100 protein-coding genes, 1 rRNA gene and 1 riboswitch are annotated in these 113198 nt (G+C 72.6%); of the genes, 52 read left to right on the top strand and 49 right to left on the bottom strand.

All coding sequences use genetic code 11. From position 1 onward, the window contains the following. The first annotated feature begins 2 nt into the window (after positions 1–2). The 4 genes from ACIRFL_RS24650 (at position 3) to ACIRFL_RS24635 (ending at position 16120) form a co-directional block, all read left to right on the top strand. Entirely contained in the window at positions 3–7748 is a 7746-nt protein-coding gene (locus ACIRFL_RS24650) for an amino acid adenylation domain-containing protein (protein ID WP_404032144.1), read from the top strand. Beyond that, entirely contained in the window at positions 7748–14920 is a 7173-nt protein-coding gene (locus tag ACIRFL_RS24645) for an amino acid adenylation domain-containing protein (protein WP_404032141.1), read from the top strand. The genes ACIRFL_RS24650 and ACIRFL_RS24645 overlap by 1 nt, the downstream gene beginning before the upstream one ends. A 64-nt stretch (positions 14921–14984) precedes the next feature. Then, entirely contained in the window at positions 14985–15203 is a 219-nt protein-coding gene (locus tag ACIRFL_RS24640) for an MbtH family protein (protein ID WP_404032138.1), read from the top strand. A gap of 113 nt (positions 15204–15316) precedes the next feature. After that, entirely contained in the window at positions 15317–16120 is an 804-nt protein-coding gene (locus tag ACIRFL_RS24635) for an alpha/beta fold hydrolase (RefSeq protein WP_404032135.1), read from the top strand. Positions 16121–16278: 158 nt separating this feature from the next. On the opposite strand, the gene ACIRFL_RS24630 is transcribed toward ACIRFL_RS24635, so the two are convergent. Both ACIRFL_RS24630 and ACIRFL_RS24625 read right to left on the bottom strand, forming a co-directional pair. Beyond that, positions 16279–17430 carry a hypothetical protein gene (locus ACIRFL_RS24630; protein WP_404032132.1) on the bottom strand — a complete coding sequence of 384 codons (1152 nt, stop codon included), beginning with the start codon at positions 17428–17430 and terminating at the stop codon, positions 16279–16281. Positions 17431–17613: 183 nt separating this feature from the next. Continuing rightward, positions 17614–19875 (bottom strand): MMPL family transporter, encoded by a 2262-nt coding sequence (locus tag ACIRFL_RS24625; protein ID WP_404032129.1) that lies wholly within the window; start codon positions 19873–19875, stop codon positions 17614–17616. A gap of 393 nt (positions 19876–20268) precedes the next feature. Here ACIRFL_RS24625 and ACIRFL_RS24620 point away from each other — a divergent pair, with 393 nt between their 5' ends. Then, complete coding sequence (locus ACIRFL_RS24620) at positions 20269–21294, top strand: ornithine cyclodeaminase family protein (protein ID WP_404032126.1); 1026 nt, start codon at positions 20269–20271, stop codon at positions 21292–21294. Between the two features lie 86 nt (positions 21295–21380). On the opposite strand, the gene ACIRFL_RS24615 is transcribed toward ACIRFL_RS24620, so the two are convergent. The 3 genes from ACIRFL_RS24615 to ACIRFL_RS24605 all read right to left on the bottom strand — a co-directional run bounded on the left by ACIRFL_RS24615 (position 21381) and on the right by ACIRFL_RS24605 (position 23967). Then, positions 21381–22016, bottom strand: a complete 636-nt coding sequence (locus tag ACIRFL_RS24615; RefSeq protein ID WP_404032152.1) for a response regulator — start codon at positions 22014–22016, stop codon at positions 21381–21383. Next, entirely contained in the window at positions 22016–23236 is a 1221-nt protein-coding gene (locus ACIRFL_RS24610) for a sensor histidine kinase (protein WP_404032123.1), read from the bottom strand. The genes ACIRFL_RS24615 and ACIRFL_RS24610 overlap by 1 nt, the downstream gene beginning before the upstream one ends. Positions 23237–23304: 68 nt before the next feature. After that, positions 23305–23967: a DedA family protein gene (locus tag ACIRFL_RS24605; protein ID WP_404032120.1), complete on the bottom strand. Its 663-nt coding sequence runs from the start codon at positions 23965–23967 to the stop codon at positions 23305–23307. 308 nt (positions 23968–24275) lie between these two features. Between ACIRFL_RS24605 and ACIRFL_RS24600 the strand changes: the two genes are divergently transcribed. From ACIRFL_RS24600 to ACIRFL_RS24575, 6 genes are read left to right on the top strand one after another with little or no spacing between them, the layout of a single operon-like run. Beyond that, entirely contained in the window at positions 24276–25409 is a 1134-nt protein-coding gene (locus ACIRFL_RS24600; RefSeq protein ID WP_404032118.1) for a hypothetical protein, read from the top strand. Beyond that, entirely contained in the window at positions 25406–26137 is a 732-nt protein-coding gene (locus ACIRFL_RS24595; RefSeq protein WP_404032116.1) for a DUF6182 family protein, read from the top strand. The genes ACIRFL_RS24600 and ACIRFL_RS24595 overlap by 4 nt, the downstream gene beginning before the upstream one ends. Beyond that, the gene (locus ACIRFL_RS24590) at positions 26138–27772 is read left to right on the top strand and encodes a GH3 auxin-responsive promoter family protein (RefSeq protein WP_404032113.1); all 1635 of its coding nucleotides are present in this window, start codon (positions 26138–26140) and stop codon (positions 27770–27772) included. A 31-nt stretch (positions 27773–27803) separates the two neighbouring features. Next, entirely contained in the window at positions 27804–30143 is a 2340-nt protein-coding gene (locus ACIRFL_RS24585; RefSeq protein ID WP_404032110.1) for a hypothetical protein, read from the top strand. After that, positions 30136–30942, top strand: a complete 807-nt coding sequence (locus ACIRFL_RS24580; protein ID WP_404032108.1) for a hypothetical protein — start codon at positions 30136–30138, stop codon at positions 30940–30942. The genes ACIRFL_RS24585 and ACIRFL_RS24580 overlap by 8 nt, the downstream gene beginning before the upstream one ends. A 23-nt stretch (positions 30943–30965) precedes the next feature. After that, positions 30966–32183: a 4-hydroxybenzoate 3-monooxygenase gene (locus ACIRFL_RS24575; RefSeq protein WP_404032105.1), complete on the top strand. Its 1218-nt coding sequence runs from the start codon at positions 30966–30968 to the stop codon at positions 32181–32183. Between the two features lie 43 nt (positions 32184–32226). Here ACIRFL_RS24575 and ACIRFL_RS24570 read toward each other — a convergent pair whose 3' ends face one another. Continuing rightward, positions 32227–32580 (bottom strand): ArsR/SmtB family transcription factor, encoded by a 354-nt coding sequence (locus tag ACIRFL_RS24570; RefSeq protein ID WP_404032102.1) that lies wholly within the window; start codon positions 32578–32580, stop codon positions 32227–32229. 73 nt (positions 32581–32653) lie between these two features. On the opposite strand from ACIRFL_RS24570, the gene ACIRFL_RS24565 reads away from it, so the two are divergent. Next, entirely contained in the window at positions 32654–33844 is a 1191-nt protein-coding gene (locus tag ACIRFL_RS24565; protein ID WP_404032099.1) for a cation diffusion facilitator family transporter, read from the top strand. 2 nt (positions 33845–33846) lie between these two features. On the opposite strand, the gene ACIRFL_RS24560 is transcribed toward ACIRFL_RS24565, so the two are convergent. The 3 genes from ACIRFL_RS24560 to ACIRFL_RS24550 all read right to left on the bottom strand — a co-directional run bounded on the left by ACIRFL_RS24560 (position 33847) and on the right by ACIRFL_RS24550 (position 35909). After that, positions 33847–34404 carry a YbaK/EbsC family protein gene (locus ACIRFL_RS24560; RefSeq protein WP_404032096.1) on the bottom strand — a complete coding sequence of 186 codons (558 nt, stop codon included), beginning with the start codon at positions 34402–34404 and terminating at the stop codon, positions 33847–33849. Between the two features lie 30 nt (positions 34405–34434). Further along, entirely contained in the window at positions 34435–35007 is a 573-nt protein-coding gene (locus ACIRFL_RS24555; RefSeq protein WP_404032093.1) for an XRE family transcriptional regulator, read from the bottom strand. 137 nt (positions 35008–35144) lie between these two features. Further along, positions 35145–35909 (bottom strand): acyltransferase, encoded by a 765-nt coding sequence (locus ACIRFL_RS24550; protein ID WP_404032090.1) that lies wholly within the window; start codon positions 35907–35909, stop codon positions 35145–35147. A 139-nt stretch (positions 35910–36048) separates the two neighbouring features. Between ACIRFL_RS24550 and ACIRFL_RS24545 the strand changes: the two genes are divergently transcribed. Next, positions 36049–36576, top strand: a complete 528-nt coding sequence (locus tag ACIRFL_RS24545) for a gamma carbonic anhydrase family protein (RefSeq protein WP_404032087.1) — start codon at positions 36049–36051, stop codon at positions 36574–36576. A 6-nt stretch (positions 36577–36582) separates the two neighbouring features. On the opposite strand, the gene ACIRFL_RS24540 is transcribed toward ACIRFL_RS24545, so the two are convergent. After that, complete coding sequence (locus tag ACIRFL_RS24540) at positions 36583–37227, bottom strand: DedA family protein (RefSeq protein ID WP_404032084.1); 645 nt, start codon at positions 37225–37227, stop codon at positions 36583–36585. A 334-nt stretch (positions 37228–37561) separates the two neighbouring features. On the opposite strand from ACIRFL_RS24540, the gene ACIRFL_RS24535 reads away from it, so the two are divergent. After that, positions 37562–38686 (top strand): YbhN family protein, encoded by a 1125-nt coding sequence (locus ACIRFL_RS24535; RefSeq protein ID WP_404032081.1) that lies wholly within the window; start codon positions 37562–37564, stop codon positions 38684–38686. 102 nt (positions 38687–38788) lie between these two features. Further along, positions 38789–39796, top strand: a complete 1008-nt coding sequence (locus ACIRFL_RS24530) for a hypothetical protein (RefSeq protein WP_404032078.1) — start codon at positions 38789–38791, stop codon at positions 39794–39796. Between the two features lie 87 nt (positions 39797–39883). Here ACIRFL_RS24530 and ACIRFL_RS24525 read toward each other — a convergent pair whose 3' ends face one another. Continuing rightward, the gene (locus ACIRFL_RS24525) at positions 39884–40729 is read right to left on the bottom strand and encodes a spermidine synthase (RefSeq protein WP_404032075.1); all 846 of its coding nucleotides are present in this window, start codon (positions 40727–40729) and stop codon (positions 39884–39886) included. Positions 40730–41414: 685 nt separating this feature from the next. Further along, entirely contained in the window at positions 41415–42593 is a 1179-nt protein-coding gene (gene tuf / locus ACIRFL_RS24520; RefSeq protein WP_404032072.1) for an elongation factor Tu, read from the bottom strand. A gap of 386 nt (positions 42594–42979) precedes the next feature. Between tuf and ACIRFL_RS24515 the strand changes: the two genes are divergently transcribed. After that, a complete protein-coding gene (locus tag ACIRFL_RS24515) occupies positions 42980–43771 on the top strand; it encodes a TVP38/TMEM64 family protein (RefSeq protein ID WP_404032069.1) in 792 nt (263 codons plus the stop codon). 4 nt (positions 43772–43775) lie between these two features. Here ACIRFL_RS24515 and ACIRFL_RS24510 read toward each other — a convergent pair whose 3' ends face one another. Continuing rightward, positions 43776–44945, bottom strand: coding sequence for a thiolase family protein (locus tag ACIRFL_RS24510; RefSeq protein ID WP_404032066.1), 1170 nt, complete (start codon positions 44943–44945; stop codon positions 43776–43778). Between the two features lie 117 nt (positions 44946–45062). Between ACIRFL_RS24510 and ACIRFL_RS24505 the strand changes: the two genes are divergently transcribed. Next, positions 45063–45527, top strand: a complete 465-nt coding sequence (locus tag ACIRFL_RS24505) for a winged helix-turn-helix transcriptional regulator (protein ID WP_404032063.1) — start codon at positions 45063–45065, stop codon at positions 45525–45527. Positions 45528–45823: 296 nt separating this feature from the next. Here ACIRFL_RS24505 and ACIRFL_RS24500 read toward each other — a convergent pair whose 3' ends face one another. Further along, positions 45824–46957 (bottom strand): Gfo/Idh/MocA family protein, encoded by a 1134-nt coding sequence (locus ACIRFL_RS24500; protein ID WP_404032060.1) that lies wholly within the window; start codon positions 46955–46957, stop codon positions 45824–45826. Positions 46958–47234: 277 nt separating this feature from the next. Between ACIRFL_RS24500 and ACIRFL_RS24495 the strand changes: the two genes are divergently transcribed. Continuing rightward, complete coding sequence (locus ACIRFL_RS24495) at positions 47235–48110, top strand: undecaprenyl-diphosphate phosphatase (RefSeq protein ID WP_404032057.1); 876 nt, start codon at positions 47235–47237, stop codon at positions 48108–48110. A gap of 96 nt (positions 48111–48206) precedes the next feature. Next, positions 48207–48386 carry a hypothetical protein gene (locus tag ACIRFL_RS24490; RefSeq protein WP_404032054.1) on the top strand — a complete coding sequence of 60 codons (180 nt, stop codon included), beginning with the start codon at positions 48207–48209 and terminating at the stop codon, positions 48384–48386. Between the two features lie 91 nt (positions 48387–48477). Here the strand turns inward: ACIRFL_RS24490 and ACIRFL_RS24485 are convergent, their stop codons facing one another. Next, positions 48478–49218, bottom strand: coding sequence for an SDR family oxidoreductase (locus tag ACIRFL_RS24485; RefSeq protein WP_404032051.1), 741 nt, complete (start codon positions 49216–49218; stop codon positions 48478–48480). 406 nt (positions 49219–49624) lie between these two features. Between ACIRFL_RS24485 and ACIRFL_RS24480 the strand changes: the two genes are divergently transcribed. Next, on the top strand, positions 49625–50371 hold the full coding sequence (locus tag ACIRFL_RS24480) for a hypothetical protein (protein WP_404032149.1): 747 nt from the start codon (positions 49625–49627) through the stop codon (positions 50369–50371). A 128-nt stretch (positions 50372–50499) separates the two neighbouring features. On the opposite strand, the gene ACIRFL_RS24475 is transcribed toward ACIRFL_RS24480, so the two are convergent. Next, entirely contained in the window at positions 50500–51489 is a 990-nt protein-coding gene (locus ACIRFL_RS24475) for an LLM class flavin-dependent oxidoreductase (RefSeq protein ID WP_404032049.1), read from the bottom strand. Between the two features lie 160 nt (positions 51490–51649). Here ACIRFL_RS24475 and ACIRFL_RS24470 point away from each other — a divergent pair, with 160 nt between their 5' ends. Together ACIRFL_RS24470 and lnt are read left to right on the top strand one after the other, a co-directional pair. After that, on the top strand, positions 51650–52135 hold the full coding sequence (locus ACIRFL_RS24470) for a nuclear transport factor 2 family protein (protein WP_404032046.1): 486 nt from the start codon (positions 51650–51652) through the stop codon (positions 52133–52135). A gap of 76 nt (positions 52136–52211) precedes the next feature. Next, positions 52212–53792, top strand: coding sequence for an apolipoprotein N-acyltransferase (lnt, locus tag ACIRFL_RS24465; RefSeq protein WP_404032044.1), 1581 nt, complete (start codon positions 52212–52214; stop codon positions 53790–53792). On the opposite strand, the gene ACIRFL_RS24460 is transcribed toward lnt, so the two are convergent. Continuing rightward, positions 53710–54621: a Gfo/Idh/MocA family protein gene (locus tag ACIRFL_RS24460; RefSeq protein ID WP_404032042.1), complete on the bottom strand. Its 912-nt coding sequence runs from the start codon at positions 54619–54621 to the stop codon at positions 53710–53712. The genes lnt and ACIRFL_RS24460 overlap by 83 nt on opposite strands. 113 nt (positions 54622–54734) lie before the next feature. After that, positions 54735–55910: an FAD-dependent monooxygenase gene (locus ACIRFL_RS24455; protein WP_404032039.1), complete on the bottom strand. Its 1176-nt coding sequence runs from the start codon at positions 55908–55910 to the stop codon at positions 54735–54737. Positions 55911–56042: 132 nt separating this feature from the next. Between ACIRFL_RS24455 and ACIRFL_RS24450 the strand changes: the two genes are divergently transcribed. The 3 genes from ACIRFL_RS24450 to ACIRFL_RS24440 all read left to right on the top strand — a co-directional run bounded on the left by ACIRFL_RS24450 (position 56043) and on the right by ACIRFL_RS24440 (position 57746). Next, positions 56043–56687 (top strand): TetR/AcrR family transcriptional regulator, encoded by a 645-nt coding sequence (locus ACIRFL_RS24450; protein ID WP_404032036.1) that lies wholly within the window; start codon positions 56043–56045, stop codon positions 56685–56687. Further along, positions 56677–57189: a DinB family protein gene (locus tag ACIRFL_RS24445; RefSeq protein ID WP_404032034.1), complete on the top strand. Its 513-nt coding sequence runs from the start codon at positions 56677–56679 to the stop codon at positions 57187–57189. The genes ACIRFL_RS24450 and ACIRFL_RS24445 overlap by 11 nt, the downstream gene beginning before the upstream one ends. Before the next feature lie 113 nt (positions 57190–57302). Beyond that, on the top strand, positions 57303–57746 hold the full coding sequence (locus ACIRFL_RS24440; RefSeq protein ID WP_404032031.1) for a hypothetical protein: 444 nt from the start codon (positions 57303–57305) through the stop codon (positions 57744–57746). A gap of 317 nt (positions 57747–58063) precedes the next feature. Here ACIRFL_RS24440 and ACIRFL_RS24435 read toward each other — a convergent pair whose 3' ends face one another. The 8 genes from ACIRFL_RS24435 to ACIRFL_RS24400 all read right to left on the bottom strand — a co-directional run bounded on the left by ACIRFL_RS24435 (position 58064) and on the right by ACIRFL_RS24400 (position 64774). After that, positions 58064–58564 (bottom strand): hypothetical protein, encoded by a 501-nt coding sequence (locus ACIRFL_RS24435; RefSeq protein ID WP_404032029.1) that lies wholly within the window; start codon positions 58562–58564, stop codon positions 58064–58066. A gap of 142 nt (positions 58565–58706) precedes the next feature. Continuing rightward, positions 58707–59390: a uracil-DNA glycosylase gene (locus tag ACIRFL_RS24430; protein WP_404032027.1), complete on the bottom strand. Its 684-nt coding sequence runs from the start codon at positions 59388–59390 to the stop codon at positions 58707–58709. Between the two features lie 81 nt (positions 59391–59471). After that, positions 59472–61049, bottom strand: coding sequence for an ABC transporter substrate-binding protein (locus ACIRFL_RS24425; RefSeq protein ID WP_404032025.1), 1578 nt, complete (start codon positions 61047–61049; stop codon positions 59472–59474). A gap of 266 nt (positions 61050–61315) precedes the next feature. Then, a complete protein-coding gene (locus ACIRFL_RS24420; RefSeq protein WP_404032022.1) occupies positions 61316–62077 on the bottom strand; it encodes an SDR family oxidoreductase in 762 nt (253 codons plus the stop codon). Positions 62078–62107: 30 nt separating this feature from the next. Then, a complete protein-coding gene (gene fabG / locus ACIRFL_RS24415; RefSeq protein ID WP_404032020.1) occupies positions 62108–62869 on the bottom strand; it encodes a 3-oxoacyl-ACP reductase FabG in 762 nt (253 codons plus the stop codon). A gap of 173 nt (positions 62870–63042) precedes the next feature. Next, a complete protein-coding gene (locus ACIRFL_RS24410; protein ID WP_404032018.1) occupies positions 63043–63459 on the bottom strand; it encodes a DUF3037 domain-containing protein in 417 nt (138 codons plus the stop codon). Next, positions 63456–64220, bottom strand: coding sequence for a HipA family kinase (locus tag ACIRFL_RS24405; RefSeq protein ID WP_404032015.1), 765 nt, complete (start codon positions 64218–64220; stop codon positions 63456–63458). The genes ACIRFL_RS24410 and ACIRFL_RS24405 overlap by 4 nt, the downstream gene beginning before the upstream one ends. A 137-nt stretch (positions 64221–64357) precedes the next feature. Next, on the bottom strand, positions 64358–64774 hold the full coding sequence (locus ACIRFL_RS24400; RefSeq protein ID WP_404032154.1) for a hypothetical protein: 417 nt from the start codon (positions 64772–64774) through the stop codon (positions 64358–64360). A 455-nt stretch (positions 64775–65229) separates the two neighbouring features. On the opposite strand from ACIRFL_RS24400, the gene ACIRFL_RS24395 reads away from it, so the two are divergent. The 10 genes from ACIRFL_RS24395 (at position 65230) to ACIRFL_RS24350 (ending at position 70408) form a co-directional block, all read left to right on the top strand. Beyond that, positions 65230–65535, top strand: a complete 306-nt coding sequence (locus ACIRFL_RS24395; protein ID WP_404032013.1) for a gas vesicle protein — start codon at positions 65230–65232, stop codon at positions 65533–65535. Positions 65536–65599: 64 nt separating this feature from the next. Next, the gene (locus tag ACIRFL_RS24390; protein ID WP_404032011.1) at positions 65600–66031 is read left to right on the top strand and encodes a gas vesicle structural protein GvpA; all 432 of its coding nucleotides are present in this window, start codon (positions 65600–65602) and stop codon (positions 66029–66031) included. 3 nt (positions 66032–66034) lie between these two features. Next, positions 66035–66748: a GvpL/GvpF family gas vesicle protein gene (locus ACIRFL_RS24385; RefSeq protein WP_404032009.1), complete on the top strand. Its 714-nt coding sequence runs from the start codon at positions 66035–66037 to the stop codon at positions 66746–66748. Then, entirely contained in the window at positions 66748–67005 is a 258-nt protein-coding gene (locus ACIRFL_RS24380; protein WP_404032006.1) for a gas vesicle protein GvpG, read from the top strand. Before ACIRFL_RS24385 ends, ACIRFL_RS24380 begins: the two co-directional genes overlap by 1 nt. Positions 67006–67089: 84 nt before the next feature. After that, positions 67090–67572, top strand: a complete 483-nt coding sequence (locus tag ACIRFL_RS24375; RefSeq protein ID WP_404032004.1) for a gas vesicle protein — start codon at positions 67090–67092, stop codon at positions 67570–67572. Continuing rightward, positions 67569–68414: a GvpL/GvpF family gas vesicle protein gene (locus tag ACIRFL_RS24370; RefSeq protein WP_404032001.1), complete on the top strand. Its 846-nt coding sequence runs from the start codon at positions 67569–67571 to the stop codon at positions 68412–68414. Before ACIRFL_RS24375 ends, ACIRFL_RS24370 begins: the two co-directional genes overlap by 4 nt. Beyond that, a complete protein-coding gene (locus tag ACIRFL_RS24365; RefSeq protein WP_404031999.1) occupies positions 68411–68656 on the top strand; it encodes a gas vesicle protein in 246 nt (81 codons plus the stop codon). The genes ACIRFL_RS24370 and ACIRFL_RS24365 overlap by 4 nt, the downstream gene beginning before the upstream one ends. Continuing rightward, entirely contained in the window at positions 68653–69060 is a 408-nt protein-coding gene (locus ACIRFL_RS24360; RefSeq protein ID WP_404031997.1) for a gas vesicle protein K, read from the top strand. The genes ACIRFL_RS24365 and ACIRFL_RS24360 overlap by 4 nt, the downstream gene beginning before the upstream one ends. A 61-nt stretch (positions 69061–69121) precedes the next feature. Continuing rightward, a complete protein-coding gene (locus tag ACIRFL_RS24355; RefSeq protein ID WP_404031995.1) occupies positions 69122–69583 on the top strand; it encodes a hypothetical protein in 462 nt (153 codons plus the stop codon). A 327-nt stretch (positions 69584–69910) separates the two neighbouring features. Beyond that, on the top strand, positions 69911–70408 hold the full coding sequence (locus ACIRFL_RS24350) for a Rieske (2Fe-2S) protein (protein ID WP_404031993.1): 498 nt from the start codon (positions 69911–69913) through the stop codon (positions 70406–70408). Positions 70409–70411: 3 nt separating this feature from the next. Here the strand turns inward: ACIRFL_RS24350 and ACIRFL_RS24345 are convergent, their stop codons facing one another. Further along, a complete protein-coding gene (locus tag ACIRFL_RS24345; protein ID WP_404031991.1) occupies positions 70412–71056 on the bottom strand; it encodes a cysteine hydrolase in 645 nt (214 codons plus the stop codon). 74 nt (positions 71057–71130) lie between these two features. Between ACIRFL_RS24345 and ACIRFL_RS24340 the strand changes: the two genes are divergently transcribed. Further along, entirely contained in the window at positions 71131–71595 is a 465-nt protein-coding gene (locus ACIRFL_RS24340) for a pyridoxamine 5'-phosphate oxidase family protein (protein ID WP_404031988.1), read from the top strand. Between the two features lie 8 nt (positions 71596–71603). Here the strand turns inward: ACIRFL_RS24340 and ACIRFL_RS24335 are convergent, their stop codons facing one another. Next, a complete protein-coding gene (locus tag ACIRFL_RS24335) occupies positions 71604–72506 on the bottom strand; it encodes a LysR family transcriptional regulator (protein ID WP_404031985.1) in 903 nt (300 codons plus the stop codon). 74 nt (positions 72507–72580) lie between these two features. On the opposite strand from ACIRFL_RS24335, the gene ACIRFL_RS24330 reads away from it, so the two are divergent. Next, positions 72581–73501, top strand: coding sequence for a DMT family transporter (locus ACIRFL_RS24330; protein WP_404031983.1), 921 nt, complete (start codon positions 72581–72583; stop codon positions 73499–73501). 443 nt (positions 73502–73944) lie between these two features. On the opposite strand, the gene ACIRFL_RS24325 is transcribed toward ACIRFL_RS24330, so the two are convergent. Next, on the bottom strand, positions 73945–75276 hold the full coding sequence (locus tag ACIRFL_RS24325) for an aminotransferase class I/II-fold pyridoxal phosphate-dependent enzyme (protein WP_404031980.1): 1332 nt from the start codon (positions 75274–75276) through the stop codon (positions 73945–73947). A gap of 35 nt (positions 75277–75311) precedes the next feature. Between ACIRFL_RS24325 and ACIRFL_RS24320 the strand changes: the two genes are divergently transcribed. Both ACIRFL_RS24320 and ACIRFL_RS24315 read left to right on the top strand, forming a co-directional pair. Then, entirely contained in the window at positions 75312–75995 is a 684-nt protein-coding gene (locus ACIRFL_RS24320; protein ID WP_404031977.1) for a pyridoxamine 5'-phosphate oxidase family protein, read from the top strand. Continuing rightward, the gene (locus tag ACIRFL_RS24315) at positions 75995–76627 is read left to right on the top strand and encodes an FMN-binding negative transcriptional regulator (RefSeq protein WP_404031975.1); all 633 of its coding nucleotides are present in this window, start codon (positions 75995–75997) and stop codon (positions 76625–76627) included. The genes ACIRFL_RS24320 and ACIRFL_RS24315 overlap by 1 nt, the downstream gene beginning before the upstream one ends. 116 nt (positions 76628–76743) lie before the next feature. Here the strand turns inward: ACIRFL_RS24315 and ACIRFL_RS24310 are convergent, their stop codons facing one another. The 3 genes from ACIRFL_RS24310 to ACIRFL_RS24300 form a co-directional block, all read right to left on the bottom strand. Further along, positions 76744–77697 carry a DMT family transporter gene (locus ACIRFL_RS24310; protein WP_404031973.1) on the bottom strand — a complete coding sequence of 318 codons (954 nt, stop codon included), beginning with the start codon at positions 77695–77697 and terminating at the stop codon, positions 76744–76746. A 180-nt stretch (positions 77698–77877) separates the two neighbouring features. Further along, positions 77878–78876 (bottom strand): EamA family transporter, encoded by a 999-nt coding sequence (locus ACIRFL_RS24305; protein WP_404031971.1) that lies wholly within the window; start codon positions 78874–78876, stop codon positions 77878–77880. 99 nt (positions 78877–78975) lie between these two features. Beyond that, positions 78976–79599 (bottom strand): Clp protease N-terminal domain-containing protein, encoded by a 624-nt coding sequence (locus tag ACIRFL_RS24300; protein ID WP_404031969.1) that lies wholly within the window; start codon positions 79597–79599, stop codon positions 78976–78978. A gap of 326 nt (positions 79600–79925) precedes the next feature. On the opposite strand from ACIRFL_RS24300, the gene ACIRFL_RS24295 reads away from it, so the two are divergent. Next, complete coding sequence (locus ACIRFL_RS24295; protein ID WP_404031966.1) at positions 79926–80354, top strand: SRPBCC family protein; 429 nt, start codon at positions 79926–79928, stop codon at positions 80352–80354. Between the two features lie 424 nt (positions 80355–80778). Here the strand turns inward: ACIRFL_RS24295 and ACIRFL_RS24290 are convergent, their stop codons facing one another. Continuing rightward, positions 80779–81414: a PadR family transcriptional regulator gene (locus tag ACIRFL_RS24290; RefSeq protein ID WP_404031963.1), complete on the bottom strand. Its 636-nt coding sequence runs from the start codon at positions 81412–81414 to the stop codon at positions 80779–80781. A gap of 153 nt (positions 81415–81567) precedes the next feature. Here ACIRFL_RS24290 and ACIRFL_RS24285 point away from each other — a divergent pair, with 153 nt between their 5' ends. After that, a complete protein-coding gene (locus tag ACIRFL_RS24285) occupies positions 81568–82377 on the top strand; it encodes a PhzF family phenazine biosynthesis protein (protein WP_404031960.1) in 810 nt (269 codons plus the stop codon). Positions 82378–82428: 51 nt separating this feature from the next. On the opposite strand, the gene ACIRFL_RS24280 is transcribed toward ACIRFL_RS24285, so the two are convergent. After that, positions 82429–83229, bottom strand: coding sequence for a CPBP family intramembrane glutamic endopeptidase (locus ACIRFL_RS24280; RefSeq protein ID WP_404031957.1), 801 nt, complete (start codon positions 83227–83229; stop codon positions 82429–82431). Between the two features lie 187 nt (positions 83230–83416). Between ACIRFL_RS24280 and ACIRFL_RS24275 the strand changes: the two genes are divergently transcribed. After that, a complete protein-coding gene (locus ACIRFL_RS24275; RefSeq protein WP_404031954.1) occupies positions 83417–85207 on the top strand; it encodes a substrate-binding domain-containing protein in 1791 nt (596 codons plus the stop codon). A gap of 48 nt (positions 85208–85255) precedes the next feature. Here the strand turns inward: ACIRFL_RS24275 and ACIRFL_RS24270 are convergent, their stop codons facing one another. Next, on the bottom strand, positions 85256–86773 hold the full coding sequence (locus tag ACIRFL_RS24270) for a glutamate--cysteine ligase (RefSeq protein WP_404031952.1): 1518 nt from the start codon (positions 86771–86773) through the stop codon (positions 85256–85258). 554 nt (positions 86774–87327) lie between these two features. On the opposite strand from ACIRFL_RS24270, the gene ACIRFL_RS24265 reads away from it, so the two are divergent. Then, complete coding sequence (locus ACIRFL_RS24265) at positions 87328–87912, top strand: hypothetical protein (RefSeq protein ID WP_404031949.1); 585 nt, start codon at positions 87328–87330, stop codon at positions 87910–87912. A gap of 306 nt (positions 87913–88218) precedes the next feature. After that, positions 88219–88425 (top strand): DUF5999 family protein, encoded by a 207-nt coding sequence (locus ACIRFL_RS24260; RefSeq protein WP_404032146.1) that lies wholly within the window; start codon positions 88219–88221, stop codon positions 88423–88425. A gap of 102 nt (positions 88426–88527) precedes the next feature. On the opposite strand, the gene ACIRFL_RS24255 is transcribed toward ACIRFL_RS24260, so the two are convergent. Next, complete coding sequence (locus tag ACIRFL_RS24255; protein WP_404031946.1) at positions 88528–90039, bottom strand: glycoside hydrolase family 43 protein; 1512 nt, start codon at positions 90037–90039, stop codon at positions 88528–88530. A 693-nt stretch (positions 90040–90732) separates the two neighbouring features. Here ACIRFL_RS24255 and ACIRFL_RS24250 point away from each other — a divergent pair. The 3 genes from ACIRFL_RS24250 to ACIRFL_RS24240 all read left to right on the top strand — a co-directional run bounded on the left by ACIRFL_RS24250 (position 90733) and on the right by ACIRFL_RS24240 (position 93950). Next, positions 90733–92688, top strand: a complete 1956-nt coding sequence (locus ACIRFL_RS24250) for an amino acid transporter (protein WP_404031944.1) — start codon at positions 90733–90735, stop codon at positions 92686–92688. A gap of 103 nt (positions 92689–92791) precedes the next feature. After that, positions 92792–93310: a hypothetical protein gene (locus ACIRFL_RS24245; RefSeq protein WP_404031941.1), complete on the top strand. Its 519-nt coding sequence runs from the start codon at positions 92792–92794 to the stop codon at positions 93308–93310. Between the two features lie 244 nt (positions 93311–93554). Next, positions 93555–93950 carry a molybdopterin-binding protein gene (locus ACIRFL_RS24240; protein ID WP_404031939.1) on the top strand — a complete coding sequence of 132 codons (396 nt, stop codon included), beginning with the start codon at positions 93555–93557 and terminating at the stop codon, positions 93948–93950. 17 nt (positions 93951–93967) lie between these two features. Here ACIRFL_RS24240 and ACIRFL_RS24235 read toward each other — a convergent pair whose 3' ends face one another. Continuing rightward, a complete protein-coding gene (locus ACIRFL_RS24235) occupies positions 93968–94429 on the bottom strand; it encodes a molybdopterin-dependent oxidoreductase (protein ID WP_404031936.1) in 462 nt (153 codons plus the stop codon). A 209-nt stretch (positions 94430–94638) separates the two neighbouring features. On the opposite strand from ACIRFL_RS24235, the gene modA reads away from it, so the two are divergent. From modA to ACIRFL_RS24215, 4 genes are all read left to right on the top strand, one after another. Further along, entirely contained in the window at positions 94639–95466 is an 828-nt protein-coding gene (gene modA / locus ACIRFL_RS24230) for a molybdate ABC transporter substrate-binding protein (protein ID WP_404031933.1), read from the top strand. Further along, positions 95463–96323 carry a molybdate ABC transporter permease subunit gene (gene modB, locus ACIRFL_RS24225; protein WP_404031931.1) on the top strand — a complete coding sequence of 287 codons (861 nt, stop codon included), beginning with the start codon at positions 95463–95465 and terminating at the stop codon, positions 96321–96323. Before modA ends, modB begins: the two co-directional genes overlap by 4 nt. Positions 96324–96543: 220 nt before the next feature. Further along, a complete protein-coding gene (locus ACIRFL_RS24220) occupies positions 96544–97635 on the top strand; it encodes an ABC transporter ATP-binding protein (RefSeq protein ID WP_404031928.1) in 1092 nt (363 codons plus the stop codon). A 78-nt stretch (positions 97636–97713) separates the two neighbouring features. After that, a complete protein-coding gene (locus ACIRFL_RS24215; RefSeq protein WP_404031925.1) occupies positions 97714–98133 on the top strand; it encodes a molybdopterin-binding protein in 420 nt (139 codons plus the stop codon). Between the two features lie 103 nt (positions 98134–98236). Here ACIRFL_RS24215 and gcvP read toward each other — a convergent pair whose 3' ends face one another. After that, positions 98237–101122: an aminomethyl-transferring glycine dehydrogenase gene (gene gcvP / locus ACIRFL_RS24210; protein WP_404031923.1), complete on the bottom strand. Its 2886-nt coding sequence runs from the start codon at positions 101120–101122 to the stop codon at positions 98237–98239. Positions 101123–101298: 176 nt separating this feature from the next. Further along, positions 101299–101394, bottom strand: a riboswitch (glycine riboswitch). Between the two features lie 114 nt (positions 101395–101508). Here gcvP and ACIRFL_RS24205 point away from each other — a divergent pair. After that, complete coding sequence (locus ACIRFL_RS24205) at positions 101509–101883, top strand: PRC-barrel domain-containing protein (RefSeq protein WP_404031920.1); 375 nt, start codon at positions 101509–101511, stop codon at positions 101881–101883. A gap of 642 nt (positions 101884–102525) precedes the next feature. Here ACIRFL_RS24205 and ACIRFL_RS24200 read toward each other — a convergent pair. The 11 genes from ACIRFL_RS24200 to rrf all read right to left on the bottom strand — a co-directional run. Then, a complete protein-coding gene (locus ACIRFL_RS24200; protein ID WP_404031918.1) occupies positions 102526–103932 on the bottom strand; it encodes a DNA polymerase IV in 1407 nt (468 codons plus the stop codon). Positions 103933–104279: 347 nt separating this feature from the next. Further along, the gene (locus ACIRFL_RS24195; RefSeq protein ID WP_404031915.1) at positions 104280–104966 is read right to left on the bottom strand and encodes a MerR family transcriptional regulator; all 687 of its coding nucleotides are present in this window, start codon (positions 104964–104966) and stop codon (positions 104280–104282) included. Positions 104967–105238: 272 nt separating this feature from the next. Beyond that, the gene (locus tag ACIRFL_RS24190) at positions 105239–105712 is read right to left on the bottom strand and encodes a bifunctional nuclease family protein (protein WP_026253112.1); all 474 of its coding nucleotides are present in this window, start codon (positions 105710–105712) and stop codon (positions 105239–105241) included. An 86-nt stretch (positions 105713–105798) separates the two neighbouring features. Continuing rightward, positions 105799–106536, bottom strand: coding sequence for a MerR family transcriptional regulator (locus ACIRFL_RS24185; protein WP_404031912.1), 738 nt, complete (start codon positions 106534–106536; stop codon positions 105799–105801). 43 nt (positions 106537–106579) lie between these two features. After that, positions 106580–107470: an FHA domain-containing protein gene (locus ACIRFL_RS24180; RefSeq protein ID WP_404031910.1), complete on the bottom strand. Its 891-nt coding sequence runs from the start codon at positions 107468–107470 to the stop codon at positions 106580–106582. A 130-nt stretch (positions 107471–107600) separates the two neighbouring features. Continuing rightward, a complete protein-coding gene (locus ACIRFL_RS24175; RefSeq protein ID WP_404031907.1) occupies positions 107601–108434 on the bottom strand; it encodes a DUF881 domain-containing protein in 834 nt (277 codons plus the stop codon). A gap of 5 nt (positions 108435–108439) precedes the next feature. Beyond that, entirely contained in the window at positions 108440–108772 is a 333-nt protein-coding gene (locus ACIRFL_RS24170) for a small basic family protein (RefSeq protein WP_003988855.1), read from the bottom strand. Further along, positions 108769–109677, bottom strand: coding sequence for a DUF881 domain-containing protein (locus tag ACIRFL_RS24165; RefSeq protein ID WP_404031904.1), 909 nt, complete (start codon positions 109675–109677; stop codon positions 108769–108771). The genes ACIRFL_RS24170 and ACIRFL_RS24165 overlap by 4 nt, the downstream gene beginning before the upstream one ends. A gap of 98 nt (positions 109678–109775) precedes the next feature. Next, a complete protein-coding gene (locus ACIRFL_RS24160; protein WP_404031901.1) occupies positions 109776–112271 on the bottom strand; it encodes a sugar phosphate nucleotidyltransferase in 2496 nt (831 codons plus the stop codon). Positions 112272–112386: 115 nt separating this feature from the next. Next, complete coding sequence (locus ACIRFL_RS24155; protein WP_351742118.1) at positions 112387–112995, bottom strand: CDP-alcohol phosphatidyltransferase family protein; 609 nt, start codon at positions 112993–112995, stop codon at positions 112387–112389. Positions 112996–113104: 109 nt separating this feature from the next. After that, positions 113105–113198: ribosomal RNA gene (rrf, locus tag ACIRFL_RS24150) — 5S ribosomal RNA — on the bottom strand; the annotation flags it as partial.

The following is a 113198-nucleotide window of genomic DNA, read 5'->3' as shown; positions in this document are numbered from 1 at the left end:
TGGTGGCCCGGCACGAGAGCCTGCGCACGGTGTTCGCCGAGGACGCCGAAGGCCCGTACCAGATCGTCCGGGACCCGGCCGACGCCCGGCCGGAGCTGACCGTGATCGAGACCGGCCCGCGGGAAGTGGACGAGCGTCTGCGGGAAGCCGCGCGACGTGGGTTCGACCTCTCCGCGGACTCCGGTGAGCTGCCGTTGCGCGTAACGCTGTTCGAGGTCGGCGACGACGAGCACGTACTGCTGCTGCTCCTGCACCACATCGTGAGTGACGCGTGGTCTCGGGCCCCACTGGCCCGTGACCTCACGGCGGCCTACGCGGCCCGGGTGCAGGGTGCGACAGCCCCCGAGTGGGCGCCGCTGCCGGTCCAGTACGCCGACTACAGCCTCTGGCAGCGCGACGTCCTCGGCACCGAGGACGACCCGGACAGCGAGATCTCCCGCCAACTCGCCTACTGGACCGACACACTGACCGGACTCCCCGACCAACTGGAGCTGCCGTACGACCGCCCGCGCCCCTCGGTCGCCACCTACCGCGGCGACCGCATCCCCTTCGAGATCCCCTCAGCGCTCTACGACCGGGTCGTCGCCCTGGCGAGGGAGACCCAGGCGAGCCCGTTCATGGTGCTTCAGGCGGGGCTCGCCGCGCTGCTCACCCGGCTCGGTGCCGGCCATGACATCCCCATCGGCACCCCGGTCGCGGGCCGCACCGACGGCGCGCTCGATGACCTGATCGGTGTGTTCATCAACACGCTGGTGCTGCGGACGGACATGTCCGGCCGTCCCTCGGCGCACACGCTCATCGAGCGCGTGCGGAAGCAGAACCTGGAGGCGTACGCGCACCAGGACCTGCCGTTCGAGCGGCTGGTGGAGGCCGTCAACCCGGAGCGCTCGCTCGCCCGCCACCCCCTCTTCCAGGTGCTCCTTGCCTTCAACAACACGGACACCGCCGCCGTCGACGACGCGGTCGCGCAGTTGCCGGGGCTGTCGGTCTCGCGTGCGACGGCCGACACCGGAGTGGGCAAGTTCGACCTCTCCCTCGCCTTCGCCGAGCAGGCGACGACGGGCTCGGGACTTCAGGGAGTGCTGGAGTACAGCACCGATGTGTTCGACCGGGAGACCGTCGAGACACTGGGCCGTCGCTACCTGCGCCTGCTCCAGGCCATGGTCGACGCCCCGGGGATGCCCGTCGACGAGGCGGATCTGCTGGACGGGACCGAGTCCCACACTCTCCTCACCGACTGGAACGACACGGCGCGTGAGGTGCCGGGGCGTTCGGTGGTGGAGCTGTTCGAGGAGCGGGTGGCCTCGGACCCGGCCGCGGAGGCCGTGGTCGCGGGCCAGGAGTCACTGTCGTACGGCGAACTGGACGCCCGTGCCGAACGGTTGGCCCGCGTGCTGGTCGAGCGCGGCGCCGGCGCCGAACGGTTCGTGGCCGTGGCCCTACCCAGGTCCGTGGACCTGGTCGTGGCACTGCTCGCGGTCTGGAAGACCGGCGCCGCCTATCTCCCGCTGGACACCGAGTACCCGGCCGAGCGACTGGCGTACATGCTGGACGACGCCGACCCCGTCCTGCTCCTCACCACCAGCGACCTCACCCCCGTACTGCCGGTCGACACACTGGTCCCGCACGTCCTCCTCGACGACCAGGGCCTCCGGGCACAGCTGTCCGCCCCGGCCGGCCCCGAACCGCTGCATGTCACCCACGACCCGCACGACTCTGCCTATGTGATCTACACGTCGGGGTCGACGGGACGCCCGAAGGGCGTGGTCGTGCCGCAGGGCGCACTGGTGAACTTCCTGACCGCCATGCAGCAGAGCTTCGAACTCACCTCCGGGGACCGCCTGCTGGCGGTGACCACCGTCGGATTCGACATCGCCGGACTGGAACTCTTCGTGCCCTTGTTGTCGGGCGCGGCCGTGGTGGTCGCCGAGCGGGAGGTGGTCCGGGACCCGGTTGCCCTGTGCACCCTGATCCGCACCGCGGACGCGACGACCATGCAGGCGACGCCGAGCCTGTGGCGGGCGGTGCTCGCCGAGGACGCGTCCGTACTGGCCGGGCTGCGGGTGCTCGTCGGTGGCGAAGCACTGCCCCCCGACCTCGCCGAAGCACTCACGCAACACGCGACATCCGTGATCAACCTGTACGGCCCGACGGAAACGACGATCTGGTCCACCCAGTGGCCGGTGACAGCCGAGGGCGCACGCCGACCCCGGATCGGCCGCCCGATCGCCAACACCCAGGTCTACGTCCTCGACCACACCCTCCGACCCGTCCCACCCGGCACACCCGGCGAGCTCTACATCGCCGGCACCGGTCTGGCACGCGGCTACCACCACCGCCCAGGACTCACCTCACAACGCTTCGTCGCCAACCCCTACGGCCCCACCGGCACCCGCATGTACCGCACCGGCGACCTCGTCCGCTGGACCCCCGACGGACAACTCGAATACCTCACCCGCATCGACGACCAGATCAAACTCCGCGGCCACCGCATCGAACCCGGCGAGATCGAAACCGCCCTCACCACACACGAACACATCGCACAAGCCGCCGTACTCGTCCGCGAAGACCGCCCCGGAGACCCGCGCCTCGTCGCCTACATCGTCCCCGCAACCCAGCAGCAGCCCATCGAGACGGCAAACCTGCGCAAGCGCCTCGCCTCCCGCCTGCCGGACTACATGATCCCCTCAGCGTTCATCACCCTCGACGCCTTCCCGCTCACCCCCAACGGCAAGCTGGACCGCCGCGCCCTCCCCGCACCCGACCACGAACCACAGACAGGCCACGGCCGCGCACCACGCTCCCCCCGCGAAGACATCCTCCGCACCCTCTTCGCCGAAGTACTCGGCATCGACACCATCACCATCGACGACGACTTCTTCACCCTGGGCGGCCACTCCCTGCTCGCCACCAAACTGGTCAGCCGCATCCGCACCGTCCTGGGCACGGAGCTGGCCATCCGACAGCTCTTCGAAAGCCCCACCGTCGCCGAACTCGCCGCCGCACTGGACACCGCGACCGGCGCACGGAAGCCGCTGCGGGCCACGGCCCCCCGTCCCGCACGCGTTCCGCTCTCGCACGCCCAGCAACGGCTGTGGTTCCTGCAGCACTTGGAGGGGCCGAGCGACGCGTACAACGTGCCGATCTCGCTCACCCTGACGGGACCGCTGGACCAGGAGGCGCTGCGGCAGGCACTGGCGGACGTCGTGGACCGGCACGAGAGCCTGCGCACGGTCGTCGTCGAGGACGGTTCCGGCACCGCCCATCAGGTGGTGCTGAGACCGGAGCAGGCGCGGGTGCCGCTGACCGTGGAGCGTCCGGCCTCGGACGCGGAGGCCGACGCGCGGATGCGGCGGGCCGCGGGGTACGTCTTCGACCTCGCCTCCGAGATCCCCCTCCGTGCCTCCCTGTTCGAGGTCGACGCCACCGACGCCGGCTCCGCCACCGGCCGCAGGGCCCTGCTGCTGCTCACCCACCACATCGCCAGTGACGCCTGGTCGCGGGGCATCCTCATCCGGGACCTGGTGGCGGCGTACGCCGCGCGCACCACGGCCGGACAGGCGCCCGACCGGTCGCCGTTGCCGGTGCAGTACGCCGACTACAGCCTCTGGCAGCGCGACGTCCTCGGCTCCGAGGACGACCCGGACAGCGAGGCCGGCCGCCAACTCGCCTACTGGAAGCGGGCGCTGGCCGGACTGCCCGAGGAGTTGTCGCTGCCGTTCGACCGGCCGAGGCCGGCGGTGGCCTCGTACCGGGGCGACCGGGTCACCTTCGACCTTCCGGACGCCGTGTACGAGCGGCTTGTCCGGGTGGGCCGCGATCAGGGTGCCAGCCTGTTCATGGTGGTTCAGGCGGGGCTGGCGGCGCTGCTGACCCGGCTGGGCGCGGGCACGGACATCCCGCTGGGCACCCCGATCGCGGGCCGCACCGACGACGCGCTGGACGACCTGGTCGGCTTCTTCGTGAACACGCTGGTGCTGCGCACGGACACCTCGGGCGATCCGACGTACGCGGAGCTCATCGACCGGGTCCGGGCCACGTCCCTGGCGGCGTACGCGCACCAGGACCTGCCGTTCGAACGGCTGGTGGAGGCGGTCAACCCGGAGCGCTCGCTCGCCCGGCACCCCCTCTTCCAGACCATGCTCGGTTTCGACAACGCCGGTCGTGCCGATGCCCGCGCCGATCTGACCGGGCTCACGGTCTCCGGGCGGCCCCTCGGGGCTCCCGCCGCGAAGTTCGACCTGTCCTTCGAACTCGCCGAGCGTCCGGCCGGGCCCGGCCGGGCGGCCGGTCTGAGCTGTGCGCTGGACTACAGCACCGATCTGTTCGACCGCGTGACCGCGCAGTCCGTCGCCGACCGCTTCGTCCGCGTCCTGACGGCCCTCGCCGAGGACCCGGGGCGGCGGGTCGGCGAGACGGAGATCCTGGGCCCGGACGAGCGGCGGCGGATGCTCGTCGAGTGGAACGACACGGCGGTCGGCCACGTGGACCGCACGCCGGTCCACGTCCTCTTCGAGGAGCGCGCCGCCGCCGAACCGAAGGCTCTCGCCGTCGTGTCGGGTGAGGAGCGGTTCAGCTACGGCGAGTTGAACGCGCGAGCCAACCGGCTGGCGCACCGGCTGCTGAGCCGGGGCGTCGGCCGGGAGAGCCGGGTCGCGGTCTTCCAGAAGCGCTCCGCCGCACTGGTCGTCTCCACGCTGGCCGTGCTCAAGGCGGGCGGTGTGTATGTGCCGATCGATCCGCAGCAGCCCGCGTCCCGCTCCGAGTTCATCCTGCGGGACACCGGGGCCGTGGCCCTGCTCACCGACCGCGACCCGGGTGAGCTGCCCTTCGCCGTGGACGTGCCGGTCCTCGACGTCGGCCCCGGCGTGGACCTGTCCGGCGAGGCCGACACCGACCCCGGGGTGCCGACGGACGCCGAGCAGCTCGTGTACGTGATGTACACCTCGGGCTCGACCGGCACTCCGAAGGGCGTCGCCAACACCCACCACAACGTGGTGCATCTGGCGGCGGACCGCTACTGGCGCGGCGGGCGTCACGAGCGGGTGCTGATGCACTCGCCGTACGCCTTCGACGCCTCGACGTTCGAGATCTGGACGCCTCTGCTGACGGGTGGCACCGTCGTGGTGGCCCCCGCCGGGCGGCTGGACGCGGCCGACCTCGCCACCGTCATCTCCGGGCACCGGGTCACGGGTCTGTTCGTCAGCGCCGGTCTGTTCCGGGTGCTCGCCGAGGAGCGGCCCGAGTGCTTCCGCGGGGTGCGTGAGATCTGGGCCGGCGGCGACGTGGTCTCCCCCACCGCCGTCCGCCGGGTCCTTCAGGCCTGCCCTGACACGGTCGTCGCCAACGAGTACGGGCCGACGGAGACCACGGTGTTCTCCGCCGTGAACCCGCTGCGCGACCCGGCGGAGGTTCCCGAGGCGGTCGTACCGATCGGCCGGCCCCTGTGGAACACCCGGGTGTACGCCCTCGACGAGCGGCTGCGGCCGGTGCCCGTGGGTGTGCCCGGCGAGCTGTACATCGCGGGCAGCGGTGTGGCCCGCGGCTATCTGGGCCGGGCCGCGCTGACGGCACAGCGCTTCGTGGCCGACCCGTTCGCGGGCGTCGGCGAGCGGATGTACCGCACCGGTGACGTCGTACGGTGGCTGTCCGACGGGCGGCTGGAGTTCCTGGGCCGGGTCGACGACCAGGTCAAGCTGCGGGGCTTCCGTATCGAGCCGGGCGAGGTGGAGGCGGTCCTCGCGGGCCGGCCCGAGGTGAGCCAGGCCGCGGTGGTGCTGCGGGAGGACCGGCCCGGCGACAAGCGGCTCGTGGCGTACGTCGTGGCGGGCGCGGGCGGCCCGGCCGCCCCCGAGGCGCTGCGTGCGCATGTGGCGGGCACGCTGCCCGAGTACATGGTCCCGTCGGCCGTCGTCCTCCTGGACGGGCTGCCGCTCACCCTGAACGGCAAGCTCGACCGGCGGGCCCTGCCCGCGCCCGACTACGGTGCCGACACCGGCCGGCGCGGACCGCGTACGGAACGGGAGAAGGTGCTGTGCGGGCTGTTCGCTGACGTCCTTGGCCTGACCGAGGTCGGCGTCGACGACGGGTTCTTCGACCTGGGCGGCGACAGCATCATGTCGATCCAACTGGTCAGCCGGGCACGACGGGCCGGACTCGCACTGTCCGTGCGCGACATCTTCGAACACCGGACCGTGGCGGCACTCGCCGACGTCGTCACCGAGACCGGCACCACCGTCACGGAGGAACCCGGCGCCGGCATCGGCGACATGCCGCTCACACCGATCATGCGGTGGTTCCTCGAACGCGGCGGCCCGGCCGACCAGTTCAACCAGTCCCGGCTGGTCCAGGTGCCCGCGTCGCTGCGCCACGACGACCTCACGGCCGCGCTGGGGGCCCTGCTGGACCACCACGACGCGCTGCGGGCCCGGCTGACGGCCGGCCCGGAACGGCGGCTGGAGATCCGCGAGAGGGGAGCGGTCGACGCCGACTCCGTCGTCCGCCGGGTGGACGCCTCCGGCCTCGACGAGGACGAGCTGCAGAACCTCGTACGGACCGAGACGGTCGCCGCGCGGGAGCGCCTGGACCTCGGTGCGGGACGGGTCGTCCAGGCGGTCTGGTTCGACCGGGGCGACACCCGGCCCGGTCTGCTGCTGCTGATCATCCACCATCTCGTGGTCGACGGGGTCTCCTGGCGGATACTGGTACCGGACCTCGCCGAGGCGCACCGTGCCGTGGCGGCCGGCCGGCCGGCCGAACTGCAGCCGGTGGGCACCTCGTTGCGCCGCTGGGCGCGGCGCCTCACCGAGGTGGCGGGCGATCCCGCCCGCACGGCCGAGGCCGACTGGTGGCGGTCGGTGCTGCGGCCCGGTGACCCGCTGCTGGGGCGGCGGCCGCTGGATCCGTCCCGTGACACCTACTCCTGCGCCCGTCATCTCACCCTGACCCTGCCCGCTGTGGTGACCGAGCGGCTGCTGACCCGGGTGCCTGCCGCGTTCCGGGCCGAGGTCAACGACGTTCTGCTGGCGGCGTTCGCCCTCGCCTGGGCCCGCCGCGGCGGCGCCCGGGGAGCCGGGGTGCTGCTGGACCTGGAGGGGCACGGGCGTGAGGAGGACCTTGTCGGCGGGGCGGACCTGTCCCGCACGGTCGGCTGGTTCACCAGCCTGCACCCCGTGCGGGTGGACGCCGGCGCGGTCGACCTCACCGACGCGTTCGCGGGCGGACCGGCCGCCGGAGCCGTCGTCAAACGGGTCAAGGAGCAGCTGCGGGAGGTGCCCGACAAGGGCATCGGGTACGGACTCGTCCGCCATCTGAACCCGCACACCGCCGCCAAGTTCGCCGGGCTGCCCACGCCGCAGGTCGCCTTCAACTACCTCGGCCGGTTCACCACCGCCGGAGTCGAGAACGCGGGCAACGCGACGGTTCCCGACTGGACGGTGCTGGCCACCGCTTCCGGTGTCGGCGGCACCGACCCCCGGGTGGCGCTCGCCCACCCGCTGGAACTCAACGCCCGCACCAACGACGGGCCGCGCGGGCCCGAGCTGTCGGCCACCTGGTCCTGGGCCGACGGAGTCCTCGACGAGGACGAGGTGCGGGAGCTGGCCGAGCTGTGGTTCAAGGCGCTGGAGGCGGTCGCCGACCACGCGGAGAACCCCGAGGCCGGCGGGCTGACCGTCTCGGACGTGTCGCTGAGCCTGCTGGACCAGAGCGAGATCGACCTGCTGGAGGACGAGTGGAGGGACCTGTGATGGCGAGGCAGTCCGGACTGCAGGACATCCTGCCCCTGGCGCCGCTGCAGGAGGGCCTGCTCTTCCACAGCGTGTACGACGAGGAGGCCCCCGACGTCTATCTGGTGCAGCAGGCCATCGACCTGGAGGGCGACCTGGACACGGCGGCGCTGGCCGCCGCCTGCCGGACCCTGCTGCGGCGCCACGCCAATCTGCGCGCGGCCTTCCGCTACCAGGGCCTGAAGCGGCCCGTCCAGCTGATCCCGCACCAGGTGGAGCTGCCGTGGGAGGAGACGGATCTGTCCCGCCTGCCCCAGCCGGAGCGGTCCGCGGCCGCGGACCGGCTGCTGGAGGAGGACCGGCTGCGCCGCTTCGACCTGGGCCGGCCGCCCCTGATGCGGTTCACCCTGATGCGTCTCGGGGACCGCCGGTACCGCTTCGTGCTGACCAACCACCACATCCTGCTCGACGGCTGGTCGCGCCCCATGCTCGTGCGGGAGCTCCTGGCGCTGTACCGGACGAAGGGCGACGACAGCGCGCTGCCGCGGGTCCGCCCCTTCCGGGACTACCTCCAGTGGCTCGCCGGACAGGACCGGGACGCGGCGGTCGCCGCCTGGCGTAAGGCGCTCGCCGGACTCGACGGGCCCACCCTCGTCGCCCCGCAGGCCGCCGAGCGGGCACCGGTCGTGCCCGGCCGGCTGGAGACGAAGCTGGACGCCGCCGGCCACGCGGCGCTGACCACGCTGGCCCGGGAACGGTCCCTCACCCTCAACTCCCTGGTGCAGGGCGCCTGGGCGGTGGTCCTGAGCGGCCTCACGGGACGGCAGGACGTGGTGTTCGGTACGACCGTCTCCGGGCGGCCGCCGGAGGTCGCCGGGATCGAGACCATGGTGGGGCTGTTCATCAACACCCTGCCCGTGCGGGTGCGGCTGCGGCCCGACGAGCCGTTCGTGGACGCGGTGCGCCGCACGCAGGACGAGCAGACCCGGCTCCAGACGCACCAGCAGTTGGGGCTCGCCGAGGTGCGGCGGCTGGCGGGCGCGGGTGAACTCTTCGACACCACCATGGTGTTCGAGAACTATCCGGTCGACATCGGTGCCGAGCGGGACGAGCCCGGCGGCTTCGGCGGGGTGACGGTCACCGGCACCCGCAACCGGGACGCCACGCACTACCCGCTGGCGCTGGTGGCCGTCGGCCGCGACGGACTGCGGCTGCGCCTCGACCACCAGCCCGACCTGGTCCCGACGGAGGCGGCCCAGGCCGTCCTCGACCGGCTGGTGCGCGTCCTGCGCGGCGTGGCCGCGCAGCCGCGGCGCACCGTCGGACAGCTCGACCTGCTCTCCGCCGAGGAGCGGAACACCGTCCTGGCCCTCGGCCGCGGCACGGACACCGGCCCCGCCGACGAGACGCTGCCCGCGGCCTTCCGCGCCCAGGCCGCGCGCACCCCGCACGCCCCGGCCGTCCGCTGCGGTACGACCGTGCTGGACTACGCCGGACTCGACGCCCGGTCCGACACGCTGGCGCGCACTCTGGTCGCGCTCGGGGTGGAGGCCGAGACCCCGGTGGGGCTCCTCATGGACCGCTCCGCGCATCTGATCGTCGCCCTGCTGGCCGTGCTCAAGGCGGGTGGCGCCTATGTGCCGCTCCGGCAGGGCGACCCGCTCGACCGGCTGCGTCAGGTCACCGGCCTGGCCGGCGTCTCCCACATCCTCACCGACGCGGAACACGCGCCTCGCGCGGACGAGTTGGGCCTGATCACCGTACGGGCCGACGCCCCGGACACCCCGGACGCCGGCGGTGCGGAGCTGCCCGCCGGCCCCGGGCACGCCGACCGGCTCGCCTACGTGATGCACACCTCCGGTTCGACCGGGACCCCCAAGGGTGTCGCCGTCACCCACCGGGACGTGGTCGAGCTGGCCCGCGACCGGTCCTTCTCCGGCGGCGCCCACGCCCGGGTGCTGGTCCACTCGCCGCACGCCTTCGACGCCTCCACGTACGAGGTGTGGGTGCCGCTGCTGTCCGGCGGCACCGCTGTCGTCGCCCCGCCGGGGGACCTGGACGCGGACACCCTCGGCAAGGTGCTCACCGAGCACGAGGTGACCGGGCTGTGGCTGACCTCCGGGCTCTTCCAGCTCGTCGCGGACGAGGCCCCCCATCATCTGGCGGGGGTGCGGGAGGTGTGGACGGGCGGCGACATCGTCCCCGCCGCCGCCGTCCGCCGGGTCCGGGACGCCTGCCCCGGCACGGCCGTCGTCGACGGGTACGGGCCCACCGAGACGACCACGTTCGCGGTCCGCCACCGCATCCCGGCAAACTCCCCGGTGCCGGCCACCGTGCCCATCGGCACGCCGCTGGACAACACCCGGCTGCTCGTCCTGGACACCGCGCTGCGTCCGGTCGCCCGGGGCCTCGCGGGTGAGCTGTACCTCGCGGGGGCGGGGCTCGCTCGCGGCTACTGGCGGCGGCCGGGTCTGACCGCGGAGCGTTTCGTCGCCGACCCGTACGGCCCGGCGGGCACCCGCATGTACCGCACCGGCGACCTCGTACGGTGGACGGCGCAGGGCACGCTCGACTATCTGGGGCGCGTCGACGAACAGGTCAAGATACGCGGGTTCCGCATCGAACTCGGCGAGATCGAGGCGGTGCTGGGCCGCCACCCCGAGGTCGCCCAGGCCGTCGTCACGCTGCGCGAGCCGCGTCCCGGCGAGAAACGGCTGGTGGCCCACCTCGTCACCGAGGAGGGCGGCAACCCGACGCCGGACGCGCTGCATGCGTATCTCGCCGCCGAACTGCCCGACTACATGGTCCCGTCGGACTTCGTCACCCTGGACGCGCTGCCCCTCACCGGCAACGGCAAGATCGACCGCAGGGCGCTGCCCGCGCCCGACGCCGTCCCCGCCGCCGTCGGGAGCCGGGCACCGCGCACCCCGCGGGAGGACATCCTGTGCGGGCTCTTCGCCGGCCTCCTCGGCGTGCCACGGGTCGGCATCGACGACGACTTCTTCACGCTCGGCGGGCACTCGCTGCTCGCCACCCGGCTGGTGGGCCGGATCCGCTCGGTCCTCGGTGCCGAACTGAGCGTGCGGCAACTGTTCGAGGCGCCGACCGTGGCGGCCCTGGCCCGCGCCCTCGACACGGCGGGCGCGGCCCGTCCGGCCCTGCGGCCCGCCGAGCCGCGCCCGGAGCGGATCCCCGCCTCCCCGGCGCAGCGCAGGCTGTGGTTCCTGCACCGCTTCGAGGGGCCGAGCCCGACGTACAACATCCCGTTCGCGCTGCGGCTGTCGGGCGATCTGGACCGGTCGGCGCTGCGGGCCGCGCTCGCCGACCTGACGGACCGGCACGAGAGCCTGCGGACGGTGTTCGCGGAAGACGCCGAGGGCCCCCGGCAGATCGTGCTGCCCGCCGCCGAGGCCCGGCCCGAACTCACCGTCGTCCCGTCGGTGGCGCCGCACCGCCTGGCGGCGGAGATCACCGGGGCGGCGGCCCACGCCTTCGACCTGGCGGCGGAGATCCCGCTGCGGGCCTGGCTGTTCGAAACGGGCGAGCGGGAACAGGTGCTGCTTCTGCTGGTCCATCACATCGCCGGCGACGGCTGGTCGGTGCCCCTGCTCGCCCGTGACCTCACCACCGCCTACACGGCCCGTCTCGGGCAGCGCGCCCCCGACTGGCGTCCACTGCCCGTCCAGTACCCCGACTTCACCCTGTGGCAGCGCGATGCGCTCGGCTCGGAGGACGACCCCGACAGCCCTGTGGCCCGACAACTCGCTTATTGGACAGAGGCGTTGGCGGGGCTTCCGGAGGAGCTGGCGTTGCCCGCCGACCGGCCGCGTCCGGCCGTTGCCGGGGGCCGGGGAGGCCGGGTGCTGTATGAGGTGCCCGAGGAACTGCACGAGCGGATCGTCTCCGTCGCGCGGTCCTGCCAGGCCAGCCCCTTCATGGTGGTCCAGGCGGCCGTCGCCGCTCTGCTCACCCGGCTCGGCGCGGGCGAGGACATCCCGCTGGGCACCCCCGTCGCCGGACGCACCGACGACGCCCTGGACGGTCTCGTCGGCTTCTTCGTCAACACCCTGGTACTGCGGGCCGACACCTCCGGCAACCCCGCCTTCCGGGAACTGGTGGCCCGGGTCCGCGAGACGGACCTGGCGGCGTACGCGCATCAGGACGTGCCCTTCGAGCGGCTTGTGGAAGTGCTCAACCCGAAGCGCTCACCGGCCCGCCACCCGGTCTTCCAGACCATGCTGACCTTCAACAACACCGACCGGCGGCCGGGCGACGGACTGCGCCTGCCCGGGCTGGACGCCGAGTCCCTGTCCGCCGACACCGGCACCGCCAAGTTCGACCTGCTGTTCTCCTTCGCCGAGCGGTACGACACCGACGGGCGGCCCGCCGGACTCGGCGCGGGCCTGGAGTTCAGCACCGACCTGTTCGACCCGGACACCGCCGAGACGCTGGTCACCCGGCTGCTGCGTCTGCTGGACGCGGTCACCGAGGCACCGGACCGCGCCGTCGGGGACGTGCCCCTGCTGGACGACGAGGAACGCGGCCGTGTCCTTGCCGCCGCCCACGGACCCACGCGCACACCGCCCGGCGGGTCGCTCCCGGAGCGTTTCGCGGCGGCGGTCGCGCGGGCCCCGCACGCCGTGGCCGTCGAGGCTCCCGAAGGTGTGCTGACCTACCGCGAGTTGGACGCCCGGGCCAACCGGCTGGCCCGGCTGCTCATCGACCGGGGGGCGGGGCCGGAGAGCCTGGTCGCGGTGGCCATGCACCGGTCGGCCGAGCTGGTCATCGCGTGCCTGGCGGCCCTCAAGGCCGGCGCCGGATACCTGCCGGTCGACCCCGAGTACCCGGCCGACCGCATCGCGTACATGCTCGACGACGCCCGGCCGGCCTGTGTCCTGACCACCGGGGACCTCGCCGAGGCGCTGCCCTCGGGTCCGGCCGGGCCCCCGCTCGTGGTGGACGACCCGGCCACCGGGGCCCGGCTCGCCTCCCACCCGGCCGACGACCTCACCGACGCCGAGCGGACCGCCCCGCTCGACCCGGCCCATCCCGCGTACGTGATCTACACCTCCGGCTCGACCGGCCGCCCCAAGGGCGTCGTCATGCCGGTGCGCGCCCTGGCCAATCTCCTCGACTGGCACGAGCGGACCCTGCCGGGCGGGACCGGCACCCGGGTGGCGCAGTTCACCGCGGTGAGCTTCGACGTCTCCGTCCAGGAAATCCTCTCCGCGCTGCTGGCCGGCAAGACCCTGGTCGTCTGCCCCGAGGACGTCCGGCGCGACCCGGAGCGGCTGGCCGGCTGGCTGGGCGAGCGGCGGATCCAGGAGCTGTACGCGCCCAACCTGGTCATCGACGCGGTCTGCGAGGCGGCCACCGCCGCCCGCCTCGACCTGCCCGACCTCACCGACCTGGTGCAGGCCGGTGAGGCGCTGACCCCGCACGGGGCCATGCGCGCCTTCTGCGCCGCCCGCCCGGGCCGCCGCCTGCACAACCACTACGGTCCCGCCGAGACCCACGTGGTGACGGCCCACCGGCTCCCGGCGGACCCGGCCGAGTGGGGTCCCTCGGCGCCCCCGATCGGCCGACCCGTCGACAACACCGCCGTCCGGCTCCTCGACCCGTGGCTGAACCCGGTTCCGCCCGGTGTCCCGGGTGAGTTGTACATCGGCGGGGACGGGCTCGGCCGCGGCTACCTGGGCCGGGCCGGCCGCACCGCCGAACGGTTCGTCGCCGACCCCCACGGTCCGGTCGGCGCCCGTATGTACCGCACCGGCGACCTCGCCCGGCTCACCCGCGACGGGCTGCTGGTGTACCTGGGCCGGGCCGACGCGCAGGTCAAGATCCGCGGCTTCCGTATCGAGCCCGGCGAGATCGAGGCCGCCCTCACCGCGCACGCCTCGGTCGCCCAGGCCGCGGTCGTCGTACGGGAGGACCGGCCCGGGGACCGGCGTCTGGTCGGCTATGTCGTGGCCGCCCACCGGGAGGCCCCCGACCCGGCGCGGCTGCGCGAGCAGCTGGCCGGGCGGCTGCCCGCCCACATGGTGCCGGCCGCGCTGGTCACCCTCGACGGGCTGCCGCTGACCCCCAACGGCAAGCTGGACCGCGCCGCGCTGCCCGTGCCCGCGTACGCCGCCGGCCGGGCGTCGAGGCCGCCCCGGACGCCCGCGGAACACACCGTGTGCGCCCTGTTCGCCGAGGTGCTGGGCGTCGAACGGGCGGGCGTGCAGGACGACTTCTTCGAACTGGGCGGTCATTCCTTCCTGGCCGCCCGTCTGGTGGCCCGGATCCGCGAGGGGTTCGGCCAGGAGCTCCCCGTCCGCACGGTCTTCGACTCCCCCACCCCGGAGGGCATCGCCGCCGTACTGACGGGGACGGCCGACGGGGCCGCGGGACGTTCCTCGCAGGGGCTGCTCCCGCTGCGGGCGCGCGGCACGGCCGCCCCCCTGTTCTGTCTGCACCCGGGCGGCGGGTTCAGCTGGTGCTACGCCGGGCTCGTCCGCCATCTCGGCCCGGACGTACCGGTCTACGGCATCCAGGCGCGCGGCCTCGACGGCGGCGGTCCGCTGCCGTCGTCCATGGCGGAGATGACCGAGGACTACCTCGCGCGGATCCGTTCCGTGCAGCCGGCCGGCCCGTACCGGCTGGCGGGCTGGTCGTTCGGCGGACTCGCCGCGCACGCCCTGGCGACCAGGCTGCGCGCCGAGGGCGAGGAGGTCTCCCTGCTCGCCCTGCTGGACGCCTATCCGCCGGGAGAGAACGCGGACACCTCGGAAGTGGTCGAGCACGAGGTGGTCGCGCACAATCTGCACGCCATGGGCTTCGCGTTCGACATGGCCGAGCTCATAGCAGACCAGGAAAGCGTTCTGCGACGTTTCCGGGAGTTCCTGCAGTCCGGGGAGCAGGCGCTGGCACAGCTGGAGGCCCGGGACGTACTCGCACTGAAGGACGTCTATGTGAACAATGTCCGGCTCATGCGGGGGTTCACACCGGAATTCTTCGACGGGGACGTCCTCTTCGTCTCCGCGGAGCAGAAATCGGCGGACGACCGGCAGGGCCGCCTGAATGTCAGCTTGTGGCAACCGTTCACCGGTGGTTCGGTCGAGGTGTGCGCCATAGACTCGACGCACGGAAATCTGATGACGGATGCCCGCCATATGGCCCGGATCGGCCAATTCCTCGCGGACCGTCTGTGACCTTTCACAAGATCCCTGACAGGCCATCCCAGAGAAACAGGAAACGCTGAGAAGGAGCGATGGAATGAGCAGCAATCCCTTCGAGGACCCCGAGGGCACCTACCTGGTCCTGGTCAACGACGAAGGGCAGCACTCGCTGTGGCCGGCGTTCGTCGAGGTACCCGCGGGCTGGCGGACCGTCCTCGGGGAGAGCACCCGGGACGCGGCACTCGACTACGTCAACGCCCACTGGACCGACATGCGTCCCAAGAGCCTCATCGACGCCATGGACGGCACCGCCTGATCCGATCGCTGCACGGCCCGCGCACCCGGGCGCTCCGGGGCGCGGGCCGCGTACGTGCCCGGGGGCGCGCACCGCACGACCACCACGAGAGACCACGAGAGGGGAGAGGCACCATGCCGGTCATTCCCGTGAACGGGATTCGGCTCAGCTACGACGAGGCCGGCACCGGCGACCCGGTGGTGATGATCCAGGGCACCGGCGGCGGCCGTACCGTGTGGCAGCTGCACCAGGTGCCCGCGCTCACCGCGGCCGGTCTGCGCGTGATCACCTTCGACAACCGGGGCATCCCCCCGTCCTCCGAGTGCCCCGAGGGCTTCACCCTCCAGGACATGGTCGGGGACGTGGCCGGGCTCATCGAGCGCCTGGACCTCGGGCCCTGTGCCGTCGTCGGCACGTCCATGGGCGCGTTCGTCGCCCAGGAGCTGGCCCTGGCCCGGCCCGAACTGGTCAGCCGGGCCGTCCTGATGGCGACCCGCGGCCGCACCGACTTCCTGCGGGCCGAGCTCACCCGCACGGAGATCGACCTGTACGACTCGGGTGTACGGCTCCCGGACCGGTACGCGGCCGTCCTGCGGGCTCTGAAGTCGCTGTCGCCGCGGACGCTCGACGACGACACGGCGATGGCCGACTGGCTCGATCTGTTCGAGTTGACGTCCGCGCCGGGGCCGGGGCAGCGGGCGCAGATGGAGGTGAGCCGGCTGGAGAACCGGCTGGCCGCCTACCGGGGCATCCGCGTCCCCTGTCAGGTCATCGCCTTCGCCGACGACCTGGTCACCCCGCCCCGCCTGGGCCGGGAGGTCGCCGATGCCGTGCCGGGCGCCCGCTTCGACCTCGTCGAGGGCTGCGGGCACTACGGCTACCTGGAGGATCCCGCCATGGTGAACAAGCTGCTCGTGCAGTTCCTCACCGGCCCGTGAGGACAGGCACGGCACGACGGGCCCGCTCCGGCGCACGCGGTGGGACCGGTGCGTTCCGGGAGTGCCCCGGCACAGCGGCTGAACGAACCGTCGGATGCGGGCCCGGACGTCCGGTGGTGTGAGAGGAGGGCCGGGCGAGCCCGGCCCTCCTCCTCGACTCAGGCGCCCGGTGCGTGGGACGCCGCGTAGCCCTTCAGGTAACTGTTCGGGTAGTGCAGGCCGTTGGCCCACAGGGTGCCGTCCGCCGTGGGGTACAGGGCCGTCACCTCCGAGCCCGGGGTCGCCCCGGGTGCCGCGGCCGTTTCCCACGTGGAGCCGTTCCAGCCGGCCAGGCCCCGGTCCTTGGTGCGGTGCGCGTACAGGCCGGCCCAGACGGTTCCGTCGTGGACGGCGAGGGCCTGGACGGACATGCGGTCCTCGGTCTCGTCGCCGGTCGGGGCGGGCACCGGCACGTAGGTCGTCTGCCAGGTGGTGCCGTCCCCGCGCAGCACGAACGCCCTGGGCGCGCCGGTGCCCCGGTCGGAGTACAGGTTGCGGTCGGTGCCGCCGATCCACACCTCGCCGTTCCGCACGACCACCGCGTTCGCGGTCGCCGAAAGACCGGACAGCCGCGGCAGCGCCACCTCCTTCCACGACGTGCCGTCGTAGTGCGCCGCGAAGAGGCGGCCGCTGCCCGAGCCGACCACCCAGACGTCGTCGTCGGACACGACGTGCACGGCCTTGAGGTTGGTCCAGGCGTCCTGCGCGCCGAGCTTGGTCAGCGTCCAGGCCGAGCCGTTCCAGTGGGCGACCGCGCCGGGCACGTCGCCGTTGCTCTCGCGGTAGTTGCCGACCGCCCACACGTCGGTGCGGGAGACGGCCCGGGCCGCCAGCACCTCGAAGTTCGGGATGGTCCGGTCCGTCCAGCCGGTGCCGTTCCAGTGGTACTGGCTGAAGTCGCCCCACTCGCCGCGTCCGAGGGCCCACACGTCGTCGCTCGCGGTACCGGTGAGCACGTCGGTGGAGGCGCCGTCGGAGGGCAGCGGCAGGCTGCGCCAGGTGCCGGCCTGCCGGGTCCACAGCGTGTGCTCGTACTCGCAGGGCAGACAGGTGCTGCTGGTCTGCACGGTGCTGCGTGCCACGGCCGACGTCGCGTCGAAGGGCACGTACGCGCTGAGTCCGGCCGGCGCCGGGGGCGGCACGGGCTGCCATCCCGCGGCGGCGTGGGCCCGGTCCGCCGGGGCCAGGCCGGCCAGGACTGCCAGGAGCAGTGCCGCCATCGCGTACAGCGCGGCCCGTAACCGGTGGGTGGGTCTGTGTTCGATCCGCATGCTGACTCCCGTCGAGATCGGTTGCTGCGCCTCCACCGTCGCCGCTGCGCCGGGCCGGGCGGGCCGCGTTGGCAGCTAGTTGCCGGGAGAGAACGGCGCTCCAGGGACGAAAGGAGAGGAGGGAGGGTCGTTTCCGTCCGGGGGTGACGGGCGACCCTCCCTCCTCGGCGGAGGGACCTGGCTCTACGGCTGGTAGTAGTCAGGTCGCGCGGTACCACGGCGGTGCCGGCCGGCGAACCGTGCGTACTGGGGCTGCTCCTCGGGGTGGTGGCGGGTGGACTCGGCCTGGTCCGGGAATCGGGCCGGTCCACCCGGGCCGCCGGAGACCTTGCCGGGCCACCAGTTCCACTTGCCCAGCGCCGTCATCAGCGCCGGCAGCACATAGATCCGGATGATCACGGCGTCCAGCAGGATGGCCGCCGCGAGACCCACGCCCAGCTGCTTGAACTCGACCATGCTCAGCGTGCCGAAGATCGCGAACACCCCGACCATGACGATCGCGGCGCTGGTCACCACGCCCGCCGAGCGGATGATGCCCTCACGGACGGCGTCCTTGGTCGAGGCACCGTGCAGCGCGGCCTCGCGGATCCGGCTGACCACGAAGACGTGGTAGTCCATCGACAGGCCGAACAGCACCACGAACAGGAAGAGCGGCAGCCACGAGACGACCGCGCCCGAACTGTGGAAGTCGAGGATCCCCTCCGCCCAGGTGTTCTGGAAGACGGCGACCAGCACACCGAACGCGGCCGCCGCGGAGAGCAGGTTCAGCAGGATCGCGGAGATCGCGACGGCCAGCGACCGGAAGATCAGGACCATGGTGACGAGGGTCAGCAGCAGGACGAAGCCGACCACCCAGGGCATCCGTTCCTCCAGGTGCCCCGTGAAGTCCACACCCTGGGCCACCTTGCCGCCGACCGCGCTCTCGGCGTCGGGCACGTCGGCCGTGGCCTGCGGCACCCAGTCGCGCAGCAGGTCCAGGGACTCGCGGGCCCCGTCGCTCTTGGGCTGGTACGGCGTGCCCACGTCCACGGTATGGACCCGGTGGTCCGCCGACTCCTTGATCGTCGGTGTGGAGTCGTGTGCGAACAGTTCGTCCTTCGCGGTGCGCTCCAGGACGCCCTTCAGCGCGGACTTCACCTCGTCGGCCCGGTCCGCGGGCGCCCGGACGGCGACCTGGTGCACGGTGCCCTTGCTGGGGAAGGACGCGGTGAGCCGGTCCATCGCCTGCACCACGGGGATGTCCCGGGACAGGTCGTCGGAGCCCGGCTGCTTGAGCTTCATGTCGAGGGCCGGCACGGCCAGCAGCAGCAGCGCGCCCACGGACACCACCAGGGTGATGACCGGCTTCGACAGCGCCGGACGCAGCAGCGCGGGCCACACCCTCGACTCGCCGGAGCGCATGGTGAGCCGCCACAGGAACGGCACCTTGGGCTTGTCGACCCAGCGTCCCAGCTTGGCGAGGAGGGCGGGCAGCACGGTCACCGAGGCCAGTACGGCGACCGCCACGACGATGATCGAGCCGGTGGCCAGGGAGGCGAAGGTCGCCTCGTTGGCCAGGTAGAGGCCGGCCATCGCCACGACGACGGTGGTGCCGGACACCACGACGGTGTGCCCCGAGGTCTCCGCGGCGACCTCGATCGCGTCGACGTGGGACCTCCCCAGGCGGCGCTCCTCGCGCTCCCGCTTGAGGTAGAAGAGCGAGTAGTCCACGCCGACGGCCATGCCCATGAGCAGGATGACGTTGCTGACCGCGCTGGTCTCGGGCAGCACGTGGGAGGCGAGCGTGGACAGCCCGATGGCGGCGCCGACACACGAGAGGGCCAGCACCACGGGCACGCCGGCCGCGATGATCGCGCCGAAGACGACGAGCAGGATCAGCAGGGTCAGCGGCAGGCTGATCAGCTCGGCCTTCTGGAAGTCCTCGCCGAGCGTCTCCGTCAGTCCCTTGGCCGTCGAGCCGGTGCCCACCTCGTCGACCCGCAGGCCCTCGTGGGCGTCCTGGACCGAGGCGCTGACGTCGAGCAGCGGCTGCACCCGTCGGTCGGCGTTCTCCGTGTCGCCCTTCATGGTGACGGGGACCAGCAGCGCCTTGCCGTTGGGTGCGGGTACCGGGTCGCCGACGCTCTCCACCTCGTCGAGCGCCTTCATCCGCCCGACGATGTCCGCCGCCGCCTCCCGGCCGGCCGCCGGGTCCAGCTTCCCGCCGTCCTCGGCGGTGATCAGCACGTTCTCCTCGGCCTTCTCGGGGAAGTCACCCGAGTGCACGATCTTGCCGGCCCGGCCGGACTCGCGGACCCCCGACTCCTCGTCGCTGATCGCGTTCGTACCGGCCGCCCCGCCCAGGAAGAGGCACGCGGCGACGAACACGACCCACAGGCCGATGGCGGACCACGGATGCGTGGCGCTCCATCGCGCAATCCGTACCGTTGCCGGTTTCTTTCGCACCTTGCTTCCTTCCGTTGCTGCAGGTCCGGCCCGGGAAGCCGGTCGGATCTCGACGAGGAGAACGCTAGGTCCGCCGGGAGCGGGGTGGATACGAGGTAAACCGTCGTGGTGACCGCTGCTTTCCGCAGGCTCACCTTACGGAAACCCGCAGGTGCCGCCCTGCGGGAAACCGCAGGCAGAAACCTGCGGGAAACCGCACCGCCCCTGGGAATCCTTGACCATTAAAAGCCGGACCGTTACGTTCGGAGCACGAATTGAGCGACACCCGCAAAAGGCTGTGAAATAGCTTCCTGCTAGAAATGTCGGCGGATCGCGGATCGTAGCTCATTGAATGGCAGACGTACATTCCTTGGCAATTAGTTGCCGAGGTGCGACGACAGTCGAGGGGAGAAAATGGAGACCACGGTCCTCACCCGGCAGCATGTTGCCAAACTCGTCAAGGAGAGCGGCAACGATCGCTTCATGGACCGGATGATCGTCCGACTCCAGGAGGCGTTCACCGCCGTGGACAAAGGCGTGAGCCCCACTCGGGACGGGTTTGTACGCGGCCCGGGGAACACGGCCATCATCGAGTGGATGCCGCACCATGATCCGGGACGTTCCATAACGATCAAGACGGTGGCCTACACGCCGTCGAACCCCAGCACGTTCCAACTGCCCACCATCATCGGATCCCTCACGCGCTACGACGATGTGACGGGCCGTCTGCTGACGGTGTGCGACGGAATCCTGCCCACCGCGATCCGTACCGGAGCCGCCTCGGCGATCGCCAGCCGGCTGCTGGCCCGTCCCGACAGCCGGGTCCTCGGCCTGGTCGGCGCCGGCGCGCAGGCGGTGACCCAGGCGCACGCCCTCAGCCGGGTGTTCCCGCTGGAGCAGATCCTCGTGCACGACATCGAGCCGGCCCACGCGCGTTCCTTCGCGGACCGGGTGGACTTCCTCGGCCTCGACGTCCGGGTCGTGGCGCTCCCCGAGTTGGAGGCGGCGGCGGACATCGTCTGCACCGTCACCTCCGTCGGGGTCGGCGAGGGGCCGGTGCTGAACGGCACGAACCTGCGGCCGCACGTGCACATCAACGCCATCGGGGCCGACCTCATCGGCAAGGTCGAGGTGCCCAAGGCGGTCCTGAAGTCGGCGTTCGTGACCCCGGACCATGTGGCGCAGGCACTGCGGGAGGGAGAATGCCAGCAGTTGGAGGAGGGCGACATCGGGCCCGATCTGATGGCCCTGTGCGCCGACCCGCAGACGGCGGCCCGGCATCGGGACGGGGTGACGGTCTTCGACTCGACGGGCTTCGGGCTGGAGGACCACGTGGCCCTCGACGTGCTGCTCGAACTCGCCGAGGAGGCCGGCATCGGCGACCGGGTCCAGATCGAGCACCTGCCCGACGACGCACTGAACCCGTACTCGTTCCAGTGACGGGGTCGCGGTGACGGGTGGGTCCGGCGGGTGACCACGATGTGCCGGGCGACGGGGGCAGCCCTGCCGCCCGGCACGTTCGTGCGTCAGGACTCCAGATACCGCAGTACGGCCAGGATCCGGCGGTTGTAGCCGGTGGTGTGCGCGAGTTCGAGCTTGTCGAAGATCATGTTGAGGTTCTTCTCCACCGTGCTCATGGAAATGTGCAGCTTCTCCGAGATGGCCGCGTTGGTGTGCCCCTGGGCCAGCGTCTCCAGGACGCTGCGCTCGCGGGGGGTCAGCCGGGTCAGCGGGTCACTGTGCGTCGTACGGATCACCAGTTGCCGTACGACCTCCGGGTCGATGGCGGCGCCGCCCGCGTGGATCCGCTCCAGCGCGTCGAGAAATTCCTCCACCTGGGCGACCCGGTCCTTGAGCAGATAGCCGACCCGCTCCGCGTTCGACGTGAGCAGCTGCGCCGCGTAGTTGCGCTCTATGTGCTGGGACAGCACCAGGACCCCGACCCCGGTCCACCGCTTGCGGATCTCCAGCGCGGCCCTCAGCCCCTCGTCCGTGTGGGTGGGGGGCATCCGGATGTCCACGACGACCAGGTCCGGCGGCTGGGCCTCGACCTCCCGCAGCAGGGCGACGGCATCACCCACCGCGGCAAGGACCTCGTGGCCCTCCTCGATGAGCAGCCGGACCAGCCCCTCTCGCAGCAGGGTCGAGTCCTCGGCCAGCATTATGCGCACGGCAGCTCCGCGGTGATCGTGGTGGGCCCCCCGGAGGGGCTGTGGACGTGGAGTCGGCCGTCCAGGGCACCGACCCGGCTGCGCAGGCCGGTCAGTCCGCTGCCCTCCGGCTTCGCGCCGCCGACACCATTGTCCTCGACGCGGATGACGAGGACGGGCCCGTGCGTGCGGACGCTCACCTGGATCTCCGTGGCGGCCGAGTGCTTGGCGGCGTTGGTCACCGACTCCGACACGACGAAGTACGCGGCGGTCTCGACGGAGGCGGGCAGCGGCTCGGCGAGCGCGAAGTCCGTCCGGATGGGGATGCTGCACCGCTCCGACACCCCGGCCAGCGCCTCCTGGAGCCCCAGGTTGTCCAGCGCCGTCGGGTACACCCGCCAGGCCACTTCCCGCAGTTCCGTCAGGACGTCCTGCGACTCCTTGTGGGCCTGCTCCAGCAGACTGCGCGCCTGCTCGGGCGTGCGGCCGCCGCGACGGGCCCGCCCGAGGAGCATGGCCAGCGCCACCAGACGCTGCTGCACCCCGTCGTGCAGGTCCCGCTCGATGCGCCGGCGCTCGGTGTCGACCGCCTGGAGCACCGCCGCCCGGCTGGTGGCGAGTTCGTCGATGCGCTGCTGCATCAGCTCGCGCTCCGAGGGGCCGAAGCACTCGCGGGCCAGCCGCGCGTCGAGCGCCTGAAGCGAGAACAGGCCCTGCATGTCCAGGAAGAGCAGCACCCCGCCGAGCAGCACCTGGGTGACCAGATTCCCCCAGCCGAGGGTCCCCCGGACCAGGCTCGCGACGAGCAGGCCCGCGAGGACGGCGCCGAAGGCGAGCAGTCCGAGCACGACGCCGGTGATCAATCCGGCGTATGTACGGGCGGCGAGGTAGCGCAGGACGCGCTGGTCGGGCACGGGCCGGGCGGGGAAGACGTCCCCGAAGAAGACCGAGCGGCGCCACCGTTCGAGCGCCGTCAGCCGTCGGCCCCCGGCGATCAGGACGACGAACGCCCGCCGCCGGGTGCGCGGCCACAGCAGCAGCGGACCGAGCGGGGTGCTGACGACGACGAAGTAGAGGAGTCCCAACAGCGCGGTCAGACAGCCGAGGAGGACTCCGGCGGCCCGCAGGGGCAGCGCCGGGGTGGGCGTCGCCGTGGGCTCACCTCCCGGCAGCGCGGTTCCGGGCGCCGTCGGGAAGGGCCGGGTGGTCGTGTCCGCCGAATCCCCCTGCACGCTCGCTGAGCGTAGTCGGGCGGCGCAGCCGGGGCAAGATCGTTCGGCTTGGGTGAGAACGGGACCGGTCACGACGTGCGGCGGTGCTGGGCGGTGCCGCGGGAGCGCAGCCGTACCACGATGTAGCAGGCCAGTGCGGCGACCACCAGGACCAGGACGCCCTTGCTGATCACACCGACGTAGTCACCGACGGTGTCCCACTGGTCGCCCAGCCAGTAACCGGACATGACCAGTACGGCGTTCCACATGAAGCTGCCCACTGCGGTCAGCGCCAGGAAGGTCGGCAGCGGCATGCGCTCAAGGCCGGCCGGCACGGAGATCAGGCTGCGGAAGATCGGCACCATGCGGCCGAGGAAGACGGCCTTGGTGCCGTGCTTGGCGAACCACTCCTCCGTCCGCTCCAGGTCGGAGGTCTTGACCAGCGGCAGCCTGGCCCAGATCGCGTACATCCGCTCACGGCCGAACAGCGCGCCGATCCAGTAGAGGACGGCGGCGCCCACCACGGACCCGAGAGTGGTCCAGAACAGGGCCGCGAAGAGACTGATGACGCCCTGCCCGGCGGCGAAGCCGGTCAACGGCAGGATGATCTCGCTCGGCAGCGGCGGGAAGAGGTTCTCCAGGGCGACGGCGAGGCCGGCGCCGGGCGCGCCCATGGCGTCCACCAGGTCGGCCGCCCATCCCGCGATGCCGCCCGCGGGCTCCTGTGGCAGCGCCAGGGTGATGTGGTCCATTTCGAAGTCTCCAGGTACGAAGCGCACGCCGCGGGCCGGTGCCGCGATCCGGTGACCACGCTAGAAATCCCGGCTCGGCACCGGTATGCGGATAGCCACCGAACCTGTGCGGTTTCCCCGCACCCCGGACCCTGCGGTTTTCCGCAGGGTCCGGGGTGCCCCGGGCGCGGAACTGGCAGCAAGGTGCCAGCGGAACGGCGAGTGTTGGACACCCCGATTCCGGCCTGGTTAGCCTCGCATCCGTTCCGTCAAGTCCCTTGTCAGAGAAAGGACTTGACTCACCAACCATCCGGACGAACGGCGTGCCCATGCAGCTGGAAGGCGCCCCCGTCACCGAACTCGTCGTGGCACCGGTGACGATCACTCCGACGAAGCCGCTCACCCCGACCCATGTCAAGGGCCTGCTGTGGACCGACGTGCTGGTCAAGGCGAGCGCCCGGGCCGGCGGGGTGCGGCTGGTCTGGAACAACCGCATGGCCACCGTGACCACCCAGGCGGCAGCCTTCTGGCACCACCTCGACCTGACCGAGCCGCACACCGACTGGAGCCGCGAGTCGGAGACGGCGATCGGCGAGCGGTACGTCCGCTTCCACGCCGAACGCCGGACGGCCGACCTCCGTGCGGTGGGCGCCCGCCTGGCCCGCGCCGACAAGGACGGCTGGATCCACCCGGCCGGGCGCCGCATGCTGGACGTGTGGCGGGCCCAGCTGGATCTGCTGGGCGTCGGCGAACTCGGTCTCGCAGCCGACCGGCCGCTCGCCACCACGGCCGAGACCCTGCTCGACATCCTCGCCGCGCGGGGCCTGCTGATCGACCATCGCCGCTACGGCGGCCCCGTCCATCTCGACGGCCCCCGTTGGGGCCTGCCGCTGCGGCAGCTCGTCGGCGCCCACGGGCACCCCAACTACCTGCTGCCGATCCTGCGCGAACTGGTCCCGATGATCGGCCCGGGACGACACTTCCTGCTGGTCCACGACGACGGCATCACCGCCGACTACCTGCTCCTCGAGCGTGTCCTGGCCGAGTTCGGCGCCCGCACCGCACGGCTCGCCCTGAGCAGGGTGCCCGTGGGCGGGACGGTCCGCTCCAGCCGGTACGGCGGCTGGCGGGGCGCGACGCTCGGCGACCTGGCGGCCGCCTCGGGCTCGGCGGACCGGGCCGCCTACCGGCTCGGCATGCGGCTGTACTTCGTCGGGACCCTGCACCGGCGCTCCGCCCAGCCGTTCCGGATGCGGCTGCTGCGCCGCTGCGTGGGGCGCGCCGCCCGGCTGCTCGGCCGGGCGGCGGCCGACGGCCGGGAACCGGCCGGGCGGGACATCCGGGACCCGCTGTCCCGGCTCAGGACCCCGCAAGGGTACGTCGACCCCTACCGGCTGACGGTGTCCCTGCTCGGCCGGCCCGTCGGCCCGCCGGCCCCCGAGCTACGGGCGATCTACACATGAGCACCCCCGCGGCCGTACGGCCGTCCGATGCCGAGGCACTGGCCTCGGCGGCCCGGGCGCGGCTGAGCGCGGTCCGCGCGGGGCTCCCGGGCGACGGCCCGGCCCCGCACGGGCTGACCGCCGTCGTCGTCGTGGACGACTTCGACCCGGCGGCGTTCGTCGCGGGCGCGACCGCGTTCGCCCTGGGGCTCCCGGCAGGGCCGCGGGAGGGCTGGTACCGCGCCTTCACTCGCACCGTGTTCCTCGCCGGCCGGCCCGGCAGCGTGGCCGCCCGGCACGCGCACACCTACCTCGCTCCCGGCGGCGGCCTCGCCTGGTACGGGCCGGCCCCGCGCCGCGAACTGTCCGCCCTGTCCCGGCTGTTGCGTGCCTTCCAGGGCCCGGCCCCGGTCGACGCGCCCGCCGGGCCGCTCACCGTGCCCGTCCCGGGGCGGCCCTCCGGACACCGCGTGGACATGACGGTGGCCACCGGCGGGGTCGGCAGCGACGCCTACCTGGTGCATGTGCACCATCTGATCGCCGAGGCGGTGCTGCGCGGCCTGGTCCGGCCCGGCGACACCCTCCGCGTGGAACACCGGCGCGCCCTCGACCCCGCGGACTTCCGTGCCGCCCTCGCCCCAGACCGCGCCGCCACGGTCCAGACCCGGATCGGTCACGGCGGCACCGGCCCCGACCTGCTGCGCCTGTACGGCGTGCTCACATCGAACCGCGACCGAGGAGGCCACTGAATGGAGGCCGCACGCGTACGGGCGGAACACCGCCGGCTCCTGGAGAGCCTGGACCGTCCCGAGGAGACGCAACGCGAACTGCTCACCCGGATCCTGGAGCACAACGCCGGCACCGCGTTCGGCCGCGAGCACGGGCTGGCCGCCGTCCGCACCGTCGACGAGCTGCGCCGGGCGGTGCCGATCCGCACCCACGAGGCGCTGATGCCGTGGATCGAGCGGGCGATGGACGGCGAACCGGGTGTGCTGACCGCAGACGACCCGGTCGTCTACTTCTCCTCCAGCGGCAGCACCGGCCGCGAGAAGCACATCCCGGTGACCCGCACCTACATGCGGGAGACCTTCCTGCCCTTCTACCACGCCGCCTTCGCCTCCCTGCTGGGGACGCTGCCCGAGGTGGCGACCGTGCCGAACGGCGTGCTGAACCTGTGGCAGGACCCGACCGCGCCCACGGCCCGCACCGACAGGGGCCAGCCGCACATCGGCTCCAGCCAGGTCGACTACCGGCGGTTCGGCGAGGACTCGGCCGTCGGACCGGGCAACGACGCCTCCTGGAGCCGTATCCCCGACGAACTCGCCGCCGCCGACCCGTGGGAACGCGCCTACTACAAGCTGCGGCTCGCCGCCGCGCAGGACATCCGGGTCCTCATCGGCATCAATCCCGCGATGGTCGCCGCCCTGCCCTACCAGCTGCGCACATCGTGGCCCCGGCTCGTCGAGGACATCCGGGCCGGCACGCTCGGGGGCCGGCCGCACACCTCACCCGACCCGGAACGTGCCGACGAGATCGCGCGCTACGCCAAGACGTTCGGCACGGTTCTGCCCCAGCATCTGTGGCCGCGGCTGACCGCCGTCCTCGTCTGGAACAGCGCACTCGCCTCCCTCTACCTGCCTCGCGTGCGGGAGACCTACGGTCCCGGCGTCCAGTTGTTCGCCGCGCCCATCGCGTCCTGCGAGGGCCCGGCCGCCGTACCGGTCGACCGGCACCCCAGCGGCGCGCCGCTCTATCTGCCGGGCTGCGTCTACGAGTTCGTCCCGGCCGACGGTCCGCTGTCCGCCGACAGCGAGACGCTGCTGCCCACCGAACTGGAGGAGGGCCGCGACTACCACCTCGTGTTCAGCCACATCGGCGGGCTGTACCGGTGCGCCGTCACGGACGTGGTCCGGGTCGTCGGCCGGATCGGGCGCACTCCGCGCGTCGAGTACGCCGGGCGGGGCATCGTCCGGTCCGCCGCCGGCGAACGGCTCACCGAGGCCATGGCGGTCCGCGCCCTGGGCGCGGCCTGCCACGACACCGGGGCGGAGATCCGCAACGCCACCTTCCGGCTGCCTCCCGGGCGGCCCGGGCATCCGGGCCGGTACCAGGTCGCCGTCGCCTTCGCGGGCCCTCCGGTGCCGGACCTGGCCGACGCCCTCGACGCCCGGCTGGCGCAGCACTGCCCCGGCTACGGGACCGGCCGCCGGTCCGGGCGGATCGCCCCCGTCGAGGTGATCACCGTGCACGAGGACGCTTTCCTGCGGGAGTGGGAGCGCACCGTGCGGGGCGGACAGCGCCCGCCCCGCGTCAAGGACCGGGTCTTCCTGCCCTCCGACGACGCCTGGGAGCGGCTGGTGGCCACCGGGCCGGGGGCCGCCTGATGCCGACGCCGAGCCACGAGACGAGGGACGCATGAACGACGTCATCCCGGGCCGCGGACAGTACTCCGAGGAAGCCCGCAGGCAGCGGCTGCACTGGCTGCGGGAGCGCAGCGGCACCGCGCTCGCCTCGCTGGAGAGCACCGCGCTCCGCGCCGAGAACCTGGTCGGCAACGTGGAGAACTTCGTCGGCTCCGTGGAGGTGCCGGTGGGCCTCGCCGGTCCGCTGCTGTTCGTCGGGGACGCCGCCCGCGACAGCATCGTCGCCCCGCTCGCCACCACCGAGGGCGCGCTGGTGGCCTCCGCGTCCCGGGGCGCCCGGGCGCTGACGGCGTCCGGCGGGGTGACGACGAAGGTGCTGTCGCAGCGGATGACCCGGGCGCCCGTGCTCGAATTCGCCGACCTCGCCGCCGCGCACCGGTTCACGGGCTGGCTGCGAGAGCGGCACGGCCGACTGCAGGAGCAGGTCGGCCGGGTGTCCCGGCACACCCGGCTGATCGATGTCGAGCCGTACCAGATCGGCCGCTATCTGCATCTGCGCTGTGTGTTCGAGACCGCCGACGCCGCCGGGCAGAACATGACGACGGCGGCCACCTGGCAGATCCTGCGCTGGCTGACCGACGCCGTCGCCGGCGAGGACGGCCCGCGCCCGTTGAACACGCTGCTGGAGGGCAACCTCAGCGGCGACAAGAAGACGGCCGTCGGCTCCCTGCTGGCCGGGCGCGGCACCCGGGTGACCGCGGAATGCCGGCTGCGCCGCGACGCGGTGACCGACATCCTGAAGACCACGCCGGAGGCCATGGTCAAGAGCCATGTGGCGACGGTCCTCGGGGCCCAGCAGTCCGGCATGGTCGGCTACGGAGTGAACGCGGCGAACATCGTCGCGGCCCTGTTCCTCGCCACGGGCCAGGACGCGGCCTGTGTCCACGAGTCGGGCGTGTCGATCTTCTCCATGGAGACGGTCGGCGACGACCTCGTCGCCACGCTGCTGCTGCCCAACCTGGTCGTGGGCACCGTCGGCGGCGGCACAGCGCTGCCGCACCAGCGCGATCTGCTCACCCTGCTGGGCTGCGCGGGCGCGGGCGGGGCACGCCGGTTCGCCGAGATCGTCGCCGGGTTCGCCCTCGCCCTCGACGTGTCGACCATGGCGGCCGTGGTCAGCGGCCAGTTCGCGGCGGCGCACCAGCGCCTCGGCCGGGCCCGCCGCGTCGACTGGCTCCAGCCGGGCGACCTGGACGCGGCCCTGCTGCAGCCGCTGCTCGCGCAGGGCACCGGCGACTCCCGACTGCACGTCACCCGGGTGGCCCCGGGGCCCCGGCTGTACGGCGACGGCATCTCCAGCGAGCTGGGCGCGCTGGCCGAGCGGCGCAAGCTGACCGGGCTGTACCCGCTGAGCGTCGGCTGGAGCTCCGCCGACGGGTCCACCGGCGCCGAACTGGTGGCGAAGGTCAAGTCACGCGGGGACGAGATCGTCGGCGGCATCGCGAAGCTGCTGTCGCTCTGCGGGCCGGAACCGGCCGCGGCGTGGCGGCGTTGGGGCGCCGACACCGTGTTCGCCGACGCACACCGCCGCGAACTGGCGGTGTACCGGCGCCCGGAGCCCGCCCTCAGGGAACTGCTGCCACGCTGCTACGGCCTCCTGGAGGACGACGAGCGCGAGGCGTACGTCATCCTCATGGAACGGCTCCGCGACGACGGCGGGCCGTGGCACGCCGGCCGGATCGAGGACGCGCTGCGTGCGGTCGGCGCCGTCCACGGGCACTGGCTCGGCCGTGACCAGGAGATCCTGGCCGAGGGCTGGCTGCACCATGTGCCCGAACCCGCACAGCTGGCGAAGGCGCGGGAGCTGTGGGCGGCGCTGGTGCGCCATGCCGCGGCGGAGCTGCCCGAGCTGCTGGACCCCGGCTGCCGGGACGTTCTGCTCGACGTCGTCGAGAGCGCCGACCACTGGACACAGGAACTGCATGCGGTGCCCCGCACACTGGTCCACAACGACTTCAACCCGCGCAACCTCGCGGTGCGGGACGGACGCGCGGTGGCGTACGACTGGGAGCTGGCCACCGTCGGCCCGCCCCAGCGCGACGCCGTGGAGCTGCTGGCGTTCACCGCCGGCCCGCGGGTCACGGCGGCCGAGGTGGACCGGTTCCTCGACGTGCACGCGCGGGCGGTGGCTTCGGCGTCGCCCCGGGCGGCGCGGCTCGTCGCCGACTGCGACTGGCGGCGCGGACACCGGCTGGCGCTGCGGGAGTTCCTGATGGCCCGTCTGTCGCTGTACGCGGCCGGGCACACCCAGCGCGAGTTCACGTTCCTGCCCGGGGTCGTGGCCACCGCCTTCCGGTTGTGGCACCTCGAAGAGACCCGGGGCGGTGGGTGAGATGCGCGTCGCCCTGGTCGGCATCGACGGGACCGGAAAGACCACGGTGCTGCGCCGGCTCCGCGAACGGGACAGCGTGCGGGTCGTGCACGCCGTACGGGGACACGAGGATCCGGACAGCCCGTACGCCGGGCTGTCCGCGGCGCTCGCCGGTGCCTCGTCCGCGGCGGACGAAGTGGGCCGGGTCCAGCTCAAGGTCTGCGTCCTGTATCTCCAGCTGTGCCTGTTCGGCCCGGCGGAACGGCAGGCGGCGGCCGACGGCCGGACCGTGCTCGCCGACCGGCACCCGCTCGTCGACCCGCTGGTCTACCTGCCGCTGTTCGCCCGCGCCGGGCGGAACACCGTGCCCGGCACCGATGTCGACGCGTGGTGGCGCAGGCAGGATCCGGACGCCGCCCGGGCGGTGCGCGACTGGCTGCGCACCCGCACGGGGGACACGGACCCCTGGGCGACGGGCACGGAGGTGCTGCGCTGGGGCACCCTGCCCCCGCACGACCTGTTCGAGACCCTTGCCCGCCGGTTCGACGTCACCCTCCCGGACGGCGTCCTCCTCCTCGACCTGCCCGTGTCCGAGGCCCTGCGCCGCACCAGGGAACGCGCCCGCGGCGGCGAACTCCACGAGACCGCGGCCTTCCTCTCGGCGACCCGGCAGCGCTACGACGCCGTACTGGACGGGCTCTCCCGAACCCACCCGGACACGGCGATACGACGCCTCCCCTGCACCGGCTGCTCCGTGGACCAGTTGGCCGCTCAGGTGCATGACACCGTCGCGGCCTGGTCCAGGGCATCACCTGCCTGACCGGACACCGTCATAATGGCCCGGTGACGTTCCCTTCCCCCCACTCCGCGTCCGTGCAACGGCGGCCGGTCGTCGTCGTGGGCGCCGGGCCCGCCGGGCTCACCGTCGGCGGCATCCTGCGGGCCGCCGCCGTCGACTGCGTGGTCCTGGAGACCGAGAGCAGGGAGTTCATCGAGACGCGGCCGCGAGCGGGCGTCATCGAGGAGTGGGCGGTGCGCGAACTCGACCGGCGCGGGCTCGCGGCCGGTCTGCCGGGGCGGGCGCAGGCGCACGACACGTGCGAGTTCCGCTTCGGCGGCGAACGCCACCGGCTCCGCTACCACGAGCTGACGGGTCGTCATCATTATGTGTATCCGCAGCCGTTGCTGGTGACGGACCTGGTGCGCGAGTACGCCGACGTCCGCGGCGGCGACATCCGCTTCGGTGTCCGGGAGGTACGCCTGCACGACCTGGAGACGGATCGCCCCTCGGTGTCGTACCTGTGCCCCGAGACGGGTGAACGCCGGGTGATCCGGTGCGACTTCGTCGCCGGGTGCGACGGCGCGCGCGGGGTGTCCCGTCAGGCGGTGCCCGCCTCGCGGGCGGCACTCGCGCGGCACGACCACGGCATCGGCTGGCTGGCGCTGCTGGCCGAGGCGCCGCCGTCCGCCGACTGCGTGGTGTTCGGCGTCCATCCGCGCGGGTTCGCCGGGCACATGGCCCGCGGCCCCGGGGTCACCCGCTACTACCTCCAGTGCCCGCCCGGCGACGACCCGGAGAACTGGCCGCACGAACGGGTCTGGGCCGAGTTGCGGCAGCGGCTCGGTGCGGCGGGGGCGCCCGCGCTCACGGAGGGCCGGCTGATCGAGAAGCGCGTGCTGGACATGCACGACTACGTGGTCTCGTCCATGGAGTTCGGGCGGCTCTTCCTCGCGGGCGACGCGGCCCATCTCACCGCGCCGATCGCGGCGAAGGGCATGAACCTGGCGCTGCACGACGCCTTCCTGCTGGGCGACGCGCTCGTCGCGCGCGTCACCGGGGGCGACGGTGCGGGCCTGGCCGGATATTCGACGGCGTGCCTGCGGCGGGCGTGGGACTACCAGGAATTCTCGCAGTGGCTGTCCGGCGTCTACCACGGTCCGGCGTCGGGTGACCCATACCAGGCGGCCACCAGCCTGGCCCGGCTGCGCCGGCTGTTCACCTCCCCGGCCGCCGCGAGGGCGTTCGCCGAGCAGTACCTGGGCGCGGGCGACGCGTACTGACCGCGTGTGCCGGCCGGTAGCGGCCCGCGGCCGACCGTCCGGCTCAACTCCCTTGTCCGGGGCGGGTTTCGGTGAGCCGGTGGTCCGCCACGTCCAGGGCCTCGGCCACCAGCCGGCGCAGATGGTCGTGGCGCAGCGAGTAGACCACCCGGCGGCCCTCCTTGCGCGTGTTCACCAGGCCGGCGAGCCGCAGCCGGGCCAGGTGCTGGCTCACGGCCGGCCGGGCCGCGCCGCAGGCCTCGGTGAGCGTGCCGACGTCGGCCTCACCGGCCGTGAGGGCGTGCAGCAGGGCGAGGCGGGTGCGGTCGCCGAGCAGGGCGAGCAGATCGGCCGCGACCGCGAACTGCTCCTCGCCGGGGGTGCGCGGGTGCGCATGCTGCGCAGGTGATAGGTGCATGCGTGCGCTCATACGCACATAATGGCGGCGTGGGCGTCGTGCGTCCACTCCCGCGCACCGGAAGGGGATCCACGTGAGCGACCGGCACCGGCACGACCACGGGCACCACGACCACGGGCACGCGGACGGTCACGGGCACGCGCACGGCGGCGAGCGGGGGCGCGGCCACGAGCAGGCGCACCGGTACGGCCCCGCGCCCGACCACGGCCCCGGCCATGAACGCCGGCACGGGCACGAATACGGCCACGACCACGGCCGTGCGCGGTCCCGGCCGGTTTCCGGCCTGCGGCACCGCCTCGGTCATCTCCTCACCCCGCACTCCCACGACAGCGCCGACAAGCTCGACGCGGCCCTGGAGACCTCGGCCCGCGGCATGCGGGCGCTGTGGGTCTCCCTGGCCGTGCTGGGTGCGACCGCGCTCGCGCAGGCCGTGGTGGTGGTCGCGTCCGGATCGGTGGCGCTGCTCGGCGACACCACGCACAACGCGGCGGACGCGCTGACGGCCGTGCCGCTCGGCATCGCGTTCCTGCTCGGCCGCCGCGCGGCGAACCGGCGCTTCACCTACGGCTACGGCCGCGCCGAGGACCTGGCGGGCATCGCCATCGTGCTGACCATCACGGCGTCCGCGGCCTTCGCGGCGTGGACGGCGCTGGACCGGCTCCTCGACCCGCGCCCGGTGCAGCATCTGCCGGCGGTGGCCGTGGCCGCGCTGGTCGGCTGCGCGGGCAACGAGTGGGTGGCCCGCTACCGGATCCGGGTGGGGCGGGCGATCGGCTCCGCCGCGCTCGTCGCCGACGGCCTGCACGCCCGCACCGACGGCTTCACCTCACTGGCCGTGCTGGTGGGCGCCGCCGGGTCCGCGCTGGGCTGGCAACTGGCCGACCCACTGGTGGGGTTGGCGATCACCGCCGCCATCGCGCTGGTCCTGCGGGACGCCGCGCGCGAGGTGTTCCGGCGGGTGCTGGACGCCGTCGACCCGGCGCTGGTGGACCGGGCCGAGCATGCGCTGCGCGCGGTGCCGGGGGTGCACGGAGTGGGTGAGGTGCGGCTGCGCTGGATCGGCCATCGGCTGCGGGCGGAGGTGGCGATCGTGGTGGACGGCGACGCGACGGTACGGCGGGCGCACGCGATCGCGGTCGACGCCGAACACGCCCTGCTGCACGCCGTGCCGCGGCTGACCGCCGCCCTGGTGCACGCCGATCCGGCGTCCGCGCCCGGCGAGGCGGACCCGCACCGGGCGCTGGCGCACCACATGACCGCCTGAGGTCAGGCGACGCCCAGCCCCTCCAGGACCACCGCGCCCGGCAGTTCGGCGAACGCCTTGCCCGGCACCAGCAGTTTGCCGCGCCGGCGTCCGCTGCCGACCAGGACGTAGGGCAGGTCGACGACGGCGGAGTCCACCAGCACCGGCCAGCCGGCGGGCAGTCCGATGGGGGTGATGCCGCCGTACTCCATGCCGGTCTGCCCGGTGGCCGTGTCCATCGAGGCGAACGAGGCCTTGCGCGCGCCCAGTTGGCGGCGGACCACGCCGTTGACGTCGACCCGGGTGGTGGACAGCACGACGCACGCCGCGAGGGTCGTCTCACCGGCCCGCTTGCCCGCGACGACCACGCAGTTCGCGGACCGCTGAAGCAGGTCGCGACCGTAGTGCTCCACGAAGACGGCGGTGTCCGCCCACTCGGGCACGGTGTCGACGTACAGGATCTGGTCGGCGGGTACGCTGCCCGGCCAGTGGCGCACGGCGTCGGCGACCGGGGCGATCAGCTCGTCGAGGCGGTCCGGAGCGGGGGCGGCGGTGTCGAAGTCTCCGATGGGTGCGCGCATGTCCGCACGCTAACAGGCGCCCGCCGGGCCTCAGCGCACGGGCGGTACGGAGACGGTCATCACCATCTCCATCGGGACGTCGCCGGTGTTGCCGTACGTGTGCGCCGTGCCGGCGTCGAAGGACGCGCTCGCGCCGGCCGGGACGCGGTGCTCGACGCCGTCCACGGTGAGCGTCAGTTCGCCCGCCGTGACATGGACGAGTTCCACCGTGCCGGCGGGGTGCGGGTCGGAGGGGCTGCTCTCCCCCGGCATCAGCCGCCAGTCCCACATCTCCAGCGGGCCGGGGGCCTCGGCGCCCGCTAGCAGCCGGTTGTAGCTGCCGGCGTCGGTGTGCCAGAGCCGTACGGCCCGCTCCGCGGGGACGATCCGGACCGTGGGGCCCTGCGCGTAGTCGAGCAGGGTGGTGATGCTGACGCCGAGGGCGTCGCCGATCTTGACGACAGTGCCGAGGCTGGGGTTGGTGCGGGCCTGCTCGATCTGGATGAGCATGCCGCGGCTGACCCCGGCCCGGGCGGCCAGCGCGTCCAGGGTGAAGCCGCGCTCGGTGCGCCAGCGCTTGACGTTGCGCGCGAGGGACTGGGTCAGCAGATCGAGGTCCGACACGATACGTCCACTACTACGGTCCAATATTTCAAATGTCACAGTTTACTTGACTGAACTACGACTGCACTACGGCGCGATGCACCCGGGCGTTCACCGAACTGTACTGCCCGTCCGTCCGCGTGCCCGCCCAGGGCGGGTCAGCCGTCGGCCTCCAGTTCGGCGAGCCGGGTCACGGCCTCCTCGTCGAGGTCGGCCAGCGCGAGCAGTTGCTCCGGTGTCACGCCGTCCGGGATCGGCACCGGGGCGGGTGTGCGCAGCGGGGGCTGCCAGCCGTCGTCGGGTGTCCAGCGCCGCACCACCCGTGCCGGGGCACCGGCCACCACCGCGTGGTCGGGCACCGTGCCGCGGACCACCGCGCCGGCCGCCACGACCACGTTCCGGCCGATCCGCGCGCCCGGCAGGATCACCGCTCCGGCGCCGATCCAGCATCCGGGCCCGATCCGCACCGGCTCCATCCGCGGCCACTGCCGGCCGATGGGCTGGTGCGGGTCGTCGTACGAGTGGTTGGTGGACGTCACGTACACATACGGTCCGAAGTAGCAGTCGCTGCCGATGGTGACCGTCGTGTCGGCGATGACATGGCTGCCGCGGCCGAGGACGACCCCGTCGCCGATGCGCAGGATCGGTTCGGGGCCGAGGTCGAGGTCGGGCATCAGGCCCGCGGTCAGGGTGACCTGCTCGCCGATGATGCAGTGGGCGCCGAGACGGATCCAGGGTTCACCGAAGACCGTGCCGAGCGGGAAGGCGAGCCTGGTACCCGTTCCCATCGCGCCGAAGCGCAGCCGGCCCGGGTGCTCGGCGGTGACGGACCCCGCGCGCTGCGCCCAGGCCCAGCCCGCGTGGACGACTCGCTGGGCGAGGCGGCGCCGCCAGGACGAGAACGTGTTCTTGGGCTTCGGCACCCGCTCACGGTACTCAGCGGGCGCCGCGGCCATGAGACCGCATCGCTGTGATCTTCGCCCCACCGGATGGCGTACGGTGCCGGTGTGATTCCCTCGGCGGGCCGTGTGCTCGCCCCGGCGGACGAAACGGTGGACGCAGATGACGCACAGGGCGCTGATCGTGGGCATCGGCGGCAGGGAGCCCCGGATCGACTCGGGGGCGTTCGTGGCCCCGACCGCCTCGGTGATCGGCGATGTGACGCTGCACGCGGGCGCGAGCGTCTGGTACGGCGCGGTGCTGCGCGGCGACGTCGAGCGGATCACGGTGGGGGCGAGCGCGAACGTCCAGGACAACGTCACGCTGCACGCCGACCCCGGCTTCCCGGTCAGTGTCGGCGAGCGGGTCTCCATCGGCCACAACGCCGTGGTGCACGGGGCGACGGTGCGGGACGACTGCCTGATCGGCATGGGCGCGACCGTGCTGAACGGGGCGGTGATCGGGGCCGGTTCACTGGTCGCGGCGCAGGCACTGGTGCCGCAGGGGATGACGGTCCCGCCGGGTTCGCTGGTCGCCGGTGTGCCCGCCAAGGTGAGGCGGGAACTCACCGACGAGGAGCAGCAGGGCCTGACGCTGAACGGCACCCTGTACGCGGAGCTGGCCAGGACGCACCGCGCGGTGCACGAGTAGCCGGGGTCAGTCGCGGACGGGCACCGGCTCCGACTCGGTCCGGGACTCCTGCGCCTTCTTCGCCTTGCGGCGGAGCACCAGCATCGAGGTCAGGCCGATCAGGACCGCCGCCACCAGGCCCAGCCAGGAGAACCGCTTCAGCCAGTCCTCGGCGACCACGCCGACGTAGTAGATGACCGCGGTGGTGCCGCCCGCCCAGCAGATGCCGCCGAGGACGTTGGCGATCAGGAACTTCCAGTACGGCATGTGCAGGACGCCGGCGAGCGGGCCGGCGAAGATGCGCAGCAGGGCGACGAAGCGGCCGAAGAACACCGCCCACATGCCCCACTTCTCGAAGGACCGCTCCGCGGTGGCGATGTGCCCCTCGCTGAAGTGCTTGGGGAACTTCTTGCCGAGCCAGGCGAGCAGCGGACGCCCGCCCTTGCGGCCGATGGCGTAGCCGATGGAGTCGCCGACGACGGCGCCGAGGGTCGCACAGGCGCCGAGGATCACCGGGTTGATGCCCGAGTGCTGCGAGGAGAGCAGCGCCGCCGACACCAGGACGATCTCGCCCGGCAGCGGGATGCCCAGGCTCTCCAGACCGATGATCAGGGCCACCACGGCGTAGACGGCCACCGCGGGCACGGTGTCGAGCCATTCCTGGACGTGCAACGCCGGTTCCTTCCCTGTCGGGTCCTGCACCACCGGGCGGCTGTGACGGCACGCCCCTGTGCAGGCTACCCGTTCACCGGGGCGCGGGCGCACGGACCGGTCCGCGGCACCGTCCCGCCGACGGCCCTTCGGCTCTCGGACATCCGCGTGTCACACGGAACGGGAAGGCTCCCCGCGGTTTCCCCGCCTCGCACCCTCAGGCCGCCGCCGCGCGGCCCGATGCGGAAGGACGACGTACCCCGTGTCCTCAGTCCCCACGCTCCCGTCCGCAGCCTCCCCACTCCAGCCGGAAGCACCCCCGCGCCCGCCCGACGCGCGCACGCCCGAACGGCCCATGCCGGACGCCCTCACACCCGAACCACCTGCGCCCGCCGCGCCCGGGCCGGCCGCAGCGGCGACCGCCGTGAGCGCGGCGACCGCTGTGGCCGATGCGCCCGCGGTGACCGCCGTGCCCGCCGCCGCGTCCACGCCCCGGCCCGAGCCGCCCGCGTGCATGGCCGACGCGCCCGGGCGCCCGGTGCCGTTCATGGCGGCCCGCCCGATCCGGCTCGTGCTGTGCCTGAGCCCCCTCCTGCTGGCCGGGATCTGGGGGCTGACCAATCGGCCCCTGCTGTACGAGGGTGCCGCCCGGCTGGCCGCGGCCGACCCGGGGTGGCTGCTGGCCGGGCTCGGCTTCACCTGCCTGGGCTGGGTGGCGGCCTCCTGCGTCCGCCAGGGCGCCCTCCCCGACCGGTTGCCGCCCGGACTGCTGCTGGCCTCGCAGTTCGCCGCCGGTGCCGCCAACCACGCGCTGCCCGCGGGCCTCGGCGCGCACGCCGTCACCCTGCGCTTCCTGCGGGGCCGCGGCATACCGCTGGACCGGGCCACGGCCTCGCTCGCCCTGTACTCGCTGGTGAAGCCCGTCGCCAAGACGCTGGTGCTGCTGACGCTGCTGCTGGCCTCGCCCGCCGGACGCAGGCTCGGCGACCTGGTGCCCGACGGACGCACCCTGGTCGCGGTGATCGCCGTCGTGGGCACCTGCGCCGCCGTCGCGGTCCTGCTCGTCACGGTCGTACGTCCGCTGCGCCGCCCGGTGACCGGCCTGCTGCGCACCGCGCTCGCCGACGCGCGGGTGCTGCACACCCGGCCCTGCCGGGTCCTCGCGCTGTGGGGCGGGGCCGCGGCGATGCCGCTGTCGCAGGCGTGCGTGCTCGCGTCGGTGGGGGCCGCGCTCGGGCTGCCGGTGCCATGGACGCACGTGGTCGTGGCGTACCTGGCCGCGGGCACCGCCGTGGGGGCGGTGCCCGCGCCGGGCGGCGTCGCGGTGGACGCCGCGGTGGTCTTCACGCTGGTGGCCTTCGACGCCCCGCTCGCCCTGGCCACGGCGACCGTCATCGGGTTCCGCGTGCTCATGGACTGGCTGCCGCTGCTGCCCGGCGCCCTGGTGCTGTCGGCACTGATCCGCGCCAAGGTGCTGTGAACACGGCCGGGGAACACCCCGCGGCCGGCGTCCCGGTTCGGTACGGCCCTGACGAGGTCCGGTGACCGAATCGTGTCCGGCGCCGCACTAGGGTTACTGCCCATGTGGCCAGGACAGCAGCCGCCAGGGGGCGAGCAGAATCCGCAGGACAACCCGTATCAGCAGCCGGGTTACCAACAACCCAACCCGTACCAGCAACCCGGCTACCAGCAGCCCAACCCGTATGCGCAGCAGTCGCAGTGGGGCACGCCCGCACCCGTCGGAGCGCCCCAGGCGCAGCCGCCGCAGGGTGGGGGCGGCGGGAACCGGACGAAGCTCGTCGCGATCGTGGCGGCGACGGCGGTGGTCGTCGCGGCCGGCGTGACCGGATTCCTGGTGCTGGGCGGCGACAAGGACGACAAGGCGGACGGCGGCGCGGACAAGAGGTCCGGCCAGTCGTCCTCGGCTGACCCGACGGCGAGCGAGTCGTCCGAGGAGCCCAATCCGCGCACCACCGAGACCGAGAAGCCGCTGGTGGCGGGCTGGAAAGTGGTCGTCAACCCCAAGTGGGGCACGGCCTTCGACGTGCCCGCCGACTGGGAGCTCGACTCCCCGGGCACCTCGATCGGCTTCGAGGACCGCAAGTCCCCCGACGCCAAGCCGCTGATCATGATGTCGGCGCCGGCCGAGTACAAGTCGAAGTGGTGCACCTCCGACGACGACATGGACGGCAAGACCGACGACACCCCGCTGGCCGTGGCGGGCACCAAGGGCGAGAGCGGCGCCAAGAGCCCCGGCGACGCGGCGATCCGGGGCGTGCCCTGGTGGGTCTACGGCGGCTATACGCAGCCGGACAAGAAGAGCATCACCTACGACAAGAAGGCCACGGACTACACCACCAAGACGGGCGTCAAGGGCGCCTACGCCTGGGCGCGTTCGACCGGCAACCCCCGTACCGGCAAGTGCGCGAGCGACGGCAAGGCGATCACGTTCGCCTTCCGGAACTCGGCGGACGACATCGTGTCCTTCAACCTCTACGCCGCCAAGGGCGTGGACGGGGAGCTGGACACGGAGACCGTCATGAAGATCCTCAGCACGGTGCGGGTGCACGGCGAGCCGACGGGGTCCTGAACGGGGCGGTCCTTGGCTCGGCGGTCCTGAGCGGGCGGGTCCGTGACCGTCGTGTCCGGCCCGGCCCGGTCCGGTCCGGTCCGCGCCTCAGCCGATGCCGAACGCTCCCTCGGGCGGCTCGGGCGACGGCACGGCCTCCGCGTCCGGGACCGGTCGGGCCGTGCCGATGAACTCCCGTAGCGCGGGGCCGTGTTCGACCCGGGCCGGGAAGACGTCGGAGGCGGTGCGGCGGGCCAGTGCCGCCGTGTCCAGGGGCCGGTGCGCGGCGACGAGCACCGCGTTGCCGAACCGTCGGCCCCGCAGCACCCCCGGCTCGGCGATCAGCACCAGCTCCTCGAACACGGCCGCGAACGTGGCGAGTTGGGAGCGGAGAAAATCGAAGGGCGCGGCGTCGGCGAGATTGGCCAGATAGACGCCGCCCGTCCGCAGCACGCGTTCGGCCTCGTGGGCGTAGCCGAGCGAGGTGAGGTGCGCGGGGACCCGGGAGCCGCCGAAGACGTCGGCGATCAGCACGTCCGCCGTGTCGTCGGCGGCGGATTCCAGCCAGGCTCGGGCGTCGGCGGGGTGCAGGGCGATGCCGGCGCCGTCCGGGACCGGCAGCCGCTCGGTGACCAGGGCCAGCAGCGCCCCATCGGCCTCCACGACATCCTGCCGCGAGCCCGGCCGGGTCGCCGCCACATAGCGGGGCAGGGTGAGGGCGCCCCCGCCGAGATGGAGCACGTCCAGCGGCCGGCCCGGCTCCGCCACGACGTCCAGCACATACCCGAGGCGGCGGGCGTACTCGAACTCCAGGTGCGTCGGCTCGTCCAGGTCGACGTACGACTGCGGCGCCCCGTCGACCGTGAGCAGCCAGGCCCGCGCCCGGTCGACGTCCGGCATCAACTTCGCCGTACCGTGATCGGTGGCACGGACAACGGGTATGGCTTCACTCACTCCCCCATTGTGCCGGTACGCCCTTCCCACGCCCGCCCCAGGCCGACCTCCCGCACGGCCCTGTGGACCCGCGGCCTCCCACACGGACCCCCTGGCCGGCTTCCCGCACGCACATCGGGGCCCGGCATCTCGCACGGATTCGGGGCCCGACCTCCCACACGGCCACGATGGAGCCGACCTCCCACACAGACCTCCGGGTTGTCTTCCCGCGCAGGCATGTGGCCCCGGCCTCCGCACGGACCGCGGGCCCGGCGCCCCGCGCCGAGCCGCCCGCGCGCGAGCCCCGGCCGGCCGCCGCAGCGACGGCACGCTGCCGACCGGGCCGGGGCCCCCTGGCACCGGCGGGCATCGCACCGACCGCCGCGCCCCGCAACCGCGTGACACGCACCCGCACGCCGACGAGGGCCCGCCCGGCACGGAACCACGCCGCCCTCGCCGCAGCCCCGGACGCGTCACCGTGCCCGGAACCGCACCGAGCCGTCAGCCGACCGTCCGACCGCCCCAGCCAGAGCGACGGCGAGGTGCCAATCGGACCGGGACCGCCCGGCACCAACGACATCGCACCGACCGCCGCACCCCGCACGGCACGCCGACGAGGGCCCGCCCGGCACGGAACCACGCCGCCCTCGCCACGGACCGGCCGCGGCCCCGGACGCGCCACCGTGCCCGGGACCGCGGCGGGGCGTCAGGTGACCGATGTCACCGTGCCCGCGCCGATCGTCCGGCCGCCCTCGCGGATGGCGAATCCGAGCCCCGGCTCCAGCGGGACCGCGCGGCCCAGTTCCACCGTCATGGTGACGGTGTCCCCGGGACGCGCGACCGCCGTCGCGCCGAGGTCGACGTCCCCGACCACATCCGCGGTGCGGATGTAGAACTGCGGCCGGTAGCCCGTCGACACCGGCGTCGTCCGCCCGCCCTCACGAGCGGAAAGGACGTACACCCGCGCGGCGAAGCGACGGCTCGGCGCGACGCTGCCGGACGCCGCCACGACGTGCCCGCGCCGCACCGCGTCCCGCGGCACCCCGCGCAGCAGCAGCGCCACGTTGTCCCCGGCCTGCGCCTCCCGCATCGGCTTGCCGAAGGTCTCCAGACCGGTGACCACCGTCTCAAGACCGGCGCCGGGCACCTCGACCCGGTCGCCGACGTGGACGGTGCCGCGCTCCACCGCGCCGGTGACCACGGTGCCCCGGCCGGTGATGGTCAGCACGTTCTCCACGGGCAGCAGGAACGGCGCGTCGAGGTACCGCTCCGGCACCGGCACATAGGTGTCCACCGCGTCCAGCAGCGCCTCGACGGCGGCGGTCCAGCGCGGGTCCCCGTCCAGGGCCTTGAGCCCGGAGACCCGTACGACGGGTACGGAGTCGCCGGGATAGCCCTGCGCGGTGAGCAGTTCGCGGACCTCCAGCTCCACCAGGTCGGTCAGCTCCTCGTCGCCCGCGTCGGCCTTGTTGAGGGCGACGACGATGTGGTCGACGCCCACCTGCCGGGCGAGCAGCACGTGCTCGGCGGTCTGCGGCATGATCCCGTCGACCGCGGAGACGACGAGGATCGCCCCGTCGAGCTGCGCGGCGCCCGTGACCATGTTCTTGATGTAGTCGGCATGGCCCGGCATGTCGACGTGCGCGTAGTGCCGGGCGTCGGTCTCGTACTCGACGTGCGCGATGTTGATGGTGATGCCGCGCGCGGCCTCCTCCGGGGCCCGGTCGATGCGGTCGAACGGCACGTACCGGGTGCCGCCGCCGGTGCCGCGCTCGGCAAGGACCTTGGTGATGGCGGCGGTCAGGGTGGTCTTGCCGTGGTCGACGTGGCCCATCGTGCCGATGTTCAGGTGCGGTTTGGTGCGCACGTATGCCGTCTTGGGCATGGCTGTACCTCGAAGCCTCGTGACTGGTGTGGGGACCCCTGAGAGGCACCGACCCTCCCCCTGCGGGGTCCGCCGGACGATCCGGAGAGGGTCAGCTTCGGGCGCCGTCGACGGCCACGACGATCGGGACGGCAGCCTTCGGGGCATCCGCGACCGCGGATGCTGCGAGGACGAAGGCGAGCCGGTACATGGCGTCGATCATCGCCGACACGGCATGCCGCGTCGAATGGTTTTCCCGCGCCGACGCGCGCGCCCGGAGGTGCCCCGGCGCGGGCCCCGCCGGCGGTTCCACGGAGCGGGCCCGCGGCGGCACGGGGGCCACGAGGTGACCGGCATACGACGGTCCGTACGTCGCTCGGACATCTTCGTCGGTTACTGTCACCGGCATGCCCGATGCCACCAACCGCTCTGGGGGCACCGCCACGGCCTCTCCCCGGGCCGCCGCCACGGAGTTGGCCGTCGCCGCCCCCACGGCGCCGGCCGGTCCGCCGCTCACACGCGCGGGCTTCGCGGCGCGCTGCACGCGCGCGTTGCTGTCGCCCTGGTCGCGGCTGTCGCTGCTCGTGACGCTGCTCGCGGCGGCCGCCGCGGCCGTGCTGCTGTTCGAGCCGCAACGACTGCTCACCCACGGCTGGCCGCCACAGCTCGGCGGATACGCCGCGGCGACCGTGTTCGCCGTCGCGTACGGGCTGTGCACGGTGCCGTTCGTGCCGCGGCCCCTGCTGAACCTGGCGGCCGGCGCCCTGTTCGGCTCCTCACTGGGGCTCGGCACGGCGCTGGCGGGCACGGTGCTGGGTGCCGCCGTCGCGTTCGGGCTCGGCCGGATGCTGGGCCAGGACGCGCTCCGCCCGCTGCTGCGCGGGCGCTGGCTGCGGGCCGCCGACGGCCAGCTCAGCAGGCACGGCTTCCGCTCGATGATGGCGGCGCGGCTGTTCCCCGGCGTGCCGTTCTGGGCGGCGAACTACTGCGCCGCCGTCTCCCGCATGGGCTGGCTGCCGTTCCTGCTCGCGACGGCGCTCGGTTCGATCCCGAACACCGCCGCGTACGTCGTGGCGGGCGCGCGTGCCTCGGCGCCGACGTCACCCGCCTTCCTGATCGCGATGGCCTGCATCGCCGTACCGGCCCTCGCGGGTGCCGTGGTGGCCTGGCGCAAGCGCCACCATCTGCGCCCGCGATGAACCGTCAGACGGCCTGAAGGACCATGGCGTTGGCGAGTCCGCCGGCCTCGCACATGGTCTGCAGTCCGTAGCGGGCGCCGCGGGCGCGCATCGCGTGCACGAGGGTCGTGGTCAGCCGGGTGCCGCTGGCGCCCAGCGGGTGGCCGAGGGCGATCGCGCCACCGTGCACGTTGACCCTGGCGGGGTCGGCGCCGGTCTCCTGCTGCCAGGCCAGGACGACACTCGCGAACGCCTCGTTGACCTCGAACAGGTCGATGTCGCCGAGAGTGAGCCCCGCTCTGCGCAGCACCTTCTCCGTGGCCGGGATGACGCCCGTGAGCATCAGCAGCGGGTCGGAGCCGGTGACGGCGAAGCTGTGCAGCCGGGCGAGCGGGCGCAGGCCGAGCCGGGCGGCGGTGTCGGCGGAGGCGATCAGGACGGCGGAGGCGCCGTCGTTGACGGGGCTGGCGTTGCCCGCGGTGACGTTCCACTCGATCTGCGGGAAGCGCTCGGCGAAGCCGGGGTCGTGGTAGGCGGGCCTGAGTCCGGCAAGGATCTCGGGCGTGCTGTCCGGCCGTACGCACTCGTCGCGGGCGACGCCGTCCAGCGGCGCGACCTCGGCGTCGAACAGCCCGTCCCGCCATGCCGCGGCGGCCCTTCGGTGGGAGGAGACGGCGAACTCGTCCATCCGCGCGCGCGTGAGGGACCACTTGGCGGCGATGAGTTCGGCGCTGATGCCCTGCGGAACAAGTCCCTCCGGGTAGCGTGCGGCGACTCCGGGTCCGAACGGGTCCTTGCCCGCGGGCACGTTCGACCACATCGGCACCCGGCTCATCGACTCGACGCCGCAGGCGACGACGAGGTCGTAGGCGCCGGACAGCACGCCCTGGGCGGCGAAGTGCACGGCCTGCTGGGACGAGCCGCACTGGCGGTCCACCGTGGTCGCCGGGACGGTCTCCGGGAAGCCGGCCGACAGCACGGCGTACCGGGTGGTGTTCATGGCCTGCTCGCCGACCTGGTCGACGGTGCCGCCGATGACGTCGTCGATCAGGGCCGGGTCGACGCCCGAGCGCTCCACCAGGGCGCGCAGGGTGTGGGCGAGGAGTTCCACGGGGTGGACGTGCGCGAGGGAGCCGTTCGGCTTGCCCTTGCCGATCGGGGTGCGTACGGCTTCGACGATGACTGCGTCACGCATGGTGCGGGCCTCCTTGGCCGCCGTTCCGTGAGCTGGGCGGCTACCGGTGGGTAGGAAATCCGAACTCACCATAACCCGGTCGATTGGAAAATCAAACCCTCACCTAGACTGGGGGTCATGGCCGCCACGAAAAACCCGCGCCCCTGCTCCATCGCCGACACGCTCGCGCTCGTCGGCGAGAAGTACTCGCTGCTGGTGCTCCGGGAGGCGTGCCTCGGCAACGGCCGCTTCGACCAGCTGGTCCGCAACATCGGGGCACCACGCGACATCCTCGCCACCCGGCTGCGGCGGCTCGTCGACGCGGGGATCCTGACCAAGCACGCCTACAGCGAGCGCCCGCTGCGCTTCGAGTACCGGCCGACGCGGGCGGGGCTCGAACTGGAGCCGGTGCTGCTGACCCTGATGGCCTGGGGCGACCGCCATCTGCACGAGGACGGCGACCGTCCCATGGTGATCGAGCACGCATGCGGGCACGAACTGGTGCCGGTCGTCACCTGCGGGGTGTGCGGGGACGCGGTGCGACACGAGGGCCTTACGGCGTATCCGCAGATGGGGGGGTGGACTGTGCGGGGGCCTGCGTAGCTTTGCGGTGGGTGGGTTGGGGTCTGTCGTTCGGGTGCGGCTGGGTTGTGGCTGAGCGCGCCGTTCCCCGCGCCCCTTTGGGGCGCCGGTTCGCTGCGGGCCGCTCGGGATTGCCGTGGTGCGACCCTCGTTCGGGTGCGGGAGCGTCGTGGCTGGGCGCGCCGTTCCCCGCGCCCCTTTGGGGCGCTGCGGCACAGCCGGGCCCGCCAGAAACCCCCCGCTCTCGCGACCATCGTTCGGGTGCGGCTGGGTTGTGGCTGAGCGCGCCGTTCCCCGCGCCCCTTTGGGGCGCTGCGTCAGGGGGTGGTCGGGGACCAGCCGGGGGTGTTGCCGTGTAGTGCCGTGTAGAAGGGGTCTCCGGGGGTGATGTCGGCCCGGCGCACGGTCGTGTCCGTGAATGCCGACTTGTACAGGGCGGTGATCAGCTCCAGGCTGGTGCGGCCGTCCGCGCCGCTGCTGCGCGGTCGCCGCCCCGCGCGCATGTCGGCGATCAGTTCCCTGAGCTGTGCCAGGTGTGAGCTGGGCACGTCCGGGCCGAAGTCCCGCCAGGCTGCGGCCTGTTCGGACGGCACGCCGGGGGCCGGGATGATGCGCCAGTCCGCGTTGCCGTGGCCGTACAGGTGGGTCAGCTCGACGGTGGCGCGTTCGCAGTCGATGCGGATGCGACTGACCTCGTCCGGGCTGAGGACGCTGTTCACGATCGTCGCGAGGGCGCCGTTCGCGAAACGGACCAGCGCGGTCGAGACGTCCTCCGTCTCCACGTCGTGGACCAGCCGGCCGGCCATCGCCCGCACGTCGCTCCACGGCCCGAGCAGATCCAGCAGCAGGTCCATCTGGTGGATGCCGTGACCCATGGCGGGGCCGCCGCCCTCGGTGTGCCAGCGGCCCCGCCAGGGCACCGCGTAGTAGGCGGCGTCCCGGAACCAGGTCGTCTGGCAGTGCGCCACCAGCGGCCGGCCGAGCGCCCGCCCGGCGAGCAGCGCGCGGACATGCCGGGCGCCGGAGCCGAACCGGTGCTGGAAGACGATCGCCGCGTACGGACCGCCGTCGGCGCCCTCCTCGGCCTCGATGGCGTCGAAGTCGGCGAGCGCGGGCACCGGCGGCTTCTCGCACCACACCCAGGCCCCGGCGCGCAGCGCGGCCACGGTCTGCGCGCGGTGCAGGGTCGGCGGGGTGCAGATCGTCACCAGGTCGGGCCGCTGCTCGGCGAGCATCCGCTCCAGGTCGGTGTAGGCCTGCGGGATGCCCGCCGCGGCACGGAACTCCTCGGCCGCGGCGGCGTCGATGTCGACGACCGCCACGACCTCCGTCTCGCCCTCCTCGGCGAGCCGGGCGAGCGCGGGCAGATGGGAACCGCGCCCGATGGCGCCGGCGCCGACGACGGCGGCCCTGATGCGCCGGCCGGTGAACGGGGACGTCGAGCTGGGCATGGGCGTGATCAGCACTCCTCCGGGACGGCGGACGCGGTGGGCTGCGCAGCCGGGGCGGCCTCGACAAGCCGCTTCAACAACCCTTTCCAGCAAGCGCTTTCCCCGCGCTGCAAGGTATGCGGCGGCCCCGCGGCCGGTCAACACCCGGTCCGCTGCCGGGAACCGGGTTCGAACCCCTGTGTCGGGCGCGTCATCCCGGGGCGCTACGCTGCCCCTCGGCACACATGATCGCCGCATTCCCCGGCTTTCCCGATCAGCACTTGGACCTCTCACCTCCATGTCTTGGTTTGAATCCCTCGTCCTCGGACTCGTCCAGGGGCTGACCGAGTTCCTTCCGGTCTCTTCCAGCGCGCACCTGCGGCTGACCGCCGCCTTCTCCGGCTGGAAGGACCCGGGCGCCGCCTTCACGGCCATCACCCAGATCGGCACCGAGGCCGCGGTGCTGATCTACTTCCGCAAGGACATCGGCCGGATCGTCGTGGCCTGGTTCCGGTCGCTGTTCGACAAGGCGATGCGGCAGGACCACGACGCCCAGATGGGCTGGCTGGTGATCATCGGCTCGATCCCGATCGGCGTGCTGGGCGTGACGCTCAAGGACCAGATCGAGGGCCCGTTCCGCGATCTGCGGATCACGGCGACCATGCTGATCGTCGTCGGCCTCGTCATAGGCTTCGCGGACCGGCTCGCGGCCCGCGACGAGAAGGGCGGCCGGCACCGCGCCCCCAAGCAACGCAAGTCCCTGGAGAACCTGGGCGTCCGGGACGGCCTGATCTACGGCCTGTGCCAGGCCTGCGCCCTCATCCCCGGAGTCTCCCGCTCCGGCGCCACGATCAGTGGCGGCCTGTTCATGGGCTACCGGCGCGAGGCGGCGGCCCGGTACTCGTTCCTGCTCGCCATTCCGGCCGTCCTCGCCTCCGGGATGTTCGAGGTGAAGGACGCGATGAGCAGCGGCCACGTCGCGTGGGGTCCGACGCTCTTCGCGACGGTGATCGCCTTCGCCTCCGGCTACGCGGTGATCGCCTGGTTCATGAAGTTCATCTCGTCGAAGAGCTTCATGCCGTTCGTCTACTACCGGGTCGCGCTCGGCATCGTCATCATCGCCCTGGTGACGGCGGGGGTGCTCAGCCCGCACGCGGCCGAGTCGGCGGGCTGACCGTCCGGGCCACCGGCCGCGCCCGTGACCGACTCCATACGGTCTCCGTAGCGGTGCGGTAGCGCAGTGTCAGTGCTTGGCCCTAGGCTTGTCCGCATGTCCCCCGATTCCCTACCCCCTGGTTCCCTGCGGTCTGCCGCCGAGGTGAACGAACAGATCCGGGCCCTGTGGCTGCGTGCGGGTGGATCCCTGTCGGCCCAGGAGCGCGCGGAGTACGAGTTGCTGGTGGTCGAGTGGGCCGAGGCGATCCGCGGCGAGATCATCGAGGCGGCCTGACCTTCCGGGCGGACAGGGGACCCGCGGGCGCGCTCCGCCCGCCCTGGCGCGCCGCGCCCGCCGGGAGGTCGCCGGGCCCGGCGGCCGGTCCCTACCGGCCGCCCGCCACCCGCAGCACCGCGCCGGTGGTGTACGAGGCATCCGCGGACATCAGCCAGGCGATCGCGGCGGCGATCTCCTCCGCCCGGCCGGGCCGGCGCAGCGGGATCGTGGCGGCCATGCGGTGCGCGCGGTCCGGATCGCCCATCGCCGCGTGCATCTCCGTGTCGATCGCGCCGGGGGCGACCGCGTTGACGCGGACGCCGTCCGGGCCGAGTTCCTTCGCCAGGCCGAGGGTGAGGGTGTCGACGGCGGCCTTGGTCGCCGCGTAGTGGACGTACTCCCCGGGGCTGCCCAGCGTGGCGGCCCCGGACGAGACGTTCACGATCACGCCGTTGCCCCGGGCCGCCATGAGACGGGCGGCCCGACGCGAGCACAGCAGCGTGCCGAGGAGATTGACCTCGACGACCCGGCGCAGATCGGCGGTGTCCGTGTCGGCCAGCCGTCCCAGGGGGCCGCTCACCCCGGCGTTGTTCACCAGACCGGTGACGGGGCCGAGCCGTTCCTCCGCCGTGTCGAACAGCCGCTCCACGTCGGCCTCCACGGCCGTGTCCACGCGCACGGTCACGCAGCGGCCCCCCGCCGCGCGCACCCCGTCCGCGACCGACTCGGCCGCCGCCGCGTCCCGGACGTAGCCGACGACCAGGTCGTGACCGTCCGCGGCGAGCCGCAGACAGGTCGCGGCGCCGATCCCCCGGCTGCCGCCGGTGACGACCGTGACGGGGCGTGTCATGGGGACCTCCAGGTGATGTGCGCGCTCGAAGATCACTCACTCTACGACCGCCCGGAACCACGCCCCGCATCCCGCCGGGCGATCTCGGCAGGTGACGGTCGTTCGCCGGGCCGAGGCACTGACAGCGGCGTGGGATCGGTTCGGCGAGGTCATGTGGCGCAGCCGTTCACCCTGGGCGGCATGATCGCGTCGCGGTGAGCGGCCGGCCGGGCGTCAGGTCCACCACCGGCCCCGAGGGCCGCCGCGTCACGGCGGTCCGGCCCCGGTGACCGCGCCGTACGGACGGCACGCCGGTCGGCCGATGTGCTTAGGCCAGATGCCCGTGTGCGGATGCGTAGGGGGTTCGTTCCGCCACAAGATCCTGATCATGCGGACATCAACTGTTACCCGGCCCTTCTTGCGGCCGATGCGACGCGGCGGTGCGCGCCACGCCATACCCGCGGCCCTCGCCTGCGGCGTCCTGCTGGCGGCGACCACGGCCTGCGGTGACACCGCGGACCGGGCCTACCCGGGCGGTGCCCCGGGTATCAACAACCCGGCGTCGTCCGGCTCCCCGCGCCCAGCGGTGGGCATACGCCCCCCGGGCCTCGGAGACCGGATGTGGAAGCAGGTGCCGGCCGACACCCGTCAGCTCGTGGTGGTCTACGGCGACAGCCGGGATTCGCCCGACAGTCTCGTCGTCCTCTACGAGAAGCGGGGCACGGCCTGGGACGCCACGGGCAGTTGGCGCGGGCACAACGGCCGGATGGGCTGGACGACGGAGCATCGCTTGGACGACGAGCGCAGCCCCGTCGGTGTGTTCACGCTGACCGACGCGGGCGGCGCGCTGTCGGATCCGGGCAGCCGGCTCGAGTACTGGCACGACGACAACGCCTTCGCCCCCACGATCAGCGATGACGAAGCCCACGCCCATGACTTCGACTACGTCATAGCGATCAACTACAACCGGCTCAAGGGCGCCCCGCCGTACGACTGGAACCGGCCCGAAGGGGTGGAGAAGGGCGGCGGCATATGGCTGCACCTGGACCACGGTGACGGTACGTCGGCCTGCGTGACCGTTCCCGAGTCCGGGATGAAGACCCTGCTGCGCACCCTCGATCCGGCCCGCCACCCCGTCGTGGTGATGGGGGACCGCGACCGCCTCAAGAGCTGAAGCCCGCTCCGAGGGCGGGCGCACCAGTCAGGACCCGGTCCGCAGCGGCAGACCCGAGGGGCGGCCCTTGCGCACCGGGTCCGCGAACGACCTCACGGGATGGCCGCCCGCGCCTCCCACAACACGGCCTAGCGGCCGGTAGCCGCCGGTGTGACGTACTCCTTGAGGAGTTCGTACGACCTCAGCCGGTCGGCCAGCGCGTAGACGGGTGTCGTCAGCATGAGTTCGTCCGCGTGGGTCGCGGCCAGCAGGTCGCTCAGGCGCCGTGCGACCGTCTCGGGTGAGCCGTGCGCCTGGTGGGCGCGGAAGGCCGCCAACGCCCGCCTCTCGTCCGCGGTGAACGCGTGGGCGGCGGCCTCTTCGGGCGTCGGGAAGGGGATGTCGCCCCGCCCTTGGAGGAGTCCGGCCTTGACGACGTCCATCGGGCCGGCGAGCCGGGCCGCCTCCTGCTGGGTCTCGGCGCACACGGTTTCCACGCACAGGAGCACGCGGGGGCGCGGGCACCAGCGGGACGGGGAGAAGTGGGCGCGGTAGTGGTGCAGCGCGGCGAGCGTGTTGTCGGGGCGTATGTGGTGGGCGAAGGCGATCGGCAGGCCGAGTTCCGCGGCGAGCGCGGCGCCGGCCGTGCTGGAGCCGAGCAGCCAGGGCTCCGGCAGCGGGTCGAGCGCCATCTCGTCCACCAGGAGCCGCAGGGTCGCCGACACGTCGTCGCGGTACTCGTCGTCCGTCGCCGGTCCGGCGCCGCGCCGCAGGGCCCGCGCCGTCGCCTCGTCGAAGGTGCCGGGTCCCCGGCCGATGCCCAGGTCGATCCGTCCGGGGTGCAGTGCGGCGAGCGTGCCGAACTGCTCAGCCAGCATGATCGGGGCGTGGTTCGGCGCGAGGACGCCGCCGGATCCGAGACGGACGGACGACGTCGACGCGGCGGCGTGGGCGATCAGGACGATGGGCGGGAACGCCCCGATGGCCGGGGAGTGGTGGTGCTCGGCGTACCAGAGGCGCCGGTAACCGAGGGCGTCGAGGCGGCGGGCGAACGCGCCGGTGTCCCGCAGCGTGTCCACGGCCCGGGCGCCCGACTGCACCATGGCCACTTCGAGTGCGCCGACCGGAACGGTGATCATCCGCCCAGTATAGAAAGGGAGTTGACGGCACGAGCGGGCGGGCGGGATGCGCGCCGCGCGGGCGTCCTGACCCGCCGCGGTGGTTCGTCGTCCGAAGTTTCGCCCGAATGTCGTCGCACACCCCCTTGGCTCCGCGCGCCCCGTGACCAACACTGAGTCGATGACGCAGCGTGTGGACCTCGCTACCGTGATGGACCGAATGACCGTGGACGGGCTCGTCACCGAGTACGCGACGGCCGTGGACGACGGGGACTGGGCCGCGTACCGGGCCCTGTTCACCGACGACGGGCGGGCGGACTACCGGTCCGCCGGCGGCATCGAGGGTGAGGCGGCCCGGGTCGCCGCCTGGCTGGCCGACAGCCTCGGCCGGTTCGTGATGCGCCAGCATCTGATCGTCAACCGCCGGGTGCGGTTCGGGATCCTGCAACGGGACACCGGGGACACCGCCGAGGTGCGGGCCGACTACCTCAACCCGATGCGGCTGGCCGGCGGCGACGGCGGCTCGACGGCGCCCGACTTCGTGTGCGGTGGCCGCTACGGCTTCAGGCTGCTGCGCACGCCGGACGGCTGGCGGCTGCGCGAGGTGGTCGTCGAGGAGAAGTGGCGCCGCCTGCCCGATCCGCGTCCCGCGCCGCTGATCGACTGAGTCCGGGGCCCCCTGTCGGCGGGTGCCGCCCGGCGCGCACACTGGAGACAGCCGCTGCGCAGGGAGGCCAGGCATCATGAGGACGCGGACGCTCGACCGCCTGCTCGCCTCCGCGTGGCGCCGCTCGGCCGCCGCCGTCCTCGCGGGCGCCCTGCCGGTGCTGTCCTTCCCGGCGCCCGCCCTTTGGTGGTTCGCGTATGTCGCCCTGGTCCCGTGGATCCTGCTGGCCCGCTCGGCACCCACCGGGCGGCGCGCCGCGCTCGACGGCTGGTGCGGCGGTATCGGCTTCATGGTGGCGGTGCACCACTGGCTGCTGCCGAGCCTGCATGTCTTCCTGTTTCTGATAGCGGCGCTGCTGGGCGCGTTGTGGCTGCCCTGGGGCTGGCTGGTGCGCCGGTTCCTGGGCGGGACGCCCTCGCCCGGCCGGGGCGCCGCCGCGCTGCTGGTGCTGCCGTCGGCGTGGCTGGCCGTGGAGCTGGTCCGGTCCTGGCAGGGGCTCGGCGGCCCCTGGGGCATGCTCGGGTCGAGCCAGTGGCAGGTGGAGCCGGCGTTGCGGCTCGCCTCGGTGGGCGGGGTGTGGCTGCTCAGCTTCCTGGTGGTGGCCGTGAACGTCGCGGTGGCGGTGCTGGTGTCGGTGCGCGAGTCCCGGACGCCGGCGCTCGCCTCGCTCGTCGCCACGGCGGCGGCGACCTCGGCGGCCTGGGCGTGGTCGCCGCGCCCGTCCGACGAGGGCCGGGTCCGGATCGCGGTCGTCCAGCCGGGCGTCATCGGCGGCGGCGACAGCGGCGAGGGGCGCTTCGACCGTGCGGAACAGCTCACCCGGCAGCTCGTGGGAGGGCACCCGGACCTGGTCGTGTGGGGCGAGAGCAGCGTCGGCTTCGACCTGGCCGACCGGCCCGACCTGGCCCGTCGGATCGCCGCGCTGTCCCGCGAGACGGGCGCGGACGTGCTCGTCAACGTGGACGCCCGCCGCTCGGACCGGCCGGGCATCTACAAGAGTTCGGTGCTGATCGGCCCTGAGGGCCCGACCGGCGCCCGCTACGACAAGATGCGGCTGGTCCCCTTCGGCGAGTACATACCGGCCCGCTCGCTGCTGGGCTGGGCGACGTCGGTCGGCAAGGCGGCGGGCGAGGACCGCAGGCGGGGCACCGAGCAGGTGGTGATGGACGTCGGGCACGGGCTGCGTCTCGGCCCGATGGTCTGCTTCGAGACCGCGTTCCCCGACATGAGCCGGCATCTCGCCCAGGACGGCGCGGACGTGCTGCTGGGCCAGTCCTCCACGTCGACGTTCCAGCGCAGTTGGGCGCCCGCGCAGCACGCCTCGCTGGCCGCGCTGCGCGCCGCGGAGACCGGCCGTCCGATGGTGCACGCGACGCTGACCGGGATCTCCGCCGTCTACGGCCCGGACGGGCGGCGGCTCGGCCCGTGGCTCGGCACCGACGCGAGCGCCGCCCGCGTCTACGAGGTGCCGCTCGCGCACGGGATCACGCCGTACGTCCGCTACGGCGACTGGCCGGTACAGGGGGCGCTGCTGGTGCTGGCCGCCCTGGGCGTGGCGGAGGGCGCACGGGCGGTCAGGGCGCGGCGGGGCGCTCCCGCACCGCACGCACCACACGCTCGCACAGTTCGTGAGTCGCCAGTGCGTCACGGGCACTGAGCACCGTGCCGGCGCGCACGGCGTCCAGGAAGGCGAGCACCGCCTGCTCGATGCCGCGCTGCCGGGCCACCGGCACCCAGTCGCCGCGCCGCCGCACCGTCGGCTGGCCCTTGTGGTCGATCACCTCGGCGAGGTTGACCACCTGACGTTTGGTGTCCTGCCCGGAGACTTCGAGGATCTCCTCCGCGGAGCCGCTGAGCCGGTTCATCACGCCGAGCGCGGTGAAGCCGTCCCCGGCGAGTTGCAGCACGACGTGGTGCAGCAGTCCGCCTTGCAGACGGGCCCGCACGGTCACGTCCTCGACGGGGCCGGGAACCAGGAAGCGCAGGGTGTCGACGACGTGGATGAAGTCGTCGAGGATCATCGTGCGCGGCTCCTCCGGCAGCCCGATGCGGTTCTTCTGCATCAGGATCAGCTCGCGCGGGTGGTCGGCGCACTGCACGTATCCGGGGGCGTGGCGCCGGTTGAAGCCGACGGCGAGGGACACGTCCCGCTGCTCGGCGAGCGCCACCAGCCGCCGGGATTCGGCGAGTTCGTAGGCGAGCGGCTTGTCGACGTACGTCGGTATGCCGGCGTCGAGGAGGCGGGTGACGATCTCGGGGTGGGCCGCGGTGGGCGCGTGCACGAAGGCGGCGTCGAGCCCCCCGTCGAGCAGCGAGTCCAGGGTGGGGTGCCGCTGGGCGGCGGGGACCCGCAGCGCGTCGGCGACCCGGTCGAGGGTCGCGGGCGTCCGGGTCTGCAGATGCAGTTCGAGCCCGGGCAGCGCGCCGAGCACCGGCAGATACGCCTTCTGCGCGATGTCGCCGAGTCCGATGCAACCGATCTTCACGTGCTCTCCCCTGGGTCCTGTCGTCGAACTCCCGTCATTCGCCCGGAGGGCGGGCCCTGCGGCGAGAGTGCGTGCATGGCGTCGTGGGGCAGGCGGGGGTTTGACGACAGGGCCTAGCGCTTGCCCAGCGGTGCCTGCTCGGAAGCATACGGGGGACGCCAGTCGGCGATGCCGTCGAATCCGCGCAGGAACAGGGCGGGTCCGGCCTTGGAGAGCGCGGCGACGGCGGTGTTGCGCACGGCGATGGCGGCGCGGTTCCCGGTCAGGTTGAGGCGGCTCACCCTGACGGCCTGCCGGGCGATGGCGGTGGTGCGCGGCAGCCGGGCCGCGGTGTAGGCGGCGAGGTCGCGGGCGTGGTGGGCGAGCACGACGGCGTCCTCGATGGCCTGGTTGCCGCCCTGGCCGAGGGTGGGCGGCATCGCGTGCGCGGCGTCGCCGAGGAGCGCGCTGCGGCCGCGGTGGTGGGCGGGCAGCGGCTCGGCGATGTGGTGGACGTCGTGCCGCAGGACGTCCTCGGGGCGGGCCGCGGCGAGGACGGCGGGGATCGGGTCGTGCCAGTCGCCGAACCGGCGCAGCAGTTCGGCCTTCTCGTCGTCGGGGGCGCGCTCGCCGGCCGGGAGGGTGGCGGCGGCGTACGCGTACACCCGGCCGTCCTTGAGCGGGTGCGTGCCCCAGATGCGGCCCCGGCCCCATGTCTCGTGCGAGGCGAACCGGACTCCGGGCACCGGGATCACGATCCGCCAGGTGGTGAACCCGGCGTACACCGGTCCGGGGTGGTCGGGGAAGAGCGCCGTGCGCACGGCGGAGCGGATGCCGTCAGCGCCGACCACCAGGTCGGCCTCCCACTCCTCGCCCGCGGCGGTCACCCTGGCCGGCCGGCCGGTGCCGCCGGGGTCCGCGAGGACGGCGTCGGCGGCCGTGCGGACCGTGTCCGGCGGGAGCAGGGCGGCGATGCCGTCGATGAGGGTGGAGCGGTGGAGCAGGACGAGGGGGCCGCCGAACCGGGCCGCTGCGGCCTCGGCGCTGGAACGCGAGAGCCAGCGACCGCTCGGGGTGCGCAGTCCGCCGTCCCCCTGCCAGGCGGCCAGGTCGCGGATCTGGTCGCCGATGCCGATGACGTCCAGGGCGCGCAGCGCGTTCGGGGCGAGCGAGATGGCCGCGCCGACCGGGGCCAGGGAGCCGGCCCGTTCCAGGACGGTGACCTGCCAGCCGTGCCGGTGCAGGGCCGCCGCGGCGGTCAGACCTCCGATTCCGCCACCGATGACGACGGCGCGGGACGACTGTGCCATGACTCCTCCAAGAGCGCGCGGGGGTCCACCACAGACCCGGGTGACCTGGCTTCACCGCCGGGCGCACTACAAGTGTAGTAAGGCGGCACCTCGACTGTACTACAGGCGTAGTGCCGCGGGTAGGGTCGTCCCATGTCCGTCCACACCCCGGCCGCCTCCCGTGCGGACCTCGTCGCCGACACCGCCATCGCGCTGCTCGCCGAGCGCGGCATGCGCGGACTGACCCATCGCGCGGTCGACGAGGCGGCCGGCCTGCCGCAGGGCTCGACCTCGAACGTCGCCCGCACCCGCCAGGCCCTGCTGGAGGTGGTGGTGCGGCGGCATGCCGTCCGGGAGGCGCGGGTGCTCGCCCTGGACGAGATGCCCGACCCGCGCGGCGGCCGCGACGCGCTCGTGGACGCCCTGGCCCTGGCGACACACCGGACCGTCACCCGCCACCGCGAGCTGCTGGTCTCCCGTTACGAGCTGGCCCTGGAGGCCACGCGCCGCCCCGCCCTGCGGGCCTTCTACGACGCGACGGGCGCCGTCTTCCGGGAGCAGCTGACCGCCATGGCCGCCGCGCTTGGCTCGACCGAACCGGAGCGGCACGCGCTGTCCCTGGTCGCCTGGGCGGACGGGCTGATGTTCTCGTGCGTCGCCGGATCGTTCAGCACGCGGGTGCCGAGCCTGGCCGAAGTACGGGCCGGGGTGCGGGAATTGCTCGACGGGATGCTGGGCGGCGGAAATTCCGTGCCGCAGGCGGGCCGGGCGGGCCACAATGACGGCCATGACGAATGAGCGCCGGGAGCCGGCCCAGAACGCCGACGAGCGGACGATGCTGGAGGGCTGGCTCGACTACCACCGCGACACCCTGGCCCTGAAGTGCGCGGACCTGACCGACGCCCAGCTCAGAACCGCCTCGGTCGCACCGTCCGAGCTGTCCCTCATGGGGCTGGTGCGGCACCTGGCGGAGGTCGAACGGAACTGGTTCCGCAAGGTGCTGGTCGGCGACGATCCGGGACCGATCTACTACAGCGAGGAAGACCCGGACGGCGAGTTCCACCTCACCGAGTCGGACACCTGGCAGGAGGCGTACGCCACCTGGCAGGCCGAGATCGAGACCGCCCGGCGCCACGCGGCCGGCTTCGGACTCGACGACCTCTCCCGGGGCGTGAGCCGGTTCTCGAAGGAACCGTTCAGCCTCCGCTGGATCTACACCCACATGATCGAGGAGTACGCCCGGCACAACGGCCACGCGGACCTGATCCGCGAGCGGATCGACGGCGCCACCGGCGAATGACGTCACCGTGCACACCGCCGCTTCACCCACGCGGGGCGGGAGATCACCCCTGCGGGGCATTCTGCGCTCGCCCGTCGTCCCGATCGGGTGGCTGAAGCAGCAGAGTTGCGTGGGTGCATCGAACGACGACCGCCGCCGCGCTTCTGGTCACCGTGGCCGTCTCGGCCCTGACCGGCTGTGTCACCGTCCAGCGCCCGCCGACCGCCGGGCCGCCGGGTGGTACGGCACGGTCGCAGCCCTCGGCGCCCCGGCCGGACGGCAGCGCCGAGCCACGGGTGGTGCAGGCGCCGGCCCGGGAGGCGCTGGAGATGGTCGGCCCCTCCCGGCGCCCCGAGCGCAAGGAACGGGCCGCGCCGAGCGCTCCGGCGGCCACGCCGTCGCCCGGGCAGTCCTCCTCGCCCCGCGCACATCCCCACCCACGGCCGCGCGCCGGCGCCCCCCGACGGTCCCGGTCCACCCTCGCGCCCCCGGACGTGTGCGCCCTGGGCCGACAGTACGGCGGCTGGCCCCCGGACAGCCCGGAGTCCCACATCTGCGAGCGGACGTACGGTCGTTGACGGACCGATGCGCTCCGCTGGCCAGGCCGCGATGCGCCATCGGCGTCTGCAGCGCCGTTGTCGATTGCAGCGCCGTCGTCGTTTGCAGCGCCGTCGTCGTTTGCAGCGCCGTCGTGGCTGGTCGCGCCCGCGCGGCGGAGCCGCATATTGATACAGCCCCGCGCCCCTTCAGGGCGCGAACCGCCGTCGGGCGTCTGCGGCAACGTCGTGGCTGATCGCGCAGTTCCCCGCGCCCCTTCGGGGGCGCGAACCGCCATCGTTGTCTGTAGCGCCATCGTGGCTGGGCGCGCAGTTCCCCGCGCCCCTTCGGGGCGCTGTCAGGGGGCCTCGTCGGGGGGTGGGGCGGCCAGGTGGAGGGTCAGTCTGGTGATTGCCGCCCGTACGCCGTCGCCGTAGCTGTCGTCGGCGAGGGCCCCGGCCGCGTAGTGGGCCCGGCGCAGATGGCTGCGGGCCGCATCGGTGCGGCCCAGCTTCACATAGTCGGCGGCGAGGTTGAGGTGCAGCGACGGGTAGAAGCCGCGGACCGCGCCCGCAGCACCGTCCGGCCCGCCGTGCGCCGCGGCCTGCGCCGCCTCCTGGGCCGCTGACAACGCCCTCAGGTCCCAGGCCAGTTCGTCCGAGGGATCGTCCTGCGTGTCGGCCAGATAGTGCGCCAGTGTGCAGCGGTGCAGCGGGTCCCCGTCCTGCCCGATCTCCGACCACAGGTCGAGCAGTCGGCGCCTGGCCTCCTCGCGGTCCCCGCCGTGGTGCAGCATGACGACCTGCCCGATGCGGGTCAGTACGCCCTCCGGCGCGGCCTGCTCCTGTCGCTCCACCACGGCGCCTCCTCCGTCTCATGGCCGCAGGCACCGCGAGCCGCCGGCCGGCCGCCGCGCTCCCCGTCCCACCCCGACGCTAACCGGGGGGGACGGCAATCCCGGTCAGGCGCCCCCGTACGGCACCCGGCGGGCTTCGGCGCGGTCAGCCGAGGTCCGGGATCGTCCAGTCGACCGGCTCGTGGCCCTGCCGGGCGATCGCCTCGTTGATCTGCGTGAACGGCCGGGAGCCGAAGAACTTCTTCGCGGACAGCGGCGAGGGGTGCGCGCCCTTGACCACCACATGGCGGGTCTCGTCGATCAGCGGGAGCTTCTTCTGCGCGTAGTTGCCCCACAGCACGAAAACGGCCGGGTCCGGCCGCTCGGCCACCGCGCGGATCACCGCGTCGGTGAACTTCTCCCAGCCCTTGCCCTTGTGCGAGTTCGCCTCGCCCCCGCGCACCGTGAGGACCGCGTTGAGCAGCAGCACGCCCTGCTCGGCCCACGGCATCAGATAGCCGTTGTCCGGGATCGGCGTGCCCAGCTCCTCCTTCATCTCCTTGTAGATGTTCCGCAGGGAGGGCGGTGTCTTCACCCCGGGCCGCACCGAGAAGCACAGGCCGTGTCCCTGGCCCTCGCCGTGGTACGGGTCCTGGCCGAGGATGAGCACCTTGACCTTCTCGTACGGCGTCGCGTCCAGCGCGGCGAAGACCTCCTCGCGCGGCGGGTAGACGGGACCCTTCGCCCGCTCCTCCTCGACGAACTCGGTCAGCTCCTTGAAGTAGGTCTGCTGCAGTTCGTCGCCCAGAACCCCGCGCCAGGACCCGGGCAGCATGGCGATGTCGGTCACGTCAACGTCCTTACGGTGTGCGGTCACTTGCTGGTCTCAGAACCTACAGGCGACCACTGACAATCGGTGCCGCGACCGCCGTCACCAGCTGGTCTTGCGGTGCAGCTCCCACATCATCATGATCGTCGAGGGGTCGAGCGCGCGCTCGCCGCCCGAGATGTCGTCGCTGGCCGCCACGTACTGCCGTCCCTGCCACAGCGGCAGCAGCCGGGCGTCGTCCACCAGTATCTGCTGCGCCTCCTCGAACTGCTTCACCACGTTCGCGCGGTCGCTCTCGCGCCGGGACGCGGGCAGCAGCTCCTTGGTGATCCGGGGCGCCGGGTAGGGGGTGCCGAGGGCGTTCTGCTCGCCGACGAACGGGGCGATGAAGTTGTCCGCGTCGGGGAAGTCAGGGAACCAGCCGCGGCCGAACACCGGGTACTCGCCCTTCTGGTAGCCCACCACATACGTCTTCCAGGGGCGGCTCTTCAGGGTGATCCTGAACAGGCCGGAGTCCTCCAGCTGCCTCTTCAGCTCCTGGAACTCCTTCGCGGTCTCGGAGCCGTACCGGTCGGTGGTGTACCAGAGGGTCAGCGGGACGCGCCCGGTGATGCCCGCCTCGGTGAGGATCGTGCGCGCCCGGGCGACGTCGGGTTCGCCGAAGTCGTCGAAGAAGCCGGTGGTGTGGCCGGTCAGGCCCTTGGGGACCATGGAGTACAGGGGGTCCACGGTGTCCTTGTAGACCTTGTGCGCGATGGCGGCGCGGTCCACGACCTGGGCCACGGTCTTGCGCACGGCGAGTCGGTCCGCCCAGGGGTCCTTCGGGTTGAAGACCAGGTAGCTGATGTCCGTGCCGGCGCCGTCGACCAGTTGCAGGTCCTGCGACTGGTGGTCCTGGAGGGCGATGATGTCGCCGGCCGCGAGACCGCGGTAGGTCAGGTCGATGTCCTTGGCGCGCAGCGCCTTGACCATGGCGGCGGAGTTTTGGAAGTAGCGGATCGTCACGGCCTCGTTCCGCCGGTCGGCGAAGCCCTGGTAGCGGTCGTTGCGGACCAGTTCGGCCTTCTTGCCCTCCTCGTACGCGCGCAGCTCGTACGGCCCGGACCCGTGGACCGTGCCGTCCTCGCGCAGCGAGCGGGCCGGGTAGTCGCGCGGGTCGACGATCGACATGGCCGGGGTGGCGAGCACGAACGGGAAGGTCGCGTCGGGCTGGTTGAGGCGGAAGTAGACGTCGTGGTCTCCGCGGATCTCGACCCGGTCGAGGCTGCCGAGGAGTCCGGCGGGGCCGCTCGGCGCGTCGATGGCCCTGATCCGGTCGACGGAGTATTTGACGGCCTCGGCGGTCAGCGGGTCGCCGTCGGCGAACCTGAGGCCCGAGCGGAGTGCGCAGTGGTAGGTGCGGTTCGAACCGTCGGTGAACGCGCAGCGCTTGGCGGCGTCCGGCTGGGGCGTGGTGGAGCCGTTGGGGTAGGCGACGAGGGTCTGGTAGATGTTGCGGAACAGCTCCCACGAGCCGTCCCAGGCCGCGGCGGGGTCCAGCGTGCTCGGCGCGCTGGTGGTCCCGACGACGATCGGTTCCTCGCTGTTCGGATCGCCGTCGGAGAAGACTGCGCACCCGGTCACCAGGGATATGGACGCGATCGCCGCCAGGTGACGCAGGCATCGGTTCCGGTTGAACACGCGCACGCTCCTCGATCTGGCATACCAAGGGGTCGGCAGACCATACCGCAGTGCCGGGCCGGGCGAACCCGCTTCGCACAGGGCTCTGATCAGGTCGTTCATGACGACGTTGTCATGCCCCGAGGACCCCTCGCGCACGGACGAGAGCGCCGTTCCCGTCAAGGAAACGACGCTCTCGTGCGCCCGATCGTTACCCGCGCGACGGCTCTTCGCACGACGGCTCTCCGCGCGCCCGGGTGCCGGCGCGGCCCGTCAGCGCGCGGCGGTCAGCCGACGCCCGCGTTGAGGAAGATGCCGCCGTCCACGACGAGGGTCTGCCCGGTGATCCAGTCGGACTGCTCGCAGGTGAGGAACGCCGCCGCTCCCCCTATGTCGGAGGGCACGCCGAGCCGCCCGAGCGGGTAGGCGGCGGCTGCCTCCGCCTCGCGGCCCTCGTACAGGGCCTTGGCGAATCTGGTCTTGACGACGGCCGGGGCGATGGCGTTGACCCGCACCCCGGGCGCGAACTCGTGCGCCAGCTGCTGGGTGAGGTTGATCATGGCGGCCTTGCTGACGCCGTAGGCGCCGATGAACGGGGAGGGCGCGAGGCCCGCCACCGAGGCGATGTTGACGATCGCGCCGCCGTTGTCCTTCTGCCAGGCATGCCAGGTCTTCTGGGCGAAGCCGAGCGCGGAGATCACGTTCGTCTCGAACACCTTGCGCGCGACGTTCAGATCGAGGTCGGCCATCGGCCCGAACACCGGGTTGGTGCCGGCGTTGTTGACCAGGAAGTCGACGCGGCCGAACGCGTCCATGGCGCGCTCCACTGCCTCGGCCTGGTGCGCCAGGTCGTGGGCCTTGCCCGCCACGGCGACGACCCGGTCGGCACCGAGCCTGTCGACGGCCTCCTTGAGGGCGTCCTCGCCCCGGCCGGTGATGCAGACGCGGTCGCCGCGCGCGACCAGCGCCTCGGCGACGCCATAGCCGATGCCCCGGCTGGCGCCCGTGACGAGGGCGACCTTGCCGGACGGCTCCGGGAGTTCAGTCATGTCCGTGTCCCTCATCGTCCCTCATCGGTCCTAGTCGAGCGGTCCGCCGGCCACGTACAGCACCTGCCCGGAGACAAAACCGGCCGCCTCGCCGGTGAAGAAGGCGATGGCGTTGGCGATGTCCTCGGGCTCGCCGACGCGCTGCACCGGGATCTGGGTGGCGGCGGCCGCCTTGAACTCCTCGAAGCCCATCTTGACGCGCTCGGCGGTGGCCTTGGTCATCTCGGTGGCGATGAAGCCGGGGGCGACGGCGTTGGCGGTGATGCCGAACCTGCCGAGTTCGATGGCGAGGGTCTTGGTGAAGCCCTGCAGGCCGGCCTTGGCGGCGGAGTAGTTGACCTGGCCGCGGTTGCCCAGCGCCGAGGACGAGGAGAGGTTGACGATCCGGCCCCAGCCGGCGTCCACCATGTGCTTCTGGAGGGCCCTGGTCATCAGGAACGAGCCGCGCAGGTGCACGTTCATGACGGTGTCCCAGTCGGCCGTCGTCATCTTGAACAGCAGGTTGTCCCGGAGCACGCCGGCGTTGTTGACCAGGATCGTGGGGGCGCCCAGTTCCCCGACGACGCGCGCGACGGCGGCCTCGACCTGGGCCTCGTCCGAGATGTCGGCGCCGACCGCGACGGCCCTGCCGCCGGCGGCGGTGATCTGCTCCACGGTGTCCTTGCAGGCGGCCTCGTCGAGGTCGATCACCGCGACCGCGCGGCCCTCGGCGGCCAGTCGTACGGCGGTGGCGGCGCCGATACCGCGGGCGCCTCCGGTGACCACGGCGACCCGCTGCTCAGTGCTGGACATTGCTGGTTCTCCTCGCCCTTGAGAATTCCTGGTCGGCAGAGCCGGCCGGCCGGGCCGGTCTGCGGCTCCCACGGTACGCCCGACCGGTGAGCGACCGCTTAGTACCCTCGGTGGACGTGACGCTAGAAGCCCGGGCACCCGGTGTCAACGGCACACCCGGCGCATGTGATCCATTACCTCACCAGGAGGTCCAGCAATCGCTCCGCCTCGGCCGCCGGATCCGTGGTGAGCCCGGTGTGCACGGGGCCGGGCTGCACCACCGTCGAGCGGGGCGCGATCAGCCAGCGGAAGCGCCGTCCCGCGTCGTCCCCGGCCGCCTGCCCGGCCGCCTCGCCACCGGCGCACACCGCCTCGATCGCGCGGAGCGCCGCCCGTACGCCGTCCGTGTCCGCGGCCGGGTCGAGCGCCAGCAGCCTGGCCTCGTCCAGTTGGATGCGGGCGCCCACATACGCCCTGGCCCGGCAGTACACGACCACGCCCGCGTTGATGCACTCACCGCGCTCGACGCGGGGCACGACGCGCAGCACGGCGTACTCGAAGACGTCACGGCCGCCGCCCTGGCCCGGCCTGATGATGTGCCGCTCGGTCACTTGGCCCCCTCGATGCCGGTGATGCGCTGGTGGATGACGGCGGCCCGGGCGAGGAGCGGCCGTGCGTAGGCGCGCCGGAGGTCGTCCGGCGTGTCGAAGCCGGGCTCGTCGGCGAGCCAGGCGTCGGGGATCTCGGCGGTCACCTCGGCGAGCAGGTCCCCGGTGACCAGGGGGGCCAGCGCGGCGGCGGCCGCCGCGACGTCCGGTGCGAACCGGGCCAGGGCGTGGTCCGAGGCGTCGTACGGGCGGGCTGCGGAGGAGTCGGCGCCGGGCCAGTTGTGGTGCCAGATCATGGTGGCGCCGTGGTCGATGAGCCACAGGTCGCCGCGGTGCATCAGCAGGTTGGGGTTGCGCCAGGAGCGGTCGACGTTGTTCACCAGCGCGTCGAACCAGACGATCCGCCCGGCCTCCCGGGGGTCCACGGCGAAGGCCAGCGGGTCGAAGCCGAGCGCGCCGGAGAGGAAGTCCATCCCGAGGTTGGTGCCGCCGCTGGACCTGAGGAGTTCCTGCACCTCCCGGTCGGGCTCGCCGAGTCCCAGGACCGGGTCGAGCGCGATCGTCACCAGCGGGGGCACCCGGAAGCCGAGCCGGCGCGCCAGTTCCCCGCAGACCACCTCGGCGACCAGGGTCTTGCGGCCCTGGCCCGCCCCGGTGAACTTCATGACATAGGTATGGAGGTCGTCACCCTCGACGAGCCCCGGCAGCGAACCCCCCTCACGCAGCGGCGTGATGTAGCGGATCGCGGTGACCTCAGACAGCATTTTCCCAGGTTACACGCCGACTTGACCTTCCAATCCGCGAACAGCCCTGGGGAGAATCCGGAGACTTTCCGCCCGCATCCCCATCTCCCCGCTTCCGAGCAGCCCGTCAATGGCGGTGCGCCCCCCTCCTGCCGGCCTCAGGCATGAAGTGAGCGTAGTGACCGAGCATGATGGGTCTTCGCCCCTTTCGGCAGGGCGAAGTAGAGCTTCCCGTTGACCGACTGCACCTGGCGACGGACACGGAGCACGCCCCTGGCGTAGTCGACGTCCTCCGGGCCCAGCCCGAACACCGCGCCCTGGCGAAGCCCGCACCCCAGCCCAAGCGCGACGGCGATCCGGTTCCGCCTTCGCCGGATGACGGCGGCGTCCGGCTGCTCCGCCGGCACCTCCTGCAGCACGGCGTTCTGCGTCGGCGCCATGTCGGTGAACCAGCCGAACATGGCCTGCCGCACGAACCGGCTGCCGCTGACGACCGTGACCTCGCGGAATTGCAGAGGCGTCACTACGAGGTCGACCCGGAACTCGTGCGGCTGGTCGCGGCCCTCCCTTCTCACACGGGCAGCAGCGCCCTTCTGGACGTTGGTCAGGGGCCGTGTCCCATTCGATCAAGATACGGGATCCGCCTCGGCCGATCCCGAGGCGGACTGACACCCAAGGTCCACCTCGCCTGCGACGGTCAAGGCCGCCCTCTCGCCAGGGGACTGCTCGACGCCGGCCTGCGGACCCGGATCATCAGGGAGACGAAAGATCGTCCAGGAAGCAGGTGTTGAGCCGGCCAGGCGGCTCAAGTCGTGTGGCACGTCACCGGGCTGACGTGCTTCGGGCATGGATCCGGTGGTGTCGGGCACGCGGTTCCTACGCGAAAAGCACGCCCCGGAAACGGTCGGACAGGTCGCGGCGCCGCTGTGCGAGGACGTTGCCGAAACCACCGAGTGCGTACGGCCACGACGCCTCGCACCACGCCGCGGCTGTGGCCACCCATCCCCTTCCACGAGGCTACGGACGGACGATGACGCAAACCGAGAGGAACGACGCAGGCGACAGCGGGAGCGAACGCCGCCGTATCGGTGCTCCCGAAGCGATGCGCCGCGCCGCTGCCCAACTCGCGGAACTGCTCGGCAGGGAACCCGACTCGGTGTCCGCGATCAAGAGGACCGACGACGGGTGGACCGCCTGCGTGGAGGTCGTGGAGATCGAATGCGTTCCGGACACGTCGAGTGTCATGGCGTCGTATCGCGTCGACATGGACGACCGGGGCGAACTGACCGGCTATGAGCGCACGCAACGCTACGCGCGCGGCCGGGTCGACCGATGAGTCACTACTAGGAACGAGACAGAACCCGACAGAACGAGAAACGAGGTAGAAAGGGAGAAGCAGCGTGAGCATCGTTCAGCAGTCCAACGCCCCGACGAGCGGTAGCGGTTCGGGCAATCTGTACGACGTCCTGGAACTGATCCTCGACCGCGGACTCGTCATCGACGCCTTCGTCCGGGTGTCCCTGGTCGGCATCGAGATACTCAAGATCGACGTCCGCGTCGTCGTCGCCAGTGTGGACACCTATCTGCGTTTCGCCGAGGCGTGCAACCGGCTCGACCTGGAGTCGGGCCGCAACAAGCCCTCCGGCCTCACCGATATCGTCGGAGACTCCATGGAGAGCGGCGCGAAGGGCAAGAGCAAGGGAGCGCTGTCCGGAGCGGTCGAGGCGATCACCGATTCCCTCAAGGGCGGCTCCGACGACGAGGGAGAGGGCGAGCACGCCGGCAAGTCGACGTCGTCGAGCCGCCGTACGACCCGTCGCCGGGAGGAGTAGTCCATGCCCACCTACGTCTACGCGATCACCGCGTCGGACCATCCGCTCCGTGTCGACGCCCTGAGCGGGGTGGGCGATCCCGCCGCCGCGCTGCGTACGGTGCGGGCCGGGGATCTGACGGCGGTCGTCAGCGACGCGCCCGAGGGCCTGCGGGCCAAGCGCAGGGACGTGGCCGCGCACCAGTCCGTGCTGGAGAGCCTGATGGCCGACGGTGCCGTGCTGCCCATGCGGTTCGGGCTCGTGGGACCGGATGACGCACAGGTGGCGGCGGTCCTCGACGACCACCGGGAGGGCTACAAGGAACGGCTCGCGCGGCTCGACGGCTGTCTCGAGTTCCATGTGAAGGTCTCGCGGGACACGGACGACCTGCTGAAGGAGATCGTCCGAACATCGGACGAGGTCCGCAGGCTGAACGAGTTCACCCGGGCGAACCCGGACGCGCAGAGCGAGAAGATGCGCCTCGGTGAACTCATCGCCGAAGAGGTCAAGGCCCGCCAGGAACGCGAAGCGAAGGAGATGACCGAACGCCTCTCCCCCGCCGCGCTCGACACCGTACTGGGTGAGCCGTCCCGGGACACCCTGCTGAACGTGTCGTTCCTGGTGAAGCGGGCCGAGGCCGCCGCCTTTTCGCAGGCCGTGCACGCGGAGGCCGCCCTGCACGGCAAGGCGTACACGGTCCGGCTGAACGGCCCGCTCCCGCCGTACAGCTTCGTCTGATGGGGCTCGTCACTCAGCTCCTCACCCTGCCGGTGGCCCCGGTCCGCGGATTCGCCTGGGTGCTCGGACAGGCGCTGACGGCTGCCGAGCGTGAGTATTACGACCCCGGCCCGATACGCGACCAACTGGCGGAACTGGAGCGCGAGTTGGTCGCGGGGCGGATCTCCGCGGAGGAATTCGACCGGCGCGAGGACGAACTGCTCGACGCGTTGGAGTCCATCCGGTACGAGCGATGGCGACTCGGCCTCGACCCATGACGCCGCACGGCCAGGTCCGGATCGGGGCTTCGCCGGCTCCTTGTGTCCGTGACGCCACGACGATCAGTACGAGGGTGAACCGACATGCCCGACTCACTGGCCGGCCGTACCGGTCGGTCCCCTGCCCAAGTCCCCTACGGGCCGCCGCCGCACGGCAACTCCGCCAACCTCGCGGACATCCTGGAACGCGTCCTCGACAAGGGCGTGGTCATCGCGGGGGACATTCAGATCAACCTGCTCGACATCGAGTTGCTGACCATCAAGCTGCGGCTGCTCGTCGCCTCCGTGGACAAGGCGAAGGAGATGGGCATCGACTGGTGGGAACACGACCCTTCGCTCTCCTCCCGCGCCGGTGACAGCGCGCCGGACCGTCAGATACCGGCAGGTCATGCGGCGGGCCGGGCCCAGACGGCCGCACCAGCCGGGAGCACCGACGGTCAGGCCGCGGAGATCGCCCGGCTGCGCGCCGAGGTCGCGGAGCTGCGCGCCGCCGCGGCCCTCCCCGATGCGGGGAGCGGCCACGGCGAGCGGGAGCCGCATGTCCCCGAAGGGAGCGAGGAGCGGTGACGGCGGACCCTGGAGCGGGCACCGGCACCCTCTCCTACCTGTACGCGGTGTGCCGCGCGGACGCCCCCGACCCGCCGTTCGGGCCCGATGCGGCCCCGGCGCCCGCGGGCGGCACCGGCCTGCGGCTGGTCCGGCACAGCGGGCTGGCGGCCGTGGTGGGCTCCGTGCCCGCCGAGGAGTTCGGCACCGAGGGCCTTGAAGCCCGCCTCAACGATCTGGAGCGGCTTGAGGCCCTTGCCCGCGCCCACAACGCGGTGGTGGACGCCGTGCACAGCCGTACCACCGTGCTGCCCATGCGGCTCGCGACGGTGTATCTGGACGACGTGCGCGTGGCCGACGTGCTGCGGTGCGACGCCGATCGCTTCCGGCGGCTCCTGGACTGGCTGGACGGCCATGAGGAACTGGGGGTGAAGGTGTACGCGACCTCGGTGGCCCCGGAGCGGCCCGCGGCTACCGGCGCCGCCTCGCAGCCGCCGCACGCGGGGGCCGGCGCCGACGCTCCGGGGCGTGCGTATCTCCGTCGCCGCCAGGCGCAGCGGCGCGGCCACCGCGAGGCGTACCGCGCCGCGGGCGAGGTGGCGGCGCGCCTGCCGCAGACGGTGTCCGGGCTCGCGCGGGCCCGCGTGGCGCACCGCCCGCAGCAGGCCGGCCTGGGCCCACGGCCGGGCGAGAACATCGCCAACGAGGCTTATCTCGTGGCCCGTTCGGACCGCGCGGCATTCCGGGCCGCCGTGTCCTCGCTGGCGCGGGAAGTGCCGGGGGTGCGGGTCGAGGTGACGGGCCCCTGGGCGCCGTACTCGTTCACGGCGCACGTCGGCACGAAGGAGGCGGAAAGCCGATGACGGACCTGCCCTGGGGCATCCCGGCGGCCGGCGCGCGGCTCGACGGCTTCGAGGAGGAGTCGCTGTCGGGTCGTGAAGTGGCCCTGATCGACCTGCTGGACCGGCTTCTGACCGGCGGCGCCGTCCTGACCGGGGATCTCGTGCTGTCCGTCGCGGACGTCGATCTGGTCCACATCAATCTGCGCGCGGTCATCCGGTCGATCACCGGCGACGAGCCGTCGCCGTGGGTGCGTGAGCCATGACGGCGCAGAACGACGACTTCGCGGCGGTCGCGCGGGCGGCGGCCCACGCCTTCGACCTCGTGCCCGCGCCCCCTCAGGAGGCGGGCGGGGGCGCGGCACCCGGCTCGCGCGGCGGGGACATCGCCCAGCGGTTGCGCACGGACCCGGAGACGGTGGAACGCGACCTGATCAAGCTGGTCCTCACCATCGTCGAGTTGCTGCGCCAGCTGATGGAACGCACGGCCCTGCACCGGGTGGACCAGGGCGACCTGGACGAAGCCCAGGAGGAGCGCATCGGCATGACGCTGATGATCCTGGAGGACCGCATGGCCGAGCTGTGCGAACGCTACGGGCTGACGATGGACGACCTGAACCTGGACCTCGGTCCGCTCGGATCGCTGCTGCCGCCCGGCCGGGGCGGCTGACGCCCTGGTCCCGGCCCGCCGGCGCCGGTTTTGCGGGCCGTTCAGCGGCAAGACGCACATCATGGCTACCGAAAAGAACAAGGATTCGAGCAAGGGCCCGCAGGCCGCGCGTACGCGCACCGCAGGCGGCGCCGGCACCGTCCGCAAGAAGGCCGAGGCCACCGCCGGGCAGGCCAAGAGGAGCGGCGCCGACCCGGCGCGGCAGTCCAAGGAGTCCGCGGCGACGGCGAAGAAGGCCGCCGAGTCCGGCACCACGTCGTTGGGCGCGGCTGCCTCGCACGCGGGACGGGCCGCCGCCGCGGGCGTCGAGTCGACTCGGCGGACCACGGCCGCCGCCGCCTCCGGTGTCGCCTCGGGGGCCACGACCGCCTGGACGGTCGTGAAGAACCGCAAGAAGGCCGCGGTGGGCGTCGGCGCGGGACTCGTCGGAGTGCTGGGCGCGACGTTCGCGGCGGGCCGGGCCACCGCCCATCCGGCCGCCAAGGGTGGCCTCCTGACCCGTTTGACGAACGGACGCGTGTGACACGCTCCTTCGGGAGCGCCGGACCACCACGACCGCTCGGTCCCCGGGCGACACCCGACACCTCCCCTTTTCGGCCGCCCCGGTCCCGGGGCGGCCGACGTCGTGTGACGGACACGTCGACGTCTCGGTTCCCGGGCCGGTCATCCGGAGCGTCCTCGAACGAGCGGCACGAGGGCACCCGCTCATGCCGCCCGCGCTGTCACATCCGGCGCTCACGGCCCCAGGGCCCCGAGGGCGCCGGGATCTCGGCCGGGTCTGAACGGGCGGCCCCCGCGGGCCGTACCCCTTGACGGATCACGAGACAGCTCCGCGGAAGGGAATCCCCTCATGACCAGCGCATCGCTCGAACCCGGGGCGGGGCAGAACCGCCGTACCGTCGTCGCGACCGCCGGAGCGACGGGGCTCGCCCTCGTTCTTGCCGCCTGCGGATCGGACGGCGGCTCCGGCTCGTCCGACCCGGCGGGCGGCGCCGGCGCGCAAGGCGACGGCGCGTCCACCGGCGGCGGTTCGGGCGGCGGCGACAACGCCGCGGCCGGCGGCACCGTGCTCGCGAAGACTGCCGAGATCCCGGAGGGCGGCGGCAAGATCTTCAAGGACCAGGGTGTGGTGGTCACGCAGCCGACGGCGGGCCGGTTCCAGGCGTTCTCCTCGACGTGCACCCACCAGGGGTGCGCGGTGGGCAGCGTCTCCGACGGCGCGATCGTCTGCCCCTGCCACAACAGCAGGTTCTCCGTCGCCGACGGCAAGGTGCAGGGCGGCCCGGCCACCCAGCCGCTGCCCGCCAAGAACATCACGGTGTCCGGTGACCGGATCACGCTCGCGTGAGGCTCAGGCCCCGCGGCGTGGCCGCCTGAGGCAGCCCAGTACCTCGTCGGTGGTCACCACCGTGGCGACCAGCGCGAGGGTGTGACGGACCATCGCGGCGGTGTAGTCGGCGGGCACCCCCGCGATGGCGTCGGCCGGCACGACGGCGGTGTAGCCGAGGTTCACGGCGTCGAAGACCGCGTTGGGGATCGCCACATTGGCCGAGACGCCGGTGACGATCAGCGTGCGGCAGCCCAGATTGCGCAGCAGCGCGTCGACTTCGGTGCCCTGGACGGGCGACAGGCCGTGCAGACGGCGTACGACGATGTCCTGTTCGGCCACTTCGATCGGGGGCGCGACGCGCACCGCGGTGGTGCCGGACAGCTGCTGCACGGGCAGCCGTTCGGCCGCACGGAAGAGCCGCGCGTTGCGGCCGGCGCCCCGGCCGTCCGGGCGGCGCTCGGCGATGGCGTGGATCACCTGGACGTCGCTGTCGTGCGCGGCGGCGACGAGCCGGGCGATCCTGCCGAGGGCGCCCGACGATTGGGCCTGCCTGGCGAGTTCGGGCAGCGCCCCGTCGGGTCCCACGACGCCCTGCTGGCACTCCACGGTGAGCAGCACGGTGGCCGTGGGATCGAGGAGTTCACTGAGCCGTGCGCAGGACGGCACGACGCCCCCTTTCGCCGAGGTGCGGGGCGGGCGAGACTAACCAGCATTGCCCGAGAGGGGAAGAAGGGGGCCGTATGACCGTCGCTCAACGCCGGGGCCGCAAGATCATGATGACGCCCGGTGAACTGGACGCGTTCCTCACCGGCCAGCGCACCTGCCGGGTCGCCACCGTCTCCGCGGACGGCGCACCGCATGTCAGCGCGCTCTGGTTCGCCTGGGACGGCACCTCGCTCTGGCTGTACTCGGTGGTGCGCAGCAGACGCTGGTCGCAGCTGCGCCGCGATCCGCGGGTGGCCGTCGTGGTGGACTCGGGCGAGGAGTACGAGCAACTGCGCGGCGTGGAGCTGTCCGGGACCGTGGAGTTCGTCGGCGAGATGCCGCGCACCGGCGAGCTGTGCGCCGAACTCGACACCCCGGAGACCCTGTTCGCCCGCAAGAACTTCGGCCTCGACGAGATGCCGCACGACGGCCGGCACGCCTGGGCGCGGCTGACCCCGGAGAAGATCGTCTCCTGGGACTTCCGCAAACTGGGCGCGTAGCCCTGGGCTCAGCCCACCGTCTCCGCTGCCATCCGCAGCGCCTGGACCGCCGCCCGGATCGACGGGCGGCGGTCGGCGTCGGCCCGCCAGACGACATACACATGACGGCGCACCCGCTGGGTGAGCGGAACCATGACCACACCGGGCGGTACCGGGTGGCGGCCCAGCCGCGGGGCGATGCACACACCCAACCCGGAGGCGACCAGGCCCAGTTGGGTGTGCGTCTCGGCGGCACGGTGGCCGACGATCGGTTCGACGCCCCGCGAGCGCAGCGTGAAGATCAGCCACTCGTGGCAGAACTCGCCCTCTCCCCAGGTGATCCACTCGTCGTCGGCGAACTCCCCGAGGTCCACTTCCGCGCGCTCCGCGTGCCGGTGGCCCGCGGGCATGGCGACATCGGCTGGATCGTCCAGCAGGGGCGCCTTCACCAGCCCGTCCGGGACCGGCATCGGCTTGTTGTACCAGTCCAGTACGACGGCGAGGTCGAGGTCGCCGCGCACCACCCCGGCGACGCCGCTCTCCGGTACCAGCTCGCACGAGCGCACCCGCAGGGCCGGGTGCCGGGCGCGCAGGGCCGCGAGCGCGGTGGGGAACAGCCCGCGGGCGGCGGTCGGGAACGCGGAGAGCCGCAGTTCGCCGACGACCTGCCCACGGTGCGCCTCCAGGTCGGACTGGGCCAGCTCCACCTGGGAGAGGATGCGTGCCGCGTGCTCGGAGAGCAGCCGGCCCGCGTCCGTGAGGCGCACGCCCCGCCCGTTCTTGGCGAGGAGTTGCTGACCGACCTCCCGCTCCAGCTTGCCCAGTTGCTGCGAGACGGCGGAGGTGGTGACGTGCAGCGCCTCGGCCGCCTGGCTGACCGAGCCGTGCCGGGCGAGGGCGTCGAGGGTGCGGAGGCGCTCCAGGTTCAACATGTAAGCAATACTAAGAGGTATCCGGTGAGAATTCTCGATTGTGCTACGAGGTCGGGTCCAGCATCGTTGCGTCCATGAGCACCGTCACCCCCGCCAGGACCGGGGCCCACCCCGCCGCCGCTTCCCGCACCCGCCTCGACTGGCGCCTCCGGTTCGGCGCGCTGTCGCTGATCTGGGGCTTCAGCTTTCTGTTGATCAAGGTGGGCACGGAGGGCTACGCACCGTTCCAGGTCACGCTGGGCCGACTGGTGTTCGGTGCGGCGGTGCTCTTCGCGGCGATGGCCGTGAAGCGGGAGCGGCTGCCGCGCGGCGCGCGTACCTGGCTCCATCTGACGGTCGCCGCGTTCCTGCTGAACGCCCTGCCGTTCTCCCTGTTCGCGTACGCGGAGCTGACGATCCCGTCCACGCTGGCCGGCATCTGCAACGCCACCTCGCCCCTGTGGGGCATGGCCCTGTCCCTGGTCGCCCTGTCCGAGGACCGCCCGACGCGGCTGCGGGTCGCGGGGCTCGGCCTCGGCTTCCTCGGGGTCCTGACCGTCCTCGGTGCCTGGCAGGGCTTCCACGGGCTGGACGCCAGGGGTACGGCGATGGCGCTGCTGGCGTCGCTCAGCTATCCCGTCGGCTGGATCTACGTCCGCCGCACGCTGGCCGGCGCGGGCCGCTCGCATCTGTCCACGACCGGCGCGCAACTGCTCCTGGCCGCGGTCCAACTGGCCGTCGTCACGCCCCTGTTCACGTCCTTCCCGAGCCGTTTCCCGCTGGTCCCGCTGCTCGCCGTGGCCACCCTCGGTGCGCTCGGCACCGGGCTGGCCGTGCTGCTGCAGTACGGCCTGGTCGCCGAGGTCGGGCCCACCACGGCCCAGATGGTCACCTACTTCATCCCGGTCATCGCCGCCGCGGCCGGGGTCGCGCTGCTGGGCGAATCACTGACCTGGACGACACCGGTGGGCGCGGTGATCGTCTTGGCGGGGGCGGCGCTGACCCAGGCCCGCTGAGCGCTCCGCTGGGTGCGCCGCGATGGGTCGTCGGGTGGCTGCGGCGCCGTTGTGGCTTGGGCGCGCCCGCGCGGCGGAGCCGCCTTTCGATACAGCCCCGCGCCCCTTTTTCGGCGCGAGCCGTCGTTGGGTGGCTGCGGCGCCGTTGTGGCTGGGCGCGCCCGCGCGGCGGAGCCGCCTTTCGATACAGCCCCGCGCCCCTTCGGGGCACGACCCGCCGTCAGTTGACTGCCGCGCCGTCGTGGCTAGTCGCGCAGTTCCCCGCGCCCCTTCGGGGGCGCGAGCCGTCGTTGGGTGGCTGCCGCGCCGTTGTGGCTGGGCGCGCAGTTCCTCGCGCCCCTTCGGGGGCACGACCCGCCGTCAGTTGACTGCCGCGCCGTCGTGGCTAGTCGCGCAGTTCCCCGCGCCCCTTTGGGGGCGCGCCCGGGCGCTGGCGGGGCGTATTAGACGTAGCTTCGGGTGGGGGCGGGGGTCAGGGCTGTGGCTATGGCGTTTGCCAGTGGGGTGGTTTCCTGGTTGGTGAGCGTGGAGACGGTGACGCGGATGGCGGGCGGGGCGGCGAGGCGGAACCGGGCGCCGGGGGCGACGGCCCAGCCGGCGTGCAGGAGGCGGGCGACCACGCCGGTCTCGTCCGGTACGGGAATCCACACGTTCATGCCGCTGCGCCCATGGGCGCGGATCCCGCGTTCCGCGAGCGCGTCGACGAGCGGGTCCCGGCGGGCCCGGTAGGCCGCGGCCACCGCCGGTCCGTCCACCGCGCCGTCCGTCCACAGCCGGACCACGGCCCGCTGCACCAGCCGGCTGACCCAGCCCGGCCCCAGCCGCTGCCTGCCCCGGACCCGGTCGAGGGTGACAGGGTCGCCGGTGAGGACGGCGAGGCGCAGATCGGGGCCGTACGCCTTGGCCACCGAGCGGACGAAGGCCCAGTGGTGCGTGCCGCCCGCCAGGGGGTGCAGCGGCAGATCGACGATGCCGTGGCCGTGGTCGTCCTCGATCAGCAGGGTGTGCGGGTGCGCGCGCAGCACGGATCGCAGGGCACGCGCGCGTGCGGCGCTCACCGAGGCGCCGGTGGGGTTCTGCGCGCGGTCCGTGACGATCACCGCACGCGCGCCGGACTCCAGGGCGCGCCGCAGGCCGTCCACGAGCGGCCCGTCGTCGTCGACGCCCACGGGAGTCGTGCGCAGCCCGAGCGCGGGCACCAGGTCCAGGGTGCGGCCCCAGCCGGGGTCCTCGACGGCGACCGCGTCGCCCGGCCTGAGGTGGGCGACGAGCACCCGTTCCACGGCGTCCAGCGACCCGGACACCACCGCGAGGGGCCCGTCGGGCACCCCGTCGGCGTCGAGTTCGGCCCGTGCGATCCGGGCCAGCTCCGGCTCCACCGGCTCGGCGCCGTACAGGACCGGTTCCCTGTCCCCCGCCGCCGCGACCGCCGCGAGGGCGGGCGCGAGCGGTGGCAGCAGCGCGGGGTCCGGGTTGCCGTCGGACAGGTCGCGCACCCCGGGCGGCACGGCCACGTCCAGTTGCGCGCGGCCGGTCGTGGCCGGCTTGGGCCTGATCCGGCTGCCCCGGCGGCCGGCGGTCTCGATGACCCCGCGCTCCCGCAGGGTGCGGTAGGCGGCGGCCACGGTGTTCGGGTTGACGCCCAACGTGGCCGCCAACTCCCTCATGGGCGGCAGCAGTCGGCCCGGCTCCAGGCGGCCGTCGCCCACCGCGCGCTCGACGCTCGCGGCAATCTCCGCTGCGCCACGACCTTCGATCGGATACTCTCCTAGCACAAATCACATTATGCACTAGTGCAATGGAGAGCGCCATGCAGGGGCCCCAGCAGACACCGCCGCAGCCCGCCGCCTACACCCCGACCGACCGCACCGTCCCCACCCGCTCCGCGGACCGGGCGTCGTACGACCGCGACCTGGTGCACGCGATACTCGACGAGGGCTACGTCTGCCACCTCGGCTTCGTACGCGACGGCGCGCCCGTGGTGCTGCCGACGCTGTACGCCCGGGTCGGCGAGCGGCTGTACGTCCACGGCTCCACCGGATCGCGCCCGCTGCGGATGACGGGGCAGGCCGACCCCGGGCTCCCGGTCTGTCTGACGGTGACCCATGTCGACGGCCTGGTCCTGGCCCGGTCCGCCTTCCACCACTCCGTCAACTACCGCTCCGTCGTGGTGCACGGCACCGCCCACGAGGTCACGGACCCCGAGGAGCGGCGGCTGGCCCTGGACGCGCTGGTCGACCACGTCGTCCCGGGCCGCGCGGCCGACTCCCGGCCCGCCAACAAGAAGGAGCTGGCCGCCACCGCGGTGATCCGGCTGGACCTGGACGAGGTCTCCGCGAAGCTGCGCACCGGCGGCGCGAACGACGAACCCGAGGACCTGGGCCTCCCGCACTGGGCGGGCGTCGTGCCGCTGCGCAAGGGCTACGACACGCCGCTCCCCAACGCCGACCTCGCCCCCGGCGTCGCACTCCCCGGCTACCTCAAGGCCCTGTGATGCTGATCCACCCCTGGGACGCGCCGCACGAGGACACGGAATGGCAGACCTGGCTGGCCGCGCACGACTTCGGCCAGCTCGCGGTGAACGGCCTGTCCGGCGAGCCGCCGGCCGTCCAGCCACTCCACTTCGCCTACGACCCCGGCCGCGCCGAGGTCGTCGCCCACCTCGCCCGCCCCAACCCCCTGTGGGCCGCGCTCCAGGCCGACCCTCAGGTGCTGCTCAGTGTGGTCGACGACTACGTCTACGTCCCCGGCCCCTGGCAGGCCGCCCCCGGCACCCCGGCCGAACACGGCGTCCCGACCAGCTTCTACGCGGCTGTCCAGCTCCGCTGCACGGCCCATGTGGTGGACGATCCCGCCGAGAAGGCCGACCTCCTCAACCGGCAGCTCGGCCACCACCAGCCCGCGGGCTGCTCGGCACCCGCGACACCGGACGGGCCGCCGTACGGCAGGATGCTGCCCGGCATCCGCGGGCTGCGCCTCGAAGTGACCGGCGTACGGGCCAAGTTCAAGTACGCGGGCCAGAAGCCGGAGGACGTCCAGGAGCAGATCGCCTCGGCGCTTGCGCGGCGCCGCGGCCCACGCGACGACGCGGCCCGTGACCACCTGCTACGCCGACGCCACTCCTGAACCGCGGTACCCGGCGGTTCCCGAAGGCGGGGACGACCGGAGTGCCGGCCGGGCCCCCGAGGCCGGCCGGGCACGGGCCGCGGGACGGCCACGGGCGCGTGGGGGCGGGCGGCGGGTCAGGCCGGGGCCGGGTCGGCCGCCGTCCGGCGGGCGTCCCTCGCCTCCGCCGCCGCCAGGCCGCCGACCGAGGCCAGCATCAGCAGGGTGCCCGCCACCGTCGACGCCGTCAGGTGCTCGCCGAGCAGCGTGACGGCCAGGACCGCCGCGCTCACCGGCTCCAGCAGCATGATCACCGAGACGGTCGCCGACCGTACGACGGCGGCGCCCGCGAAGTAGAGGGCGTAGGCGAGCGCCGTGGGGATCGCCGCGATGTAGACCACCAGCCACAGGACCCGGGCGGGATGCGCGGTGTGCGGGACCAGGCCGTCCGCCAGCGCGAAGGGCAGCAGGCACGCACTGGTGACCGCGAACGCCCACACGGTCGTACCGGCGGCGTCCGCGTCGCCGTGCCTGCCCCACCAGCGGGTGAGCACCGTCATCGCGGAGTAGCCGCCCGCCGAGGCCAGCGCGAGCAGCACCCCCGAGGGACGTACCGACGCGCCCGCACTGCCGAGCGTGAGCACGGCAAGCCCGGCGAGCGCCCCGACGACGGCGGCGGCCCCGCCGCGGCCCAGCCGCTCGCCCAGCGCGAAACGGGCGCCGAGCGCGATCAGAACGGGTCCGGCGCCCAGGGTCACGACGGTCGCCACGGCGAGCCCGGTGGCGGAGACGGCCGCGAAGTACGCGGTCTGGAAGACGGCGAGGCCGAGGCCGGTCGCGACCGCCTTCACGGCCTTGCGGCCGAGCGGTTCCGGGACGGCCGGACGCGGGGCGCCACGGCGCAGCAGCCGGCCGGCGAGCAGCAGCGCGAGCCCGGCGGCGCAGCGCCAGAAGGACAGGGTGGTGGCGCCCATGTCACTGACCCGGTAGACCAGCGAGGCGGCGGCTCCGGCGGTGCCCCAGGCGGCACCGGCGACGGTCAGGTAGAGCAGGCCACGCCCGACGGGCAGGCCGAAGGCAGGGTTCGACACGAATCTTCTCCGCAGATGTGCAGAAGTACGGGAGGCGGCCCGCTCAGGCGGGGCGCGTGGACTTCATCTGCGGGCAGCACCGTCCGGCCCGGCGGCAATGTGCCGGGCGTGGTTTCCGGAGGCCCGCCTCAGGCGGCCGGAGGCGGAAGGACGAGTGCGTTCGACGGCATGCCCAGCACCTTATGCGGCCCTCCCCTTCACGGACAACTCACGTTCCGCGCCGCCGCCCGCCACCGGCTCGGCGGACCCCCTGGCGGGCGTCGAGGACTGCGCGATGAAGGCACCGGCCAGCACGATCACACCACCGGCCAGCTGCGGCAGTGACAGGTGCTCGCCGAGCAGCACCCAGGCGAGCACGGTCGCGACGACCGCTTCGAGGCAGGCCACGACCCCCGCGACCGGCGGGGAGAGCCGGCGCACGGACAGCACTCCCGTGATGTACGCGGCGACCGTGGCGACCAGGACGATCCAGGCGAGCAGCGCCATGGCCGGCACCGCGTCGCCGTGCAGCCGCGCGGTACCGGAGAGCACGGACCACTCCATGGTCCAGGGGCGGGCCAGGACGGTCAGCACGGCGGCGCCGACGAGCAGGCCGTACGCGATCACGCCCAGCGGGTCCGGTGCCTGCGCGCCCGCGTCGCTGCCCTGGTCGGACAGGACGAAGTAGCCGACCTGGCAGCAGGCGGCGCCGAGCGCCAGCAGCAGTCCGAGGGCGTCGAAGCCCAGCCCCGACCACACCTCGACCACACAGGCGAGGCCGCCGGCCGCGAGGATGACGCCGAGCGCGGCGGCACGGGTCACCGGCCGCCGTTGCACGAACCGCACCCAGCCGAGCACCAGGGCGGGGGCCAGGTACTCCACGAGCAGCGCGACGCCGACCGGGATGCGGGAGAGCGCGGCGAAATAGCAGGCCTGCACGCCGGCCACGGCGAGCAGGCCGAAGCCGGCGAGGAGCCCGGGGCGGCGGCGCAGCAGGGCGCGGTGGCGCGCGGCGAGCGGCAGCATCACCAGGGCGGCACCGGCCACCCGCAGCCACACCACGTGCAGCGGATCGAGTCCCGCCTCGATCAGCGGCTTGGCCGCGACACCGGATCCCCCGAAGGCGAGCGCCGAACCGAGCGCGAGGCCGAGGCCGACGCCCTTTCCGTGGCTGCCCGGACTGCTCTCAGACGTAGGCACCGGCCCATGATGACAGGCGACGTCAGGACCTTCACCCCCGTTGACACCTGTCTCACCGACTGGACGGGGACCGGACTCGGCTCGGCGGCCGGTCCCGTCTCAGGACGCCTCGCCGTCCGCCGCGTACTCCCCCGGGCGGCTGTCGATCCGGGTGAGCAGGCCCGGCACGTCGATGCCCGCGCGGCCGAGCACTTCGACGGCCCGGGACTGCCGGTCGCCGACGACGGCCGCGAGCAGGTCGGTGCCGACGGCGCGGTCGGCGCCGCGGAGGGCGGCGCGGCTCGCGGCGTACCGCATGGCGGCCGCGGCCAGCGGAGAGCAGCCCTCCGTCTCGCGTGGGTCCGCGCCCCTGGGCGCCGGCTCGTTCGGTTGCGGCTCCTTCTGCTGCGCGCCGGCCGGTCCCGCATCGCGCAGCACGGCGATCGGGCCCGAGTCCTCGACGGAGTTCTGCCAGCGCAGGCCGTAACCGATGCTGCGCTGCACGAGATAACCGAGCAGGCGGGCGATCTGCGGAGCGTCGCCGATGACGGCGCGCACGTCCGGATCGGACTCCAGCAGCGAGTGCAGCAGATGGGCGGTGTCGATCTGCCGGTCCCCGTCACGGACGGCCCTCCGGCGGGCACCGGCGACCACCGCCGCCAGCTCGGCACTGAGTCCGGCATCGCCGCCCGCGCGGTCCGTGCCCTGGTCATGGGCGGACTGGCGGGGAATACGGGGTTGCACATCCCCTACCCCATCAGCCCCGGGAGCCGGAGTCATCCCCGACGGGGAGCATTTCGGCGTCCCACACAAAGTGGACGCCGTGGGCCGCAATCTCCTCCTTACGGAGGAGATCAGGCCGTTTCCCTCGCGCCGGCGCGCGCCGCCTTGCCCCACGCCCCCGAAGGAAACCAGCGCGCACCCGGGACCGGTTCGACGCGGCGGTGATACGACGGGTGGGCCGGCCCCGGCCGCAGCCGCACATTTTCTGACGGTTCATCAGTATTGAATGTTCGGGGCTCTGCGGCTACGTTCCGCGACACCGTAGCCCGATACGAAGGGGTGGTCGCATGGCCGAAGTCAGCGCGGAGGCACGCATCCAGGCACCGGCCGAGAAGGTGTGGGCCCGGCTCACGGCCTGGTCGGCGTACGGAGAGTGGAACGCGACCCACACCAACTTCCCCGACGGCGGTCCGAAGACCCTGGCGGTGGGCGGGACCTTCCAGGAGAACATGAAGCTGATGGGCTTCCCGGCGGAGGTCGAGTGGACCATCGAGGAACTGGAACCGGCCCGGGTGCTCGCGATCCGCGGCAAGGGGCCGATGGGGGTGACCGTCGCCACCCGCTACACGCTCACGCCCGAGGGCGAGGCCACCACGGTCCGGATCGACGGCGAGTTCACCGGTGCCGCCGTCTCGCTGATGGCGGGCAAGCTCAAGGACTCGGCGACCGCCGCCCTGAACGAGTCGCTGCGCAAGCTGACCGGCCTGGTCACCTGACCCGACCCCCCGCCCAGCCGACGCGCCCCACGAATCACTCCACGAGACACCCCCGACCGCACCCGCAGCGCCTCCCCGCCGCAACCCCCCGTCCTCCCGACCGCGCCGCCCGGTCCGCGGCCCGACCTCACACCAACCCGAAGGCACCCCCGCGGTTCACTCCACGACACGCCCCCGAACACAGGCGCCACGTCTCCCGACCGCAGCGCACGAGCCGCGGCCCGGCCACGCACCCAACCGGAGGCACCCCCGCGGATCACCTCGCGAGGCGCCCACCGACCGCACCCACCCCACCTCCTGACCGCAGCACACGGGCCGCGGCCCGAACCACGTACCCAGGCGACGGCGCCCCGTGGATTGCTCCGCGGGGCGCCGGCCGGCCGTGCGCGCCGTTCCATGCGGTCGCGGCGCGCGGAGCGCGGTGTCAGTCCTCGTCCGCGAGGATCAGGTACAGCTTCTTGCGGGACTCGTTGATGACGGCCAGCGCCTTCTCGCGCTGTTCCTTCGAGCCCGTCCGCCAGACCTGCCCGAACGCCTCCATCAGGCCGAAGCCGGCCTGGCGGATCTCGCCCAGCGCCTCCCAGTCGACCCCGCGCGAGGCCTCCTCCCAGGGGGCGTCGGGCCCCTGGTCGGCCGCGGCACGGCCGTCCTCGGTGAGCGAGAACAGCTTCTTGCCGCCCTCGCTCTCACTGGCGATCAGCCCCTCGTCCTCCAGCAACTGGAGGGTGGGGTAGACCGAGCCGGGGCTGGGCTTCCACGCCCCGCCGCTGCGCTCGGCGATCTCCTGGATCATCTCGTAGCCATGCATCGGCCGGTCCTTGAGCAGGGCCAGGATCGAGGCCCGTACATCACCGCGCCGCGCCCTGCCGCGCGGTCCGCCGCGACCTCGCGGCCCCCAGGGCCCGGGACCGAAGCCGGGCCCGCCGGGCCCACCGTGCCCGAAGCCGGGTCCGCCGGGGCCGAACGGCCCGAAGGCGGCCCGCCGCCCGTCGAACCCGCCCCGATCGCGCCGGTGGGGGCCGTCCTGTCGATGTCCACGCTCGAATCCGTGGGTACGCATCGCCATCACTCCATTCATCGTTGATCAGTCGCGATGTCTCAACGATATATCGGAAACATTCGAACGACAACCCCTTCGCCGGGACCGCGATCGGGCCAGGGTTCGCGGATTGGCCTTGGTGCGCCCCGCGTCGGTACCTCTAGCGTCGTCGGCATGCGCATCCGAATCGTCGACGCCTTCACCGACCGCCCCTTCGCCGGCAACCCCGCAGGGGTCCTGCTGCTCGACGCCTTCCCCGAGGACGGCCGGCTCCAGGACATCGCCATGGAGGTCAACCACGCCGAAACGGCGTTCGCGCACCGCCTGCCCGAGGGCGGCGCCGCGGACTGGGCCCTGCGGTGGTTCACACCGGAAACTGAGGTGGCGATGTGCGGGCACGCCACGCTCGCCACCGCCCACGTCCTGCACACCACCGGCGCGCACGAAGGGCCGGTGCGCTTCGCCACCCGCAGCGGCGTGCTGATCGCGACCCCCGGCGCGGACGGCTCGATCACGCTGGACTTCCCGACCGCGCCGCTCACCCCGGTCGAGGTCCCGGCCGGCGTCGCCGAAGCCCTGGGCGCCGAGCCGGTCGCCGCGTTCGACACCGGCCCGCAGGTCGGCGATCTGCTGCTGGAACTCGCCGACGAAAAGACCGTCCTCGACCTCGCGCCCGACTTGAAGGCGCTCGCCGCCTACTCGACGCGCGGCATCATCGCCACGGCGCGTGCCGCGCGCCCGGACCGCGGCCACGACTTCGTCTCCCGGTGCTTCTTCCCGAACGTCGGCATCGACGAGGACCCGGTCACCGGCAGCGCGCACACGGCCCTCGCGCCCCACTGGTCGGCACGCCTCGGCCGCTCCGCGCTCACCGGGCTGCAGGCCTCCGCGCGCTCCGGCGTCGTCCGCACCGTGCTGCGTGGCGAGCGCACGCTGCTCACCGGCCGCGCGGTCACCGTCATCGACGGAGAACTGCTCGCCTGAGACCCGCCCAGGGGGCGTACGAGCCCGCCGTACGCCCCCACGCGGACCCGGTCACGCCGTCGGCAGCCACCCCACCTTGCCGGCGAGCAGCGCATAGCCCACGAACGCGCCGATGTCGAGCAGGGAATGCGCGACCACCAGCGGACCGACCCGGCCCCAGCGCCGGTACAGATGGACGAAGACGACGCCCATGACCAGGTTGCCGATGAAGCCACCGATGCCCTGGTACAGGTGGTAGGAGCCGCGCAGCACCGAACTCGCCGCCAGCGCGGCGCCCGGACCCCAGCCCAACTGGCCGAGCCTGCGCAGCAGATAGCCGACGACGATCACCTCTTCGAGGATCGCGTTCTGCAGCGCGGACAGGATCAGCACGGGGTACTTCCACCACACGTCGGGCAGCGCCTCGGGCACCACCGTGAGGTTGAACCCGAGGCCGCGGGCGGCCAGGTAGAAGGCGATCCCGGCGCTGCCGATCACGGCCGCGACACCGGCTCCGCGGCCCAGGTCGGGCCAGGGCCGGGTGCGGTCGAAGCCGAGGGTGCGCAGGCTCTTCCCCTCGCGCACGAGGAGGTGCGCGACCAGCGCGACGGGGACGAGCGCCGTCGCGATGCCGAACAGCTGCCAGGCGAGATCCAGCCAGGGCCGGCCCGGCGCGGCCGAGGCGTTGAGGGTCGCGGCCTGGTCCTTGAGGCCGCCCGGTTTTGTGACCGATCCGATGAAGCTGATCAGAGCGGACACCCCGCTCGCGCCGAGCGAAAGCGCCAGCACGAGCAGCGTCTCGTCCCGGAGAATCCGCCGCGAGGGCCGCTCCGGCGGCTCAGAACCGGCCGCCGGGTCCGCCTCCACCTGCACATCTGCCTCCAGTTGACTGATCCCGCCCCATGGTCGCCCGCGCCCCGCTAGGGTCTCGAAAGAACTTACGAAGGACGTGCGCGACAGGCCGCCCGGGGGGACGGATGCCGCACGGGGCGTACCTCCCTGTGGCGTGCCGTGTGGCCGAAATCCGCCGCGCGGCTCACCAGGGAGGGGCACCACCGCCATGGGACGTCACAGCTTGCCCGATCGGTCCCGGGCGGGCGCGGCCGACCCCCGTCCGCGCGCCCGTCGCCGCAGCATCGCCGTCGCGACGGTGCTCGTCCTGACCGTCGCGGCCGGCACGGCGGCCGTCCGCGGCGGGCTGCTCTCCTTCGGCTCCTCCTGCCAGGACGACCCGGTACGGCTGACGCTGGCCGCCGCCCCGGACCTGGCCCCGGCGCTGCGGGCGGCGGCCGAGCGGGCGCGCGAGGAGGACGTCACCTCCGACGGCCGCTGCATCGCCCTCACGGTGAGCGCGCAAGACTCCTTCGACGTCGCGGACACGCTGCGCAGGGGCGGCAAGCCCGACGCGCAGGTGTGGGTGCCCGACTCGGAGGTGTGGGTCGAGCGGGTCGCGGCGGACGCGAGGGCGACGCAGGTCAACCAGCTGGGCCATGTCGCCGCCAGCCCGGTGGGGGTGGCGATGCTGCCGGCCGCCGCCCGTTCGCTGGGCTGGCCGAAGAAGACGTACACCTGGACCGAACTGGCGGGCGCCGCGCTGCAGGGCGGCGCCCCGCGGCTCGGCGCGGCCGATCCGGCGCGCAGCGCGACCGGGCTGCTCGCGCTCACCCGGCTGAACGCCGCAGCGGCCGGGGCGAAGAACGGGCAGACCCGGGCGGCGGCCATGATGAAGGCGCTCGCGCAGCGCGTCTCCGCCACCGACGAGCAGGTGCTGCGCACGCTGCCGCGCGACGCCTCCTCCGGCACCGAGCAGGACGACCCGGAGCGCAACACGGCGCTGATCCTCAGCGAACAGGCCGCGTTCGCCCACAACGCGACCGCCGACCCGAACCGGCGGCTCGACCTCTTCTATCCCACGGACGGGTCCCCGTCGCTCGACCATCCCTACGCGCTGGTCGACGAGGCGGAACTGACCACGGACGAGAGCCGGGCCGCGGTCCGGTTCATGACGTATCTGCGGCAGCCGGCCCAGCACCGGCTGCTGGAGAAGTACGGCTTCCGCACGGACGACGACGCCGTCCCCCGGACGGTGGTCGACCGGGCCGGGGGCAGCACCCCGCAGCCGTACGCGGAGCCGTCGTCCGAGCCGCCGACCGGCTCGGCCCTCCAACAGGCGCTGGGTACCTGGACGATCACGGTGCAGAGCGCCCGGATCACCACGGTCGTGGACGCCTCCGCTTCGATGGCGCAGGCGGTGCCGGGTACGGCCCGCACGCGCATGGACGTGACCCGGGCGGCGCTGCTCCAGGCCCTCGACACCTTCACGGCCGAGGACGAGATCGGGCTGTGGGAGTTCGCCACCCGGCTGGACGGCGACGCGGACTACCGCGTCCTGGTGCCGACCGAACGGCTCGGCGACCGCAAGGGCGACGGCACCCAGCGGGACCGGCTGTCGGCGGCGTTCGGCGGCCTCGAACCGGTGCCGGGCGGCGCCACGGGCCTGTACGACACGACGCTGGCCGCGTACCGGGCGGCGACGGCGTCGTACGCGAAGGGCAGGTTCAACGCGCTGGTGGTGCTGACGGACGGGGTGAACGAGGACCCGGGCAGCATCTCCCGCTCCGCGCTCGTCGCCGAACTGGAAAAGCTCAGCGACCCCGAGCGGCCCGTCCCGCTGGTCGTCATCGCGGTGGGTCCGGAGGCGTCCCGGGACGAGGCCGCGCGGCTGGCCGGGGCCACGGGCGGCATCGCCGAGATGGTCGACGATCCCGCCCAGATCCACGCGGTGATCCTGAAGGCGATCGTGGCGGCGGGCGCGGCGGGCGCGGCGGGCGCGGGCGACACCGCGGGCTGAACCCGCGCCGGCGGCGCGGGCGGGCCGGCCGCGCCGGTGTCCGTGCGTTCAGCCGAGGGGCACCGGCTGCGGCAGCCCCACCGGCCAGGCGTGGACGGGCTCGCCGAGGTGCATCAGCTGGGCGTAGCGGCGGGTGGTCGCGGCCAGCGCCGCGTCGCGGGACAGCCCCTGTTCCAGGGCCTGGTGGAAGGTCGCCGTCTGCCAGGCCGCGCCGTTGACCCGGCGCCGGCAGCGTTCCTCGATGACGCCCAGGTACAGGTCGCGGTCGGCGGGCTCGACGCCCCACGCGTCCAGGCCGGCCGCCGCCAGCGGCAGCAGTTCGTCGCGTACGAGGGTGACCGCGTCGACCTCGCCGATGCCGCCGTAGCGGCCGCGCCGCGGCCACATGAAGCGGGCGTCGATGCCGTGGCGGCAGGCGGCGTCGAAGTTGGCCTCGGCCGTGGCGAAGGGCATCCGGGTCCACACCGGCCGCTGCTCCTCGGCGAGGGCGCGCACAAGACCGTAGTAGAAGGCGGCGTTGGCGATGACGTCGGTGATGGTCGGCCCCGCGGGCAGTACGCGGTTCTCGACCCGCAGGTGCGGTACGCCGTCCGCGATGCCGTAGACCGGGCGGTTCCAGCGGTACACCGTGCCGTTGTGCAGGACGAGTTCGGCGAGCCGGGGCACACCGCCGGCGGCCAGCACCTCCAGCGGGTCCTCGTCGTCGCACATCGGCAGCAGCGCCGGGAAGAACCGCAGGTTCTCCTCGAACAGGTCGTACGCCGAGGAGATCCAGCGCTCGCCGAACCAGGTGCGCGGGCGCACCCCCTGGGCCTGGAGTTCGGGCGGGCGGGTGTCCGTGGACTGCTGGAACAGCGGCGGCCGGGACTCGCGCCACAGCTCGTGCCCGAACAGGAAGGGCGAGTTGGCGCCGACCGCGATCTGGGCCGCGCAGGCCGCCTGCGCCGCGTTCCACACGTCGGCGAAGCGTGCCGGGGTGACCTGGAGGTGCAGTTGGACGGAGGTGCACGCCGCTTCGGGCGCGATCGACTTGGAGGTGCAGGTCAGGTGCTCCACGCCGGCGATGTCCAGCATGAACTCCTCGCCGCGCGCGGCCACGATCTGGTCGTTGAGCAGCGTGTAGCGATCGGCCTCGGAGAGGTTGGAGGAGACCAGGTCGTCGCGGTCGAGGGTGGGCAGAATACCGATCATCACGATCCCGGCGTCCACCTCCTGTGCCTTACGGTCGGCGTAGGCGAGTGCGGTGCGAAGTTCCTCCGCGAGCCGGTCGAATACCCGGCCGCCCAATCGGTGTGGAGCTATGTTGACTTCCAGGTTGAACATGGCGAGTTCTGTTTGGAAATCGCGGCTCGCGATGCGTTCCAGCACTTGTCCATTCAGCATTCTGGGCATGCCGTCCGGGCCGGCGAGATTCAGTTCGATCTCCACGCCCATGAGGTTCTTCGGGCGGTCGAACCGCTTCTCGGCCAGCAGGCGCTCCAGTCCCGTGAGACACCTCACGAGCTTGTCTCGGTAGCGCCGACGCTCGGACAGGTCGAACGACCCCGCCACGACCTTCTCCCCCATCGAAGCGTCCCTCCTCGGATGGGCGGGCCGAGCCTCCGGCCGCCGGTGGTACCGGTCAGGTTGGATGATGCCCAGCCGAAGCGATCGATAACGTCCCGCGCGACCCCCGCGACCGCTACGCTGTCGGAATGTGTCCTGTGGCACATTCACCGGGCATGAAGTCGTCCGAGTCTTCGGGTGCCCCGTCGGTCTCGTGAAAAACACCGACCGCATTCGGCCGACCGCTCGCGGAGCGTATTCCGAGGTCAGCGGGCCGGATCGGGCGTTGAATCGGCATGAATACCGCAAATCGGCGGCCGAATAGTGCCTTGTGCTATTCACCGGCAACGGTTAGCTGAAACAGCGGCTGAACATTTGTCGTATAAACTCCGCACCAAGGCAGACGGCTGGCACCCACGGTCCTGATTCCTGCCGTCAAGGTGACGTGCGGCAGGCCTCGCCCGCACCTCGCTCACCGACCCGGGTCCCGCCCTCACTGCCCGCATCGAGCTGACAGCGCCGTCCGCCCACGCCCTCGCGCCAGCGCGCCTGTCGAACGAGAGAGGCGACCCACCATGCCGCTGCAAGTCCCCCCTGCTCCCACGCCCGCACTGCGCTCCGTCCTCACGGCCCTCGGTTCCCCCACCGCGGTCCGCGAGGCCCCGACCCCCTCCCTGCGCAACGCGGAGGGACCCGTCACCGCCGAACTCCCGCTGGCCGTCCATGTGCTGGACCGGATCACGGCACAGTCCGGGGCCGTCACACGGCTGACCGGCTGGCGGTTCATGATCCGCTGTGGCGGCCGCTCGGTGGCCGCGGCCGAGACCGTGCTGACCGCGGACGGCTGGGCGTTCTCCCGCTTCTTCGAGGGCCCCTACATCGCCTCCACCGAACGCGCCCTGCACCAGGCCGAGACGCTGACCCAGCCCTACCAGCCGCGGCTGCTGTCCGTACCGGGCCTGTACATGCTCACGCTGTGGCTGCACGGGGACCGCGCGGCGGACGGCGCCGAGGACCGTCCGGCCGCCACCGACCTGCTGGTGCCGCTGGCCCCCGCGCCGCCCGGCATCGCGGCCCACACCCCGCACCGGGTGGCCGAGTTGCTGCCGGTCCTGACCCACCGGGTGACGCCCGTGCCGCTGCTCGGCTCGCCCGCCTGAACCACCCCGCGCCCCTGCCGTACCCCGTCTCCGGCACCCGGAGGCGGGGTACGTCCGCCTGCGCGCACGGCGTCGCCGGGCGGAACGGGAGCCGGACGCCCCGGGCCGCTGCTCCCCTCCTCGCGAACGGTCCGAAGTAGTCCCGGAGTTGGGCTGAACCATACGCATGCTCGACGCGTCATCACCCTGTGAAGAAGCGGTGCTGTGAAATCCCTGCGGATCCACGCCCAGACGGCAACACTGGATTCCGACCGACTCATCACCACGGGGGCCAACATGACCACGACACAGCGAGAGATCCCACCCATGTGCCAGCACCAGCCACCGTGTCCGACCGCCGAATCCGCCGACCGGGAGTCCGCCCGTCTCGTGGCGCACCACCCGGAGCAGGGCTGGAGCCTGCTGTGCAACGGGGTTCTGCTCTTCGAGGACACCGGTGAGCTCCTGCCCGACGGCCGGATCATCGCCCCGCACCGCCCGCTGGGCGCCCACCAGGTGATGACCGCCGCCTGACGTACCACCCGGGCGGTGCGCCGCCACGCCCGGTGACATGAGGGGCCGGCCCGCACACATCCGGTGCGCACCGGCCCCGACGCGTGTCCGTGACCCGGCGCGTCAGGCGGTGGGCCGGTAGTCGAACCAGTCGACATGGGCCCGGCCCTCGGTGACGTACATCCCGATGACACGTCCGGTGAAACCGCCCGCCACCTCGCTGGACAGATACCGCCCGTCGAGTTCGGCCAGCGGCAGGACACCCTCGTCCCCCTCGACGGAGAAGGCCACGGTGTCCGGCCCGCCCGCCCTGATCCCGGGCCCCTCCTGTCCGGCGGCCGTCGCGGTGGGCGCCACCACCGACGTCGTACGGATCTCCACGACGAGCGTGACCGGCCCCGGCGGCACGGGCCGCTCCACGAGCCGCTGCCGCACCGGTCCGATCCGCGCGACCACCCCGACCGTTCCGCCGCCCACCTCGATGTCGTAGTGATGGGCCTCGTCCATGCGCACGGACAGCCCCGCCCGGCCGTCCCCGGGATCCACCCGGGCCGCCGCACGGCAGTCCGGATGCTGCTGACGCCGGCCTACGAAGGTGCACCCGGGCCGGTCGAGCGAGTCACCCGTGGCCGTCAGCGTCAGCCGGCCCGGCCGCTCCTCCAGGGACCAGGAGCCCTCGGGCCTGCGGCGCGGGGATATCCAGTACGGCGCGAGGGCCGGGCCGTCGAAGTCGTCCCGCTCCGGCGGCGGTTCGACCGGGTGCCAGGCCGCGGGCGCCGGATGCCGCTCGCCCACCGGTCCCACCCGCGGCCATCCGTCCACCCACTCCACCGGCACCAGGAACGTCTCCCGCCCCAGCACGTGGTACTCCGGGAAGTAGCCGCGCGGTCGGGTGCCGAGCAGGACCATCCACCATGTGCCGTCGCCCGCCTGGACGAGATCGGCGTGGCCGGTGCACTGGATCGGCAGCCCGGTGCCGCGGTGCGTCAGCAGCGGGTTGCCCGGCGCCGGCTCCCAGGGACCGCGCGGGGAACGGGACCTGGCGACCGAGACGCCGTGCCCGAGCGCGGTGCCGCCCTCGGCCAGGAACAGGTACCACCACCCGTCGATCCGGTACAGGTGCGGTGCCTCCGGGTCCCGCAGCCCGGTCCCCGACCACATGGGCAGCGGCCCCTCCAGTACCCGTCCCGTCGCCGGGTCGATCCGGGCCACCCGGACGCCCGCCACCGCGCACCAGCAGGAGCCGTCGTCGTCCCAGGCCAGGTCCGGGTCGATGCCTGGCACGTCGATCAGGACCGGATCCGACCACGGCCCCTCGGGCCGTTCGCTGGTGACGAGGAGGGTGCCCCGGCCGCCCACGTCGGTGGTGATCACATGGAAGCGGCCGTCGTGGTGGCGGATGGTGGGCGCGTAGATGCCACCGGAGGCCGGTGTGTCGTCCGCCCCCTCCCACTGGCCCGACCGGTCGAGCACATTGCCGATCTGCCGCCAGTGCACCAGGTCCCGGCTGTGGAACAGCGGGATGGCGGGCACGTACTCGAAGCTGGAACAGACCAGGTAGTAGTCCTCGCCCACGCGGCACACGCTGGGATCGGGATGGAATCCGGGGATCACCGGGTTGCCGTACGTCCGCATGTCCGCCCCCAAAGCCGCTCGCCCGGCCGCCGAAAGTTTCGAACCCGAGCCCGAATCTTACCGCCACGCCCCGCTGGACCGGCCCGCCGGACGCCCGGTCCATGCCGGGCACGCGGGGCGCCCGAACCGGGCGGTTGACCAAGCCGACCGCCCCTTGCGGAGAACGTCCACGCGTCCGTGTCCCCGCGGTCTCGACCGGCCCGGGGACCGCCGTACGCCCATCTGTGGCGCCGCGTGCGCGGCGATCGCCGACGGAGATGTGAGGAAGACCCGCGAAGCCCACCGCCAAGATCGACGACCGGGCCCCGCCCACCGCGCCCGCGCCATCGGCGCCCTGCGCGCCGGCGCTCCCGGCCGTCCCGGCCGGCCACTGGATGCTCTGCGGCTGCACCCCCGGCACCGGCGGCCACCTACGCGGCACCGGCCCGCCGGCCACCCGGGGTAGGCGACGCCGTGAGCCGCGTGGCGACCTGGGGCGCAGAGCGCGTGGGGGCGGTTGTCCGCCGTACGGCCCAGCGCGCGGCCGTGGGCGGCCCGCCGGGCGAACGCCGGTGCGGCCGGGCTTTCTTAACGCAAGATTGACGCCCTTCGGCCCCACGGCCCACAGGCCCGCACGTCACGGTCTGCTTACGCTGGATCCGCCGCCGCATGATGGCCGAAAACAGGGCTGAGCCGCACGTCAGGAGCATCCCGATGGCCACGATCGAGCACCCGCCCACCGGTCGGCTGCGCGCCTGGATGCTGGAGGGCCTGGCCGACATGGGCAGGAAGGGCGGCCTGACGGGACCCCACGCCGAGCCGGAGCCGCCACACCGGGGACAGCGCTGGTGGCGGGTGATGTGCCTGACCGGTGTGGACTACTTCTCCACCCTCGGCTACCAGCCGGGCATCGCCGCCCTGGCGGCCGGTCTGCTCTCCCCCCTCGCCACGATCGTCCTGGTGATCGTCACCCTGGCGGGCGCCCTGCCGGTCTACCGGCGCGTGGCCGAGGAGAGCCCGCACGGCCAGGGCTCGATCGCGATGCTGGAACGGCTGCTGCCCTTCTGGAAGGGCAAGCTGTTCGTGCTGACCCTGCTGGGCTTCGCGGCCACCGACTTCCTGATCACCATCACCCTGTCGGCCGCCGACGCCTCCACCCACCTGATCGAGAACCCGCACCTGACCAGCGCGCTGCACGGCCGGCAGATGCTGATCACCCTGCTTCTCGTCGCCCTGCTCGGCGCGGTCTTCCTCAAGGGCTTCCTGGAGGCGATCGGCGTCGCCGTCGCGCTGGTCGGCGTCTACCTGACGCTGAACCTCGTCGTCGTGCTCACCGGCCTGTGGCACATCCTCACCGCGAGCCATGTCGTCACCGACTGGACCAGCGCCCTGACCACCGAGCACGGCAATGTCTTCGTCATGATCGGGCTGGCCCTGATCGTCTTTCCGAAACTCGCGCTCGGCCTGTCCGGCTTCGAGACCGGCGTCGCCGTCATGCCGCACGTCCGGGGCGACCCGGCCGACACCGAGGAGTGTCCCACCGGCCGGATCAGGGACACCAGGAAACTGCTGACCACCGCGGCCGTGATCATGAGCTGTTTCCTGATCGCCACCAGCTTCATCACCACGCTGCTCATCCCCGCGCACGAGTTCAAGTCCGGCGGCCGGGCCAACGGCCGCGCGCTGGCGTACCTCGCGCACGAATACCTCGGCAACGCCTTCGGCACGGTCTACGACATCGCGACCATCGCGATCCTGTGGTTCGCGGGCGCCTCCGCGATGGCGGGCCTGCTCAATCTGATGCCGCGCTATCTGCCCCGCTACGGCATGGCCCCGCACTGGGCGCGCGCCGTGCGCCCGATGGTGATCGTCTTCACCCTCATCGCCTTCCTGGTGACCTGGATCTTCAAGGCGAACGTCGACGCGCAGGGCGGGGCCTACGCCACCGGTGTGCTGGTGCTGATCTCCTCCGCGGCGATCGCGGTGACCATCGCCTCGCGCAAGGCCGGGCAGCGCCGGTGGACGGTCGTGTTCGGGGCCATCGCGACGGTGTTCCTGTACACGACGGTCGTCAACGTCATCGAGCGTCCCGACGGCGTGAAGATCGGCGCGTGCTTCATCGCCGGCATCATCCTGGTCTCGCTGCTGTCCCGGCTGGCCCGGGCCTTCGAACTGCGCGTGACCAGTGTGACCCTGGATGACATGGCGGAGCGTTTCGTCAGGGACATGGCCAGCCGGAAGATCCGCTTCATCGCCAACGAGCCCGACCGGCGCGACAAGGCCGAGTACCGCGACAAGGTCGAGCAGATCCGCCAGGACAACGACCTCCCCGAGCAGGAGGACTTCGTCTTCGTCGAGGTGACGGTCACCGACCCGTCCGAGTTCGAGGCGGGCCTGACGGTGCACGGCGAGGTCCTGCACAACCGCTACCGTGTCATGACCCTGGAATCCGCCTCCATCCCCAACGCCCTCGCCGCGCTCCTCCTGCACGTCCGGGACAGCACCGGGTGCACCCCGCACATCTACTTCGAGTGGACCGAGGGCAATCCGTTCGCCAACTTCCTGCGGTTCTTCCTGTTCGGCCAGGGCGAGGTCGCCCCGGTCACCCGCGAGGTGCTGCGCGAGGCGGAACCGAACCGCGGCCGGCGTCCACGGGTCCACACGGGCTGACCGGAAACCCCACGTCAAGGGAGCGTAAGGAAAGGGTGAGACGGCATCAGCGCCGTGTCAGCACGGCGTGTGGCGGCCATCGGAGCGGCCTAGCCTCGGTGGTATGGAGCGTGGCGCGGCACCCATCTCGGCCGGCGACCGCCACTGGCGCGGCAGCGCGCGGCTGGCGGTGGCCTACGCGCTCGTCTTCGGCACCCTGGCGACGCTGACCGACTGGGAGGCCGGCTCGCTCACCCCGGGGCGCGCGGCCCTGTGGCTCGGGCTCGCCACCGCCATCGGGCTGCTCCTGATGCCGCCGCGCGTCGCCGCGGGCCGCGGCTGGCTCGCGGTGCGCGGGCCGCTGTGCCGACGGGCGGTCCGCACGGACGCGCTGGTGGGCGTCCGCCAGTACGACGGCGTCTCCTCGCACCTGGTGTTCCGGGACATCGACGGCCGGCGCCTCGAACTCGACCCCCGGGTGCTCGCCGCGAACCCGTTCCTGTGGCACGAGGTCGACACGGGACTGCGCCACTCGCTGCAGACCGGCACCCTGTGCCAGGGCGTGGAGGTGCTGCGCAGACTGGAACGGGCCATCGACGACGAAGAGGCCCGGGCCGTGCTCAAGGAATCCGGGATGTCCTGACCCGCCGCGCCGACGCCTACCGCGTTTCGGCGGCGGTCTTCGCGCTCGGCGCCGTGGGTTCTTGCCAGGTCGGCGACTCGTGACACGGCACGCCGGCAGCCGCGGCGTCGCGGCTCAGCACGCGGTTCCCCACCCCTTCAGGGCGCCGGCACCGCCCCCGACCGTCCCGACCGGGATGTGGATCAACCCGACGCCACCCGCCCCAACTGCGCCGTTCCCGGCCCGTGGCCCTATCGTGACCGGCATGCAGTCCTACACGATCGGCCAGGCGGCACGGCTGCTCGGCGTGAGCCCGGACACCGCACGTCGCTGGGCCGACGCGGGCCGGATGGCGACCCACCGCGACGAGGCCGGACGACGGCTCATCGACGGCCGGGACCTGGCGGCGTTCTCGGTCGAACTGGCCAGGGCGGGCGGGGGCGAGGAGGAAACGTCGTACACGTCGGTGCGCAACGCCTTCCCGGGGATCGTCACCGCGATCAAGCTCGGCGACGTCGCGGCCCAGGTCGAGATCCAGGCGGGCCCGCACCGGCTGGTCTCCCTGCTGACCCGGGAGGCCGTGGAGGAACTGGCCCTGGAGGTCGGCATGGAGGCCACGGCCCGAGTGAAGTCGACAAACGTACACATCGACCGCGTGTGAAATCGACCCCGCCCGGCTCAGCCGGTCGGGGTCCGCGTGCCGCACCGGTAGCACCCGTCCAGGCGTATTGCGTTGATGCCGCTGATGTGCCGCGCGCCGCACCGGTCCTGAGGGAGCACCAGCTGGGGCCCGTGCCGGTCGAGCGGGGTGTCGTCGATGCTGACGGCGAGCAGCACGGGCGCATGGGCGAAGTCGGGGTCGATCTCGGCCCAGGACAGCAGCGCGCGGTGCCCGTCCGTGCCGTCGACGGCGATGAGGAAGCGCAGTCGGTCCTTGCGCCGCACGGGATCGAAGCCGGGCCCCGCGTCGGACAGGACGTCGTACAGCAGCGGACCGGCGAACCGGTGGTGCTGCGTTCCGCTGGTGGCGCACTCGAAGCCGACCCGTACCCGGTGCTGCGGCCAGGCGAGCAGATCCGGCACCGTGAGGCGGACCGGCCGGGCCAGGTCGCCGGTCAGGGCGAGTTCGGCGAGCGTCACGTGCGACCACCTCCCGGATGACGGTACCCGCGGCACGACCTCGCGCAAACGCAGATGCCCGGCTTGATCCGTCGTTGTTCCAGCTCATGCGATGCAAGAGAAGACTTATGCCTAGCAGATGCGGCAGTATCATCTCATCGCGGCACGGCCTGCTGCGGCCGTGGCGGAGCGCGACAGCCTTGTCCGAGGCTCGAAGGAGTAGAACCGTGATGACCCGTTCCGAGCGCCGGTCCCGGCGGATGCTGCAAGTGACCGGCGCGGGAGCCGCCGCCCTGATGGCGCTGAGCGCCTGCTCCTCCGCGGACGACTCGTCGTCCACGGACGACTCCGCGTCCGGCTCCTCCTCGGCCTCGCCGAAGCTGTCCGGCACGGTGACCGTGTTCGCCGCGGCCTCGCTGCAGGAGAGCTTCACCGAGCTGGGCGCCACGTTCGAGAAACAGCACCCGGGCACCAAGGTCACCTTCAACTTCGGCGGCAGCGACACCCTCGCGGCGAGCATCACGGGCGGCGCGCCGGCCGATGTCTTCGCCGCCGCCAGCCCGAAGACGATGGCGCTCGTGACGGACAAGGGCGACGCGGCCGGAACCCCGGTCACCTTCGCCCGCAACCAGCTGGAGATCGCCACCCTGCCGGGCAACCCCGACAAGGTCTCCTCCCTGAAGGACCTCACCAAGTCCGGTCTGAAGGTCGTCCTGTGCGACAGGACCGTGCCGTGCGGCGCCGCCGCCCAGAAGGCCCTGGAGGCCGGCAAGCTCAAGCTCACCCCGGTCTCCTACGAACAGGACGTCAAGAGCGCCCTGACGAAGGTGGAACTGAAGGAGGCCGACGCGGCGGTCGTCTACAAGACCGATGTGAAGGCCGCGGGCGACAAGGTGGAGGGCGTGGACTTCCCCGAGTCGGCCGAGGCCGTCAACGACTATCCGATCACCCTTCTCAAGAACGCGCCCAACGCCGGGGCGGCCGACGCGTTCATCGCGCTCGTACGCTCCGCCGAGGGCCAACGGGTGCTGGGCGAGGCCGGGTTCCTCAAGCCGTGACCCGGCTCGACGCGTCCGGCGCCGCGCCCCGCGCCTCCAAGGGCGGGCCGCGGCGCAAGGACGCCCGCGCGCCGGGCCGGCGCGGTGTGCCGCTCCCGCTCCTGCTGCCCGGCGTCGTCGCGCTGGCGTTCCTGCTGCTGCCCCTGCTCGCCCTGCTCGTCCGCGCCCCCTGGGGCAGCCTGCCGGAGCTGCTGAGCAGCACCGAGGTGTGGCAGGCGCTCCAGCTGTCGCTGATCACGGCGACCGCGGCGACCGGGGTGAGCCTGGTCCTGGGCGTGCCGCTGGCCTGGCTGCTGGCCCGCACCGACTTCCCCGGCCGCGGTGTCGTACGCGCCCTGGTCACCCTGCCGCTCGTCCTTCCCCCGGTGGTCGGCGGTGTGGCCCTGCTCCTCGCCCTCGGCCGCAACGGAGTCGTCGGGCGGTGGCTGGACTCCTGGTTCGGCATCACGCTGCCGTTCACCACGACGGGCGTGGTGATCGCCGAGGCGTTCGTCGCGATGCCGTTCCTCGTCATCAGCGTCGAGGGCACGCTACGCGCCGCCGACCCGCGCTTCGAGGAGGCGGCCACCACCCTCGGTGCCTCCCGGTTCACCGCGTTCCGCCGGGTCACGCTGCCGCTGATCGCCCCGGGCATCGCGGCGGGCGCGGTCCTGGCCTGGGCCCGTGCGCTCGGTGAGTTCGGCGCGACCATCACGTTCGCCGGCAACTTCCCCGGCCGCACCCAGACCATGCCCCTCGCGGTCTATCTGGCCCTCCAGAACGATCCCGAGGCGGCCATCGCGCTCAGCCTCGTCCTGCTCGCGGTCTCGATCGCGGTACTGGCGGGGCTGCGTGACCGCTGGCTGACCACACCGTGACACCCCCGTCCCCCGCCGTCCACGCACGTGCCGCGGCGCTACCGGCGTGCCGAAAGGTCACGGGCGCGATCCGGGAGCGGCCCCGCGGCGTACGGCCGTACGATCGCCGGTACGAGGAGCCGCATCCGGTACCCCACCGCGCCCCCGCCGCACCGCCCACCGGACGACCGCCACGCCCACCGTCCCGGTCCCGCCCGCCCGACCTCTGGATGTGCACCCCATGACGGACATCGACGACACCACGGCCGGCCTCGTCGCCGAAGGCACCCGCGGTGACGGGCTCGACGCCCGGCTCGTCGTCGACCGCGGCTCCTTCCGCCTCGACATCACCCTGCGGGCCGCGCCCGGGGACGTCGTGGCCCTGCTCGGGCCCAACGGCGCCGGAAAGACCACGGCGCTGCGCGCCCTCGCCGGTCTCGCCCCGCTCACCGGCGGCCATCTGCGGCTCGACGGCACCGCCCTCGACCGGACGGCACCGGAGTCACGCCCCGTCGGCGTCGTCTTCCAGGACTATCTGCTCTTCCCGCACCTGTCAGCCCTGGACAACGTGGCCTTCGGCCCCCGCTGCCGTGGCGCGACCAAGGCCGAGGCCCGCGCCCTGGCCGCAGCCTGGCTGGACCGCATGGGCCTGGCCGAGCACGCGGGCGCCAAGCCACGCCGGCTGTCCGGCGGCCAGGCCCAGCGGGTCGCCCTGGCCCGGGCCCTGGCCACCGGCCCCCGCCTGCTGCTCCTCGACGAGCCGCTGGCCGCCCTGGACGCCCGCACCCGGCTTCAGGTGCGCGCCCAGCTCCGCCGCCACCTCGCCGAGTTCGAGGCGGTCGCCGTCCTGGTGACCCACGACCCCCTGGACGCCATGGTGCTCGCCGACCGGCTCGTCGTGGTCGAGCAGGGCCGCGTGGTCCAGGAAGGCTCACCCACCGACATCGCCCGTCATCCGCGCACGGACTACATCGCGCGGCTGGTCGGCCTCAATCTCTACCGGGGCCGGGCCGAGGGCCACACGGTACGGCTGGACGGCGGGCCCGCCGTCACCACGACCGAGGACCTGTCGGGCCCGGTCTTCGTGGCCTTCCCGCCGGGCGCCGTCACCCTCCACCGGGACCGCCCCACCGGCTCCAGCGCCCGCAACCTGTGGCGCTGCGAGGTGGCCGGTCTCGAGACCCACGGCGATCAGCTCCGTGCCGACCTGACCGGTGAACTGCCGCTCGCGGCCGACCTCACCACGGTCGCCGCCGCGGAACTCGATCTGCGCCCGGGTGCCCCGGTGTGGGCGACGGTCAAGGCGACGCAGACCCACGCCTACCCGGCCTGAGGCGGCGGCTGCGGCTACGGTGGGGACCGCCAGGGGCCCGTCGACCCCGAATCCCCCCACATCCTGCGAGGCGTTCCCATGAGCCTGAGCATCCGCAACCAGCTCCCCGGCACCGTCACCGCCGTCACCCCGGGCGAGGTGATGGCCACGGTGAAGGTCCGCCTCACCGGCGGGCAGGACCTGACCGCCGCGATCACCCGGGAGGCCGCCGAAGACCTCGGTCTCGCCACGGGCTCCGCCGTGCGCGCCCTGGTGAAGTCGACGGAGGTCGCCCTGGCCACCGCCCCGGTCGAACGCGTCTCGATCCGCAACCAGCTGCCCGGCACGGTCACCGGCATCGCCGCCGGCGACGCGATGGCCTCCGTGAAGATCGCGGTCGAGGGCGGCGAGCTGACCTCGGCGATCACCAGCGAGTCCGTCACCGACCTGGGTCTTTCGGCGGGTTCCGCCGTCTTCGCCCTGATCAAGTCGACCGAGGTGTCGCTCGCGACGGCCTGAGGAACACCGTGGTCCGAACTCGCCACCCGGCCCTGCCCGCGAGGGGCACGCGTGAGGGTGCCCGCCCGGTCCTCCGGCGGGCACCCTCACGCGTTCGCCCGGCTCAGTCCTCGTACGCGTCGAGCGGCGGGCAGGAGCAGACCAGGTTCCGGTCGCCGAAGGCCTGGTCGATGCGGCGGACCGGCGGCCAGTACTTGTCGGCGGCCGAGACACCCGCCGGGAAGACCGCCTCCTCACGGCTGTAGGAGTGGGTCCACTGCCCGCCGAGCGCGGCCGCGGTGTGCGGGGCGCCCCGCAGCGGGTTGTCGTCGGCGGGCCACACGCCGGAGCCGACCTTCTCGATCTCCGCACGGATCGCGATCATCGCCTCGCAGAACCGGTCCAGCTCGGTCAGGTCCTCCGACTCGGTCGGCTCGATCATCAACGTGCCGGCCACCGGGAACGACATCGTCGGCGCGTGGAAGCCGTAGTCGATCAGCCGCTTGGCCACGTCGTCCACGCTCACGCCGGTCGCCTTGGTCAACGGGCGCAGATCGATGATGCACTCGTGCGCGACCAGGCCGCCGGGACCGGTGTAGAGGACCGGGTAGTGGGGCTCCAGACGCTTGGCGATGTAGTTGGCGGACAGCACGGCCACCTGCGTGGCGCGCCGCAGCCCTTCGCCGCCCATCAGCCGGACGTACGCCCACGAGATGGGCAGGATCCCCGCGGAGCCCCACGGCGCGGCCGAGATGGGGCCGACACCCGTCTCGGGACCGGCGGCGGGCTGCAGCGGATGGTTCGGCAGATACGGCGCCAGGTGCGAGCGCACACCCACCGGACCCACGCCGGGCCCCCCGCCGCCGTGCGGAATGCAGAACGTCTTGTGCAGATTGAGATGCGAGACGTCACCGCCGAAGTGGCCCGGCTTGGCGAGCCCGACCAGGGCGTTGAGGTTGGCGCCGTCCACGTACACCTGGCCGCCCGCCTCGTGGACCTGGGCGCAGATGTCGGCGACGTGCTCCTCGAACACGCCGTGCGTGGACGGGTAGGTGATCATCAACACGGCCAGCTCGTCGCGGTGCTGCTCGATCTTCGCCCGCAGGTCCGCCACGTCGATCTCGCCGTCCTCGGCGGTCTTGACGACGACGACCCGCATCCCGGCCATCACGGCGCTCGCGGCGTTGGTGCCGTGCGCGGAGGACGGGATCAGGCACACCACGCGCCCCTCGTCACCGTTGGCGCGGTGGTAGCCCCGCACGGCCAGCAGACCGGCCAGCTCGCCCTGCGAGCCCGCGTTGGGCTGCAGCGAGACCTTGTCGTAGCCGGTGACCTCGGCAAGCCGCTCCTCCAGCTCGCGGATCAGCGTGAGGTAGCCCTGCGCCTGCTCGGCGGGCGCGAACGGATGCAGCTGCCCGAACTCGGGCCAGGTCACCGGCTCCATCTCGGTGGTCGCGTTGAGCTTCATCGTGCAGGAGCCGAGCGGGATCATGCCGCGGTCCAGCGCGTAGTCGCGGTCGGCCAGCTTGCGCAGATAGCGCAGCATCGCGGTCTCGGAGCGGTGCTGGTGGAAGACGGGATGGGTGAGGAACGCGTCGGCACGCAGCAGCGCCTCGGGAAGCGCGTCCTCGGTGGCCGCGTCCAGCGCCTCGATGTCACCCCGCACGCCGAAGGCGGCCCACACGGCGCCGAGCCGGTCCCGGTCGGTCGTCTCGTCGCAGGCGATCGAGACGTGGTCGGCGTCGACCAGGCGCAGATTGACGCCGTTGTCGCGCGCGGCGGCGACGATCTGCGCGGCGCGGCCCTGCGCCCTGACCGTCAGCGTGTCGAAGTAGGCGCCGTGCACGGTCTGGAACCCGCCGTCGGCCAGACCCGCCGCGAGCAGCGCGGCGTACCGGTGCGTGCGCCGGGCGATGGCCCGCAGCCCCTCGGGGCCGTGGTAGACGGCGTACAGGCCGGCCATCACCGCGAGCAGCACCTGCGCGGTGCAGATGTTGCTGGTGGCCTTCTCGCGCCGGATGTGCTGCTCACGGGTCTGCAGGGCGAGCCGGTACGCCTTGTGCCCGTCGGCGTCGACGGACACGCCGACGAGGCGGCCCGGCAGGCTGCGCGCGAACTTCTCGCGCACGGCCATGTAGCCCGCGTGCGGCCCGCCGAAGCCCATGGGCACGCCGAAGCGCTGGGTCGTACCGACGGCGATGTCCGCGCCCAGCTCGCCCGGCGACTTCAGCAGCGTGAGGGCGAGCAGGTCGGCGGCGACGGTGACGAGCGCGCCGAGTTCATGGGCCCGCTCGACGACCGGCGCGATGTCGCGCACCGCTCCCGAGGCTCCGGGGTACTGGAGCAGTACGCCGTTGATCTCCCGCTCGGCGATCTCGGCCGGGATGCCGTCGCTCAGGTCGGCGACGACGACCTCCACGCCGGTGGGTTCGGCGCGGGTCCGGATCACGGCGATGGTCTGCGGCAGCGTGTCCGCGTCGACCAGGAAGAGGCCCTTCTTGTTCTTGCCCATGCGCCGGGACAGGGCCATCGCCTCGGCCGCGGCCGTGCCCTCGTCGAGGAGGGAGGCACCGGAGGTGGGCAGTCCGGTGAGGTCGGCGACCATGGTCTGGAAGTTCAGCAGCGCTTCGAGCCGCCCCTGCGAGATCTCCGGCTGGTACGGCGTGTAGGCGGTGTACCAGGCCGGGTTCTCCATGACGTTGCGCAGGATGACGGGCGGCGTGAACGTGCCGTAGTAGCCGAGCCCGATCATCGACCCGAGGACCTGGTTGCGGTCGGCGAGGGAGCGCAGCTCGGCCAGCACCTCCGCCTCGCTGCGCGCGCCCGGCAGGTCGAGCCCGTCGGCGTTCTTGATCACATCCGGTACGGCTGCGGCGGTCAGCTCGTCGAGCGAGCCGTAGCCGACCTGCGCGAGCATCTTGGCCCGCGCCTCCTGGTCGGGCCCGATGTGCCGCTGCTCGAAGGGGATGCCCTGTTCGAGCTCGAAGAGCGGAGTGCGTTGGGCGGTCATTGCGGAGGCCTCCTGGTCTGACGCGACCTTCGAGGGGCGCCCCGGCGCGGGCACCCCGACGGCCTCCCCCTCTGTCATCTCGACCTGAGAGCTTCACCGCGTCACCCGAGGGTGCGCGGCTTTCCCCGTCGGTGAGAGCGGGAGCCGTCGACACCCGCCCTGCTTTCCAGAGTGACCTCGTCCATGCGGTACGTGAGCCTGAGAGATTCCGGGGAGGATTTGCTCCTTCGGCGCCTCCGACGTTGTCCGGAGGACTCTCCCGCACGGGGTCAGCAGCCGCTTGCCAGCGTACCAGCGAGGTCGACGACGGGGCTTCGAGTGGCCGCCTCCCCGAATCTGCTCTTTTGTAGTGCTTACGAATGATCTGCGACCATGAGGAGGGCCCGGTGCAGACCGATATCGATCCGCGCAACCTGATCGGCCGCAAGGCGTTCGACCGCAACGGCACCAAGATCGGCACCATTGACGAGGTCTATCTCGACGATGCCACGGGCGTGCCGGAGTGGGCGGCCATACGGACGGGCCTGTTCTCCAGGGACGCCTTCGTCCCCCTTGAGCCCAGCGAGTTGGTCGAGGGCACCCTGCGCGTCCCCTTCGACCGCGCCCTCATCAAGGACGCCCCGGACTTCGGCGTGGGCCGCCACCTCTCCCCCGAGCAGGAACTCCAGCTCTACCACCACTACGGCCTGGACGTGGCCACACCGCCACCCCCGCGCCCGGACCACAACTTCGGCAACCTGGCAGGCCACGACGACCCCTGACCCCCCTGTACGGCCCAACCCCCCACCCCCGGCCCCCTCCGCCCCACCACACCCGACGCTCCCACGCCGCGGCCCGCCACCCCGCGCACCCTCCACGCCTGAGCGCCACACCGCACGCCACCACCCGCCGCACCGGGGCACGGTCCGTGACACCGCGAACGCGCCGGTCGTGCTGTACGCCGGAGCCGAGCGGCTGGACGTAAGGCACTGCACCCTCTCAACCCTTCACGCCCCAGACCGCTCGCCTGCCACTTCCCCAGGCACGCCGACGAAACCGCCGCACATCCGCGCCCACCCCCACCCCGCCGGCCAACGCGCCGAGAACACATCCGGCACCCCCGTGAACCCGGTCGGCAAGCCCGCCCCCGCCCACGCACAACCCGCACGGCCAGCCGCCCCGCCGGCATCGGCCCCCATGTCCGCGACCGGGCGCCTCAACGGTCCGACGCCGCCCCTCCCCGCCAGGCCGCCCGGCCCTCTCCCTCCTCCGCCGACGTCCTGCCGACACCGCGCCCCGCCCCCACGGCGCACCCCAGCCGTCACACGACCGCCGAGCACCCCGGCGGCGGCAGCCGCACAACCCGCATGGCCGCGACGGCCCCATCGGCGAATCCCACCCGGGCCCCGCCCGGAGCCCCCGCTTCAGCCGCTGTCTCGCACTACCTCCGGCCCACCACCGCCCGGACCCCCCACCGCTCCGCCCCCACTCCCCCGCACTTCCCCCGGCACCAGCGGCAGCGGTTCCGCCGGCTCAAGGTCGGGATCGTCGACCCGGAACGTCCGCACCCGTCCCGGCTCGGACCCCGGTGTCTCGAATCGCACCGTGACCCGCCCCAGGCCGCTGCCCTGCACCCATCCGTGCCCGTGGTCGGCGTGTCTCACATCGTGCCCCGCGGGCCAGTGCCGCTCGGCGGCCGACTGCGGCTCCTCCACGGACTCGGCCACGCTCTCCTCCGGCACCGCCTCGGCCAGTTCCCCCGCCGCCTGCGCGAACAGGTCCTCCTGCGTGTAGTCGGCGAGGCCGGAGACGCCGACCCCGAGCAGCCGCACCCCGCCCGTCGTGTCCACCGAGTCCAGCAGCCGGGCCGCCGCCTCCCGCACCACCGCGGGATCGTCCGTGGGTCCCCGCAGCGTCTCCGACCGGGTCAGCGTGGAGAAGTCGTACCGCCGCACCTTCAGCACGATGGTCCGCCCGGACAGTCCCGCCCCGCGCAGCCGCCGCACACACCGGTCGGCGAGCCGCTGCACCTCAAGACCGACCCGGACCCGATCGTGGATGTCCACGTCGTACGTGTCCTCGACGGAAACCGACTTGGTCTCCCGCTCGGCCACCACGGGCCGCTCGTCGTGCGCCAGCGCCATCGCGTACAACGAGTGCCCGTGGGCCTTGCCCAGCAGCCGCACCAACTCGTCCTCGCCCGCCTCGGCGATCTCCTCGACCGTGGCGATCCCGGCCCGCCGCAGATGGTCGCCGGTCGCCGGGCCCACCCCCGGCAGGGTCCGCACCGACATGGGGCCGAGCAGGGCGCGTTCCGTGCCCGGTTCGATCAGCACCAGACCGTCCGGCTTGGCCTGCTCGGAGGCGATCTTCGCGAGCATCTTGGAGGCGGCGAGCCCGACCGAGCCGGTGAGCCCGGTGACGGCCCGTATGTCCGCGCGCAGCTTCACCCCGGCCAGCCGCGCCGACCCCTCGTCCCAGGCCGTCCCGCCGGCCTCCAGGTCCACGAACGCCTCGTCCAGGCTCAGCGGCTCCACCAGCGGTGACAGCTCCCCCAGCAGTTGCATCACCTGCTCGCTGATCGAGCGGTACAGCCCGAAGCGCGGCACGAGGTAGGCGGCGTTGGGGGCCAGCCGGCGCGCCTGCGCCATGGGCATCGCCGAGTGGACCCCGAAGACCCGCGCCTCGTAGGAGGCGGTGGCGACCACCCCACGCGGCCCGAGCCCGCCCACGATGACGGCCTTCCCGCGCAGGCTCGGCTTGGACGCCTGCTCCACCGAGGCGAAGAAGGCATCCATGTCGAGATGCAGGATCGTGGGCGTGTTCCTCACATCTCCGATGCTGCACCACGCCACTGACAATGCCCCGCCGCCGCACGGCGACACGGCCCGGGACCAAGCCAGAGCCCCGGCACAGAAGCCCCGAGGAGACCCCCGCCGCCCCACACAGCCCGACAGGGGAAGCAGCCACCCCGCAGACCAGCACGAGCCCAGCCACCCCACACAGACCAACAGGAGACCCCAGCCACCCCCCGAGGACCGCAGGCGTGCGCACGCGCGCCGCTCAGACTGGCAGGGTCCGCAGCCGGTCCACGCAGACCGACACAGGACCCCAGCCATCCCACGCAGACCAGCACGAGCCCCCAGCCACGACCGGGCGGGGACCCGCGCCGCGCCGCTCAGACCGCCCTGTTGCGCCGTCGTGCCAGCTCGTCGGCGGGGTTGTGCCCGACCAGCGTCTCCCCGGTGTCGATGCGTTCCCCGTGCAACTGGGAGAGGGCGCTTTCCACGTCCCGCCAGACCACTCCCACGGCGATGCCGAAGACGCCCTGCCCGCCCTGGAGCAGCGCGTGCACCTCGTCGGGCGAGGTGCACTCGTAGACCGTGGCGCCGTCACTCATCAGCGTCATGCGCTCCAGGTCGCTGAAACCGCGTTCCCTGAGGTGCTGGACGGCGCTCCGGATGTTCTGCAGCGACACACCGGTGTCCAGGAACCGCTTGACGATCTTGAGAACGACGACGTCCCGGAAGCTGTACAGCCGCTGTGTGCCCGACCCGTAGGCGGGCCGCACACTGGGCTCGACGAGGCCCGTGCGGGCCCAGTAGTCCAGTTGCCGATAGGTGATGCCGGCCGCCGCGCAAGCCGTAGGCCCCCGGTAACCGATCTGCTCGGACGTCATGGACACCGCCCCTCCGCCGCCGGGTACGGCCGTGGGCCGTTGCGGGGCGTGCTCGGCCGCGCCGCTGCCGTATGGGGGGTACCCGCCGCCGGGGCGGAGCCGAGCGCTTGAGGAAGGGTACGGACCGCTCTCCCCGAAACCGCGTCCGGGGGCACCCCCAGCCGTACCGTCGCCGCTGCTTCTCACGCCGACCTCCGTCCTTGACCTGCCTTCACGACGGTAGGCAGTCACCAGGAGTGCGTCAACGATCGCCACACTCGCCACGCCGAGTGATAATCACCCTAAGAGTGGTTTCCCGTGCCCCACCGCGGGGAAAGGCTAGCCGAATGCGCTCGCGGGGAGCCGCAGGACGCTCTCAAAGGCTGTCGGCATGTGCCCGGCCAAGGCCCCGTCACGGGGCCGTACATCAGCACCAGCCCGGCGCGGATCCCTGGTCCGCCGGGCCGGTCCGCCCGGGCTCACTGGCTGCTGGTGCCGAAGTCCTCGGGCGAGATCTGGTCGAGGAACTCGCGGAACTTCTCCACTTCGTCCTCCTGCTCGTCCGGAATGGCGATGCCGGCGTCGTCGAGCACCGTGTCACTGCCGTAGATCGGCGTTCCGGTGCGCAGTGCCAGCGCTATGGCATCGGACGGACGGGCGCTGACCTCGACCCCGCTGGCGAACACCAGCTCCGCGTAGAAGACGCCCTCACGCAGATCCGTGATGCGTACTTCGGTGAGCTCCTGACCGACGGCTTCCAGCACGTCCTTGAACAGGTCGTGGGTCAGCGGCCGTGCGGGAGCCATCCCCTGCTGGGCGAAGGCGATCGCGGTCGCCTCCCCCGGCCCGATCCAGATGGGGAGGTACCGGTCGCCGCCCACTTCACGCAGGAGCACGATCGGTTGGTTGGAGGGCATCTCGACCCGGACACCTACGACATCGAGCTCGTTCACACAGCAACCCTAGGCCGTGCCCGGGACGTTTGGGTAGTCGGGCAGGGAACGGGTGCGCGATCCGGCCGACGGAGCACCGGCGCCGCTCACGGCAGCCGCACCCCGAGCGCGGTCTTCACCAGCGCCGCGTGCAGCCTGACGGTGAGCGCCGCCAGCTCCCTCGTGCGGGCCTCCGCATGGGCCCTGGTCTGCGGGTTCCGGTGGCGCCTGAGCGGGGCCACCACCTGGTCGACGAGGCCCGCCTCGCGGTCGGCAGCGGCCTTCATCACCCGAAGGTGGCGCGGCTCGATCCCGAACCGGCCCAACTCGGCCACAAGGGAGGCCACGGTCACCGCTTCCGCGTCGTACACCCCGTCCTCCAAGGGGGCGAGCAGCCCGTACGACTCCCACTCCTGGAGATCGCTCTCGTCGATCTCGGCGGCCGCCAGCAGCTCCGCCCGCCCGATCCGGGCCGCCGTGCGCCCCTCGACGGGCTCCAGGGCGTCCTCGGCGTCCCGCTGGCGCCCCATGACCGGCAGCTGTACCGCCTCGCCCCGCTCCACGGCGTCAAGGTGCTCCCGGATCACCTTGAGCGGCAGATAGTGATCCCGCTGCATCCGCAGGACGTGGCCCAGTCGCTCGACATCTCGGGCGCTGAACTTGCGGTATCCCGAGGGGGTACGCTGCGGTTCGACCAGGCCCTCCGACTCCAGGAACCGGATCTTGGAGACGGTGACCTCGGGGAACTCCTCTCGCAGCACGTTCAGCACAGCGCCGATGCTCATCAGCCCGCTGTCCCTTGCGGCGGTGCCGTGCCCGGCACCGCCGCGCGGTGTTTGAAGCATGGACCTTCCCTGGAGTCCCCCCGGACGGCGTCCGGGGGGCTGGTCAGATGCCGTGCCGGCTCGCGTAGAAGACCAGCCGGTACTTGCCGATCTGCACCTCGTCACCGTTCGACAGAGCGACCTGGTCGATCCGCTCACGGTTGACGTAGGTGCCGTTCAGACTGCCCACGTCGGCCACCCTGAACGAGCCGTCGGGAGAGCGCCGGAACTCCACGTGACGGCGCGAGACCGTCACGTCGTCCAGGAAGATGTCGCTCTGCGGATGACGGCCGGCCGTGGTCAGGTCCCCGTCCAGCAGGAAGCGGCTGCCCGAGTTCGGGCCGCGGCGGACCACCAGGAGCGCCGAGCCGAGCGGCAGCGCGTCGACGGCGGCCTGCGCCTCCGGGGAGAGCGCCGGCAGCTGCGTCTGGCCGGTGGTCTCGGCGTCGTACGCCTCAAGACCGGAGATGGAGATCGTGGACGTCGTCTCCGACGGCCGCTCGGCGGCGGCGCCGGCACGCAGCGGCGCGCCACAGTTGGAACAGAAGCGGGCGTTCTCCGCGTTGCGGTTACCGCACCTCGTACACACCAGGACCGACATGGACGGATCCTCCTGCCGCGGCTGCCCCCCCGGGGCATTGGACGCGTACGGGCCGGGGGTAGACCCTCCACCCGCACTTGAGGTTGACGGTTGCCCGAAACCTATGCCGCTGGACTGGGCAGGGTCAACAGACGGCGCGCCCTGACCTCCGGAAATGTCGCCGCCCGGGCCACCCAGCTGGTCCCGGAACAGCGGGCGCTGGCCCTCTGCGTCAGGCTGTGCGCGGTGGCGGGCGGTCGCGTTGCCGCCGCCCTCTCGCGCGCTCTTGCCGAACAACTTCGCAAACAACTTCACGGGCGATTCCCCTTGACCGAAACAGACCCGCCCGTGGGGCAGGACGAACCCTGATTCCATACACCGGTCGACCCGGACATCCTCACAACGTCCGTATCCACCAAACAGTTTCCACCACGCACCACCCCTTCGGTGCGCCGACCCCCCGCAACCTCATGCCCCTGCCTGACCTCTGCCATGCACTGCCGATTCACCGGGAGGACGACCGAGCGTAGTCAGGCTGCTTCGCCGGTCGCAAGGCGTCAACAATGATCTTGTCGGACCGCTCGATGGTCACGGTGGCCTGCTCCTTCTCCAGAGTCTGCACCACGCCTCCCGGAATGTTGAGCGCCGGCTCAAGGTCCTGCGGGTTGCCGATGACCTTGAAACGATAAGGGGCGTTGATCTTGTTCCCGTCGACGCTCACGCTGTTGCCGGAGTCGGTGAAGTAGGTGCCGGCGACGATCCGTACGCCGTTTACCTGGATCGCCTCCGCGCCGGCCGCGCGCAGCTCCTGGATCGCGTCGAGCAGCATGTCCGCCTTGACCGTTCCCTTCGAGTCGTCGACCGTCATCGTGATGCCGGGGCCCTGCGCCGCCACGGTGCCCGCCAGAATGCCGAGTTGCCGCTCCTTCTCGGCCGTCTGCCTGCGTGCCTCCTGGGCCTGGTCCGAGCTGTTCTCCAGCTCCTGACGCTGCTGTTCGAGTCCCGTCTTCTCGTCCTCAAGACGCTGTGTACGGTTGTCTAGTTCATCGAGGATGCGCACGAGATCTTCCTGGCGGGCGCCGCGCAGCGCATTGTCGCTGTCGCTGTTCGACGCGACCTGCACGGCCAGCCCGAAGCCGAGGCCGAACAGCAGCAGGGCGACGATGAGTTGCGCCCTGGAGACCCGCGGCGGCCACAGGCCGTCGATCAGCCGCTGGCGGCCGGTCAGCTCCTGCTCGGGCTCCTCGGCCCGGGGCCGCGGCACGGGGCCCGGCGCGGGCACCTCGTCGGGCAGTTCCCTGCGCAGCCAGTTCTCCGACTGCTCGTCCTGCTTGCTCATCGGCCTCACGCCCGGAACACATGCCGCCGGATGGCCGCGGCATTGGAGAAGATGCGGATGCCGAGGACCACGACGACACCCGTGGACAGCTGTGCGCCCACGCCCAACTTGTCGCCCAGGAACACGATCAGGGCGGCCACGACCACGTTCGACAGGAACGAGACCACGAAGACCTTGTCGTCGAAGATCCCGTCCAGCATGGCCCGCAGACCGCCGAACACGGCGTCGAGCGCCGCGACCACGGCGATCGGCAGATACGGCTCGACGACCGCCGGAACCTCAGGACGAACCAACAGCCCGGCCACGACTCCCACGACGAGGCCCAGTACGGCGATCACGATGTGCCCTTCCCAGTGTTCGGCTGTGCTGTACGTACGATCACACTCGGCGCGGCGGGCAGCCGAAGGTCGCTCTCCACGGAGATGTCGGCCCGAATGCCGTAGCTGTCCTCAAGGGCATGCAAATACAGTCCGTCGGCGCCGTCCTGGAACCGCGTGCTGAGCTGGTCACTGTCCCCCACCGCCAGCACCGTGTAGGGCGGCACCAGCGGCTTGTTGTCGACCAGTATCGCGTCGCCCGCGGCCCTGATCGCGGACAGGGCGGTCAGCCGCTGCCCGTTGATGGAGACGGCCTCCGCGCCCGCCGCCCACAGCCCGTTGACCACGCGCTGCATGTCACGGTCGCGCACCCGGCCGGTGTCGGAGAATCCGGACGTCGTGCGCGGGTTGCCGTCGCCGCCCGTGGTGGCGTCCTTCGCGTCGTTCACGACGAGCTTCACTCCGGGGCCGTGCACCGCCACGGAGCCCGAGAGAATGCCCACCAGATCGGCCTGCTCGCTGCCGCCGCTCTGCCGCAGGGCGGCCCGCTGCCGGGCGCTCACCTCGTCCCGCAGCTTGTCGACGCCGCCCTCCAGCCGGTCCGCCGTCTCGGTCTCCCGGTCGATGCGGTCCAGCAGTTCCTGCCGTTCCTTGGCGACCACGGGCGCCGCCACGCGGGCCTGGGCCGCTCCGACGGTCACGACGAGCGCGGCGAGCACCAGGCCGCCGGCGAGACCGAGCTTCGCCCGGAGCGTCTTCGGCAGGCCCCCTTCGCCCTGGGTCTTCCTGCGGGCGGCGGCCTCGGCGTACCCGTCGTCGAGGCTGTGATCCATGACGTTGGTGATCAACGACATGGAGGCGTCCGGGCGCGCGGGCCGCGAGGCCGGTGTGCTCCGAACGGGGGGATGCTGCGGCATGCCGCACATCGTCGCACGTCGCGAGCAGTACCTCCGAATGGCCCCACCGGCGTGCCGGACAGGCCCCCTTGGGGACACATGTCCGGCACGCGCGCGTGCCGGGGGTTTCAGCGTCCGGCGCTGTCCACGACGGCCGACCACTCGTCGAGCAGGGCCTGGGCGGATTCGTCGTCCGGTCCCTCCGCCCACAGATGAGTGACCGCCTCCGCCGGATCGGGCAGGACCATCACCCAGCGACCGTCCGGCTCCACGACCCGCACCCCGTCCGTGGTGTCGACGAACCGGTCCCCGGCCTCCTCGACGACCCGGCGCATCACCAGCCCCTTGACGGCCCACGGAGTGGCCAGATCACGCTTGAGGACGTGCGCCCGCGGAATCCGCGCGTCGATCTGGCTGAGCGTGAGCTGCGTCCGGGCCACCAGCCCGATCAACCGTACGAAGGCCGCCGTGCCGTCGTAGACGCCGCTGAACTCCGGGACGATGAATCCGCCCTTGCCGTCTCCCCCGAAGATCGTCCCTTCCTCGCGCCCCACGCGCGTGAGGTCGTCGGGTGACGTCGTGGTCCACTCCACCTGGGTACCGTGGTACGCGGCCACCTGCTCCGCGATCCGCGTCGTGGTCACCGGCAGTGCGACACGGCCGCTGCGCCGCTCCGCGGCCACGAGATCGAGCATCACGAGCAGCGCCCGGTCGTCCTCGATGATGCGGCCCTTCTCGTCGACGAGGGACAGCCGCTCGCCCACCGGGTCGAACCGCACCCCGAAGGCAGCCCCGGAGGACGCGACGATCTCACCGAGCCGCACCAGCCCCGCGCGGCGCATGTCGCCGGTCTCCGTCGGCCGCGCCTCGTCCAGGCCGGGATTGACGGTCAGGGAGTCCACACGGAGCTTGCCGAGCAGGCTGGGCAGGACGAGACCCGCGCTGCCGTTTGAGGCGTCCACGACGACCTTGAGGCCCGACTCGGCGATCCCTGTGGTGTCGATGTTCCGCAGCAGCGACCCGGTGTACGAGTCAAAGACGCTGGCCGGGAAGTGCAGGTCGCCGATCTCCCCGGGGAACGCCCGCCGGTACTCCTGCCGGGCGAACACCCGGTCCAGCTTGCGCTGGCTGGCCTGGGAAAGGTCGGCGCCCTGTCCGTCGAAGAACATGATGTCCACCGAGTCCGGCACCCCCGGCGAGGTCCGGATCATGATGCCGCCGGCGCTGCCCCGCGCGGTCTGCTGCCGGGCCACCGGCAGCGGCACGTTCTCCAGGTCCCGTACGTCGATGGCGCTGGCCTGGAGCGCGGAGATGACCGCGCGTTTCAGGGCACGCGCGCCACGCGAATGGTCACGGGCCGTCGTGACGGTCGTCCCCTTCTTGAGGGTGGTCGCATAGGCGCCGGCCAGCCGCACGGCGAGTTCCGGTGTGATCTCCACGTTCAGGATCCCGCTCACGCCACGCGCCCCGAACAGGTGTGCCTGACCGCGGGACTCCCAGATCACCGAGGTGTTGACGAACGCACCGGCCTCGATCGTCTTGAACGGATAGACCCGCACATTGCCCTGAACGATCGATTCTTCACCGATCAGGCACTCGTCGCCGATGACCGCGCCGTCCTCGATCCTGGCCGCCCGCATGATGTCGGTGTTCTTGCCGACGACACAGCCCCGCAGATTGCTGTGCTGTCCGATGTACACGTTGTCGTGTACCACGGCCCGGTGCAGGAACGCCCCGCTCTTGACGACGACATTGGACCCGACGACCGTGTGCTCCCGGATCTCGGCGCCGGCCTCCACCTTGGCGTAGTCGCCGATGTAGAGCGGCCCGCGCAGCACGGCGTCCGCGTGCACCTCGGCGCCCTCGGCCACCCACACGCCCGGGGAGATCTCGAATCCGTCGATGTCGACGTCGACCTTGCCCTCAAGGACGTCGGCCTGCGCCTTCACATACGACTCGTGGGTGCCGACGTCCTCCCAGTAGCCCTCGGCGACATAGCCGTAGACCGGCTTGCCCTCCTTCATGAGCTGGGGGAAGACATCACCGGACCAGTCGACGGGAACGTCCGGCTCGACATAGTCGAAGACCTCGGGCTCCATCACGTAGATGCCCGTGTTCACGGTGTCGGAGAAGACCTGCCCCCAGGTCGGCTTCTCCAGGAACCGCTCGACCTTGCCCTCTTCGTCGACGATGGTGATGCCGAACTCCAGAGGATTGGGCACCCGCGTCAGACACACCGTGACGAGCGCGCCCTTTTCCTTGTGGAAATTGATCAGGTCGGTGAGGTCGAAGTCGGTCAGCGCGTCGCCGGAGATGACGAGGAAGGCATCGTCCTTCAACGCCTCTTCGGCGTTCTTGACGCTTCCGGCGGTACCGAGTGGCTTCTCCTCATTGGCATAGGTGAGCTCCATTCCGAGCTCTTCACCGTCACCGAAATAGTTCTTGACGAGCGAAGCCAGGAACTGCACGGTGACCACGGTCTCGGTGAGCCCATGCCTTTTGAGCAGCCGCAGGACGTGCTCCATGATCGGGCGGTTGGCCACGGGCAGGAGCGGCTTGGGCATGCTTGAGGTCATCGGGCGAAGGCGTGTGCCTTCACCACCGGCCATCACGACGGCCTTCATGTCGGAAGCGTCCTCCTCCAAGAGACGAACGGTCTAGCCGACTTCACCCGTGAAGATTGTCCCGCACTTTTCCGCCGAGGGCCATCGAGCCGCTACGTCCGGACAATCGCCGAGTTCAATCGGCCATGGTGTCCGCACGGATCAGTCGGCGGACCTGCACTACATAGAGCACTCCTGCCCACCAGTACAGCGTCGTACCCCATCCGGCGAACGCCCATCCGAAAATAGCAGCGAGTGACGAGATCCAGCCGGTTCCGTCACTGAGCAGGAGCAGCGGGAAGGCGTACATGAGATTGAAGGTCGCGGCCTTCCCCAGGAAGTTCACCTGCGGCGGCGGGTAGCCGTGCCGCCTGAGGATGCCCACCATCACCAGGAGGACCAGCTCTCTCGCCAGGAGTACGGCCGTGAGCCAGAGCGGCAGGATCTCGCGCCAGGTGAGGCCGACCAGCGTCGAGAGGATGTAGAGCCGGTCGGCGGCGGGGTCCAGGAGCCGGCCGAGGCTGCTGATCTGGTTCCAGCGCCGGGCGAGCTTGCCGTCCAGGTAGTCGCTGATCCCGCTCAGCGCGAGCACCAACAGCGCCCAGCCGTCGCTTTTGGGGCCGCCGAACTCGGGCCTGAGGATCAACCACAGGAAGAGCGGTACGCCGACGAGACGCGCCATGCTGAGGATGTTCGGGATGGTGAGGACCCGGTCCGTCTGGACTCGGGTCTCCTGGACCTCCACCCGGGGGCCTCCTGTGGGAAACGAACCAACGATGCTCCCTGACCCTACCTCAACGCAAAAAAGCTCCGGCCCTCGGGCTGTATGCCCAAGGACCGGAGCTTTAAAGGGAGTTCGGCGGTGTCCTACTCTCCCACAGGGTCCCCCCTGCAGTACCATCGGCGCTGTAAGGCTTAGCTTCCGGGTTCGGAATGTAACCGGGCGTT

This window comes from Streptomyces sp. NPDC102462, assembly GCF_044765425.1.
Taxonomy (GTDB): Bacteria; Actinomycetota; Actinomycetes; order Streptomycetales; family Streptomycetaceae; genus Streptomyces.
Note: the sequence above shows the minus strand (reverse complement) of the source record. Positions and strands in the feature narration are given on the sequence as shown.

Bases quoted from the DNA above. Each gene is read 5' to 3' on its own strand.
- ACIRFL_RS24285 (WP_404031960.1), top strand. From the start codon at position 81,568: ATGCGCATCCGAATCGTCGACGCCTTCACCGACCGCCCCTTCGCCGGC.
- ACIRFL_RS24490 (WP_404032054.1), top strand. From the start codon at position 48,207: ATGTCCCCCGATTCCCTACCCCCTGGTTCCCTGCGGTCTGCCGCCGAG.
- ACIRFL_RS24340 (WP_404031988.1), top strand. From the start codon at position 71,131: ATGACCGTCGCTCAACGCCGGGGCCGCAAGATCATGATGACGCCCGGT.
- ACIRFL_RS24485 (WP_404032051.1), bottom strand. From the start codon at position 49,218: ATGACACGCCCCGTCACGGTCGTCACCGGCGGCAGCCGGGGGATCGGC.
- ACIRFL_RS24360 (WP_404031997.1), top strand. From the start codon at position 68,653: ATGACGGCGCAGAACGACGACTTCGCGGCGGTCGCGCGGGCGGCGGCC.
- ACIRFL_RS24260 (WP_404032146.1), top strand. From the start codon at position 88,219: ATGTGCCAGCACCAGCCACCGTGTCCGACCGCCGAATCCGCCGACCGG.
- ACIRFL_RS24420 (WP_404032022.1), bottom strand. From the start codon at position 62,077: ATGACTGAACTCCCGGAGCCGTCCGGCAAGGTCGCCCTCGTCACGGGC.
- ACIRFL_RS24495 (WP_404032057.1), top strand. From the start codon at position 47,235: ATGTCTTGGTTTGAATCCCTCGTCCTCGGACTCGTCCAGGGGCTGACC.
- ACIRFL_RS24330 (WP_404031983.1), top strand. From the start codon at position 72,581: ATGAGCACCGTCACCCCCGCCAGGACCGGGGCCCACCCCGCCGCCGCT.
- gcvP (WP_404031923.1), bottom strand. From the start codon at position 101,122: ATGACCGCCCAACGCACTCCGCTCTTCGAGCTCGAACAGGGCATCCCC.
- ACIRFL_RS24240 (WP_404031939.1), top strand. From the start codon at position 93,555: ATGCAGTCCTACACGATCGGCCAGGCGGCACGGCTGCTCGGCGTGAGC.
- ACIRFL_RS24600 (WP_404032118.1), top strand. From the start codon at position 24,276: ATGCAGCTGGAAGGCGCCCCCGTCACCGAACTCGTCGTGGCACCGGTG.
- ACIRFL_RS24545 (WP_404032087.1), top strand. From the start codon at position 36,049: ATGACGCACAGGGCGCTGATCGTGGGCATCGGCGGCAGGGAGCCCCGG.
- ACIRFL_RS24295 (WP_404031966.1), top strand. From the start codon at position 79,926: ATGGCCGAAGTCAGCGCGGAGGCACGCATCCAGGCACCGGCCGAGAAG.
- ACIRFL_RS24385 (WP_404032009.1), top strand. From the start codon at position 66,035: ATGCCCACCTACGTCTACGCGATCACCGCGTCGGACCATCCGCTCCGT.
- ACIRFL_RS24355 (WP_404031995.1), top strand. From the start codon at position 69,122: ATGGCTACCGAAAAGAACAAGGATTCGAGCAAGGGCCCGCAGGCCGCG.
- ACIRFL_RS24290 (WP_404031963.1), bottom strand. From the start codon at position 81,414: ATGCGTACCCACGGATTCGAGCGTGGACATCGACAGGACGGCCCCCAC.
- ACIRFL_RS24585 (WP_404032110.1), top strand. From the start codon at position 27,804: ATGAACGACGTCATCCCGGGCCGCGGACAGTACTCCGAGGAAGCCCGC.
- ACIRFL_RS24620 (WP_404032126.1), top strand. From the start codon at position 20,269: ATGGAGACCACGGTCCTCACCCGGCAGCATGTTGCCAAACTCGTCAAG.
- ACIRFL_RS24445 (WP_404032034.1), top strand. From the start codon at position 56,677: ATGACGAATGAGCGCCGGGAGCCGGCCCAGAACGCCGACGAGCGGACG.
- ACIRFL_RS24630 (WP_404032132.1), bottom strand. From the start codon at position 17,430: ATGCGGATCGAACACAGACCCACCCACCGGTTACGGGCCGCGCTGTAC.
- ACIRFL_RS24265 (WP_404031949.1), top strand. From the start codon at position 87,328: ATGCCGCTGCAAGTCCCCCCTGCTCCCACGCCCGCACTGCGCTCCGTC.
- ACIRFL_RS24530 (WP_404032078.1), top strand. From the start codon at position 38,789: ATGTGGCCAGGACAGCAGCCGCCAGGGGGCGAGCAGAATCCGCAGGAC.
- ACIRFL_RS24535 (WP_404032081.1), top strand. From the start codon at position 37,562: ATGCCGGACGCCCTCACACCCGAACCACCTGCGCCCGCCGCGCCCGGG.
- ACIRFL_RS24320 (WP_404031977.1), top strand. From the start codon at position 75,312: ATGCAGGGGCCCCAGCAGACACCGCCGCAGCCCGCCGCCTACACCCCG.
- fabG (WP_404032020.1), bottom strand. From the start codon at position 62,869: ATGTCCAGCACTGAGCAGCGGGTCGCCGTGGTCACCGGAGGCGCCCGC.
- ACIRFL_RS24245 (WP_404031941.1), top strand. From the start codon at position 92,792: ATGGAGCGTGGCGCGGCACCCATCTCGGCCGGCGACCGCCACTGGCGC.
- ACIRFL_RS24250 (WP_404031944.1), top strand. From the start codon at position 90,733: ATGGCCACGATCGAGCACCCGCCCACCGGTCGGCTGCGCGCCTGGATG.
- ACIRFL_RS24275 (WP_404031954.1), top strand. From the start codon at position 83,417: ATGGGACGTCACAGCTTGCCCGATCGGTCCCGGGCGGGCGCGGCCGAC.
- ACIRFL_RS24510 (WP_404032066.1), bottom strand. From the start codon at position 44,945: ATGCGTGACGCAGTCATCGTCGAAGCCGTACGCACCCCGATCGGCAAG.
- tuf (WP_404032072.1), bottom strand. From the start codon at position 42,593: ATGCCCAAGACGGCATACGTGCGCACCAAACCGCACCTGAACATCGGC.
- ACIRFL_RS24165 (WP_404031904.1), bottom strand. From the start codon at position 109,677: ATGTGCGGCATGCCGCAGCATCCCCCCGTTCGGAGCACACCGGCCTCG.
- ACIRFL_RS24590 (WP_404032113.1), top strand. From the start codon at position 26,138: ATGGAGGCCGCACGCGTACGGGCGGAACACCGCCGGCTCCTGGAGAGC.
- ACIRFL_RS24645 (WP_404032141.1), top strand. From the start codon at position 7,748: ATGGCGAGGCAGTCCGGACTGCAGGACATCCTGCCCCTGGCGCCGCTG.
- ACIRFL_RS24335 (WP_404031985.1), bottom strand. From the start codon at position 72,506: ATGTTGAACCTGGAGCGCCTCCGCACCCTCGACGCCCTCGCCCGGCAC.
- ACIRFL_RS24215 (WP_404031925.1), top strand. From the start codon at position 97,714: ATGAGCCTGAGCATCCGCAACCAGCTCCCCGGCACCGTCACCGCCGTC.
- ACIRFL_RS24455 (WP_404032039.1), bottom strand. From the start codon at position 55,910: ATGGCACAGTCGTCCCGCGCCGTCGTCATCGGTGGCGGAATCGGAGGT.
- ACIRFL_RS24635 (WP_404032135.1), top strand. From the start codon at position 15,317: ATGCCGGTCATTCCCGTGAACGGGATTCGGCTCAGCTACGACGAGGCC.
- ACIRFL_RS24365 (WP_404031999.1), top strand. From the start codon at position 68,411: ATGACGGACCTGCCCTGGGGCATCCCGGCGGCCGGCGCGCGGCTCGAC.
- ACIRFL_RS24560 (WP_404032096.1), bottom strand. From the start codon at position 34,404: ATGCGCGCACCCATCGGAGACTTCGACACCGCCGCCCCCGCTCCGGAC.
- ACIRFL_RS24470 (WP_404032046.1), top strand. From the start codon at position 51,650: ATGACGCAGCGTGTGGACCTCGCTACCGTGATGGACCGAATGACCGTG.
- ACIRFL_RS24350 (WP_404031993.1), top strand. From the start codon at position 69,911: ATGACCAGCGCATCGCTCGAACCCGGGGCGGGGCAGAACCGCCGTACC.
- ACIRFL_RS24515 (WP_404032069.1), top strand. From the start codon at position 42,980: ATGCCCGATGCCACCAACCGCTCTGGGGGCACCGCCACGGCCTCTCCC.
- ACIRFL_RS24270 (WP_404031952.1), bottom strand. From the start codon at position 86,773: ATGGGGGAGAAGGTCGTGGCGGGGTCGTTCGACCTGTCCGAGCGTCGG.
- ACIRFL_RS24605 (WP_404032120.1), bottom strand. From the start codon at position 23,967: ATGGACCACATCACCCTGGCGCTGCCACAGGAGCCCGCGGGCGGCATC.
- ACIRFL_RS24505 (WP_404032063.1), top strand. From the start codon at position 45,063: ATGGCCGCCACGAAAAACCCGCGCCCCTGCTCCATCGCCGACACGCTC.
- ACIRFL_RS24380 (WP_404032006.1), top strand. From the start codon at position 66,748: ATGGGGCTCGTCACTCAGCTCCTCACCCTGCCGGTGGCCCCGGTCCGC.
- ACIRFL_RS24500 (WP_404032060.1), bottom strand. From the start codon at position 46,957: ATGCCCAGCTCGACGTCCCCGTTCACCGGCCGGCGCATCAGGGCCGCC.
- ACIRFL_RS24220 (WP_404031928.1), top strand. From the start codon at position 96,544: ATGACGGACATCGACGACACCACGGCCGGCCTCGTCGCCGAAGGCACC.
- ACIRFL_RS24480 (WP_404032149.1), top strand. From the start codon at position 49,625: ATGCGACGCGGCGGTGCGCGCCACGCCATACCCGCGGCCCTCGCCTGC.
- ACIRFL_RS24450 (WP_404032036.1), top strand. From the start codon at position 56,043: ATGTCCGTCCACACCCCGGCCGCCTCCCGTGCGGACCTCGTCGCCGAC.
- ACIRFL_RS24640 (WP_404032138.1), top strand. From the start codon at position 14,985: ATGAGCAGCAATCCCTTCGAGGACCCCGAGGGCACCTACCTGGTCCTG.
- ACIRFL_RS24180 (WP_404031910.1), bottom strand. From the start codon at position 107,470: ATGGAATCAGGGTTCGTCCTGCCCCACGGGCGGGTCTGTTTCGGTCAA.
- ACIRFL_RS24595 (WP_404032116.1), top strand. From the start codon at position 25,406: ATGAGCACCCCCGCGGCCGTACGGCCGTCCGATGCCGAGGCACTGGCC.
- lnt (WP_404032044.1), top strand. From the start codon at position 52,212: ATGAGGACGCGGACGCTCGACCGCCTGCTCGCCTCCGCGTGGCGCCGC.
- ACIRFL_RS24405 (WP_404032015.1), bottom strand. From the start codon at position 64,220: ATGCTGTCTGAGGTCACCGCGATCCGCTACATCACGCCGCTGCGTGAG.
- ACIRFL_RS24375 (WP_404032004.1), top strand. From the start codon at position 67,090: ATGCCCGACTCACTGGCCGGCCGTACCGGTCGGTCCCCTGCCCAAGTC.
- ACIRFL_RS24160 (WP_404031901.1), bottom strand. From the start codon at position 112,271: ATGAAGGCCGTCGTGATGGCCGGTGGTGAAGGCACACGCCTTCGCCCG.
- ACIRFL_RS24395 (WP_404032013.1), top strand. From the start codon at position 65,230: ATGACGCAAACCGAGAGGAACGACGCAGGCGACAGCGGGAGCGAACGC.
- ACIRFL_RS24615 (WP_404032152.1), bottom strand. From the start codon at position 22,016: ATGCTGGCCGAGGACTCGACCCTGCTGCGAGAGGGGCTGGTCCGGCTG.
- ACIRFL_RS24175 (WP_404031907.1), bottom strand. From the start codon at position 108,434: ATGAGCAAGCAGGACGAGCAGTCGGAGAACTGGCTGCGCAGGGAACTG.
- ACIRFL_RS24475 (WP_404032049.1), bottom strand. From the start codon at position 51,489: ATGATCACCGTTCCGGTCGGCGCACTCGAAGTGGCCATGGTGCAGTCG.
- ACIRFL_RS24185 (WP_404031912.1), bottom strand. From the start codon at position 106,536: ATGCTTCAAACACCGCGCGGCGGTGCCGGGCACGGCACCGCCGCAAGG.
- ACIRFL_RS24570 (WP_404032102.1), bottom strand. From the start codon at position 32,580: ATGCACCTATCACCTGCGCAGCATGCGCACCCGCGCACCCCCGGCGAG.
- modA (WP_404031933.1), top strand. From the start codon at position 94,639: ATGACCCGTTCCGAGCGCCGGTCCCGGCGGATGCTGCAAGTGACCGGC.
- ACIRFL_RS24255 (WP_404031946.1), bottom strand. From the start codon at position 90,039: ATGCGGACGTACGGCAACCCGGTGATCCCCGGATTCCATCCCGATCCC.
- ACIRFL_RS24315 (WP_404031975.1), top strand. From the start codon at position 75,995: ATGCTGATCCACCCCTGGGACGCGCCGCACGAGGACACGGAATGGCAG.